The 107,134-nt window shown below is 67.6% G+C and carries 97 protein-coding genes and 1 tRNA gene (1 of these 98 running past the window's edge); 41 read left to right on the top strand and 57 right to left on the bottom strand.

The genetic code is table 11. From position 1 onward, the window contains the following. The first annotated feature begins 324 nt into the window (after positions 1–324). Positions 325–615, top strand: a complete 291-nt coding sequence (locus AC1DMQ_RS05335) for a DUF454 family protein (protein ID WP_477032503.1) — start codon at positions 325–327, stop codon at positions 613–615. A gap of 58 nt (positions 616–673) precedes the next feature. Next, positions 674–2,464 carry an ABC transporter ATP-binding protein gene (locus AC1DMQ_RS05330; RefSeq protein WP_477032502.1) on the top strand — a complete coding sequence of 597 codons (1,791 nt, stop codon included), beginning with the start codon at positions 674–676 and terminating at the stop codon, positions 2,462–2,464. Here AC1DMQ_RS05330 and AC1DMQ_RS05325 read toward each other — a convergent pair. Next, positions 2,461–4,251 (bottom strand): DUF4153 domain-containing protein, encoded by a 1,791-nt coding sequence (locus AC1DMQ_RS05325; RefSeq protein ID WP_477032501.1) that lies wholly within the window; start codon positions 4,249–4,251, stop codon positions 2,461–2,463. The genes AC1DMQ_RS05330 and AC1DMQ_RS05325 overlap by 4 nt on opposite strands. Before the next feature lie 128 nt (positions 4,252–4,379). On the opposite strand from AC1DMQ_RS05325, the gene AC1DMQ_RS05320 reads away from it, so the two are divergent. The 4 genes from AC1DMQ_RS05320 to AC1DMQ_RS05305 are packed head-to-tail and all read left to right on the top strand — an operon-like array spanning position 4,380 to position 7,600. Beyond that, positions 4,380–5,396, top strand: a complete 1,017-nt coding sequence (locus AC1DMQ_RS05320; RefSeq protein WP_477032500.1) for a cupin-like domain-containing protein — start codon at positions 4,380–4,382, stop codon at positions 5,394–5,396. A gap of 50 nt (positions 5,397–5,446) precedes the next feature. After that, positions 5,447–6,976: a UbiD family decarboxylase gene (locus AC1DMQ_RS05315; RefSeq protein ID WP_477032499.1), complete on the top strand. Its 1,530-nt coding sequence runs from the start codon at positions 5,447–5,449 to the stop codon at positions 6,974–6,976. Between the two features lie 55 nt (positions 6,977–7,031). Then, a complete protein-coding gene (locus AC1DMQ_RS05310; protein ID WP_477032498.1) occupies positions 7,032–7,289 on the top strand; it encodes an AbrB/MazE/SpoVT family DNA-binding domain-containing protein in 258 nt (85 codons plus the stop codon). Continuing rightward, on the top strand, positions 7,283–7,600 hold the full coding sequence (locus AC1DMQ_RS05305) for a type II toxin-antitoxin system PemK/MazF family toxin (RefSeq protein ID WP_477032497.1): 318 nt from the start codon (positions 7,283–7,285) through the stop codon (positions 7,598–7,600). The genes AC1DMQ_RS05310 and AC1DMQ_RS05305 overlap by 7 nt, the downstream gene beginning before the upstream one ends. On the opposite strand, the gene AC1DMQ_RS05300 is transcribed toward AC1DMQ_RS05305, so the two are convergent. After that, entirely contained in the window at positions 7,597–8,409 is an 813-nt protein-coding gene (locus tag AC1DMQ_RS05300; protein ID WP_477032496.1) for a DUF817 domain-containing protein, read from the bottom strand. The genes AC1DMQ_RS05305 and AC1DMQ_RS05300 overlap by 4 nt on opposite strands. Before the next feature lie 72 nt (positions 8,410–8,481). Between AC1DMQ_RS05300 and hisI the strand changes: the two genes are divergently transcribed. The 3 genes from hisI to AC1DMQ_RS05285 all read left to right on the top strand — a co-directional run bounded on the left by hisI (position 8,482) and on the right by AC1DMQ_RS05285 (position 10,522). Continuing rightward, positions 8,482–8,883: a phosphoribosyl-AMP cyclohydrolase gene (hisI, locus tag AC1DMQ_RS05295; protein ID WP_477032495.1), complete on the top strand. Its 402-nt coding sequence runs from the start codon at positions 8,482–8,484 to the stop codon at positions 8,881–8,883. 163 nt (positions 8,884–9,046) lie between these two features. Then, the gene (locus tag AC1DMQ_RS05290; RefSeq protein ID WP_477032494.1) at positions 9,047–9,853 is read left to right on the top strand and encodes a hypothetical protein; all 807 of its coding nucleotides are present in this window, start codon (positions 9,047–9,049) and stop codon (positions 9,851–9,853) included. Between the two features lie 39 nt (positions 9,854–9,892). After that, entirely contained in the window at positions 9,893–10,522 is a 630-nt protein-coding gene (locus tag AC1DMQ_RS05285; protein ID WP_477032493.1) for a LysE family translocator, read from the top strand. A gap of 25 nt (positions 10,523–10,547) precedes the next feature. Here the strand turns inward: AC1DMQ_RS05285 and AC1DMQ_RS05280 are convergent, their stop codons facing one another. Beyond that, a complete protein-coding gene (locus AC1DMQ_RS05280; protein ID WP_477032492.1) occupies positions 10,548–11,186 on the bottom strand; it encodes a TetR/AcrR family transcriptional regulator in 639 nt (212 codons plus the stop codon). Positions 11,187–11,279: 93 nt separating this feature from the next. Between AC1DMQ_RS05280 and AC1DMQ_RS05275 the strand changes: the two genes are divergently transcribed. Next, positions 11,280–11,945: an O-methyltransferase gene (locus AC1DMQ_RS05275; RefSeq protein WP_477032491.1), complete on the top strand. Its 666-nt coding sequence runs from the start codon at positions 11,280–11,282 to the stop codon at positions 11,943–11,945. A gap of 70 nt (positions 11,946–12,015) precedes the next feature. Here the strand turns inward: AC1DMQ_RS05275 and AC1DMQ_RS05270 are convergent, their stop codons facing one another. Next, on the bottom strand, positions 12,016–13,719 hold the full coding sequence (locus AC1DMQ_RS05270) for an alkaline phosphatase D family protein (protein ID WP_477032490.1): 1,704 nt from the start codon (positions 13,717–13,719) through the stop codon (positions 12,016–12,018). Between the two features lie 80 nt (positions 13,720–13,799). On the opposite strand from AC1DMQ_RS05270, the gene AC1DMQ_RS05265 reads away from it, so the two are divergent. Further along, a complete protein-coding gene (locus AC1DMQ_RS05265; RefSeq protein ID WP_477032489.1) occupies positions 13,800–14,108 on the top strand; it encodes a ferritin family protein in 309 nt (102 codons plus the stop codon). 47 nt (positions 14,109–14,155) lie between these two features. Here AC1DMQ_RS05265 and AC1DMQ_RS05260 read toward each other — a convergent pair whose 3' ends face one another. Then, a complete protein-coding gene (locus AC1DMQ_RS05260) occupies positions 14,156–16,654 on the bottom strand; it encodes a TonB-dependent receptor (RefSeq protein ID WP_477032488.1) in 2,499 nt (832 codons plus the stop codon). 96 nt (positions 16,655–16,750) lie between these two features. Between AC1DMQ_RS05260 and AC1DMQ_RS05255 the strand changes: the two genes are divergently transcribed. The 6 genes from AC1DMQ_RS05255 to AC1DMQ_RS05230 all read left to right on the top strand — a co-directional run bounded on the left by AC1DMQ_RS05255 (position 16,751) and on the right by AC1DMQ_RS05230 (position 21,781). Beyond that, entirely contained in the window at positions 16,751–17,821 is a 1,071-nt protein-coding gene (locus AC1DMQ_RS05255) for an RluA family pseudouridine synthase (protein WP_477032487.1), read from the top strand. A gap of 94 nt (positions 17,822–17,915) precedes the next feature. Continuing rightward, positions 17,916–18,638, top strand: a complete 723-nt coding sequence (locus AC1DMQ_RS05250) for a hypothetical protein (protein WP_477032486.1) — start codon at positions 17,916–17,918, stop codon at positions 18,636–18,638. A gap of 110 nt (positions 18,639–18,748) precedes the next feature. After that, a complete protein-coding gene (locus AC1DMQ_RS05245) occupies positions 18,749–19,591 on the top strand; it encodes an MBL fold metallo-hydrolase (RefSeq protein WP_477032485.1) in 843 nt (280 codons plus the stop codon). A 69-nt stretch (positions 19,592–19,660) separates the two neighbouring features. Next, a complete protein-coding gene (locus tag AC1DMQ_RS05240; RefSeq protein ID WP_477032484.1) occupies positions 19,661–20,083 on the top strand; it encodes a PaaI family thioesterase in 423 nt (140 codons plus the stop codon). A gap of 150 nt (positions 20,084–20,233) precedes the next feature. Next, positions 20,234–20,323 (top strand) — tRNA-Ser (locus AC1DMQ_RS05235). A gap of 147 nt (positions 20,324–20,470) precedes the next feature. Further along, complete coding sequence (locus AC1DMQ_RS05230) at positions 20,471–21,781, top strand: tyrosine-type recombinase/integrase (RefSeq protein WP_477032483.1); 1,311 nt, start codon at positions 20,471–20,473, stop codon at positions 21,779–21,781. Here AC1DMQ_RS05230 and AC1DMQ_RS05225 read toward each other — a convergent pair. Together AC1DMQ_RS05225 and AC1DMQ_RS05220 are read right to left on the bottom strand one after the other, a co-directional pair. After that, positions 21,687–21,965 carry a helix-turn-helix domain-containing protein gene (locus tag AC1DMQ_RS05225; protein WP_477032482.1) on the bottom strand — a complete coding sequence of 93 codons (279 nt, stop codon included), beginning with the start codon at positions 21,963–21,965 and terminating at the stop codon, positions 21,687–21,689. The genes AC1DMQ_RS05230 and AC1DMQ_RS05225 overlap by 95 nt on opposite strands. A 134-nt stretch (positions 21,966–22,099) precedes the next feature. Further along, positions 22,100–22,621, bottom strand: coding sequence for a hypothetical protein (locus tag AC1DMQ_RS05220; RefSeq protein WP_477032481.1), 522 nt, complete (start codon positions 22,619–22,621; stop codon positions 22,100–22,102). Positions 22,622–22,759: 138 nt separating this feature from the next. Between AC1DMQ_RS05220 and AC1DMQ_RS05215 the strand changes: the two genes are divergently transcribed. Beyond that, positions 22,760–22,990, top strand: coding sequence for a helix-turn-helix domain-containing protein (locus tag AC1DMQ_RS05215; RefSeq protein WP_477032480.1), 231 nt, complete (start codon positions 22,760–22,762; stop codon positions 22,988–22,990). Between the two features lie 376 nt (positions 22,991–23,366). Here AC1DMQ_RS05215 and AC1DMQ_RS05210 read toward each other — a convergent pair whose 3' ends face one another. Then, positions 23,367–23,621, bottom strand: a complete 255-nt coding sequence (locus tag AC1DMQ_RS05210) for a hypothetical protein (protein ID WP_477032479.1) — start codon at positions 23,619–23,621, stop codon at positions 23,367–23,369. A gap of 48 nt (positions 23,622–23,669) precedes the next feature. Here AC1DMQ_RS05210 and AC1DMQ_RS05205 point away from each other — a divergent pair, with 48 nt between their 5' ends. Next, the gene (locus tag AC1DMQ_RS05205; RefSeq protein WP_477032478.1) at positions 23,670–23,885 is read left to right on the top strand and encodes a hypothetical protein; all 216 of its coding nucleotides are present in this window, start codon (positions 23,670–23,672) and stop codon (positions 23,883–23,885) included. A 650-nt stretch (positions 23,886–24,535) separates the two neighbouring features. Here the strand turns inward: AC1DMQ_RS05205 and AC1DMQ_RS05200 are convergent. After that, positions 24,536–26,527, bottom strand: coding sequence for a hypothetical protein (locus AC1DMQ_RS05200; RefSeq protein WP_477032477.1), 1,992 nt, complete (start codon positions 26,525–26,527; stop codon positions 24,536–24,538). Between the two features lie 301 nt (positions 26,528–26,828). Here AC1DMQ_RS05200 and AC1DMQ_RS05195 point away from each other — a divergent pair, with 301 nt between their 5' ends. Further along, positions 26,829–27,860 (top strand): CBS domain-containing protein, encoded by a 1,032-nt coding sequence (locus tag AC1DMQ_RS05195; RefSeq protein WP_477032476.1) that lies wholly within the window; start codon positions 26,829–26,831, stop codon positions 27,858–27,860. A 701-nt stretch (positions 27,861–28,561) separates the two neighbouring features. On the opposite strand, the gene AC1DMQ_RS05190 is transcribed toward AC1DMQ_RS05195, so the two are convergent. The 9 genes from AC1DMQ_RS05190 to AC1DMQ_RS05150 form a co-directional block, all read right to left on the bottom strand. Further along, on the bottom strand, positions 28,562–29,374 hold the full coding sequence (locus tag AC1DMQ_RS05190) for a hypothetical protein (RefSeq protein ID WP_477032475.1): 813 nt from the start codon (positions 29,372–29,374) through the stop codon (positions 28,562–28,564). Beyond that, on the bottom strand, positions 29,371–30,705 hold the full coding sequence (locus AC1DMQ_RS05185) for a DNA cytosine methyltransferase (protein WP_477032474.1): 1,335 nt from the start codon (positions 30,703–30,705) through the stop codon (positions 29,371–29,373). Before AC1DMQ_RS05185 ends, AC1DMQ_RS05190 begins: the two co-directional genes overlap by 4 nt. A 34-nt stretch (positions 30,706–30,739) precedes the next feature. Beyond that, positions 30,740–31,189, bottom strand: coding sequence for a very short patch repair endonuclease (locus AC1DMQ_RS05180; protein WP_477032473.1), 450 nt, complete (start codon positions 31,187–31,189; stop codon positions 30,740–30,742). A gap of 39 nt (positions 31,190–31,228) precedes the next feature. Continuing rightward, positions 31,229–32,155: a hypothetical protein gene (locus tag AC1DMQ_RS05175; RefSeq protein WP_477032472.1), complete on the bottom strand. Its 927-nt coding sequence runs from the start codon at positions 32,153–32,155 to the stop codon at positions 31,229–31,231. 48 nt (positions 32,156–32,203) lie between these two features. Continuing rightward, a complete protein-coding gene (locus AC1DMQ_RS05170; protein ID WP_477032471.1) occupies positions 32,204–33,151 on the bottom strand; it encodes an O-methyltransferase in 948 nt (315 codons plus the stop codon). Further along, a complete protein-coding gene (locus tag AC1DMQ_RS05165) occupies positions 33,151–34,608 on the bottom strand; it encodes an ATP-binding protein (RefSeq protein WP_477032470.1) in 1,458 nt (485 codons plus the stop codon). The genes AC1DMQ_RS05170 and AC1DMQ_RS05165 overlap by 1 nt, the downstream gene beginning before the upstream one ends. A 9-nt stretch (positions 34,609–34,617) precedes the next feature. Further along, positions 34,618–35,133, bottom strand: coding sequence for a hypothetical protein (locus AC1DMQ_RS05160; protein ID WP_477032469.1), 516 nt, complete (start codon positions 35,131–35,133; stop codon positions 34,618–34,620). Positions 35,134–35,282: 149 nt separating this feature from the next. Then, a complete protein-coding gene (locus AC1DMQ_RS05155; RefSeq protein ID WP_477032468.1) occupies positions 35,283–36,386 on the bottom strand; it encodes an HNH endonuclease in 1,104 nt (367 codons plus the stop codon). Positions 36,387–36,947: 561 nt separating this feature from the next. Then, positions 36,948–37,292, bottom strand: a complete 345-nt coding sequence (locus AC1DMQ_RS05150; RefSeq protein ID WP_477032467.1) for a hypothetical protein — start codon at positions 37,290–37,292, stop codon at positions 36,948–36,950. 151 nt (positions 37,293–37,443) lie between these two features. Between AC1DMQ_RS05150 and AC1DMQ_RS05145 the strand changes: the two genes are divergently transcribed. After that, positions 37,444–39,108, top strand: coding sequence for an alpha-glucosidase (locus AC1DMQ_RS05145; RefSeq protein ID WP_477032466.1), 1,665 nt, complete (start codon positions 37,444–37,446; stop codon positions 39,106–39,108). Positions 39,109–39,173: 65 nt separating this feature from the next. Here AC1DMQ_RS05145 and AC1DMQ_RS05140 read toward each other — a convergent pair whose 3' ends face one another. The 7 genes from AC1DMQ_RS05140 to AC1DMQ_RS05110 form a co-directional block, all read right to left on the bottom strand. After that, on the bottom strand, positions 39,174–40,010 hold the full coding sequence (locus AC1DMQ_RS05140) for an alpha/beta fold hydrolase (protein WP_477032512.1): 837 nt from the start codon (positions 40,008–40,010) through the stop codon (positions 39,174–39,176). A 367-nt stretch (positions 40,011–40,377) separates the two neighbouring features. Beyond that, complete coding sequence (locus AC1DMQ_RS05135; RefSeq protein ID WP_477032465.1) at positions 40,378–41,091, bottom strand: DUF6445 family protein; 714 nt, start codon at positions 41,089–41,091, stop codon at positions 40,378–40,380. Further along, a complete protein-coding gene (locus AC1DMQ_RS05130; RefSeq protein ID WP_477032464.1) occupies positions 41,088–42,683 on the bottom strand; it encodes a tryptophan halogenase family protein in 1,596 nt (531 codons plus the stop codon). Before AC1DMQ_RS05130 ends, AC1DMQ_RS05135 begins: the two co-directional genes overlap by 4 nt. A gap of 40 nt (positions 42,684–42,723) precedes the next feature. Then, positions 42,724–44,469, bottom strand: coding sequence for an N-acetylglucosamine-specific PTS transporter subunit IIBC (gene nagE / locus AC1DMQ_RS05125; protein ID WP_477032463.1), 1,746 nt, complete (start codon positions 44,467–44,469; stop codon positions 42,724–42,726). Between the two features lie 3 nt (positions 44,470–44,472). Continuing rightward, positions 44,473–46,983 carry a phosphoenolpyruvate--protein phosphotransferase gene (gene ptsP, locus AC1DMQ_RS05120; RefSeq protein WP_477032462.1) on the bottom strand — a complete coding sequence of 837 codons (2,511 nt, stop codon included), beginning with the start codon at positions 46,981–46,983 and terminating at the stop codon, positions 44,473–44,475. Positions 46,984–47,010: 27 nt separating this feature from the next. Then, complete coding sequence (locus AC1DMQ_RS05115; protein ID WP_477032461.1) at positions 47,011–49,401, bottom strand: family 20 glycosylhydrolase; 2,391 nt, start codon at positions 49,399–49,401, stop codon at positions 47,011–47,013. 227 nt (positions 49,402–49,628) lie between these two features. Next, positions 49,629–52,400 (bottom strand): TonB-dependent receptor, encoded by a 2,772-nt coding sequence (locus AC1DMQ_RS05110; protein ID WP_477032460.1) that lies wholly within the window; start codon positions 52,398–52,400, stop codon positions 49,629–49,631. Between the two features lie 257 nt (positions 52,401–52,657). On the opposite strand from AC1DMQ_RS05110, the gene AC1DMQ_RS05105 reads away from it, so the two are divergent. The 3 genes from AC1DMQ_RS05105 to nagA are packed head-to-tail and all read left to right on the top strand — an operon-like array spanning position 52,658 to position 55,688. Then, positions 52,658–53,401, top strand: a complete 744-nt coding sequence (locus tag AC1DMQ_RS05105) for a GntR family transcriptional regulator (RefSeq protein ID WP_477032459.1) — start codon at positions 52,658–52,660, stop codon at positions 53,399–53,401. Between the two features lie 56 nt (positions 53,402–53,457). Then, positions 53,458–54,549: an SIS domain-containing protein gene (locus tag AC1DMQ_RS05100; protein ID WP_477032458.1), complete on the top strand. Its 1,092-nt coding sequence runs from the start codon at positions 53,458–53,460 to the stop codon at positions 54,547–54,549. After that, positions 54,549–55,688: an N-acetylglucosamine-6-phosphate deacetylase gene (gene nagA / locus AC1DMQ_RS05095; protein ID WP_477032457.1), complete on the top strand. Its 1,140-nt coding sequence runs from the start codon at positions 54,549–54,551 to the stop codon at positions 55,686–55,688. Before AC1DMQ_RS05100 ends, nagA begins: the two co-directional genes overlap by 1 nt. Positions 55,689–55,790: 102 nt before the next feature. On the opposite strand, the gene AC1DMQ_RS05090 is transcribed toward nagA, so the two are convergent. From AC1DMQ_RS05090 to AC1DMQ_RS05030, 13 genes are all read right to left on the bottom strand, one after another. After that, the gene (locus AC1DMQ_RS05090) at positions 55,791–58,811 is read right to left on the bottom strand and encodes a TonB-dependent receptor (protein WP_477032456.1); all 3,021 of its coding nucleotides are present in this window, start codon (positions 58,809–58,811) and stop codon (positions 55,791–55,793) included. A 282-nt stretch (positions 58,812–59,093) separates the two neighbouring features. Then, positions 59,094–59,561 (bottom strand): chemotaxis protein CheE, encoded by a 468-nt coding sequence (locus AC1DMQ_RS05085; protein WP_477032455.1) that lies wholly within the window; start codon positions 59,559–59,561, stop codon positions 59,094–59,096. Beyond that, the gene (locus tag AC1DMQ_RS05080; RefSeq protein WP_477032454.1) at positions 59,558–60,142 is read right to left on the bottom strand and encodes a response regulator; all 585 of its coding nucleotides are present in this window, start codon (positions 60,140–60,142) and stop codon (positions 59,558–59,560) included. The genes AC1DMQ_RS05085 and AC1DMQ_RS05080 overlap by 4 nt, the downstream gene beginning before the upstream one ends. A 3-nt stretch (positions 60,143–60,145) precedes the next feature. After that, positions 60,146–60,532: a chemotaxis protein CheU gene (locus AC1DMQ_RS05075; RefSeq protein ID WP_477032453.1), complete on the bottom strand. Its 387-nt coding sequence runs from the start codon at positions 60,530–60,532 to the stop codon at positions 60,146–60,148. Between the two features lie 4 nt (positions 60,533–60,536). Then, complete coding sequence (locus AC1DMQ_RS05070) at positions 60,537–61,109, bottom strand: chemotaxis protein CheD (protein WP_477032452.1); 573 nt, start codon at positions 61,107–61,109, stop codon at positions 60,537–60,539. Then, positions 61,106–61,495, bottom strand: coding sequence for a response regulator (locus tag AC1DMQ_RS05065; protein WP_010918325.1), 390 nt, complete (start codon positions 61,493–61,495; stop codon positions 61,106–61,108). The genes AC1DMQ_RS05070 and AC1DMQ_RS05065 overlap by 4 nt, the downstream gene beginning before the upstream one ends. A gap of 4 nt (positions 61,496–61,499) precedes the next feature. Then, a complete protein-coding gene (locus tag AC1DMQ_RS05060; RefSeq protein ID WP_477032451.1) occupies positions 61,500–62,528 on the bottom strand; it encodes a protein-glutamate methylesterase/protein-glutamine glutaminase in 1,029 nt (342 codons plus the stop codon). Continuing rightward, positions 62,528–63,412, bottom strand: a complete 885-nt coding sequence (locus tag AC1DMQ_RS05055; RefSeq protein ID WP_477032450.1) for a CheR family methyltransferase — start codon at positions 63,410–63,412, stop codon at positions 62,528–62,530. The genes AC1DMQ_RS05060 and AC1DMQ_RS05055 overlap by 1 nt, the downstream gene beginning before the upstream one ends. Position 63,413: 1 nt before the next feature. Beyond that, on the bottom strand, positions 63,414–63,881 hold the full coding sequence (locus AC1DMQ_RS05050) for a chemotaxis protein CheW (protein ID WP_477032449.1): 468 nt from the start codon (positions 63,879–63,881) through the stop codon (positions 63,414–63,416). Positions 63,882–63,885: 4 nt separating this feature from the next. Further along, positions 63,886–66,204: a chemotaxis protein CheA gene (locus AC1DMQ_RS05045; protein ID WP_477032448.1), complete on the bottom strand. Its 2,319-nt coding sequence runs from the start codon at positions 66,202–66,204 to the stop codon at positions 63,886–63,888. A gap of 48 nt (positions 66,205–66,252) precedes the next feature. Next, positions 66,253–66,618, bottom strand: coding sequence for a response regulator (locus AC1DMQ_RS05040; protein WP_028038734.1), 366 nt, complete (start codon positions 66,616–66,618; stop codon positions 66,253–66,255). Then, positions 66,615–66,902 (bottom strand): STAS domain-containing protein, encoded by a 288-nt coding sequence (locus AC1DMQ_RS05035; RefSeq protein WP_477032447.1) that lies wholly within the window; start codon positions 66,900–66,902, stop codon positions 66,615–66,617. Before AC1DMQ_RS05035 ends, AC1DMQ_RS05040 begins: the two co-directional genes overlap by 4 nt. Then, on the bottom strand, positions 66,902–68,875 hold the full coding sequence (locus AC1DMQ_RS05030) for a methyl-accepting chemotaxis protein (protein WP_477032446.1): 1,974 nt from the start codon (positions 68,873–68,875) through the stop codon (positions 66,902–66,904). The genes AC1DMQ_RS05035 and AC1DMQ_RS05030 overlap by 1 nt, the downstream gene beginning before the upstream one ends. 417 nt (positions 68,876–69,292) lie before the next feature. On the opposite strand from AC1DMQ_RS05030, the gene AC1DMQ_RS05025 reads away from it, so the two are divergent. Then, positions 69,293–69,604, top strand: coding sequence for an energy transducer TonB (locus AC1DMQ_RS05025; RefSeq protein WP_012284370.1), 312 nt, complete (start codon positions 69,293–69,295; stop codon positions 69,602–69,604). 125 nt (positions 69,605–69,729) lie between these two features. Here the strand turns inward: AC1DMQ_RS05025 and AC1DMQ_RS05020 are convergent, their stop codons facing one another. From AC1DMQ_RS05020 to AC1DMQ_RS05005, 4 genes are all read right to left on the bottom strand, one after another. Continuing rightward, entirely contained in the window at positions 69,730–70,878 is a 1,149-nt protein-coding gene (locus tag AC1DMQ_RS05020) for an acyl-CoA dehydrogenase family protein (protein WP_477032445.1), read from the bottom strand. A gap of 69 nt (positions 70,879–70,947) precedes the next feature. After that, on the bottom strand, positions 70,948–73,218 hold the full coding sequence (locus AC1DMQ_RS05015) for a S8 family peptidase (protein WP_477032444.1): 2,271 nt from the start codon (positions 73,216–73,218) through the stop codon (positions 70,948–70,950). A gap of 30 nt (positions 73,219–73,248) precedes the next feature. Continuing rightward, on the bottom strand, positions 73,249–74,697 hold the full coding sequence (locus tag AC1DMQ_RS05010) for an amino acid permease (RefSeq protein WP_477032443.1): 1,449 nt from the start codon (positions 74,695–74,697) through the stop codon (positions 73,249–73,251). A 172-nt stretch (positions 74,698–74,869) separates the two neighbouring features. Continuing rightward, a complete protein-coding gene (locus AC1DMQ_RS05005) occupies positions 74,870–75,124 on the bottom strand; it encodes a DUF6356 family protein (RefSeq protein WP_477032442.1) in 255 nt (84 codons plus the stop codon). 121 nt (positions 75,125–75,245) lie between these two features. Between AC1DMQ_RS05005 and AC1DMQ_RS05000 the strand changes: the two genes are divergently transcribed. From AC1DMQ_RS05000 to AC1DMQ_RS04985, 4 genes are all read left to right on the top strand, one after another. Then, positions 75,246–75,713 (top strand): Lrp/AsnC family transcriptional regulator, encoded by a 468-nt coding sequence (locus AC1DMQ_RS05000; RefSeq protein ID WP_477032441.1) that lies wholly within the window; start codon positions 75,246–75,248, stop codon positions 75,711–75,713. Positions 75,714–75,765: 52 nt separating this feature from the next. Next, positions 75,766–76,869, top strand: a complete 1,104-nt coding sequence (locus tag AC1DMQ_RS04995) for a pyridoxal phosphate-dependent aminotransferase (RefSeq protein WP_477032440.1) — start codon at positions 75,766–75,768, stop codon at positions 76,867–76,869. A gap of 163 nt (positions 76,870–77,032) precedes the next feature. Then, the gene (locus tag AC1DMQ_RS04990) at positions 77,033–77,395 is read left to right on the top strand and encodes a YciI family protein (RefSeq protein WP_477032439.1); all 363 of its coding nucleotides are present in this window, start codon (positions 77,033–77,035) and stop codon (positions 77,393–77,395) included. Between the two features lie 224 nt (positions 77,396–77,619). Further along, a complete protein-coding gene (locus AC1DMQ_RS04985) occupies positions 77,620–78,072 on the top strand; it encodes a hypothetical protein (protein ID WP_477032438.1) in 453 nt (150 codons plus the stop codon). A 2-nt stretch (positions 78,073–78,074) separates the two neighbouring features. Here the strand turns inward: AC1DMQ_RS04985 and AC1DMQ_RS04980 are convergent, their stop codons facing one another. After that, the gene (locus AC1DMQ_RS04980; RefSeq protein WP_477032437.1) at positions 78,075–78,704 is read right to left on the bottom strand and encodes a TetR/AcrR family transcriptional regulator; all 630 of its coding nucleotides are present in this window, start codon (positions 78,702–78,704) and stop codon (positions 78,075–78,077) included. Between the two features lie 263 nt (positions 78,705–78,967). Here AC1DMQ_RS04980 and AC1DMQ_RS04975 point away from each other — a divergent pair, with 263 nt between their 5' ends. The 3 genes from AC1DMQ_RS04975 to AC1DMQ_RS04965 all read left to right on the top strand — a co-directional run bounded on the left by AC1DMQ_RS04975 (position 78,968) and on the right by AC1DMQ_RS04965 (position 81,846). Beyond that, positions 78,968–79,792: a UDP-2,3-diacylglucosamine diphosphatase gene (locus AC1DMQ_RS04975; RefSeq protein ID WP_477032436.1), complete on the top strand. Its 825-nt coding sequence runs from the start codon at positions 78,968–78,970 to the stop codon at positions 79,790–79,792. Further along, a complete protein-coding gene (locus tag AC1DMQ_RS04970) occupies positions 79,792–80,883 on the top strand; it encodes a glycosyltransferase family 4 protein (protein WP_477032435.1) in 1,092 nt (363 codons plus the stop codon). Before AC1DMQ_RS04975 ends, AC1DMQ_RS04970 begins: the two co-directional genes overlap by 1 nt. Positions 80,884–81,102: 219 nt before the next feature. Further along, positions 81,103–81,846 carry a helix-turn-helix transcriptional regulator gene (locus AC1DMQ_RS04965; protein WP_477032434.1) on the top strand — a complete coding sequence of 248 codons (744 nt, stop codon included), beginning with the start codon at positions 81,103–81,105 and terminating at the stop codon, positions 81,844–81,846. An 88-nt stretch (positions 81,847–81,934) separates the two neighbouring features. Here the strand turns inward: AC1DMQ_RS04965 and AC1DMQ_RS04960 are convergent, their stop codons facing one another. Next, positions 81,935–84,568 (bottom strand): glycoside hydrolase family 3 C-terminal domain-containing protein, encoded by a 2,634-nt coding sequence (locus AC1DMQ_RS04960; protein WP_477032433.1) that lies wholly within the window; start codon positions 84,566–84,568, stop codon positions 81,935–81,937. Between the two features lie 259 nt (positions 84,569–84,827). Between AC1DMQ_RS04960 and AC1DMQ_RS04955 the strand changes: the two genes are divergently transcribed. Then, positions 84,828–86,456 (top strand): ABC-F family ATP-binding cassette domain-containing protein, encoded by a 1,629-nt coding sequence (locus AC1DMQ_RS04955; protein ID WP_477032432.1) that lies wholly within the window; start codon positions 84,828–84,830, stop codon positions 86,454–86,456. Positions 86,457–86,486: 30 nt separating this feature from the next. On the opposite strand, the gene AC1DMQ_RS04950 is transcribed toward AC1DMQ_RS04955, so the two are convergent. Genes AC1DMQ_RS04950 through AC1DMQ_RS04935 form a run of 4 tightly spaced genes read right to left on the bottom strand, consistent with a single transcriptional unit; the run spans position 86,487 to position 87,541 of the window. Further along, entirely contained in the window at positions 86,487–86,771 is a 285-nt protein-coding gene (locus tag AC1DMQ_RS04950; protein ID WP_477032431.1) for a hypothetical protein, read from the bottom strand. A gap of 26 nt (positions 86,772–86,797) precedes the next feature. Then, on the bottom strand, positions 86,798–87,046 hold the full coding sequence (locus AC1DMQ_RS04945) for a hypothetical protein (protein WP_477032430.1): 249 nt from the start codon (positions 87,044–87,046) through the stop codon (positions 86,798–86,800). A gap of 27 nt (positions 87,047–87,073) precedes the next feature. After that, positions 87,074–87,406, bottom strand: coding sequence for a DUF6481 family protein (locus tag AC1DMQ_RS04940; RefSeq protein ID WP_477032429.1), 333 nt, complete (start codon positions 87,404–87,406; stop codon positions 87,074–87,076). Between the two features lie 9 nt (positions 87,407–87,415). Continuing rightward, a complete protein-coding gene (locus tag AC1DMQ_RS04935) occupies positions 87,416–87,541 on the bottom strand; it encodes a hypothetical protein (RefSeq protein ID WP_156390673.1) in 126 nt (41 codons plus the stop codon). A gap of 508 nt (positions 87,542–88,049) precedes the next feature. Here AC1DMQ_RS04935 and AC1DMQ_RS04930 point away from each other — a divergent pair. Further along, positions 88,050–89,078 carry a hypothetical protein gene (locus AC1DMQ_RS04930; protein WP_477032428.1) on the top strand — a complete coding sequence of 343 codons (1,029 nt, stop codon included), beginning with the start codon at positions 88,050–88,052 and terminating at the stop codon, positions 89,076–89,078. A gap of 36 nt (positions 89,079–89,114) precedes the next feature. Here AC1DMQ_RS04930 and AC1DMQ_RS04925 read toward each other — a convergent pair whose 3' ends face one another. Continuing rightward, entirely contained in the window at positions 89,115–89,861 is a 747-nt protein-coding gene (locus AC1DMQ_RS04925) for an enoyl-CoA hydratase/isomerase family protein (protein WP_477032511.1), read from the bottom strand. A gap of 293 nt (positions 89,862–90,154) precedes the next feature. Between AC1DMQ_RS04925 and ccrA the strand changes: the two genes are divergently transcribed. Both ccrA and AC1DMQ_RS04915 read left to right on the top strand, forming a co-directional pair. Then, positions 90,155–91,429 (top strand): crotonyl-CoA carboxylase/reductase, encoded by a 1,275-nt coding sequence (gene ccrA / locus AC1DMQ_RS04920; protein ID WP_477032427.1) that lies wholly within the window; start codon positions 90,155–90,157, stop codon positions 91,427–91,429. A 67-nt stretch (positions 91,430–91,496) separates the two neighbouring features. Then, a complete protein-coding gene (locus AC1DMQ_RS04915) occupies positions 91,497–92,069 on the top strand; it encodes a hypothetical protein (protein ID WP_477032426.1) in 573 nt (190 codons plus the stop codon). Positions 92,070–92,077: 8 nt separating this feature from the next. On the opposite strand, the gene AC1DMQ_RS04910 is transcribed toward AC1DMQ_RS04915, so the two are convergent. Together AC1DMQ_RS04910 and AC1DMQ_RS04905 are read right to left on the bottom strand one after the other, a co-directional pair. Then, positions 92,078–93,247: an MFS transporter gene (locus AC1DMQ_RS04910; protein ID WP_477032425.1), complete on the bottom strand. Its 1,170-nt coding sequence runs from the start codon at positions 93,245–93,247 to the stop codon at positions 92,078–92,080. A 74-nt stretch (positions 93,248–93,321) separates the two neighbouring features. Continuing rightward, positions 93,322–94,287 (bottom strand): NAD-dependent epimerase/dehydratase family protein, encoded by a 966-nt coding sequence (locus AC1DMQ_RS04905; protein ID WP_477032424.1) that lies wholly within the window; start codon positions 94,285–94,287, stop codon positions 93,322–93,324. A gap of 83 nt (positions 94,288–94,370) precedes the next feature. On the opposite strand from AC1DMQ_RS04905, the gene AC1DMQ_RS04900 reads away from it, so the two are divergent. From AC1DMQ_RS04900 to AC1DMQ_RS04885, 4 genes are all read left to right on the top strand, one after another. Beyond that, positions 94,371–94,931: a sugar O-acetyltransferase gene (locus AC1DMQ_RS04900; RefSeq protein WP_477032423.1), complete on the top strand. Its 561-nt coding sequence runs from the start codon at positions 94,371–94,373 to the stop codon at positions 94,929–94,931. An 86-nt stretch (positions 94,932–95,017) separates the two neighbouring features. Further along, complete coding sequence (locus AC1DMQ_RS04895) at positions 95,018–96,493, top strand: M20 family peptidase (protein WP_477032422.1); 1,476 nt, start codon at positions 95,018–95,020, stop codon at positions 96,491–96,493. 165 nt (positions 96,494–96,658) lie between these two features. After that, complete coding sequence (locus AC1DMQ_RS04890) at positions 96,659–97,768, top strand: Rieske 2Fe-2S domain-containing protein (protein WP_477032421.1); 1,110 nt, start codon at positions 96,659–96,661, stop codon at positions 97,766–97,768. 94 nt (positions 97,769–97,862) lie between these two features. Then, positions 97,863–99,020 carry a VWA domain-containing protein gene (locus AC1DMQ_RS04885; protein WP_477032420.1) on the top strand — a complete coding sequence of 386 codons (1,158 nt, stop codon included), beginning with the start codon at positions 97,863–97,865 and terminating at the stop codon, positions 99,018–99,020. 41 nt (positions 99,021–99,061) lie between these two features. On the opposite strand, the gene AC1DMQ_RS04880 is transcribed toward AC1DMQ_RS04885, so the two are convergent. From AC1DMQ_RS04880 to AC1DMQ_RS04855, 6 genes are all read right to left on the bottom strand, one after another. After that, on the bottom strand, positions 99,062–100,354 hold the full coding sequence (locus tag AC1DMQ_RS04880) for a hemolysin family protein (protein WP_477032419.1): 1,293 nt from the start codon (positions 100,352–100,354) through the stop codon (positions 99,062–99,064). Positions 100,355–100,466: 112 nt separating this feature from the next. Further along, entirely contained in the window at positions 100,467–101,510 is a 1,044-nt protein-coding gene (locus AC1DMQ_RS04875) for a substrate-binding domain-containing protein (protein ID WP_477032418.1), read from the bottom strand. Positions 101,511–101,606: 96 nt separating this feature from the next. Next, positions 101,607–102,893 (bottom strand): OprO/OprP family phosphate-selective porin, encoded by a 1,287-nt coding sequence (locus AC1DMQ_RS04870; protein WP_477032417.1) that lies wholly within the window; start codon positions 102,891–102,893, stop codon positions 101,607–101,609. A gap of 161 nt (positions 102,894–103,054) precedes the next feature. Further along, positions 103,055–103,885, bottom strand: a complete 831-nt coding sequence (gene phnE / locus AC1DMQ_RS04865; protein WP_477032416.1) for a phosphonate ABC transporter, permease protein PhnE — start codon at positions 103,883–103,885, stop codon at positions 103,055–103,057. A gap of 23 nt (positions 103,886–103,908) precedes the next feature. Beyond that, entirely contained in the window at positions 103,909–104,931 is a 1,023-nt protein-coding gene (gene phnD, locus AC1DMQ_RS04860) for a phosphate/phosphite/phosphonate ABC transporter substrate-binding protein (RefSeq protein ID WP_477032415.1), read from the bottom strand. Then, entirely contained in the window at positions 104,928–105,740 is an 813-nt protein-coding gene (locus tag AC1DMQ_RS04855; protein ID WP_477032414.1) for a phosphonate ABC transporter ATP-binding protein, read from the bottom strand. The genes phnD and AC1DMQ_RS04855 overlap by 4 nt, the downstream gene beginning before the upstream one ends. Positions 105,741–106,067: 327 nt before the next feature. Between AC1DMQ_RS04855 and AC1DMQ_RS04850 the strand changes: the two genes are divergently transcribed. Beyond that, positions 106,068–107,134, top strand: partial view of a type III PLP-dependent enzyme gene (locus AC1DMQ_RS04850; RefSeq protein WP_477032413.1) — the 5' portion only. The gene runs 193 nt beyond the window's last position; only the first 1,067 of its 1,260 coding nucleotides appear in the window; its start codon is at positions 106,068–106,070; the stop codon falls past the right edge of the window.

The raw sequence follows: 107,134 nt of genomic DNA, 5'->3' as shown, positions 1-107,134 counted from the left end.
GTTTCGTCCCGTGTTTCAGGGAACCTGCCCAGGACCGTCGCGAAGGCGTCCATCTAAAGACCACCGACGAACGCTTCCCGCTCGACCACCCCCGAAAGCCGCATCGGTCGCCGTACGTGCGCCCTCCCCGTGCCTTCAGGTGGGATCAGGATACGGGCGGTCCGGAAGGGTGAGGACCAAAACGGGTCGAGAAAGTTCAGGGCGTTGAAATCGCTGGACTTTGTTCGCCATCCGCCGCGCATAAGCACTCTTGAACCCTCTCAGAGGGAGAGGGTGAAGACTGCGCCTTCCCGTTTCGCCTTCCATCCCCCACATTCCAGCTTCATGACCGACGCCCCCCGCCCGCCCCGCAAGCGCCTGTCCCGCCCGGTCCACTGGGTGCTGGACGGCCTGGGCGTGGCGCTGTTCGCCACGGGGGCGGTCGGCGCCTTCGTGCCCGGGATGCCGACGACGGTGTTCTGGATCGGGGCGGTGATGTGCTTCCTGAAGACCCGGCCCCACGCGGTGCGGCCGTTGCTGCGCACGCCGATCATCGGCCCGGCCATCCGCTGGTACCTGCGCTGGCGGCCGTTCGGTGGATCGCGGCGCCGGGGCAACACTTCCCCGAAGGCCTGACACCAAAGCGGCGGCCCCGCTCGCCTCCAGGACGGCCAGCGCCTATCTACCCTCCACCATGACCGACGAAATCGATGAGGACGAACACGGCGGACGCCGCCGCGCCCTGAGCAACGCCCGGGTGCTGGGCTTCATCGCGCGCTTCTGGCTGCGCCGGAAGGGCCTGTTCCTGGCTGGCGTCGGCCTGACCCTGGCGGCCATCTGCTTCGACCTGGCCCTGCCCTGGGCCTCCGGCCGGCTGATCGACACCATCATCAAGGGCCCGACCGCCATCGACGCGGCCTGGGTCGCCTGGGCGGCCTTCGTCGGCGTCTATCTGGGCTTCTCGCTGATCCGCAACCTGGCCATGCGGTTCTGGATCCCGCTGGCCGCCCGCAACATGGAGGAGATGACCAACGAGGGTTACGCCCGCGTCCAGGCCTTCTCGTCCGACTGGCACGCCGACAGCTTCGCCGGCGCCACGGTGCGCAAGCTGACCCGCGCCATGTGGGGCTATGACAGCGTGACCGACGCGGTGACCATCTGGCTGGCCCCCAGCCTGATCGTGCTGGTCGGCCTGTCGGTGATGCTGCTGCTGCGCCAACCCCTGGCCGGGGCCGTGGCCCTGGTCGTGGTGGCCGCCTACATCGCCGTGAACCTGGTGGTCACCACCCGCTACGTGCGCCCGGCCAACCTGAAGTCCAACGCCCTGGACTCCAGGATCGGCGGCAGCCTGGCCGACGCGGTCACCTCCAATCCCACCGTCAAGAGCTTCGGCGCCGAGGCCCGCGAGAGCGCCCGGGTGGCCGAGGTCACGGCCGCCTGGCGCGAGGCGGTGATGGTCACCTGGCACAAGTTCACCAATGTCTGGTTGGGCCAGAACCTGCTGCTGGTGCTGCTGCAGGGCGGGCTGACGGCGGCGATGATCCATGCCTGGTCCAAGGGAACCGCGACGCCCGGCGACGTGGCCTTCGCCATCACCGCCTTCATGCTGATGAGCGGCTACCTGCGCAACATGGGCGAGAACATCCGCATGCTGCAGAAGGGCCTGGACGACACCGAGGACCTGGCCGCCTGGGAGGGCCTGGCCCCGCAAATCGCCGACGCGCCGAACGCGCCGGAATTCCTACGCGGGCCCGGCGCCATCGCCTTCGAGGACGTGACCTTCCGCTACAAGTCGGCCGGCGCGCCGCTGTACGACCACTTCTCGCTGAAGATCGCGCCGGGCGAGCGCGTGGCCCTGGTCGGGCCGACGGGCTCGGGCAAGTCGACCTTCGTCAAGCTGGTCCAGCGCCTGCACGACCTGCAGGGCGGACGGATCGTCATCGACGGCCAGGACGTGGCGCACGTGACCCAGGGGTCCTTGCGCCGCGCGATCGCCGTGGTGCCGCAGGACCCGGCCCTGTTCCACCGATCCTTGCGCGACAACATCGCCTACGGCCGGCCCGACGCGACCGAGGAGGAGATCGTCAACGCGGCCAAGAAGGCCCGCGCCCACGACTTCATCCTGCGCCTGCCCCAGGGCTACGACACCCTGGTGGGCGAGCGCGGGATCAAGCTGTCGGGCGGCGAGCGCCAGCGCGTGGCCATCGCCCGCGCCTTCCTGACCGACGCGCCCATCCTGGTGATGGACGAGGCCACCTCTTCGCTCGACGTCGAGACCGAGGGCCAGGTGCAGGAGGCCGCCGAGGCCCTGATGGCCGGCCGCACCACCATCGTCATCGCCCACCGCCTGTCGACCGTGCGCGGCGCCGACCGCATCCTGGTCTTCCAGAACGGCCGCGTCGTCGAGGAAGGCCGCCACGGCGAACTGAAGGCGGCCGGCGGGGTCTACGCGCGGCTGAACGCGGTCAGCGAGGGCGTTGGCTAGGGCTTCTTCTGGCTCAGCACGGCCGCCTCTTCGGCCGCGCAGCGCTTTGCCGGCTCGATCCTGGCTCGCTTGCCGCCGATGACCAGGTCCTGGGCCGGCGGCGACGGGGCGACCTGGATGTCTCCAGCCTCCAGTCCCTTGTCGACATCGCCGCAGAAGACCGACGTCTCGGCCGTCTGGGCCCAGACGCCGGCCGCGTCGACCTTGAAGATGTCGAAGGTCCGGCCGGAGGACAACAGCACCTCGGCGACGCCGTCGCCGTCGATGTCGGCCAGCGTCGCCCGGCATTGCTGGTAGCCCCAGAGGCAGGTCGGCTCGTCCCCGCCGTTCCAGGTCTGGTCGACGAAGCTCTTGGGCAGCGCCTGCCCCTTCGGATAGACCTTGGTCTTCTTGTAGCGATCGGGAATCGCGGTCGCCTCGGCCAGATAGGGCCTGCTGTCGAACTTGGCGGCGCGGAGCGCCTTGGTGCGGATGGTGGGATCCGGATCACGCCCGAGACCCTCCAAGGCCTTCCGACCGAAGCGGCCGCCGTCGAACCGCAAGGCGACATAGTCGAAGGCGTCCGGCTTGACCTTTCCCGCCTTCAGCCGCGCGACCTGGTCGTTCGCCGACAGGCGCCGGGGATCGGCGATCGGCGTGCAGAGGGCCAGCAGCACGGCGATGACGACGAAGGCCATGGCGATGTTGGTCGCCTCCAGGGTCTTCATCCAGGCGCCCGGCCGCACGGCGGCGATCGTGTAGCCCAGGGCGTAGCCGGCCGCGACCAGCACGCAGGCGCCGGCGATGATCCGGTCGGGGCTGAGGCCGTACTGGCCGATGCGCAGGGACAGGCCGTAGGCGGCCAGCGCCGTGATCGGGGCCAGCAGCACGCCGGCCAGGCGCGCGGCCCATTTCAGGACCACGGCGGTCTTCTCGGTCCCGTCCTGATAGGCGGCGTTGGTCAGCAGGATCAGGAAGGCGTCGGCGACCAGCAGGATGACCGTGGCGCTCCGGGTCTTCCACAGCGGCTCCAGACCGGTGAAGGGCAGGGTCAGCAGGAAGCCCGCGGCGATCAGGGCCATCAACGGCAGCAGCCAGGCCAGCAGGGTCAGGGCCACCGTCCGCACGCCGCGCACCAGATTGGCCTGCACGTCGGTCAGTTGCACGGCGGCGGCGAACATCAGGGCGGTGGCGGGGAAGGCGAAGGCCTCGTGCTTGATCAGCTTCTCGATGGCGTCGACGCCGATCAGCTTGAACAGGGCCGAGGCCAGGAACAGCAGCAGCCAGAACGCCCCGGTGAAGCCCACCGACAACACCGCCTGCACCCCGTGCTTCCAGGTGACGTCGAAGTAGGTCGGATAGCGGGCGATCCGCCGGCGCTCCATGTCGGCCGGCTGGACCAGGTGATGGCCGATGAAGATCAGGGCGGCGACAGCCAGGAAGGCCAACGGTCCCATGCCGTCGACGCCCCGGGCGGCGGGATCGCCGCTCCACACGCCATAGGCGCCCAGTCCGGCGGCGATGATCGCGGCCACGGCCTTCCAGACCGCCAGGGTGCGAAGGCGCAGGGCCGAGATGCCGGCCAGCCCCACGGGCGGGACGAACAGGACGATCAGCAGGAAGGCGGCATAGACCTCGCGCTGGGTGGCCGGCCAGACCTTGGACTTGTCGGCCTGCCAGAGGCCGTACAGCAGCAGGCCCTGGATCAGGCCCGTGGCCAGGCGGATGATCGTCGCGCGACGGACGGCCCAAGGCTCGGGCGGGCGATCGGCGGTTTCCAGCGGGGCGCCAAGGGGAAGGTCGGTCATCGGCGGACTCTCACAACCTTTGCTATCGATGGGGGACAGGACCACGCGGCGCGAGCGGCGCCTAGGGCCAAGCTTGCGGCGGCGTCGACCCTTGCTCTACGAGAGGACGACCGTCGAGGAGCCACAGCGTGACGACCACCCCGCCCCGGACGCCGGAACATCGCGATGTCGACGCCGCGCGGTTCCGCGACGAGATCCTGCCGGCGGGCCAGCCCGCGATCCTCAAGGGCCTGGTCGCCGACTGGCCCGCCGTCGCGGCCGGCCGCCGGTCGGACGAGGCCCTGGTCGCCTATCTGGGCGCGCTGGACAGCGGCGCGCCGGTCAACGTGCTGAGCGCCGGCGCCGACATCGGCGGGCGGTTCTTCTACACCCCCGACCTGAGCGGCCTGAACTTCCAGCGCGACGACATGCCGTTGTCCCGGGCCCTGGCCGCGCTGCTGGAGCTGCGGTCCGTGGCCCTGCCGCCGGCCATCGCCGTCCAGTCGACACCGACGCCGGGCGCCCTGCCCGGCTTCGCCGAGGCCAACGCCTTGGCCCTGGTCGACGCCAAGATCACGCCGCGCATCTGGATCGGCAACGCCATCACCACCGCCACCCATTTCGACATGAGCCACAACATCGCCTGCGCGGTGGCCGGGCGGCGGCGCTTCACCCTGTTCCCGCCGGACCAGTTGAAGAACCTCTACATGGGGCCGTTCGACTTCACCCCCGCGGGGCCGCCGGTCAGCCTGGTCGACGTGGCCCGGCCGGACCTGGAGCGGTATCCGCTTTTCCAGGAGGCCCTGGCGGCCGCGCAGGTCGCCGAGCTGGAGCCGGGCGACGCGATCTATATTCCCTACTGCTGGTTCCATAATGTCGAGTCCCTCGACCCTTTCACCGTGCTGATCAATTACTGGTGGAACGAGACCCCGGCCCTGCTGAGCCCGCCTCTGGTCGCCCTGGTCCACGCCATGGCCAGCGTGCGCGGTCTGCCGCCCGCCGAGCGCGCGGTCTGGCGCGAGATGTTCGACCACTTCGTCTTCGAGACCCACGGCGACCCGGCGGCCCATCTTCCGCCCGACCGGCGGGGCCCGCTGGGCCCGATGACGCCCGAGCACAGGGCGCGCCTGCGGGCCGTCCTGGCCGAGGCGTTCAACTCGCCGTAGCCAGCCCGGTAAAAACGGTTAGGTTCCGCCGCGTTCAGGAGTCCCCCGGCATGGCCTATCGCTCGCTTCGCGAATTCATCGATGTCCTTGAAGCCAAGGGCGAGCTGGTGCGGGTGACCGAGCCGGTCTCGACCGTGCTGGAGATGACCGAGATCCAGACCCGGCTGCTGGCCACCGGCGGCCCGGCGGTGCTGTTCGAGAACGTGATCCTGCCCGACGGCAGCCGCTCGCCGATGCCCGCGCTCGCTAACCTGTTCGGCACGGTCAAGCGCGTGGCCATGGGCGTCACCCTGGGCGGCGAACCGCGCACCACGGCGGGCGAACTGCGCGAGGTCGGCGAACTGCTGGCCTTCCTGCGCCAGCCCCAGCCGCCCAAGGGCCTGAAGGACGCCCTGGACATGCTGCCCCTGGCCAAGACCGTGATGGCCATGCGGCCGGGCACGGTGAAGAAGGCCCCCGTGCAGGAAGTGGTGCTGACCGGCGACGACATCGACCTGACCAAGCTGCCGGTCCAGACCTGCTGGCCGGGCGAGCCCGCGCCGCTGATCACCTGGCCGCTGGTGGTCACCAAGGGCCCGGGCAAGGACCGCGAGGACGACTTCAACCTGGGCATCTACCGCATGCAGGTCCTCGGCAAGGACCGCTGCATCATGCGCTGGCTGGCCCATCGCGGCGGCGCGCAGCACTACGCTCGCCATAAGAAAGCTGGGAAGAGAGAGCCCCTGCCCGCCTGCGCCGTGCTGGGGGCCGATCCCGGCACGATCCTGGCCGCGGTGACCCCGGTGCCCGACACGCTCAGCGAATACCAGTTCGCCGGGCTGCTGCGCGGGGCCAAGGTCGATCTCGTGCCCGCCAAGACCGTGCCGCTGATGGTGCCGGCCCATGCCGAGATCGTCATCGAGGGCCACGTCCTGCTCGACGAGTACGAGGACGAGGGCCCCTACGGCGACCACACCGGCTACTACAACAGCGTCGAGAAGTTCCCGGTCTTCCAGGTGACGGCGATCACCATGCGCAAGCAGCCGATCTACCTGACCACCTTCACCGGCCGGCCGCCGGATGAACCGTCCGTGCTCGGAGAAGCGCTGAACGAGGTGTTCATCCCGCTGATCCGCCAGCAGTTCCCCGAGATCGTCGACTTCTGGCTGCCGCCCGAGGGCTGCAGCTACCGCATCGCCGTGGTCTCGATGAAGAAGGCCTATCCGGGCCACGCCAAGCGGGTGATGCTGGGCGTCTGGAGCTATCTGCGCCAGTTCATGTACACCAAGTGGGTGATCGTCGTGGACCACGACATCAACGCCCGCGACTGGAAAGACGTGATGTGGGCGATCAGCACCAAGATGGACCCGGCGCGGGACATCACGGTGATCGAGAACACCCCCATCGACTATCTCGACTTCGCCAGTCCCGAGAGCGGCCTGGGCTCGAAGATCGGCCTGGACGCCACCGACAAGCTGCCGCCGGAAACCCACCGCGAGTGGGGGAACGAGATCCGCATGGACCAGGCGGTGATCGACGCGGTCAGCGAGAAGTGGGCGCGGCTGGGTCTGCCTGGGGACGGCAAGCCGATCTGGAAGTAGCGATCGAAGAATGTTATAACTCCGTTCTAACGGAGACGGCATCATGCGATCCTCGGTGCGCAAGATCGGCAATTCGGCAGGGGTGATCCTGCCCAAGCCCTTTCTCGCCAGCATCGGCGCGGAAGCCGGCGACGCCGTGGACGTGACGATGGAAGACGACCGCATCATCATCGTCGCGGCGCCCAAGCCGCACCCGCGCGATGGCTGGGAAGAAGACGCCAGGCGTATCGGCGCGCTGGGCCTCAGCGAGGAAGAGCGCGAATGGCTCGACGCGCCCCTGAGCGCCGACGCCGACGAAGACCTTGAATGGTGAAGCGAGGCGATATCTGGATGGTGCGGCTGGACCCGACAGTCGGCAGCGAGATCCAGAAGACGCGTCCCTGCGTCGTGGTTTCGCCCGAAGGCCTCAGCCACCTCGACACGTTCATCGTCGCGCTGATGACCACCGGCAGTCATCCGACACGCTTTCGTCCGGATATCGAGTTTAACGGCAAACGGGGTCTGGTCCTGCCCGACCAGATCCGCACCGTCGCGCGTGCTAGGATGATCAGACGGCTCGGCGCGGCCGACGAGGAGACGCTCGGCAAGGTGCTCTCGGCTTTGCGGGCCATGTTCGAGACCTAGAGACATGCCCGCCTCGGCCTGTGCACCACCGTCACCAGCACGTAGCTGAGCAGTATCAGCAGGTACCAGGCCCCCAGCTTGTTGGGTGAGACCATGTGCCAGCCGTGGCGCTGGCTGGGATAGATCCAGGCGCCGGCCAGGGTCCCCAGGTTCTCGGCGAACCAGATGAACAGGGCCACCAGCACGCCGCCCATCAGGAACGGCATGCGCCGCGCGACGCGGTCGGGCGTGAACAGGAACCAGGTCCGGCCGAAGACCGCCACCGACAGCGCGAACAGGCCCAGGCGGATGTCGGGTCCGTAGTGGTGGGTGAAGAAGTTGGCGTAGGCCAGGACGGCCAGGACCCAGGTGCTCCAGATCGGCGGGTAGCGGACATAGCGCACGTCGAACAGTCGCCAGATCCGGGCGATGTAGCTGCCGACGCAGGCGTACATGAAGCCGCTGAACAGCGGCACGCCGGCGATCTTCAGCAGGCCGGGCTCGGGATAGATCCATGAGCCGTGGGCGGTCTTGAACACCTCCATGATCGTGCCGACCACGTGGAAGACGCCGATCACCACCGCCTCGTTCCAGCGTTCCAGCCTCAGGGCCAGCAGGGCGACCTGGATGGCCAGCGAGGCGAGCACCAGGAAGTCGTAGCGCGCCAGCGGCGCGTCAGCAGACCAGAGCAGATGCGTGCCGACGATCAGGACCAGCATCAGCCCGCCGAACAGGCAGGCCCAGGCCTGCTTCAGGCCGAACAGCAGGAACTCGTAGGCCCAGCCGTTGAGGCGCGATCGCTCGGCCCACGGCCGCGCCCAGGCGTCCATCGCCGCGACCCGGCTCTTGATCCAGTCATTGGCGCTAGCCGTACGGGGGGCGCCGGCGCCATATGTCGCCTCATGACCTCCTCGATCTTCCCGCCCGCCGCCGACAAGACCGCGCTCGAGCGCGGCGCCGCCATCGCCCCGCGTTTCGACGCCGCCGGCCTGGTCGCCGCCATCGCCCAGCACGCCGACACCGGCGAGATCCTGATGTTCGCCTGGATGAACGACGAGGCGCTGAAACTGACCCTCGACACCGGGATCGCCCACTATTTCAGCCGCTCGCGGGACAGCCTCTGGAAGAAGGGCGAGACCAGCGGCCAGCTGCAGGTCGTCACCGAGCTGCGGATCGACTGCGACCAGGACGCCGTGCTGATCAAGGTCCGCCCGCAAGGCGACGGCGGCGCCTGCCATGTCGGTTTCCGCTCGTGCTTCTACCGCGTCTGGGAGAACGGGGCGCTGGTCGAGCGCGAGGCGTAGGGCTCTTCTCATCGCGCCAGCCTGCCCCGCCCGCGTCGAGCCGGCGGCCAGGGAACGTGCAGATCGCGTGAAGACCGCCGGTCGAAGACCGATGTTCCGCCAGCGTTACAGGCAATGAGATCTGTGGCATCGTCGCCCCGGGGACCAACGGGGGGCGACACACATGACCGAAGCGGCTTTGCGAACCGATGCGAGGGCCAACGCCTCGCGCCAATTCTATTTCGCCATGGCGCTGACTTGCCTGGCCATCGCCGTGCTCGGCTTCATGCCGACCTATTTCCTGCCAATGGCCCAGGGCAAGTTCAAGGCCCCGCCGCTGACCCATATCCACGGCCTGGTGCTGTACGCCTGGATGGCGTTCTTCTGCACCCAGACCTGGCTGGTGGCCCAGGGCAAGACCGTCGCTCACCGCACCTGGGGCGTGCTGGGCGTGGCGATCGCCACCGCCATGCTGTTCGTGGTCACCGCCGTCGTCTCGCTGCGGGTCGCCCAGGCCTCGCTGCCGGGCCAACCCGAGGGTCTGGCCCACCAGGTGCGGGCCTTCGCCTGGGTCAGCATGGGCGGGATCGGCTTCTTCACGGTGCTATTCGTCCTGGCGATCATCAACATCAGGCGGCCCGAGACGCACAAGCGCCTGCTGCTGCTGGCCACGATCTCGATGCTGGGCGCGCCGATCGCCCGCTGGTTCCTGACCTTCCTGGCCCCGCACGGCGGACCGCCGCCGACCCCGCCGCCCGGACTGCCCCTGGTGGTCGCGCCGCCGGTCTTCGTGGCCGTGCCGCCGGCCCTGGTCGGCGACCTGCTGCTGTTCCTGGCCATGTGGGTCGACTGGCGCACGCGCGGACGTCCTCATCCGGTCTATCTGATCGGCGGAGCGGCCATGCTGGTGCTGCATCTGACCCAGGTCCCGGTCGCCGAATCGCCCGCCTGGCAGGCGATCGCCGCCGCCATCGGCCGCATCGCGGGCTGACCGCTTGCCTCGAGCCGGGACGCGACCCACAAAGTCGGCATGACCACCGCCCAGTCCCTGATCGCCTTCGCCGTCGCCGCCGGCCTGCTGACCATCACGCCGGGGTTGGACACGGCCCTGGTGCTGCGCACGGCGGCGGCCGAGGGCTGGCGGCGCGCGACCGCCGTGGCGGTGGGGATCGGCCTGGGATGCCTGGCCTGGGGCGCGGCGGCGGCGTTCGGGGCCGGCGCCCTGCTGGTGGCCTCGCACACCGCCTATACGATCCTGAAATGGGCCGGCGCGGCCTATCTGGTCTGGCTGGGCGTCAACCTGCTGCGCAAGCCGCGCGCCGCCTTCGACACCGGCGCCGGCGAGGCCCCGCCCTCGGACGACCTGGCCGCGGCCCTGGCCAAGGGCTTCTGGAACAACCTGCTCAATCCCAAGGTCGGGGTGTTCTACGTGTCGTTCCTGCCGCAGTTCATCCCGACCGGCGCCAGCCCGGCCGTCTTCGGCCTGCTGCTGGCATCGATCCACGTGGTCATGGGCCTGGCCTGGTCCGGCGGACTGATCCTGGCCACCGCGCCGATCGCCAAGGCGCTGAGGAAGCCGGGCGTGGTCAAGTGGCTGGACCGGGTGACCGGCGGGGTGTTCGTGGCGTTCGGCGTGCGGATCGCGCTGGAGCGGCGCTAGGCGCGTTTTCCAAACAAGCGCGGCGCTAGGCCGGCCCGCGCTCCAGGCGGTCCAGATAGGCGCCGAACATGTCGGCCATGGCGTCGGCATAGGCGGCGATCTCGGCGGCCGTGCGCGGCGTTTCCGAGAAGGCCTTGCCCACCTGGCCCAGCGTCGTCTTGATCAGGTCGCCGGCCAGATCGCGGACGGCGTCGGTCGCCGTGGGCAGCGCCTCGCGCATGAAGTCGCGCACGATGTCGCCGCCCGCCGCCCGGACCTCCTGGGCCTCGGGCGCGTCGCGATAGAGCGGGGCGGCGTCGCTGAGCGCCACGCGCATGCCCGCCTCCTCGCATTCGGAGCGGACGAAGGCGTGGACCAGGGTCCGCAGCCGATCCAGGGGCGGCCGCGCGACGTCGGCCAGGATGTCGCGCAGCAGGTCGGTGGTCTGGCGCCACTCATCGCTCTGTAGCCGAAACAGGATCGCGGCCTTGTTGGGGAAGTACTGATAGACCGAGCCGACGCTGACCCCGGCCTTCTCGGCCACCCGCGCCGTGGTGAAGCGCCCCGCGCCCTCCTTGGCCAGAACCTGAACAGCGGCCTGCAGGATCGCCGCCACCAGGTCGTTGGAGCGGGCCTGGCGAGGCTGCTTTCGCGAGGAAATCCGGGGACTTGGGCGATCAGTCATGGCGTGTTCGGGCAATGCGAATAGGAAACCTGACGAATTAGTCGCATTTTTTGGCCAGCGCAACGACACGCGCTTTTGCACCTGGAAATGCCGATGAACACCCTGACCACCGCCCCCCTGGCGCCTTTGCTGGAGCGCCTGTTCGCGCAGGCCGACGAGACCTCGCCGATGGACCTGCCCGCCGCGGCCGGCCTCACGCCCGAGGACCTGGCCCGCCTGATGCGCAGCAAGACCGACTATGTCGACTTCTACGGCCAGATGAAGGACATGCCCCTGGCCGTCTCGCGCGAGACCGGCGTCTTGCTCTACATGCTGGCCCGTAGCGCCAAAGCCCGGACCGTCGTCGAGTTCGGGACCTCGTTCGGCATCTCGACCCTGCACCTGGCCGCGGCCCTGCGCGACAACGGCGGCGGGCGCCTGATCACCAGCGAGTTCGAGCCGTCCAAGGTGGCGCGGGCCCGGGACAACCTGACGGCCGGCGGCCTGATCGACCTGGTCGAAATCCGCGAAGGCGACGCCCTGAAAACCCTGGCCGTCGATCTGCCCGAGACGATCGACCTGGTCCTGCTGGACGGCGCCAAGGCGCTGTATCCGGAGATCTTGAGCCTGGTGGAGAGCCGCCTGCGTCCCGGCGCCCTGATCGTCGCCGACAACGCCGACTTCGCGCCCGACTACCTGGCGCGCGTGCGCTCGCCGGCGGCGGGCTACCTGTCGACGCCGTTCGCCGAAGACGTCGAGCTGTCCATGCGGCTCGGCTAAGGCCGCGACCGGATCGAGACCCGGGGAGCGCGGCGACGAAGCGCCGCGCTCCCGGCTTCGCGCTAGGGCCTCACCCTTCCGCCAGCGCCTTCACCCCGCCCTCGTCGCCCGGGGTCACCACGAACCGCTTCAGCACCCGGGTCTGGTACTTCGGGTCCAGGATGGTCGAGACAGCGATCAGCTCGCCCGTCGCCCGGCCGTGCTCGAGGGTCAGCAGCAGGAAGCCCTTGGCGCCCTGGTCGGTGAACTTCACCTCCTTGTTGCGCTCGACATAGGCCTGGCCCAGCGGCACGCCGGGCAGGTAGTCGCTGTAGCCCGGCGAGGTCACCGAGGTGACGCCGAACTCGGCCGCCACCCGGGCGGTGCCGGCGTCGTCCCACAGCTCGTTGACCCAGAAGGCGTGGCTGTCGCCGGCCAGCACGATCGGCCGGGCCTTGCCGGCCTTGAAGATGTCGTAGACCCGGGCCCGGTCGGCGGGATAGCCGTCCCAGGCGTCGAGGTTGCCCGGCGCGCCGGCCAGGGACAGGCCCCGGCTCTCCTCGACCGGCTTGGCGACATAGGCGGGCAGCTTGGCCAGCAGGGCCGCATAAGCCTGATCGCCCATGGTCGCCTTCAGGTCGGGCGGCACCACCCGGGCCATGACCACCTGGTTGCCCAGCACCTGCCAGGCCGTGCCGGCCTTCGTCGAGGCGTCGACCTCGCGGGCCAGCCACTGTTCCTGGCCCTGGCCCATCATCCGGCGGTCGGGATCGGCGAGCTTGGCGGCGAAGGCGGTGAAGTCGGGCTTGCCGTCCTTGACCGGCAGGTCGCGGCCGTAGTCCAGCTGGTGGCTGCGGGCTGTCAGCCGGGTCTCGGTCATCAGCAGGGTGGCGACGTCGCCGAACTGGAAGCGCCGCCACGAAGCCTCGGGCAGGGTTCCGGCCACCGGCTCGCGGATCGGCATCCACTCGTAATAGGCCTTGATGCCCGCTGCCTTGCGCTTGAGCCAGTCGCCTTCGGTCTTGGGCTGGTGGTTCTCGGCCCCGCCGATCCAGCTGTTGTCGGCGGTCTCGTGGTCGTCCCAGACCACGATCCATGGCGCTCGGGCGTGGGCGGCCTGCAGGGCGGGGTCGGTCTTGTACTGGGCGTGGCGGCGGCGATAGTCCTCCAGGCTGAGGATCTCGCGCGGCGGATCGGGCACGCGGCCCTTGGCGGTCGGCGAGTTCATGCCGTAGTCGTCGGGCGCGGCGCCGTACTCGTAGATGTAGTCGCCCAGGTGCAGCACGGCGTCGACGCGCGGCAGCCTGGCGATGGCGTCATAGGCGTTGAAATAGCCGTTCGGGTAGAGGGCGCACGACACCACCGCCAGGACGACGTCGCGGGTCGCCCCCTTGGGCAAGGTGCGGGTGCGGCCGCCGACGGGCTTGCCGAACGGCTTGCCCTTCCTGACGTACTGGAAGCGGTAGAAATAGTCGGTCGCCGGCTTCAGGCCGGTGACGTCGACCTTGACCGTGTGGTCGCGGCCCGAGACCGCGACGGCCTGCCCCTGACGGACGAGGGTCTTGAAGGCCGCGTCGGTCGCCATTTCCCAGCGCACGGCGATCGGGGCGGTCGTCGCCTCCGCCGTGATCCGTGTCCACAGCACCACCCGATCCTCCAGCGGATCGCCCGAGGCGACGCCGTGCAGGAAGGCGGCCCGTCCGGCGAACAGGGGCGTCGCCGCCATCGCCTCCCCGGCCGCGCCCGCGCCGCCCAGGCCGAAGAGGGCAAGGGCCCTGCGTCTGTCGATGATCATGCTCAACTCCCCGAAGGCTCACGGCGCCGCTTGGTCTTCTCGTGCGTTAGCCCCCGGAGACAACAGTAGGATGACGGTACATGTCCAGCGAAGGCCTCCACGTCCCGCGCGAAAAGCTGCGCGGCAAGACGCTCAACCAGCACTACGCCATCACCTCGCTGATCGAGGAGCTGGAGGCGGTGGACTGGTATCGCCAGCGCGCCGACGACTGCGATGACGAGGAGCTGCGCAAGATCCTGCTGCACAACGCCCGCGAGGAGCTGGAGCACGCCGCCATGGTGCTGGAATGGCTGCGCCGCAGCGACCCCGAAACCGACGAGCAGCTGAGGGAATATCTGTTCAAGGACGGTTCGATCACCGGCCATGAGGAAGAGGCGACCGACAAGTAGCGTCAAGGCTGGGGACAGGCGCATGCGCCTGTCCCCGACGCAGCATCCTACCGCCGCAGCGAGAACGTCACGCCGTAGTAGCGCGGGTTGCCGGCGATGAAGGTCGGGATGCCGAAGCCGTCGCCGGTGTTGCCGGCGTCCTTGACGTACTTCTCGTCGGTGGCGTTGGTCACGAAGGCCCCGACCGTCCAGTGGGCGAACGAGGGCTGGTACTGCAGGCGCAGGTCCAGCAGGCCGTAGCTCTTCTGGAACTCGTCCTGCACCAGGTCCGGGATCAGGTTGTTCTTCTGCAGGGCGGGGATGTCGTTGTCGTCGTCGAAGAACACCTTGGACTGCCAGGCGTAGATCGGCGTGAAGGTGAAGCGGCCACGCAGCAGGTCGGCGTGCAGGCTGGTCCCCAGCGAGAACTTGTTGTCCGGCGACAGGCGGAAGCGGTTGCCGTCGCGGATGCCCGCCTTGAAGCGCCCGTGGTTGTAGCCGTAGGTCGCGAACACCTCGGCGAAGCTGGCCGCCTGCCAGGTGGCCTGGCCTTCGAAGCCGTAGCTCTCGGCCTTGCCGGCGTTGGTGGTGATGACCTGGGCGCCTTCCTGGATCGAGGTCTGGAAGTTGTCGTAGCTGTAGAAGTAGGCCGCGCCCTCGACATAGAGGCGGCCGTCCAGCAGGCGGCTCTTGGCGCCGGCCTCGTAGCTGTCGACGGTCTCGGCCGAGACCGGCGTGAACTTGCCCGGCGTCATCGGCGCGGCGGGCGCGGCCGAGGACAGCACCTTGGGACGGCGGCCGCGGGCGTAGGAGGCGTAGAGGCTGGCGTCCGGCGTCACTTCATAGCGGCCGACCAGGCGCCAGGTCAGGCCGTCGTCGGTGAAGTCCTGGGTCGAGATCTGGCCATTGCCGGTGGTGGGCTGGGCGAACAGGCCGAACATCGGGATCGGATAGCCGGCCGAGGTCGGGATGTTGGCCGCGCCCGGAACCGCCAGGGCGCCGAGAATGGCCTGCCGCGTCGCCGGGGCCTGGCTGAGCGCGCCGATCGTTCCGCCCAGGATCGAGCGCTGGCTGACCTGCGAGGCGACGCCGCTGGACTTGTCGTCGCTGGTGTAGCGCAGGCCGGCCGACAGCTCGAAGCGGTCGGTCACGCGCCAGGTGGCGTCGCCGTAGACGTCCCACGACTGGGTCGTGCCGTAGTTGGTGAACTGCTCGGTGTGGACGCCGAGATTGTTGGCGATGCCCTGGGCGGTCGCGCCGCTGGCCGCGCCGCCGGTCAGGCCGGTGACCAGGGCCGCCAGGAAGGTGGTGTTGGTCAGCACCGCGTTCGGCTGCGGATTGGGCTTGGTCAGCTGGCCGGTCAACAGGGCCAGGGCGTAGCGCTCGTCGAACTGCAGCGGCACCCGGGTCTGGGCGTCCTCGTCGAAATAGCTGACGCCGCCGAACCAGCTGAGCTTGCCGCCGTTGTCGTAGTTCAGGCGCAGTTCCTGGCTGTACTGCGTGCCGCGCGCATCCTCGGCGAACACGAACATCGGCAGCGAGAAACCGTCCGGATCGAACACCTCGTCGCTGGCGAAGTGGCGGGCGGCGGTGATCGACGACAGGCTCCAGGCGTCGTTGAAGCGGTAGTCGACCAAGGCCGTCGCGCCCTGCACGAAGCGCTTGAGCCCCAGGGCCGCGCCGCCCTCGAAGCCGTAGCCGCTGGACAGGCCGGCCGGGCTGGTGGGGTCGCGGTCGCCCAGCGCCTGGCCGGTCGTGATGTTGGTCGGGTTGAAGGTGTTGGACTTGAACGACGTGCCGGTCGGATGGTCGGCCTCGTAGTTGAGGATCAGGTTGGCGTCGAGCTTGTCGTTCGGGGTCCAGCGCGCCGACAGGCGCATCGCGCCGGTGTCGGTCGAGCCCAGGTTCTTGCCGCCCAGCACGTTCTCGATCGCGCCGTCGCGCTCCTTGTAGCGGCCGGCGAAGCGGATCGCGAAGGTGTCGCTCAGCGGCACGTTGGCCATGCCCTCGAACAGGCCGTAGGCGCTGTCGCCCAGCTCGGCGCCCACGCGCCAGTCCAGGGCGTGCACGTCGGCCTTGTTCTGGATGATGTTGACCGCCCCGATCATCGCGCCGCGCCCGAACAGGGTCGATTGCGGGCCCTTGGCCACTTCGATGCGCTGAACGTCGAACAGCTCGACATAGGAACCGCGCGACTTGGAGATCGACACGCCGTCCTGGAACACCGAGACCCGCGGCTCGACCGTGGCCTCGCCGCTGTCGGAGGTGATGCCGCGCATCACGAAGCCGGGGTTGTTGGGCGACTGGTTCTGGACCTGGAAGCCGGGGACGAAGGCCGACAGCTTGTCGAACTCCTGCACGCCCAGCCGGTCGAGCATGGCGCCCGAATAGGCCGTCAGGGCGATCGGCACGTCCAGGGCCTTCTGCTCGCGCTTCTGGGCGGTGACGATCAGTTCCTCGACCTGCTCCGACCCCGGAGCATCCGGCTCGGCGGCATGGGCGACGCCGGCGGTCAGGGCCAGGCCGCTGACGGCGGTCATGAGCAAGGTGGTGCGGAACGCGCGCATCGACTATCCCCTTCGAACGCAAGACTTGAACCTGAGCCGTTAGGCGCGGGCGATGTCCGCGATACGACATAGCCATGACGGAGCCGTGAAGACGCCTTGATCCAGCCGCCCGACCCGACCGCGCCGCTCGTCGATGACGAGATCGAGGACCTGGACGCCCAGGATACGGGCGCCGGCGGCGACGTGGTGCGGATCGAGCTGAGCGCCGACCTGGCCGGCCAGCGGCTGGACAAGGCGCTGGCGACCGCCGCCCCGGACCTGTCGCGGGCCCGCCTGCAGGCCCTGATCGCCGCCGGCCAGGTGTCGCTGGTCGTCGAGGGCCGCCCGCCGCGCCCGATGCCCGACGGCAAGGCCAAGGCCCCGGCCGGCCTCTACGAGGTGGTCGTCCCGCCGCCGATCGCCGCCGAGCCCGAGCCCGAGAACATCCCGCTCACCGTGCTCTACGAGGACGCCTATCTGATCGTCATCGACAAGCCGCCGGGCATGGCCGCCCACCCGGCTCCGGGCTGCGAGACCGGCACCCTGGTCAACGCCCTGCTGTTCCACTGCGGCGACAGCCTGTCCGGCATCGGCGGGGTGGCCCGACCCGGCATCGTCCACCGCCTGGACAAGGAAACCTCGGGCGTGATGGTGGCGGCCAAGACCGACGCCGCCCACCAGGGGCTGTCGGCCCTGTTCGCCAAGCACGACATCGACCGCATGTACCTGGCCCTGACCCGCGGCGCGCCGCAGCCGGCCGTCGGCACGATCACCACCCAGCTGGGCCGCTCGCCGAACGACCGCAAGAAGATGGCGGTGCTGAAGACCGGCGGCCGCGAGGCGGTCACCCACTATCGCGTCGAAAAGACGTTCGGGTCGTCGTCGGCCAAGGCCCAGAACGCCCCCCTGGCGGCCCGCGTCGCCTGCCGGCTGGAAACCGGCCGCACCCACCAGATCCGCGTGCACATGGCCAGCAAGGGTTCGCCCTGCCTGGGCGATCCGGTCTACGGCGCCGGCGCTCCCGCCGCGCCGGTCAAGACGGCCCTGACCGAGATCGGCTTCTCCCGCCAAGCGCTGCACGCCGCCGTCCTGGGCTTCGTCCACCCGATCACCGGCGAAACCCTGCGGTTCGAGACGCCTCTTCCCCCGGACATGGCGGCGCTGGAAGCCGCCCTTGAAGCCCTGTAGCCGCGTCCCCAGCTTCGCCTTGCGCCCCTGATACATTCAGGCCCTAATTCGGTTACAGACCGGGCCCACTGTGGCGGGGTCGGAGGTTTCGTCCATGTTCGCGTCCCGCATCGCTCTCGCCGCCCTACTGGCTCTCCCGCTGGCCCTCCCCAGCGCAGCGCTGGCCCGTTCGGTCGACGACGAGGTCGTGACCACCGCCGCCTCGCGCGCCACCCGCCCGCCGACCGAGGCCGAGCTGGCCCAGGCCAAGGCCGACGCCCAGGCCAGGGCCGAAGCCGAGCGCGCCGCCAAGCCGGTCAGCACCCAGGACCAGATCTCCGCCTGGGTGGCCGACGCCCCGCCGATCGAAGGCGGCCCGATCGGCTACGCGCCGCGCGCGGACCTCGACGTGAACGGCTACCCCCTGGACAAGGACGGCAAGCGCCAGGTCCACGGCGAGGTGGGCGTCAGCGTCGGCACCGGCGGCTATCGCAGCGGCTATGTCTCCAGCCTCATCCCGATCGGCGAGACCGGCACCCTGGGCGTCGCCGTCAGCCAGACCGACTTCGGCAAGCACGGCGGCGGTTACGGCTATGGGGGCTACGGCGGCTATGGCGGTTACGGCGGCGGGTACGGCTACGGCTGGGGTCCGCGCGGCGGAACCTCCCAGTCCCTGGCCCTGTCGCTGGACATGCGCGGCGGCGCCAAGCGCAGCCGGTCGGACACGCCGGAGGGCTGCGCCCCCGGCTTCCGCGACGGCGAACGCTATGTGGAGCCCGTCTGGGTGACCGAAATGCGCGGCGACAAGAGCTGTGCGGCGGCCACGGAACGCCCGTAGGTCTCATCCCTGAGACGAATCGCCTCGGGGGCGAGCAAGCTGGTCTTGTTCGCCGATACTTAAGAGCTTCCGGTCAAGGTGCCCGCCTCAGGGCGTCATCGGACCGATCTATGCAGCCGGAAATCACCGCTTTCCACCACCCCGCCACCGGGCGGGTGACCTATCTGATCGCCGATCCGGCCACCTTGCTCTGCGCGTTCGTCGACCCTGTCCTCGACTACGACCCGCTGACCCAGGCCGTCGACACACGCTTCATCGACGCCATCATCGCCGACGTCCGCGCCAAGGACCTGGGCCCGACCTGGATTCTCGAGACCGGCCTGCACACCGACCACCTGTCGGCGGCCGGCCACCTGAAATACGAGACCGGCGCCTCGATCTGCATCGGCGCCCAAGTGCTCGACAGCCTCAAGCGCCTGGTCCCCGTGCTGGGCAGCGACGGCGTCGATCTCGAAGGCTGGGACTTCGACAAGCTGGCCCAGGACGGCGAGGCCCTGCCGATGGGCGGGATCGAGATCACCGTCATCGCCCTGCCCGGCCGCCTGCCCGGCGCCACGGCCTACCAGGTGGGCGACGTGGTCTTCGCCGGCTCGGCCATCCTGCCGCCCGACCAGGGCCTGGACGACAGCACGGCGCCTGGCGCCGACCCCGCCGGCCTGCACGCCGCCGCCCGCCGCCTGCTGAACCTGCCGCCGCCGACCCGCATCCTGGTGGGCCAGACCGGCGAGGTCATCGACGCCTGGAGCACCACGGTCGCCGAGCAGAAAGCCCGCAACATCGACGCCGGCGACGCCGTCTCGGCGCAGGCCTTCGTCGCCCGCCGCACGGCCGTCACCGCCACGCCCGGCCCGCTGGCCGCCCCGGCCCTGCAGGTCGGGATCCGCGCCTTCCGCCTGCCGCCACAGGGCGAGGACGGCAAGCGCTTCCAGCCCGTCGACATCAGTTCTATTTAAAAACTAACTTGCTTCAGCCCCGTTCCGGCGCGTAGATGCTTCGCACGCGAAGAACCGGGAGACGCCGTCATGGCCGAAGACAAGAGCGCCGAACTGACCGCCGCCCAGGCCGAGAACCTGCCGGGCCTGCTGGGCCTGGAATGGAAGAAGGCGGTCCATGGCCTGGTCCAGGGCCGCATGACCGTCGCCAAGCATCATATGGCCCCCAACGGCTTCCTGCACGCCGCCAGCGTCATCGCCCTGGCCGACAGCGCCTGCGGCTACGGCTGCATGACTTCGCTGCCCGAAGGCGCGACCGGCTTCACCACCATCGAGCTGAAGTCCAACTTCCTGGGCACGGTGCGCGAGGGCGGCGGCGTGGCCTGCGAGGCGACCCTGGTCCACGGCGGCCGCAACACCCAGGTCTGGGACGCCCTCGTCACCGCCGAGGCGACCGGCAAGACCATCGCGCTTTTCCGCTGCACCCAGATGGTTCTCTACCCCAAGGCCTAGGTTCGACCGGGCCTCGGGGCCTAGCCAGGACCGGAAACCGCGCCCCGCGACACAAAAGCTTGTCACAAGCTCTTGCGCTCTTCGGGCGACGCCGCTAGGTATCCCGCCCTCACTCAAGGCCAGCCCCCGGGCAGGCCCCGAAGACCCCCTGGAGAGGTGGCAGAGTGGTCGAATGTACCGCACTCGAAATGCGGCGTGCCTGGAAGGGCACCGTGGGTTCGAATCCCACCCTCTCCGCCACCACCCCATCCTAATCAGTCCAGAGACGTCCACGGGCGTCCGGTAAATCCCCGCCACATAAGGGGAAATCGCGAAAACGTGTTTCGACAGGTCCAGCGCGATCCACCACGCTCCACATCACATTTGTGGGACGAAGTGTGGGACAAAATGGCCCGGCTTTGGGAACGCCTGACGGCGCTACAGGTCAAGAGAACGACGCGACCGGGAATGCACCCGGACGGCGGCGGCCTCTATTTGATGGTCCAGGCGGGCGGCGGTAGGTCGTGGGTCTACCGCTACATGCTCCAGGGCCGCGCCCGGGAGATGGGGCTTGGCCCGGCCCACACAATCAGCTTGTCGGAAGCACGCGCGATGGCGCGAGACGCCCGTCGCCTCAAGTTCGACGGCGTCGATCCGATCGACCAACGTAAACTGGCTCGCACACGCTCTACGTTGGAAGCCGCCAAAGGCTTTACATTCAAGCAGGCGGCGTCCGCGTACATCCGCGCCAACAAGGCCGGCTGGCGCAATGAAAAGCACGCTCTGCAGTGGGAAAGCACGCTGACGACCTACGCTGATCCGATCTTCGGAAGTCACGGCGTCTCGGATATCGATACGGGCATGGTCCTTGCCGTTCTGGAGCCGATCTGGTCCACCAAGCCCGAGACTGCCAGCCGTGTACGAGGGCGGGTTGAGGCGGTGCTCGATTGGGCGACCGCCAGAGGGTTGCGCGAAGGCGAGAACCCGGCTCGCTGGAAGGGTCACCTGGAGAAGCTGCTGCCGGCAAAGTCCCGTGTTCATAAGGTCGAGCATCATGCCGCCCTGCCCTACGCGGAAATGAGCGCCTTCATGGCGGGGCTGAAGGAACAGCCAGGCGCGGGGGCTCGGGCCCTTGAGTTTACGATCCTCACGGCGGCGCGGAGCGGAGAAGTCATCGGCGCCGAGTGGAGTGAGATCGATCTGGCCGGCCGCGTCTGGGTCATCCCGGCCGACCGCATGAAGGGGCGTAAGGAACATCGCGTGCCGCTCACGACGCCCTTGGTGGAGATTCTCGAGGGTCGCCGGGCGGACTACGCCGCCGTGATCCGTCGGGTTCTCCAATCGAAGGGACAGCCCATTCCAGACGACATCCCGCCGGTTGGACCTCTTTTCTGGGGCACGCTGTTTGGGAAGAAGTTGAGCAATATGGCGATGCTGGCGGTGCTCAAGCGCATGAAGCGCGGAGACCTTACCACCCACGGCTTCCGCAGCACCTTCCGCGATTGGGCCGCTGAGACCACCGAGTATCGAAGCGAGATTGTCGAAATGGCGCTCGCCCACACGATCGGCAACAAGGTCGAAGCCGCCTATCGGCGCGGCGACCTGTTTGAAAAGCGCAAGCTTCTCATGGACGATTGGGCCGTCGCGGCGGGCCGCGCTCAGCGGCCTGCGAAACCTGCTCCAGACGTAGAAGATACGCCTCAAGCTCACTCCGCCTGATGAGGGTTCGGCCACCGTCCTTCAGGATTTTGATATCGCCGGAACCGATCAACTCGTACACGCGGCTTCGGCTGATCGCGAGCGCGTAAGCGGCCTCGACCACGCGGTAGGCCAGCTTCTCAATGGGAATTCCGCTGCCTAGTTCAACGCCATTTCCAGGCCTCGCACTGGTGGTTCCAACCATCATTGCCTCCACGCGCCGGGTTGGCACCCAGCCGGTGGAGGTTCCCTAAGTTGCGCTGGCCTTCAACGCGATAATTGAGGCGGGCGTACTCTGGCGAAGAAAAAGAAAGAATCGGCGGGTTTGCATCCGCTGTGTCAGGCTTTGGGGAGGCTCGGCGGCACATAGGGCTGTCCGCAGCCGGGGCACTTGGCCGACGCCAGGAACGCGATGGCCCTGTTGACCAGGGGCGCTGTCGGGCCGGGGTCGTGAAAGTCCATACGGGCGGCGATGACCAGCAGGCTGGCGACCTCGTGAATGTTGCGAGGCTCCAGCTTGGTTATGGCCTTGAGGCCGCGCTTCCGCTTTTCCCAAAGCTCGTCCAGTTCGACCTCGATCGCGGCCATCTCGGGCGCCATGGGAAGGCTGCCACGCTGATGGTCGCTCATGCGGAAATAGTCGTGTCCAGCAACGGCCAGCGTCTCCAGGGCGGCCCAGCGCCGGGCTAGACCGTCGGAGGCGAAGTCGTGGGTTAGCCAGCGCGCGCATTGGCCGATGAGGCTCCTTGCTGGCATTGGCGGCTCTGCGTTCGGGGCGCTGCAAACCAGCGGAGCCGCGGACGTCGCGCCCAGGAGCGTGCGTCGCGAAATGGACGTGGGATCAGCCTTGTCTTCGGACATGCGGGGGCTCCCGGCGCAGGCGCTCGGTCCGATCAGCACGCTAATCGGTGGAGTTTCAGAGGATTTCGCTTAGACTTCAGCGAATTTCGCCGGCTCGGTCAACAGAAATTCGCAAGAAGTCGGAGAATTTCTCTAAAAATGATCTCGCCCGCTCAAATCCGTATGGCGCGAGCCGCACTTGGAATTAGCGTGAGGGTGCTCGCCGAGCGCTCGGAAGTCGCCGATTCCACGATCCATCGTTTCGAGGCCAACAAGGGTGGGATGCAGACCGGCACGATCGATCGTATCCAAGCCGCGCTCGAATCCGAGGGCGTGATCTTTATCAGCGCCGACGCCGGCGGCGGACCCGGCGTTCGCCTAGTTAAGTAGGCGCCGGCACCCCCCCACCGCTCAAGGGAGCCAGGACCTGAAAGGTCGGTGCTCGCCCTGGAGCGCTTGGAGAGCCTCTGCCGGGCGGGATGGCGCGGGTCAAGGGCGGCTTCGCCGTCGCTCCGCGATGCGCGCCGGAGGCGCGCACCCTTGACGCGCGCCAGCCCGTCCGGCCCTCGTTCCACCAAGCGCACCAGGGCGGTTTGTCTCCGAGCGATGGTCTGAAGCACTCAGTGATGGATAAAGGCCGCCGGGGCTCACTGGCGCGCCAACTCAAAGAAGTTAGTTGGTTACGCGAGGCTACTAGCCACGCCTCAGATCCGCTGTGTTGCTAACGCCATTGCCCAATTTCCACCCCTCTCGCGCCCTCTGGCCGCTACAGCCATGAGTACAGTTGCGGGTTGGTTTTCACCAACTGAAGGCGAGCCGCGCGCTTCTCCTTGAGGCCCGGCGCGGCCACCTCCCAGTCGGCAACGGCGGCAATCAAACTTCCCTGGCGCTGAAGAATATCGTCCGCCAGTTTCACCACCACGAGGTTCGGCGTGACTAGTGGCCTGATCGTCAGCAACTGAGCAAGCGCTGCCCGTTCAGCCCCTGGGCCCGCCCTATCTGCGAAGATCGCGAGCGCCACAGCCGCCGATCTTCCAACCCCGTGGAAACAGTGGACCAGGAGCGAACCTTGGACGTGCAATCGTGCGAACGCCAGCGCTTCAGCGACTTGATCGCGGCACGCCACCCGCACGCCAAGTGTGTCGTCATCGACGTCCTCAAAAGCGAGTACCAGATGGGCGGGCGAAGGATTGTGCGTAAAACGAAGCCGATTGGCCGGACGACACCCTGGATCCTCAAGGGTGAGCACGGCGTCGAAGCGCCGTTTGTGTTTTCTAGCTTGTGAAAGGCTAGCGACAACCAGGTCGCCAGGCGCTGGACGGACCGCTTGGTTGAGAACTCTTGCCATGCAATCTGGATAGACACCTAGACATCCGACATCCACCCCGAACGCAGAGTCGCGGTGACCGCTTTTCTGCAATCAGAAGCCCGGCGCTGGATGGCAGCCTTAGTGGCGCTGCCCCATCCAGCGAGCCGGCCGCTTTGATCGTTGGTGATAGTGACTAGGAGGGCGCGGGAGGCTGGAAGTCCCGCAAAAGGTCGATGGCGAGATTAAAGCGCCGGGCCCGTTTCAGGTACATGTCGCTGATGGTGCTAGAGAATTTCCGGGACCTTGTCTTGCGCCTAGGTCCCGGATTTCAGAACTTTCCGTTCCACGACAATGGGTTATCCAAGACTAATAGGACAGTCCGATGCGGTTGGTCCCGGTCAAGCCGTTGAAAGGCATGAAGAAATCAGGAAAATAGGACCTGGCCTCTGCGGCAGGTCCCTAAAAAAGCTGAACACCAACAATGACATAGGGCCGTCAGGTCCCTGTGCTTTTATCTTGCCTTAGTATTTGTGGTGCTGAGTTTCTTCGTCCTGGCTCCAGACACACCCATTTCACCCACGGCCGGTGTCGGGTCGTGCGCCAAGATCCAGCGCATGACCCGATGGCTAGGCGGCCCAAACGCGGTTCAAAACTTGCGCCGCGAGTGCCGCCTTATCCTGCGGAAGGAAGCGGCCGTAATGCTCGGCGATGGTCTCTGGGGTGTCCTGGATCGCGTAGCTGGCCTGCTCATGCGAGCCGGTCTGCTTGAGCACATGGGTGGCCAAAACGTCGCGAACATTGTGCGGTCCGTGCGGCAGAAGACCGGGGATCGCGCCGCGCCCCGTGTAGGGATTGAAGATGCCGTGGCGCTGGATCGCCAGGCGCCAGGCCTCATAGAATGGCTTTGAGCCGTACTCCGCGCTCACGCTCTTGGCCTTCATCGTTTTGACGAAAAACGTGCCCGGGTCTTGCCGCCGCTTGAGAAGCACGGCGCGGTCTTTGTCGATGTAGGTGTCGATCTCGTCGTAGAGCCCTCCCAGGTCGGGGAGCACGAGCCGGAAGGGACTTTTGCGGAAGAAGGTCGAGCCCGAATTCTTGAACGCAGCGGCCGGGATCAAGACCTCCCAGCCTTCATCGCGCACGCTCCATCGCAGTTCGCCGCGCTTCTGCAGCTCCAATTGCCGCTCTGGTGTCGGGCTTTGGGTCTTGGGCTTGAAGAGCAGTTGGCGCAGGTTCTTCTGCCGCAAACCCAGGTGAAGCCCCAGGCGCAGCATTAAGAAGCTCCGGGTCGCTTCCGCTGCGGCCAGCGGGAAGCGTCGCCGGTCTGGCCGCCAACGGCGGATCTCCTCAGTGATCTTTCGGTATTCTGCCAGCGGGCTGTCAGCCTCCAGGATCGGAAGAACCGGTTCAAACGGGTCTCGATGCACTCTGGCGACCCGATCGATCTCTCTTGCTCGGATGACGGCGTGCCGGTGCATGGCGTCACAAAGGCCCTCCCAATCGTCATGAGCAGCCTGGACGTCGCTCGCTGTAACCAGACCCTCAATTGGGCGCAGACAGCACGCAAGGCGCGGAGATTGGCGCAGCCACCCTGTCTCGCGGCGGGTGAGTCCCGCGATCACGGTGAGCATCTCGCTCTCCCACCGCGTAAAGAAGCCGCGCCGTGCTTCCCGCCAAGTCAGATACCAATCCCACACGGCGGGAAAGACCAGCAAGGCGAAGGTCAGGCTGCGCATCGGTATGCCGTGGCCACGCACGTCACTATCAGGGGATGCCGTCAGCGCGCCGAACAGGAGGCCTAAGTGCTCCATCTTCTGATCCGCCGTCTCGCGATTCCACACACCGTTACGAGCCCGCCCCCGGGTCGTGAGGGTGGCGGTCTTGAAGAGCACGAGATCACGCGCCTCAGCGTCGATGGGCCCGGGCGCGGCCATGGTCGCCAGGAGGCGACCGAACTCGCATCGCCCTTCGTCATCCAGACGCACTTCGAGAGGAACCTCAGGCGCGAAAGGCAAAGCGCCCGGCCCGTTCGAGAACTTGATCGCGAACCGTTGTTGCAGGGCGTTGATGTGATAGCGCCGATAGTCCGTGGCACCGGCGATGATCACCGTGCGCACCCAGGACAGAACCTCCTCCCGCTTGGCCTTGGCGAGCCGATCGAAGTCGTCTGGCAAATGCCAAGCCAACCGGCGGCGCTCAGACATCGGGAGCCGGGAGAGTGTCTTGCTGGCGATCAACCGGCCGGGGTGCGGCAGCTTGGACCTGAAGTAACCCTCGGGCAGGTGGTAGCGCCGCTCGATGGCCGCCAGCACCCGGAAGCCCGTGCTGCTGCGCGGCGCAAGCACGCCGTTGCGCCAATCGTAGAGGGTCCGGATATCGACCACGTCCTCGCCAAGTGCGAGGGCCTTGTGAAGTCGGCTGACGTTCTCGCCATAGCGGCGAATATGCAGCGCGAACGCATCCTGGAAGTCCGCAGGATCGTCCCACTCCGTCCATAGCGGCTCGGGGTTCAGGTCGACAGCTCTGGTCTTGTAAGGCCCTCTGGGCTTGCGCGCGATCGCCGTCTTGATCGCACCATTCTTGCCGCCACGCGGCGTCTTGTTCGATTTGATGGGCATGAGGTTCGTACTGGCTGGGCGGAGCCAATTGTCCGCACAGGCTAGACACGTGAGCGCTGATCGATGGGCGCCATGCCGGCAAAATATTCTTTGAGCTGCGACTGGTGGTGACGTTGGGAAGGCCCGCTTCTTGGCAGCGGTCAGGTGGATTCCGCAAACGGGGAAATCTGGCGCATCTGTGACTGTGTCCAACGTCTGAGCCTGACTTATTTCGGCGATGACTGCTCGCGTGTGTTAGGTCCAATTGAGCAAAATCAACGGCGGTGCTGCCTGAGCTCCGATCTCTAGGACTGATCCCACTATGAAGCGCGAACTGCGATCCATTGCCGAGGACCTCAAGGCGGGGCGCACCGTTGAGCCGGTAACCGTCCGAACTTTCCTCTGGTGGTTTGAGGCCCAGCGCCGGGGTCCGGTAATCGTTCGCAACATCCGCAACGAGCTCGAAGAGGCCGGGATTGTGACAGTCCCAGATTTCGAATCACGTTGGGTGGACGCTCCAATCAATTTCGAGCTCGTCCAGGACGCCCAGAGCGATGCGGCGCAAGACCCGGAGCCCCCAAAGGAAGAGAGCTTCGAAGAAGGCGGCAGCTGGGTCACCAGAGACGCCACCTACCGTATCAGCAAGCTAGCGGCCGCCAACCAGGAGGTCGTCCGAATCTCGCCCGACGCGACGCTCGCCGAGGCCGTCACCTTATTGCTCGCTCGGGACTTTTCGCAAATTCCCGTCATGTCCAGCGAGCGCGACGTCAAAGGCACGATTAGCTGGAAGAGTATTGGCTCACGTTTGGCGCTCGGGAGGCCCGTCGGGCCTGTGCGCGAGTTCATGGAGCCGGCTCATGAAGTGCGCGCAGAGATATCCATCTTCGATGCGATCCCCATGATCTCCCGGTACGACTACGTCTTGGTCCGGGGCGAACAGAACAAGATCACTGGGATCGTAACCGCCAGCGACCTCAGCCGGCAGTTCCAGACTCTCAGCGAGCCGTTCCTTCTTCTGAGCGAAATCGAAAATCTCGTTCGGAATATGATCGGCGAGAAGTTCAGCGTGCCCGAGTTGGCTTCCGCTTTAGACCCTGGCGGGGCCCAGCGCGAGGTGGCCAGCGTCGACGATCTTACGTTCGGAGAATACATTCGCCTGCTGCAGCAACCTGAACGTTGGGCTCGCTTGGGCTTGGCCATAGACCGCGTGCTGTTTTGCAAGGACCTCGATGCAGTTCGTGAAATCAGAAATGATGTGACCCACTTTGATCCCGACGGGATCACGTCGGAAGAGATCGAACGACTTAGGGACTTCAAGTCTCTGCTTGAGACCTTAGAAAATATCGGACGCTGACGCGGGCTCCGAAAAATCCCTGTCGCCGGGCCGAATGCCCGGAATCCGGAACGCCTGCAAGTTCCGCTTGTTGCGCGATGAAGAATGCTCTTGGAAGATAGCGCATGCGATTACTACCCGGATTCTTCCTGCAGCGCTCGGGAGAGCGCCTCCTGCGCGAACTTGAGCAGATAAATGATTCTTAGAGATAACGGCTACAGGCCGTCGAATAGCAATGCGCCCTTGAACCGCTCGGCATCTTCCTCGGTGATGTCGCGCAGGGTCCATTGGGCAAAGGCGACATAGATTTGTTTCAGACGGTCATGGGCTTTGTCGGAAACGTTTGCGCGGCCTTTATGCAGCAGATTGATGTAGCCCAGCCGAGACGTTTGTATTTAGATAGATGTGCCCTGTTGTATTCGCGCCAATTGCTCAGACTGCTTTGAAATAATAACATCTCGCTCCGTAGGTGCGACCGGAGCGTCGGCGCAGGCCCAAGTCTGACTCTAAGTGACCCTCGCGGGGCCAGCTTTCTGATCGCGGCGAGTCCCACTCAAGCTGCCCCCGCGCTTGTGATCTGCCCGGGGGACGTCTCGGCCGTAACCCTATCAATGGTCAGCTGCCGCGGCATCGGATGCCGCCCCGCTGACCTCGCTCCAGCGCAGGGACGTCGGTGGGAATACGCTCGTGACTTGTGCATGCGGACGGGGCGGCGTGGCCGCTTAGATGGAACGGCGGTAGATGGCCAGGTCGTCGAGCGGAACCTGCCCGGTCACAAGCTTGTAGTGGCGCTCCTCTACAATGCGCACCTGATCGTCCTGCACCGTCAGCTCAAAGATGGCGATCCGCTCGTCGTCCATAAACTGGGCGGAGATGGATCGGCACACCAGGTTGGGGAACTTTTCCGCGCAGCAGGCGATGTCCTGCTTGGCCTGAACGACCGAGAGCTGATCGGTCCCGCCCTTTGCCTGGACAGGCACAACGTACTGCACTCCGTGGCGGTCGACGCCGACATAGACCTCGTCGATCTCAATCTGCCCGACGCCCTTTACGGTGGTTCGCAGATGATTCTGCAGGGAGAAGGCGGTGATCCCCAAGAAGGTGTCGATCAGCCGATTGTACCGAACCTTGGCCAGCAGAGCCTGTTCATCATTGAGTGTGTAGGTGCCGATGATCTCCGGCGTCGCGTCCGGGATCTTGATCGTGATCAGGTCCCGGTTCGGAACGATGCGGTTCACCGGCACCAGACAGAAACGGTACAGCGCGCGTCCCGCCCCCTCTACGATCCACTCCATGCCCTCGGGCTGGGTGGCGAGCACCCGGGCGGGCATCTGGGTGCGGTAACGGATCGAATAGACCACGTCGCCAAGGTTCTTGGGTAGGGCAATCCCGAGCTCAGTCGCCGCCCTCTCAAGGTCGTCGCGCCTGAAAGGCAAGACCGTCTTGCCCTCCGCGTAGTCTCCGTAACCGGGATGGAAGAAGATGTGCTCGATCAGGGCGCGGTAGCGGTTCGCACCTTCGACGGCGTCGGTCATCCGAACCCGACCGCGCGCTGCGCTTCGAACGCCGCCTCAATGTCGGCCTGTTTACGCTTCTTGGCGCCGCTCTTGCGATCCCTCTTGCCGTCGGGCGCGACGATGCCGAAGTGGGCGGCCGCCTCGGACACCGTCATCCGGATCAACGTCTCGTCGCCGAGCGCCACCGCCTCTGACGGGCGAAGAGGCTCAATCCCGAGGGCCGTCATCACCTGGTCCGCGACAGCCCTGGCGAGAGGCGGTGGGACGGCATTTCCGATCTGTCGGGCCCCGTGCCATTTGGTCTCGTTAAGCCGGAACCAGTCCGGGAAACCGTGCAGACGCGCCATCTCCCGGACGGTCACGCACCGCGCTTTCGCATAGTGAACCGGCCGGGGGCTAGTGAAAGCCCCTCGGGCCGCATCGGTCCCGGCGCGAAGGGTATTGCTCAGCCCACTTGGCGCCAGGCGATAGAAGCGGGAAATCGGCTCGACTGCGCCCGGCTCGGTCGCCGCGAACCGGCGACGCGAGATCGCTGTGTGGTCGGTTCTGGCGCTGGACGTCAGCAAGCGTGGTTCCCATTTGCGGGGGTGGGCGAAGTCGGTGGCGGCGCTGTCCAAGCCGCGCATGGCTTTGGCGTAAGGGCTGGGCTTGCCCCACTTCGCAGTGCGCACTTCGTCGCTATAAAGCAACTCCGCGAAGGCCTCGGCCTCGGGAAGGTCGTCCAAAGCGTCTTTTGCGGTCGGCCCGACCGGCAGGTCTGCTCCTTTGGCCCGGTCGGCCGGACGGGTCCGCGCGGCCGGGTAGTCTGGCAGGGGCAGGCCCTTTCTGGCGCCGAACAGGATCAGCCGCTCGCGGTGCTGCGGCACGCCGTAGTCGGCGGCGTCCAAGACCTTCCAAGGCAGGCGCACTTCGTAGCCCACCGCCTCGAAGGCGTCGATGAGCTCTTCGAGAAACTTGCGATGCTTGCCGAGCGTCAGGCCCTTGACGTTCTCGAACACGAAGTAGGAGGCGCGCAGCTCGTGTACGAGCCGGACGAACTCCCGAACCAGGCTGTTGCGAGGGTCGTCCAGGACCCGTTGCCCGATGAGCGAAAAGCCTTGGCAGGGCGCGCCCCCGAAAACGACGTGCACCGGTTTAAGCCCAATGCCGGCAGCGCTGCGCAACTCGGCGGCACTCAGGCCGACGACGGATCGCGCGATCACAGCGCAGTCGGGGAAGTTAAACTTGTGGACTGCGCAGTGCACTGGATCGACCTCGACCGCCGCGACGACGTCAAAGCCCGCCTGTTCGAAGCCGAGGCTCAAGCCACCCGCGCCGGCGAAAAGATCGATGCCGAGGGGTCTGTCCATGGAAATAAGCCTCGTCGCAATGAATCAGGTAAGCTTACCGATCCTGCGCAGACATGTCGATCGAAATCTTCGCGCCCGCAGCGCCCAGAGCGCGGGTCATCCTCTCCTTCAGGGTTTCGATGTCCCGGGTTTCGCACTGCCAGACCGTCTCGACCGTCCAACCCGCGGCGCGAAGGGCGGCCTCGCTTTCACGATCTCGCTCCCGGTTGCGCTCGAGCTTGGGTCCCCAGAATTCGGAGCGGGTTTTAGGCGGCCGTCCGATCTTGCAACCGTGGGCATGCCAGAAGCAGCCATGAACGAAGACGGCGGTCCGGCGGGCCGGCAAGACGATATCGGGCGTGCCCGGCAGATCCTTGCGGTGAAGCCGGAAGCGATAACCCATGGCGTGGAGCAGCCGGCGGACGACAACCTCCGGTGCGGTGTTCTTCGAGCCGATGCGCGCCATCAGGGCGCTTCGGGACGCGGGACTGCGGTTGTCTGCCATACGTCCTGAACGCGCGAACGAACGTTCGGTAAGCCAGACCTAGGCCGGATCAATCACCGACCGTTGCGAGCGCTTGAACTGATAACGCGCTTCGCGTTTGACAACAGCGTTGCCGTCGACCTCCGCCATCTCGAATAGATGGACGCTGCCGTCCGGAAGGAACTGGGCGGACACGCACCGGGCCTGGGCGACGGAAAACCGCTCGGACTCGCGGCAGAACGCCAGGTCCTGCTCGGTCTGCACGCTGGAGAGCTTGTCCGATTTGCCCTTGGCCTGAACAGGGACGACGAAGAGGTCGCCCCTGCCGTCGTGACCGATGTAAAGCTCGTCGATCTCGATCTGGCCAATGCCGGGAACCGCCGTGCGCAGGTGGTTCTGCAGGCTGTAGGCGGTGATACCGAGGAAGGTGTCGATCAAGCGATTGTACCGTATCTTGGCTAATAGGGCCTGCTCGTCCTCGATCCGGAACTCGGCGATGACTTCGGGTGTCGCCTCGTACACATCTATATCTTCGAAGTCCTTGCCCGGGACGATGATCGGGTCTGGGCCCAGCCTAAACCGATACTCGCCCTTACCAGCCAACTGGATGCGCCAGAACTTGTTCTCCTCGGGACGTTCGGTCTCCGCAATGCCGGGGGGCAGTTTGCGACGAAAGCGGTAGTCGTAGATCACCGCTCCGATGTTCTTGTGGCGCGGGATGCCGACTCGTTCGGATGGGAGTTCGGCGGTCCCAGGCAGGTCCTCCTCGGCGTCTGCGAGCGTCTGTGCCGCGCGGTCCGCCTTCTTGAACCGCTCCGGGTGCGTCTTTGCGACCAGAGCGAGCGCATCCTCATAGTCGGTCCGTGCGAAGGGGACCTCCTCCATGCCCGGCCGGAACTTCATGTGGAAAAGCGTCTCGATGACGAGACGGTCGAGGCCAGGCAGTCTAGGCTTCCGAGCGGCCTTCGGTGTCCCGACCTTCGCCATTTTCGGTTTCCACGTCATGGCTTCTGCGCTCGCGTGATCGGAGGGTTGTCAGGTGCCGATCTGCGCGAAGGTCGGATAATATTTATAGTAGCGCTGAAAGATGCCGATCTGGTCCTCGCCGAGATCGAAACCGAGCGCGCGAACAGCGGCGCGGTCCATCGGCGCTGCAGGCAGTTGCGCCTGCAGGACGGCTAGCTCGCGCATCGTGAGGTGCGGCGCGATGATCGGGCGATCCGCAACGCCCATCCAGTTCGGATGGGACACGACGTCGAGGCAGGCCTGACGGCGTTCAGGCGACGGCAGAACTACCCCAACGGTCGCCATCGCCGCCTTGTCTCGGTAGGGGAGCCTGAACGCCGGAACGAGCCCACCCGGTCTCGCACAGCTCTCGGCAGCGGACACCAGAAACTGCTCCAGATAGGTCGACAAGGTGTCGGCGAAGGGGTCCGTGTCTTTAAGGGCGCCGGGCTCCGGACGGTCGGGGACGATATCGCCGAGGAGATTGCGCAGCCGTTCCGCACGCTCTCCGCTGTCCTTGCCGTAGCGCTTGTGAGCGGCGTCGACCGTAACAAGCAGCAAACTGTCGGACGGAGCTCGCTCCACAAGATCACGGAGTTCGAAAATGGAGTCTTCCGACAGGGCGGTGTCGTAGTCGAGCCACACAATCCAAGGGAGGTTAGCGATTTCCGGGTCGTCGTAGAGGGTCGGAACAACATCGTACGACAAGCCCTCGAGCACTCGTACGAAACGGTAGGGCTTATTGTAGAGCGCGCGACGGAAGCCGATCTCGTTCGCCTCGATGGAGACCATTCTGTTCAGGCCGAGGCGCTTGTGCGCCAGCACGAAATCGGTGAACCAGATCGACCCAAATCCGATATAGGCGGCGTCCCGCCAGGGCATGACGACAGACAGCGTCTTGAGTCCGTCGAACACGATCCCTCTCTGGATCGTCTTGTTCGGACGCAGGCTGTAATTTACGGCGTCGAACGAAGCCATCAATCGTCGCCTACCAGCTCGCCATACGCATATTCGAATGATCGCGCGCCGACCTGCGTGCCGGGCATGTTGACGTTGCCAAACGCCTCGCCGAGCGCTCGAACTCTGGCCACCGGTTCGGAATACTGAATCGATGTCGTCCGGATACGCGGCCGCGAAGGGACCGCTGGCGTGATGATCGCTTCGCGCACGGGCAGATTGAAAATTGGCACGGCCTTCGCCGCAGCTTCTTTGGCCTTTGCGGCCTCGCGGTCCTGTTTGCGGGTATTGGTATACTCGATCCAGGCCCGGGTAGCTTCGCGCATCGCGGACCGGCTCTGGCGGTAGACTTCCGACGACTGGTCGACGCTACGTTTGGTTGTCGTGAGCGGCAGGAGCTCCGTGTCTTCGGAGGTGAACATGATCAGACCGAAGAAGCCGCGATACTGACGGTGCCACATCGGGAAGCCGTCGAGGCCCCAGATCGAGGTTGAAGTCTTGTCGGCGGCGAGGACAATGCGTCCGTTACACGCCACGTACCAGCCGAACCGAGCTTCCCCGCGATCCTCCTCGTCGGGCGACTCTTCGTCGATCGGTAGCGCATTGGCGCCTGCCAGCAGTTCGACATGAACTGTGCCGCCCTCGAACGGGATGTCCCAGCTGCGGTTGAGCGGTTCGAACTCGTCGCTTTGCAGCAGGGTGATCGGCATGGGGATGAGCGCGGTTCCATTCAGGGTCACCTTCAGACCCCGATGAAGATGGAGGGCGTAGTCGCGCTCGATGACCCGCTGCAAATTTTGCAGAACGGCGGGGCTCGAGAATGCTGCGAGGGTTCCTTTGGTCAGTACCTCGACTTCGATAGATATGCCGGCTTCTGGCCGCGGCTTCGCGGGGTAAATGTCGAAGCTCCAATCCGTCTTGCGGTCGGCCATCCAGGTTGGGACATCGATCGGAACCTCGAAGGCCTTCAGGGTCCCGTCGGAACCTTTGTAGGTGCTATGGATGGCGATCTGGCGCCCTAGCTTGAAGAGCGCGCGTTTCATGCCGATGCCGTAAACGCCGATGCTGTAGTCCCCCTCTTCGTCGCCTTCGAGGGTTTCCGCGTCCACGTCTGCGATCTGGTCCGCCGCTACCGGGTTCTGCAGGCCGTCTTCGGCATCCGCTTCCTCATCCTCCTGAAGAGGCGCCTGGCGGCCGAAGGTAAACGCATGCTCCTCGGCACGTTGCTGGGCCATCCCGCCGCAGTTGTCCGCCATAGAGAATTTTTGTGGCGTGGCCACAATGTCAATCCGGAAAGGGCTTAGGTCGACGCCATCGTTTAGCCCCGGAGCCACGCGACCCAAGGACCTCCACGCGCCGTCGACGCTGTTGTCGAGGAGGTCGAGGATGCAATCGTCGAGCGCAATGTCGCGCGTCAGCATCTCCACGAAAAAGGCTCGGCTAGCGTTTGCATTTGCTGTTGCGATCGGCGTTGTCATCGAGCCCCCCTAGGCGACCTTCTTGAGCGTCAGCGCGTTGGCCTGCACTTCGCCATCGTTCGTCCAGCCCACCCACGATCCCTTGGCGTCTTTCAAGCTCGCGTGGAGCCTCGTCTGGAACGTACCGAAATAGCCTCGATCCGCGTCCGCCGGGTTGTACCAGCGTCCAGTGATAGTCTTGTCGACAAGTTTACCGACAAAAACACACTGTTCCGACGATCCGTCGCGCAGGGTCGCCGTCGTGGTGAACGTGATGTTCGAGAACAGTCTGTAGATTCGGACGCGGTCGATGTTCTCGTCTGGAAACCGCCGGCTGTCGACGCGCCAGGTGACTTCCCATGTACCTCCGAAGGGCTCTTGCGGAGACAGACGCGACAGCGCGCGGATAGCAAGTGCGTGTTCGGTCACTGCCTTGACGGGAGCCTGCATGATGATGCGCAGGCCGAGCCCCAGCACGCCGATCGCGGCGCCCGAAGCGAGCGCGAGCCAATCGACGCCCGCAAACCACTTCACGATACCTTCCACGCAGCCCCCCCGGGCATAGACGTTTTGTCCGGCGAATCCGGAGCTTGCATTTCAACCTAAGCGATCCGGGCGGCGTAGCCAACCGGGGGATCTGCCTCAGATGTTCCGGAGCCATACCATTCGCTGTGCGAGCGGAGCGGGCTCTTGAATCAGCGGGTGGTCTGCACGCCGTGGAGGAACACCTCGGTTAGATGGTGCGCGATATAAGGCAGGTGGCCTGCGGTGAGGGAAATACGGCGGGAGGCGTCCAGCATGGGGAACGCCGCGCGCTCCGCGTCGGACAGGCGATCCGAAATCAGCAGTCCGCCGTCCTCGTCAAAAGAGATGAAGCCGTTGTCGAAAAGGCAGTCGAAGTGGACGGCGAGGAGAATGCCGTTGTTCGGATCCAGCCGCTCCCGGCGATCGCTGACCCGCCAGGGCTTAATGTGGGAGGCCCGGAGCAACTCAGGCGTGGATACGCCGCTCAATGGGCAGCGACCCCAGACCTCGAACAGATCGGCGCGGAACTGACCCTGACCGAGGCGGGCCTTCTGGAGCCTCACCGTCTCTGTGTTTTGCTCGGCTCTATCCGCAGCGGTCGGCGCGAGAAAGTCGCGTCCGATCAGGGCCGCGACGAACCGGTCCAGCGCTGCGGGGCCCCCGACATCAAACGCGAGCCCGTAGTGAATGGGAGAATGCCCGCCGTGTAGCCGCTTCGGAAAGGCCGGCATCTGACTGTTGTGATAATAAGCGAACGGCGTGGATCCCCTGACGCCGTCCAGGCTGGCCAGGGCCGAGAAGCAAGCTTCGAACTCCGGGGCCACAACGACCGGCAAGGTGTCCGAGAGCCGCTTCACATAGACAATCAGGTCGCCGCGCCTAAGCTCGAACGTGTGTTGGCGCGCACCAGTCTGGTCGAAGCCAAGGTTTCGGAGCTGTCTCGCCAAGGTCTCCGCCCGCGCTTCGCCAGAAGAGGCGGCCGTATCAGCGCTGGACTGTAGGCGGAGGTAAAGGGCGTATCGCCGCAGCGCCACGCGCATGTCGATGATCGCCTTCCGCGACTGTGTTGCGGCGACTGCGCGATGCGACGCGAAAGTGGTGGCCAGCTCCTCGAGGGTCTCGGCCGGGGCGCCCTCGATATCGGCGTCCAGCAAGCGGGACAGCAGCCGCAATCGCGAGACGTAGTCGCTGGGCGCGTCGTGGCCCAAGGGGCGCGAGGTGACCGGCGACACGTAATCGGTCTCGAGCCATTCGCGGAAGGTGGTGAAGGGCATTGGGGCAGCCTATGAGCGGACCGGTCAGTTTCAACGCCGACGCGGTCGCGATCAAGGCCGCAGGCGGCACGAGCCGCACAAACTGGCTTTGATCCGTACTGCATCTTGCAGCGTAAGAAGCTGAGTTGCGTAACTAACCGTGCCGGTCAACCGGCGCGCAGGTCGGTGTTGGTAGAAGGCATCTGTGGTGGGGCGGCAGGTACGCCTAGCTGACCAACCCCAGAGTCCAATTGAGATCGCGGCACAGATGTCCGCTTGTGACGCTGAACTGCCGGGCCTCGATCCTGTTTGTATCAGAAGCAAGTCTTCTTTCGTTGACGGTCAAGCTCCGAGATTTGCATGTCATCAGAACGTGCCCTAATCGGCCATATTCAAGATGATACATGCTCATATTTTAGTGGTTTGCGGATCGATTTGTGGAACGACACCTCGCTGTAATAAAGCTAAACGTTTGAAATTATGGAATTTTGATAGGAATTGAGCGTCCACCCTCTCCGCCACTAACCCCTAAAAATCAGACACCGACCCGCGCGGCCCGCTCGCGGACGGCGGACCGTGTCTTCAGCGGATCGTGACGCGCTTGACGACGATCGGGTCGCCGCCGTCGGGCGCCGGCGACTTGGTCTCGACCACGTCGACGTCGGCGCCGGCGTCGCGGAACTCGTCCAGGCGGGCGGCGGTCTGCGAGCCGAAGGCGGCGGCCGGCAGGCTGATGGCGAAGCTGCCGCTGCCGCGGATGGCCTGCATCACCAGATCGTCGGTCAGGTAGTAGCGCGCCCAATACCGGTCGGGGTCGGTGGCCATGACGTGGGCGGCTTCGGCCTGGCGGGCGTGCTCCTCCTCACGACGCGCCTGCACCAGCTTGGCGTCCTCGCGCGCCATCGCCAGCTCGGTCTTGAACGACATCGAGACCTCCCTTCAGGTCGAAAACAACCTGAGCTATTATTTTAACGACACACCACCTTAGAGAACATGCACGGCCGCGCAAGGCGTCGGCGGTCGCCAGCCGCGTCTTGGCCGGTTAGCGTCGAGCCGAGTCGCCGAACGGAGTCCTGTCGTGAGCGCCGATCCAACGCCCGCCGTCGAACGTCCCTGGTGGAAGGACGCGGTCGTCTACCAGATCTATCCGCGCTCGTTCCTCGACACGAACGGCGACGGGGTGGGCGACCTGCCGGGGATCACGGCCAGGCTGGACTATCTGAGAGACCTGGGCGTCGACGTGGTCTGGCTGTCGCCGCACTTCGACAGCCCCAACGCCGACAACGGCTACGACATCCGCGACTACCGCAAGGTGATGGCCCAGTTCGGGACCATGGCCGATTTCGACGCCATGCTGGCCGGCATGACGGCGCGCGGCATGCGGCTGATCATCGACCTGGTGGTCAACCACAGCAGCGACGAACACGCCTGGTTCGTCGAGAGCCGCAAAGGGCGCGATAATCCGTACAGGGACTACTACATCTGGCGCGACGGCGAGGAGGGCGGTCCGCCCAACAACTACAGCGCCTTCTTCGGCGGGCCGGCCTGGACCTTGGACGAGGGCTCCGGCCAGTACTACCTGCACTATTTCGCCGCCAAACAGCCCGACCTGAACTGGGAGAACCCCAAGGTCCGCGAGGAGGTCTATGACCTGATGCGGTTCTGGCTCGACAAGGGCGTGTCGGGCTTCCGGATGGACGTGATCCCGTTCATCTCCAAGCAGCCCGGCCTGCCCGACCTGACGCCGCAGGAGCGCCGCGCCCCGCAATTCGTCTACGCCGCCGGCCCCAAGCTGCACGACTACCTGCGCGAGATGCGCCGCGAGGTGCTGGATCATTACGACACCTTGAGCGTCGGCGAGGCTTTCGGCGTCACCCCCGACGCCGCGCGGGACCTGATGGACAGCCGTCGCCGCGAACTGGACCTGGTGATCAATTTCGACATCGTGCGCATGGACATCGACGGCTGGCGCAAGACCTCCTGGACCCTGCCCCGGCTGAAGGCGCTCTACACCGAGCTGGACCAGGCGGCCGGGCCGTTCGGCTGGAACACCCAGTTCCTGTCCAACCACGACAACCCGCGCTCGGTCTCGCACTTCGGCGACGACGACCCGGCCTGGGTCGAACGCTCGGCCAAGGTGCTGAACACCCTGATCCTCACCCAGCGCGGCACGCCGTTCCTCTATCAGGGCGAGGAGCTGGGCATGACCAACTACCCGTTCCGGACCCTGGACGACTTCGACGACCTGGAGGTTTCGGGGCGCTGGCGCGACGTGAAGCATCGGGTGTCGGAGGAAGAGTACCTGGCCAACGCCCGGGCCATGGGCCGCGACAACAGCCGCACGCCGATGCAGTGGACGGCCGGCCCGAACGGCGGGTTCACCACGGGAAAGCCATGGCTGGCGGTCAATCCGAACGCCGAGGCGATCAATGCGGAAGACCAGGCCGCGCGGCCGGACTCGGTGCTGGCCCACACCCGCGCCCTGATCGCGTTCCGGCGCGGATCGGCCGACCTGCGTGAAGGGGCCTATCAGGACATCGATCCCGCCCACGAACAGGTCTTCGCCTATCGCCGGGGCGAGACCCTGCTGGTGCTGCTGAACTTCGGGCGGGAGACCGTGCGTTATGCCTTGCCCGACAGCCTGGCGGTCGAGAGCGCGGCGTTCGGGATCGCCGACGTCGACGGCCAGATCGTGACGCTGGAAGGCTGGACGTCGGTGATCCTGGCGGTTCGCGACGCCTAGTCCGGGCAAAATGAAAGGGCGCCCGCCGGTGGCGGACGCCCCTCGTCAGCTTCGGTCGCCGGAGCCTAGGCCTTGATGAAGGCCAGCAAGTCGGGGTTCACGACTTCCGGGTGGGTCGTGCACATGCCGTGCGGCAGACCCGGATAGGTCTTCAGGGTGCCCTTCTTCAGCAGCTTGATGCCGATCAGGGCCGAGTCGGCGATCGGCACGATCTGGTCGTCCTCGCCGTGCATCAGGAACACCGGCACGTCGACCGACTTGAGGTCCTCGGTGAAGTCGGTCTCCGAGAAGGCCTTGATGCAGTCGTAGTGGGCCTTGGCGCCGCCCATCATCCCCTGGCGCCACCAGTTCTCGACGGTGGCCGGCGAGACCTTCGCGCCCGGACGGTTGAAGCCGTAGAACGGGCCGGCCGCGACGTCGTGGAAGAACTGGGCGCGGTTGGCGTTCTGGGCGGCGCGGAAGCCGTCGAACACCTCGATCGGCAGGCCGCCCGGGTTCTTGTCGGACTTGACCATGATCGGCGGCACCGCGCCGATCAGCACCACCTTGGCCACGCGGCCGGGCTTGGCGCGGGCGGCGTAGTGGATGGCCTCGCCGCCGCCCGTGGAGTGGCCCACGTGGACGGCGTTCTTCAGGTCCAGGTGGTCGGTCAGGGCGATGACGTCGGCGGCGTAGGTGTCCATCTCGTTGCCGGTGTCGGTCTGGCTCGACCGGCCGTGGCCGCGACGGTCGTGGGCGATGACCCGGAAGCCCTCGCCCAGGAAGAACATCATCTGGTTGTCCCAGTCGTCGGCGCTCAGCGGCCAGCCGTGGTGGAACACGATCGGCTGCGCGGTCTTGGGACCCCAGTCCTTGTAGAAGATCTGCGTGCCGTCCTTGGTGGTGACGAAGCCGCTGCTCATTTTCGTGTCTCCTGGGGGTTTGGGCGAGGCCTTGGGCGTCGCCGCGGTCGATGTGGACGCGGAGAGGGACGGGAGCGCGCTCATCAGGGCCAGGCTCAGGCCGCTGGTGACGACGTTGCGCCGCGACGCCCCGTCCTTTTCACCCAGGTTCTGCCCGCCGGAGTCCCGCTCGCGCGAACCCTGGTCACCGGAAGATGTGCTCATGCGCCCGCCTCTCTGTCGATCCGGCGCGTGCCGCCGAAGTCCGCCGGGACGCTAGGCCGATCATCGGGGCGAGGCTTGGACAGGCCTGTCGTGACTTGAAGCTTCTGGGTGGATGACAACGTTGGCGCCCAGGCGCTTGCGAAGCCGCTTCAGAGGCGCGCGGTCAGGCTATCTCGGGTCGGAAGAAGGTGTTGGCGGTCAGGCGGCCAAGGCGCGGATCGGCGCTGGCGGGCCGATCGGGCAGCATCCCGGCGTGCAGCAGGTTGCTGGCGTAGACCACGATCCGGCTGAACGCCGAGGCGACGACGGCGGTCTGTTCGAACAGCGTGTCGGAGGCCCTGATGTAGCCGTCGCGGTCGGCCTCGCCCTGCGCCATCTCCCGGCGCAGGGCGGCCAGATAGGCCGGGCCGCGTTCGGGATCGACCGCCTCGAATCCGGTGGCGCGGTGGCGGTAGAAGGCGGTGCCGCCGTGCTCGGGACCGCACAGATAGTGCAGGATCGCCAGCTGGGCCGGGGCCGTGGTGTCGATGTGCGGCAGGCGCTGGGCGAGGCTCGCCTGGTCGGCCGGCAGGACCGCCATCGACAGGGCGCAGGTGACGTGGGCCTTGCCCTCCGCCGGCGCGCCGAACGCCTCCGCCAGGTGCGGCCGCAGGGCGGTGATCAGGGCCTGCACATAGCCCGGCGGGGCGGGGGCGCGGACGCCGGGATAGAAGTTGGCGGCCGCCTTGACAGGGGCCAGGACAGCCGTGTCGGCGGCGAAGTCGACCAGGCTTTCAGCGCCGGCCAGAAGCCCGTCGAGGATCAGCATCGGATGGCCCTCGCGGCCGATGCGCACGACCTCGACGCGCGGGTCGGGGCCGGGCGCGAAGAGGCTCACCGCCGCGGCGCCTCGCCGGCCTCGGCCGTGGCGAGGTCGGGAGCCTTGGACGAGAAGCCCTTCGTATAGACGTCGGTCAGCAGGGCGCGATGGTCGGGCAGGCTGGCGGCGGCCCGCAGTCCCGCCTCGCGCACCCGCGCGAAGTCGGCCCGCGCCAGGTCGCCATGCGCGTGGGCGGCCGGATCGACCGTGGTCTCGTAGCCCATGCCGTACAGAATGTACTGGTAATTGAAGTACTTGAAGCTCTCGTGCAGGTTCGGAAAGTCGAACACGTTGGGCGGCCTGTGCTTCCACATCGCCAGGTGGTCCTGCAGGCTTCCGGGGATCGAGGCCGGGTCGGCGTTGTCGGTCCAGAAGCTGTTGTCGGTGCGCCGGCTCAGGCAGTAGTGCAGCTTGATGAAGTCGATGGCCCGCAGGTAGCGGTCGGTCATCGCCGCGTTGAACTGGCGGGCCGCGGCCTCCATCCCGCCCTGGCGCGGCAGGTTGCGGGCCAGCATGTAGGCGGCGGCCTCGATCAGCACGATGCCGGTGGATTCCAGCGGCTCCAGGAAGCCGCCAGACAGGCCAACGGCCACGCAGTTCTTGATCCAGTGCCGGTCGCGATGGCCGACCTTCAGCTTCAGCAGGCGCGGGTTGAGACCCTCGCCCGCCTTGCCGACATAGCCGCGAAGGATCTGCTCGGCGCGATCGTCCGTGGTGTGACGACTGGAATAGACATAGCCGGCGCCGCGGCGGTCGGGCAGGCCGATGTCCCAGGTCCAGCCGGCCTCGTGGGCGGTCGAGATGGTGGTGGTGGCCACCGGGGCGTCCGGGCGGTCGTAGGGCACCTGCAGGGCCAGGGCGCGGTCGACGAACAGGGTGTCGCCCTTGTCGATCCAAGCCGAGCCCATGGCCTTGCCGATCAGGGCGCCGGCGAACCCGGTGCAGTCGATATAGAGGTCGGCCGTCAGGTCGCCGTGTTCGCGCGTCGTCACCGAGGCGATCGCGCCCTCGTCGGTCTTGTTCACCGCCAACACATTGCCCAGCAGGTGCTCGACGCCCGTGGCCTTGCCCACGTCGCGCAGCAGGCCGGCCAGCTTGCCGGCGTCGAAATGGTAGGCGTAGGCCATCGGCCCGCCGTACTGCGGATCGTCCAGCCGCTTGGGTCCGCGCATCGCGTCGCAGACCTTGTCCTGCAGGGTGACGGCGTCGGAGAACGGCACGTCGCCCGCCTCGCCCATCAGCCAGTAGGGCGCCAGGTCCAGGCCGCCGTTCAGCAGCCGGGGCTGGGCGAACGGGTGGTAGTAGTGGCTGTGCGCGCCGTCCTTGGGCGCGGTCTTCCAGTCGACGAACTTGATGCCCTGCTTGAAGGCCGCCCCGGCCTCGCGCATGAACCGCGCCTCGTCGACGCCGATCGTCCGCATGGTGTTCTGGATGGTCGGGAAGGTGCCCTCGCCCACCCCGATGATGCCGATCTCGCTGGACTCGATCAGGGTGATGCGCACGCCGTCCGGCCGCATCGCCCCCAGGCGCCGGGCCAGGTAGGCGGCGGTCATCCAGCCGGCCGTGCCGCCGCCGACGATCAGGATGTCGTTGATCGGCTTTTCGTCCACGCCCGTCCCCTTACGCCTTCACATTCCTAGCATCGCCGAGTCAGGCGGGCAGCAGGCAACGCACCGCCTCGCAGATCCGCTCGGCGTCAGGGCCCAGCACCACGTGCACCGAACGCTGGCCGACCCGGACCACGCCGCGCGAGTCCAGGGCGTTCAACGCCGCCTCGTCCACCCGACCGCTGTCGCGAACCACCAGGCGCAAGCGGCTGGAGCAGGCCCCGACCGTCTCGACATTGCCCAGGCCGCCCAGGGCCGACACCAGGGCCTCGGCCCGGCTGTCGTCGGCGGCGGTGGGCAGGGCGACGGCGGCCTTGGCGGTCGTGGCCACAGGCTTGGCCGGAGCGGGGGCGCCCATGGCCGCGCGGATCTCGCCGGCCACGCCGTCGGCGATCGGGCCCAGCACGACCTGCAGGGCCTTGTCCGACGGCTTGACCACGCCGCGCGCGCCGAGAGCCTTCAGGGTCGGCTCGCTGACCGCGCCTTGGTCGACCACGATCAGGCGAAGGCGGGTAGTGCAGGCGTCGACCGACACCAGGTTGCCCGCGCCGCCCAGGGCCTGGACGAAGTCGGCCCCGCGTCCGCCGCCGGTGCTCGCCGCCTCGGCGGTGACCAGATCGTCGTCCTCGCGCCCCGGGGTCTTCAGGTTGAACCTGACGATGAAGAAGCGGAACAGGCCGTAATAGATTCCGGCGTACAGCAGCCCCAGCGGCAGCAGCCACAGCGGGTGGGTCGCCTTGCCGTAGTTCAGCACGTAGTCGAACAGGCCGGCCGAAAAGGTGAAGCCCAGCTTGATGTCCAGCAGGTTCATCACCGCCATGGCGACGCCCGTCAGCACCGCGTGCACCGCGTAGAGCAGCGGGGCCAGGAACATGAAGCTGAACTCGATCGGCTCGGTCACGCCGGTCAGGAAAGAGGTCAGGGCCAGCGAGGTCAGCATGCCGCCGACCGCCTTTTTCTTCTCCGGCCGGGCCGTGTGGTACATGGCCAGGCACGCGGCGGGCAGGCCGAACATCATCACCGGGAAGAACCCGCTCATGAAGCCGCCGGCGCTGGGGTCGTCGGCGAAGAACCGCCGCAGGTCGCCGGTCGCGCCGTGATAGTCGCCGATCACGAACCAGGCGATGTTGTTGAGGATGTGGTGCAGGCCGGTGACGATCAGGATCCGGTTCAGGAACCCGTAGACCAGCAGGCCCAGCTCGCCCGAGCCGACGATGGCCCGGCTGGCCCCGTCGACCACGCCGTTGATGCCGTCGTAGCCGAAGCCGATCAGCACCGCGATCAGCAGGCCGGCCACGCCCGAGATGATCGGCACGAAGCGCCGGCCGCTGAAGAAGGCCAGGTATTCGGGCAGCTTGAAGGTCGAGAAGCGGTTGTAGAACACCCCGCCGATCAGGCCGGAGGCGATGCCGATGGGCACGCTGAGCTTGGCCAGGGCCTTGGCCTTGTAGGCGGCTGACGCCAACCCGGCATGGGCCTCGATCAGGCCCGCCGTGACTTCGGGCGGCACATGCAGCAGGGCCTTGGCGCCCTCGGTGGCGATCAGGAAGCAGACCACGCCCGCCAGGCCCGCCGCGCCGTTGTTCTCCTTGGCGAAGCCCACGGCCACGCCGATGGCGAACAGCAGGCCCAGGTTGGAGAAGATCGCGTCGCCGGCGGCGGCCACGAAGGCGATGTTCAGCAGGTCCGGCTGGCCCAGCCGCAGCAGCAGTCCCGCCACCGGCAGGACGGCGATGGGCAGCATCAGGGCGCGGCCCAGGGGCTGGAGGAATTCGAGCGGGGACTTCATCGCTTAGGCTCCAGCCTGGAAGGCTTTGCAGAGATCTCGGACGGCCTCGGGCGAGGTCAGGTCCAGCGCCTGCCGGGCCAGGGCCTGGCAGGCCGGCAGGTCCAGGGTGCGGACCAGGGCCTTGACCTCCGGCACGGTGGCGGCCGTGGCCGACAGCTCGGTGACGCCCAGCCCGACCAGCACCGGCACGGCGACGAGGTCCGACGCCAGGCCGCCGCAGACACCGACCCAGCGCTGATGCCGGGCCGCGCCCTTGCAGGTCTGGTCGATCATCCGCAGCACGGCCGGATGCAGGGCGTCGATGCGGGCCGCTAGCTCGGGATTGCCCCGGTCCATGGCCAGCACGTACTGGGTCAGGTCGTTGGTGCCGATCGACAGGAAGTCGGCCTCGGCGGCCAGCAGGTCGGCGGTGACGGCGGCGGCGGGCGTCTCGATCATCACCCCCAGCTCGACCCGTTCGGTGATCCCCATCTCGCGCTTGGTCTCGTCGAGCATGGCGCGGACGGCGCGCAGTTCGTCGAGGCTGGCGATCATCGGCACCATGATCTTGCACTGGCCCAGCGGTTTCACACGCAGGATGGCGCGCAGCTGGGTCTTCAGCAGGTGCGGCCGCCACAGCGACACGCGCACGCCGCGCAGGCCCAGGGCCGGGTTCTCTTCCGCCGGGATCGGCAGGTAGGGCGCGGCCTTGTCGCCGCCGACGTCCAGGGTGCGGATGATCAGCGGGCGGCCGTCCAGGGCCGAGGCGATGGCCTGGTACTGGCGGGCCTGCTCGTCCTCGTCGGGCGGGGTCTCGCGTTCCAGGAACAGGAACTCGGTGCGCAGCAGGCCCGAGCCTTCCGCGCCGTTGGCGGCGGCGGCCAGGGCGTCGTTCAGCGAGCCGACATTGCCGAACACCTCGATGCGCACGCCGTCGGCGGTGCGGCTTTCCTGATGGGCGGCGGCCTTGGCGGCGGCCTTGCGCTCGTGGCGGGCGGCGATGGCGGTTTGGGCGGCGGCCAGCTGGGCGGCGTCGGGGCCGACCCGCAAGCTGCCGTTCTCGGCGTCAAGGATCAGGCCCGCGCCCTCGGTGACCTCCAGCACGCCCGGGCCGGCGGCGACGATGGCAGGAATGCTCATGGCGGCGGCCAGGATGGCCACGTGCGAGGTCGGCCCGCCCTTGGCCGTGCAGAAGCCCGCCACCTGGCCGGCCTCCAGGCCCATCAACTGCGAGGGCAGCAGCTCGTCGGCCAGCAGGATGGCGCCGACCGGCAGGGTCCGCGCCTCGTCCTCTTCGCCGGACAGGGCGCGCAGCACCTGGCGCTCCAGGTCGATCAGGTCGTCGACACGCTCGGCCAGGCGGCGGTCGCCCAGGCCGCGCAGGGCCTCGACATAGCCGCCGACGGCGCGCCGCCAGGCGAAGCCCGCGCTCTTGCCGTCGGCGATCAGCCGGTGGGCCGAGGCGGTCAGTTCGGGGTCTTCCAGGAAGGCCAGGTGGGCGCCGAGGATCGCCTTGCGGGCGCTGTCGCCCTTGCTAGCCGACTTCTCGATCTTGGCGCGGACGAGGCCCAGGGCCTCTTCCAGCGCGGCGCGTTCATGGCCGGCGCCGGCGCCCGCCTCGACCACGACGATGTCACTAGAGACGAAACGCACGGCCTGGCCGATCGCCAGGCCCGGCGCGGCCATCACGCCGCGCAGCAGGCCCGGCTCGGACGGCGGGGCGGCGCGGACGGCTTCGACCACGGCGACCGGGGACGCGGTCGGCGGCAGGGCAGCGCTCTCGCCCATGCCGCCCTCGATCAGCTCGACGACGGCGGCGACGGCGAAGTCGGCGTCGGGACCCGAGGCGACGACGCTGATGCGGTCGCCATGGCGGATGGCCAGGGACATCACGCCCACCGGGCTCTTGGCGCTGGCCCGGCGGTTGACGGCGACCAGGGCCACCTCGGCGGCGAACTTGCGGGCGCTCTCGGCGATGCGGGCGGCCGGGCGGGCGTGGATGCCGTGCTGCAGCGGCACGACCACCTCGCGCGACACCTCGCCCTCGGCGACCGCCAGGGTCGCGCCGGCCCCGCCCACGGGCGCCAGCTCCATCAGGAAGTCGCCGACCGAGGCGGCGTGGTCCTGCTCGCGGCGGACGATCTGGAAGGCGTCGGGATTGGTGATCACCACCGGGGTGATCAGGCTCTTGGCGCGCTGCGACAGCAGGTCCAGGTCGAAGCTGATCAGCTTGTCGCCGGCCTTCACGGCCTGGCCGTTCTCGACATGGACCTCGAAGCCCTCGCCGCCCAGGCCGACGGTCTCCAGGCCCACATGCATCAGGATCTCGGCGCCGTTGTCGGCCCGCAGGGTGACGGCGTGGCGCGTGGCGTGCACGGCGATCACCCGGGCGTCGCAAGGGGCGTGCAGGGTCGAGCCCAGCGGATCGATGGCCAGGCCGTCGCCGAGCATGCGCTCGGCGAACACCGCGTCGGGCGTCTCGTCGAGCGGGGCGATCCAGCCCTTGAGCGGCGAGGACAGTACGAGATTGGCCACCGGTACGCTTCCTGCTTCCTAAGAGGTCTAGTTCTTCTTGGTCTTGGTTGGGGCTTTGATCGGGGTCAGTGTGACCTGGTCCAGCACCAGCGTCGGCTCGACCGTGCGCGCTGTAAAGGTCAGGCAGAGGTCGTGGACGCCTTCGCGCCTGGCCAGCACGCCCGACACCACGCCCAGGCCCGGTCCGCGGGCGGCGGCGCCCAGCGGGATGGCGGCGATCCGCTCGCCCGCGCAGCCGTCGATCCGCACCTCCAGCTCGCCGTCGGGCGTGGCCGGGGCGCGCAGCGGGATCTTCTCGCGGTCGGCGCCGATCTGGAAGTTGAACGGGACCTGGCCGATGCGGGCGGTCAGATTCAGCGGCGCCGACAGGTCCGCGCCCTTCCACACCCAGCAGGCGTTCATCAGATTGACCGCGAACACGGCGCGGGGGCCGTTCCCAGAACCGCTCTTTGGAGCGTCGTCCTCGAGCGACAGGTTGATGCCGTCGCCGCAGAGCTCCAGCTGGTGGCTGTTGCGGGTCTGGGCGGCCAGCAGGCTGACGGGGTAGTCGCGGACCCGGCCCAGAGCGTCGGCGCCCAGGAACGTCCGAGTACGGATCGTCTTGCCCGGCGCGACGGCCAGAGGCGCTTCGTAGAGGCTCGAAGCCTTGGTCGGCGCCTTGCCGTCGGTGGTGTAGCGGATCTCGCCCAGGCCCAGGCCCGAGGCCAGGGCGACCGAGACCTGGCCGCCGTCGGCCGGACGCAGGGCGGCCTGGGGCTCGTAGGGCACGGTGTCATGGGCGACGCCCAGGACGTCCAGCCGCGCGGTCTCGGCCGGCAGGCGGGCGGCGAAGCTGTCCCAGCTGCGGCCCGCCTCCGGCGTCCATCCGTTTTCGGCCACGGCGATCAGGCGCGGGAAGGTCATCTTCTCCAGCCGCTCGTCGGTGCGCATGTGCTCGGTGAAGGCCGTGGCCTGCAGGCCCAGGATGTGGGCGCGCTGGGCCTCCGTCAGGGCCGCCGGGGCCGCGTCGAAGTCGTAGACGTCCTTGAGGCTGACGATCTTGATCCGGCCGGGCGGCTCGTCGGCCGAGGCGCTCTGGCGGCGGTCCATGTAGAGGGTGCTGTCGGGCGCCAGCACCGCGTCGTGGCCCTGCGAGGCGGCGGCGACCGCGCCCTCGATCCCGCGCCAGGACATGACCGTGGCGTTGGGGGCCAGGCCGCCCTCCAGGATCTCGTCCCAGCCGATCATCCGCCGGCCGCGGCTGTTGATGTGCTTCTCGGCCCGCTGGATGAACCAGCTCTGCAGGCCGTGCTCGTCCTTGACGCCAAGCGCCTGGATCTGGGCCTGGACCTCTGGGCTGGCCTTCCACTGGTCCTTGACCGCCTCGTCGCCGCCGACATGGATGTACTCGGACGGGAAGAGGTCCATCACCTCGTCGAGGATGTCGTTGAGAAAGCCGAACGTCTCGTCGCTGGGCTTGTAGAGATAGGGGAACACGCCCCAGTCGCCCATGTTGGCGCGCGGCGGGGTCTTGGTCATGCCGAACTGCGGATAGGCCACCAGCGGTGCCAGGGCGTGGCCCGGCATCTCGATCTCGGGGACGATGGTGATCCCGCGCGCGGCGGCGTAGGCGACCAGGTCGCGGACCTGGTCCTGGGTGTAGAAGCCCTCGTAGCGGATCGGCTTGCCGGTCTTGGGATCGCGCCCCGCCGCCCCGGCCGGAACGCGCCAGGACCCTTCGGACGTCAGCTTCGGATACTTCTTGATCTCCAGCCGCCAGCCCTGGTCGTCGACCAGGTGCCAGTGCAGGACGTTCAGCTTGTGGGCGGCCATGGTGTCGATGATCGACTTGATCGTCTCGACGCTCTGGAAGTGTCGGGCGCTGTCCAGCATGAAGCCGCGCCAGGCGAAGCGCGGGGCGTCGTCGACGCCGACGGCGGGCAGCTGGGCGGGGCCCTTGGCGGCGTCCTGCACGGCCAGCTGCCAGACGCTGACCGCGCCATAGAACAGGCCCGCGCGCTTGGCGGCCGTGATGGTGACGCCGGTGGGGGTCACCTGGAGAGCATAGGCTTCAGGCTTGTCGCTGGTAGCCTTGCCGCGCGCCAGGACGATGCCGGCCTCGCCGGCGGGCGGCGCGCCCTCGACCACGACCACGACGGGCTTCAGGCCCCGGGCCTTGAACAGCATGTCGGACAGCTGGCCGGCCACGACGCGGGCCTCGACATCGCCCTTGGCGACGAAGATCCGGGTCCTGGCGGTCAGGGCGAAGGTCCCCCGCCCCAGCTCGGCCTTGGCCGGCGCGGGCGTCAGGGTCAGGACCGGTTCGGCCGCGTGGCCCGCCGAGGCGAAGGCCAGCACGGCGACCGAGGCCGACAGCGCGCCGAGCCCCCTGGGGACGGCTCGAAGGGCGGCTTTGGCGAACGGCGGGGTGATGATCATGAGGAAGCGCTCTGCGGCTGACATGCGACGAGGACACGGGCGGCAAAAAGCGGGCGGAGCGTTTGACCGCTCCGCCCCAGCTCCGTGCTTGCAGTCAGGAGGACTTTGGTCGCGATCGGCGGCGGGCAGGTCATGAGACGATCCTGGACCATGCCGCCTCCGATGCAACGATCTCGGGAGGAAACTGGAGGCCTCCGGCGCGAGCGCCGAAGGCCCCGATACGCGGGTTAGAACTTGAACCGGACGCCGCCGAAGACCATGCGGCCGTTCTTGTAGATACGGGCCGGACGGTTCTTGTCGTTGTCGTAGTTGTCGGTCTGCTTCTCGTCGGTCAGGTTGATCGCATCCAGGCTCAGGGAGATCTGGTCCGTGATGTTCACGCTGGCCGAGGCGTCCAGCGACTTGAGCGAGTCCGACCACAGCTGGCGGTAGCCACGCTCGGCGTCGTAGTCGACGAAGAACTTGGACCGGTAGTTGTAGGACAGACGGGCGCTGAAGCGTTCGTTCTCGTAGTAACCGCTGATGTTGGCGATGTTCTTCGAGCTGGACGGGATCGGCACGTCGGTGGTCGAGCTGGCGTCGGTGTAGGTGTAGTTGGCCAGCACGCCGAAGCCGTTCCAGATGGGCATCTGGAAGTTGACCTCGACGCCCTTGGTCTCACCGCCCGGCACGTTCACCGGACGACCGACATTGTAGTTGCAGCTGTACAGACCGGGCGACTGCAGGACGCACTGGTTGGCCGGGTTGACGACCCGCGGGTCGGTGGCGGCGGCCTGCAGCGGCAGCTTTTCGGTCGTCGCGCCCTGGACGATGTAGGTCGAGATGTCCTTGTAGAAGAACGCCACGGACAGCAGCGATTGGGGCGCGAAGTACCATTCCAGGGACGCGTCGTACTGGTTCGCACGATACGGATCCAGGTTCGGGTTGCCGCCCGAGGCGGTCAGCAGGGACTCGGTCAGCGAGGTGAAGCCGGCCATCTGGGCGTAGTCCGGACGGGCCAGGACGCGGCCGGCGGCCACGCGGAGCACCACATCGTCCCGCACGTCGAACGACAGGTTCGCCGAGGGCAGGATGTCGGTGTATTCCTTCTCGCCCGAGGTCGGCGCCATCAGGCCGAACGGGTTGTTGATCGCGCCCGGCGTGCCCGCCGAGACGCCGACGCGCCAGGCGTTGGTCTCGATCTTGGTGTTGACGACGCGAACGCCGACGTTACCGCGCCAGCCCTCGCCCTTCAGGTTGCCCATCACGTAGCCGCCGAAGGTCTTCTCGTTGAAGTCGAAGCTTTCCAGCGGGCCGAAGTGGTTGCAGTTGACCAGGCCGATACAGCCGCCGACGTTGGGGTTGTTCGGGTCATAGATCGTGGGCGGCCCCATGGCGGCGTAGATCGCCTCGATCTTGTCCTTGCTGGCCGTCAGGTACGAGCTGAGCACGCCCGGCCCCTTGATGCCGTCCAGGTAGTCGCTGTCGGTGACGCCGTTGGCCACGTCGGCCAGCGAGCACGAGTGACCGCCGCAGGCCGTGGGGCCGAACAGGGCGCGGCGCTGACCGTAGGTCTGCACCACTTCGCGATCGTGGTCGGTGTACTTCAGGCCGAACTTGACCGAGCTGAAGACGCCGCCGTCGAGGAACTTCTCGCCGTCGACGAAGGTGTAGAACTCGTCGTCGTCGTTGACGGTGGTGTTGGCCGAGGCCCAGCCCAGCGTCATCTCGTCGTCGGCCGTGGTCGGGTTGATGTCGGTGAAGCTCACCTTCGGCAGACCGCCCGACAGGTCATAGCTCAGACCGGTCGCGGCGTTGGTTTCCCAGAACGGCTGCAGGTCGGTGGAGCCCTTGGCCTTGGTGTAGCCGATGCGGCCGCTGAACTCCCAGCCGTCGGCCGGACGGAAGGTGCCGGCCAGGTCGATCGAGCCGACATTGGTGTGGGCGATACGGTCGATGGCGTCGAACACCACGCCGTTGGCGCCGGGGGTGTTGAAGTTGCCGGCGACGGCCGTGCCGTTGCTGACCTTGGTGATGTTGAACACCTCGGTTGGCGTCGTGGCCAGGGCGCCGATCTTCTGGCTGACCCAGGCCATGTAGTTCTGGTTGAAGTTGTCGGCGTCCATCTTCGAATAGAGGCCGGTCAGGTTCAGGTCCCACTTGTCATTGGGCGCGTACTGGATGGCGAAGTTGGCGCCCTTGCGCTCGCGGGTCTGGGTGAACAGCGACGAGCCGATCAGGCTGGGCGCGTAGACCGTCTGGCCGGGCGTGATGCCGGTGATGTTCGTGCCCGTGCCCATGGAGGTGTCGACGGCCTGGTAACCCAGGACCTCGATGCCGTCGCGGCGGATGCGGCGCTTGTCGTAGATGCCGCCGACCAGGACGCCCAGGGTCTTGTCGTCATTGTGCCAGCTCAGCATGGCCGAGGCGGTCGGATCGGTGCTGCCCGACTTCTCGTCGTGGAAGGCCTGCAGCGAACCGGAGACCGAGATCGGGGCCAGGTCCAGCGGGTTGCGGGTGTGCACATTGACCGTGCCGCCCACGCCGCCTTCGTCGATGTCGGCGGTCGGGCTCTTGAAGACCTCGACCTTGCCGACGATTTCCGACGGCAGCATCAGGTAGTTGAAGCTGCGGCTGGCCTTGAACTGATCGAGAATGAACCAGTCGGCGGTGGCCACGGCGTGGCCGTTGAGCAGGGTGCGGTTCAGGGTCGGCGCCGTGCCGCGGATCGAGATCCGCTCGCCTTCGCCGAACTCGCGCTGAATGGTGACGCCCGGGACGCGCTGCAGAGACTCGGCGACGTTCTTGTCCGGGAACTTGCCGATATCCTCGGCGGTGATCACGTCGATGACGGCGTTGGCGTTACGCTTGGCTTCGACCGAGGCCTGCAGCGAAGCGCGGATGCCGGTGACGACCAGTTCGTCGACTTGTGTAGTGTCCTGCGCGAAGGCCGGCGCGGCCAACGCAACCGCCAGAACGCTGGCGGACGCTGTTAGAATGGTCTTGTGGAAATTTCGCATACTCGGCTTCTCCCCTTTTTCCAGACCCTTGGGCCTGGAGCCGAACCCCAAGCCCAATCTGATACCAATTATCTGCGGACATCCGTAGAATGCGGTACTTCTCGGGCCTCGGAAGGCGACTGTGACGGAAATTTATCGGATGACAAGGCCAAAAAAGAACCAATTGCAGACCATGTTCTTATTGGTGCTAAAATGGTCATATGCTATCTCGGTGATCATGGGGTGGCGCGGATTTGCGCGGGGGTGCCGAATTGACGATGTTTTCTGAACGGATCGGGGGGCTGGGCCCGCACGGCCAGGATCACGCGCCGCTCTACAAGCAGCTGCAGCGCGCCCTCCGCGAAGCCATCCAGAAGAAGATCCTGTCGCCTGACGACGCCCTGCCCGCCGAGCGGGACATGGCCGAGGAGTTCAGCATCTCGCGCATCACGGTGCGCAAGGCCCTGGACGGCCTGGTCAGCGAGGGCCTGCTGACGCGCCGCCAGGGCGCGGGCACCTTCGTCGCCGCCCGGGTCGAGAAGAGCTTCTCCAAGCTGTCGTCGTTCACCGAGGACATGATCTCGCGTGGACGCACCCCGCGCAGCGAATGGATCAGCAAGGCCGAGGGCTCGGTCACGCCGGAAGAGTCGCTGACCCTGGGCCTGTCGCCCGGAACGCCGGTCTTCCGCTTCGCCCGCATCCGCTACGCCGACGGCGCGCCGATGGCCCTGGAGTACTCCACGATCGCCGGCTACGCCCTGCCCTCGGCCGAGGTGGTGGGCGTTTCGCTCTACGAGGCGTTGGAAGCCACCGGCCACCGTCCCGCCCGCGCCCTGCAGCGGCTGCGCGCGGTGCTGTTCACGGCCGAGCAGGCCGACCTCCTGGGCGTGCCGGTCAAGGACGCGGGCCTGCTGATCGAGCGCCGGAGCTTCCTGCCCGACGGCCGGGCGGTGGAAGTCACACAATCCTACTACCGCGGCGACGCCTACGACTTCGTCGCCGAGCTGAACGCCCTTTCCTGAGGGGTCCGAACTGAACGGGGTCCGCCCCGCGATCTTATGTAAAGGGAACGTCCGTCTTGGAGGCCAACGTCTTGACCCGACCCGCACCCCCCGCCGAGCCCTCGTCCGGCCCCGGGCGGCTGACGGCGGAATCGACCCGCATGTTCCTTGAGGCCGGCCAGGCCTCGCAAGCCGTCGCCGCCCAGCTGGGCGCCAACGCCGGCCGCGCCGCCAAGATCGCCGAGCGCCTGCGCGCCAATCCGCCCCGCGCCGTGGTCACCTGCGCGCGCGGCAGCAGCGACCACGCCGCCACCTTCGCCAAGTACCTGTTCGAGACCCGCACCGGCGTGCTGACCTCGTCGGCCGCTCTGTCGGTCAGCTCGGTCTACGCCGCCCAGCAGGACCTGGGCGACGTGCTCTATCTGGCCATTTCGCAGTCGGGCAAGAGCCCCGACCTCCTGGCCGCCGTCCAGGCCGCCAAGGCGGCCGGCGCCTTCGTCATCGCCCTGGTCAACGACACCACCTCGCCCCTGGCCGCCCTGGCCGACGAGGTGCTGCCGCTGCACGCCGGACCCGAGTTGAGCGTCGCGGCCACCAAGTCGTACATCGCCGCCCTGGCCGCCATCGTCCAACTGGTCGCCGCCTGGACCCAGGACGACGACCTGGCCGCCGCCCTGACCACCCTCCCCGCCCTCCTGGCCGAAGCCTGGACCCTGGACTGGACCCCGGCCGTCGAACGGCTGAAGCTGGCCCGCAACCTCTATGTCCTGGGACGCGGCGTCGGCTTCGGCGTCGCCCAGGAGGCGGCGCTCAAGTTCAAGGAGACCTGCGGCCTGCACGCCGAGGCCTTCAGCGCCGCCGAGGTGCTGCACGGCCCGATGGCCCTGGTGAAGGCCGGCTTCCCGGTGCTGGTGTTCGCCCAGAACGACGAGAGCCGCGACAGCGTCGACGCCATGGCCAAGGGCGTGACCGAGCGCGGCGGCGACGTGCTGCTGGCCGGCGCCGGTGAAACAGGCGCCGGAGTCCTGCCGGCGCTCGCCGCCCATCCCGTGATCGAGCCGATCCTGATGATCCAGAGCTTCTATCGAATGGCCAATGCGCTGTCGGTGGCCCGCGGCTACGATCCCGACAGCCCGCCGCACCTCAACAAGGTCACAGAAACCGTCTGATGCAGTCCGTACTCGTTAATGGCCGCATCCTGACGCCCGAAGGGATCGTCGACGGCAAGGCCGTGACGATCCGCGACGGGCGGATCGACGGCGTCATCGACAGCGCTGACACGCCCCCAGGCGCGGCGCGTCACGACCTGGACGGCGGCCTGCTGGTCCCCGGCTTCATCGACACCCAGGTCAACGGCGGCGGCGGAGTGCTGTTCAACGACCAGACCACGGTCGAGGCGATCGCCGCCATCGGCGCGGCCCACCGGCCCTACGGCACCACCGGCTTCCTGCCGACCCTGATCAGCGACGACCTGGCCGTGGTCGACGCGGCCATGCGGGCGACCGAACAGGCGATCGAGGCCGGGGTGCCCGGTGTGCTGGGCGTCCATATCGAGGGCCCGTTCCTCAATGTGAAGCGCAAGGGCATCCACGATTCCAGCAAGTTCCGGACCCTCGACGACGAGGCCGTGGCCCTGCTGAGCTCGCTCAAGCGCGGCAAGACCCTGGTGACCCTGGCGCCGGAGACCACCACGCCGGAGATGGTCCGTCGTCTGACGGCCGCCGGGGTGACGGTCGCGGCCGGTCACACCAACGCCGCCTACGGCACGGTGAGCAAGGCGCTGGACGCCGGCCTGACCGGCTTCACCCACCTGTTCAACGCCATGTCGCCACTGACCAGCCGCGAGCCGGGCGTGGTCGGCGCGGCGCTGGAGAGCATCACCGCCTGGTGCGGGATCATCGTCGACGGCCGCCACGTGGATCCGGTCGTGCTGCGCATCGCCCTGCGCACGCGTCCGCTGAACCGCTTCATGCTGGTGACCGACGCCATGCCGACCGTCGGCATGATCGACAAGAGCTTCGACCTGCAGGGCCGCCATATCCGGGTGGTCGACGGGGTCTGCGTCGACGACAACGGCACCCTAGCGGGTTCGGACCTCGACATGATCGGCGCGGTGCGCAACGCCATGTCGATGCTGGGCCTGTCGATCGAGGACGCGGTCTCGATCGCCTCGGCCACCCCCGCCGCCTTCATGGGCCTGGCGGGCGAGCGCGGCGCGATCCGGGCCGGACAGGCCGCCGACCTCGTGCTGCTGGACGACGACCTCCGGGTCCGCCAGACGTGGATCGACGGCGTCTCGGACGCCTGATCCGTCCTCAGGCGCGCCGTCGCCGGCCTTTGGACTTCGGGCAAAAAAGAAGGGCGCTGGTTTTCACCAGCGCCCTTTGGTCGTTTCGGGGAGGAACGCGACCTAGAACTTGTAGCGGACGCCCAGATAGTACTGGCGACCGAAGTGCACGTACTCTTCCGAGATGCGGCGGACCGAGTCGTCCAGCTTGCTGTCGGCCTGGTCCGTGAGGTTGATGCCCTCGAAGGTGACCGTGAACTTGCCGAACTCGTAGCTGACCTGGGTGTCGATGTTCGTGGTCTTTTCCTTGATCCGAACATCGTTGTTGTTCGTCGCCGCAGGGGCGACCTGGATCAGGTACTCGTCGCGATAGGACGCCGAGACGCGGGCCTTGAACGGACCATTCTCGTAGTAGAGCGTGGCGTTGTAGGCGTTGGGCGACAGGTTCACCAGCGGCTGGGTCAGCAGCACGGCCGGGGCGGTCTGCACCCGCGGGGTTCCACCGAACGTCGGGTTGCGGATCACGTACTGGATGTCGCTCTTGACGTGGGTGTAGTTCAGGATGCCGCCGAACTTGTCGAACGGCGCCGGCAGGAAGGTGAACGGACGCTGGGCGCTCAGCTCGAAACCCTTCAGCTTGCCGCCGGGGGTGTTGATCTGGGTCGTGACCGTGAAGGGCGTGTCACCCGTGTTGCCGTTCGACAGCAGGCTGTCGGGCAGCTCGGTTTCCGACCACGGCATGACGGTGGCCGAGGTCTGGATGTAGGACTTGATGTCCTTCTGGAAGAAGCCCGCCGACAGCAGGGTTTCCTTGTCCGGATACCATTCGAAGCTGAGGTCCAGGTTGTTGGACAGCATCGGGTTCAGTTCGGGGTTGCCGCGGGTCAGCGTCTGGTTCTGCTGGCTGATGGCGGTGTAGCCCGGCGTCAGGTTCTGCAGCTGCGGACGGGTCATCGTCTTGGCGGCCGAGAAGCGGATGAAGAAGTTCTCGAACGGTTGGGCCGAGACGTTCAGCGACGGCAGGGTGTTGGTGTATTCGCGCTCGGTGGTCTGGATCGCGTCGACCGGCACGGTTTCGTTGATGACCGTGCCGTTGCCGAGGGTGACCGGCACCGGAGCCGTGCTGCCCTTGTTGTAGTGGCCCAGGGCGCTCTGCTCGGTCTTCACGTAGCGGACGCCGAAGTTGCCGCGCACGGGGATGTTGAACAGGTCCTGGTCGAAGTCGGCCTGCAGGTAGAACGCGTTGTCCTTCTCGGTGATCTCACGCCAGGCGCCCAGCTGGTTCAGGACGCTCAGGCGGAAGTCGCCGTAGTTGTTGATGCAGTTGCAGTTGTAGCCGTAGACCGACTGCAGCTTGGCCAGGTCGGGGGCGATCCACGAGGTCGGGGTGCCGGCCGGCAGGTCCAGACCACGACCGAAGCCGGTGATCAGGCGCGAGACGTCGGCGACCGTGGCGCCGCCCGGCAGGGCGTAGCCCGCTTCGGCGGTGTAGGTGGTGCCGGTGGCCGCGAGGTTGCGCGAGAAGAGGCGCTTTTCCCACGAGTTGAAGCCGAATTCCTTCCAGGCCGCGCCGGCGCGCAGCTTCCAGCCGTCCACGACTTCGTAGTCGACGTCGGCGCGGAAGGTCTTGAAGGTGTTGACCGCCTTGCTGGGACGCATGCGCAGCAGCGACGGATCGCCTTGAGCCGAGGTGTTGCTGTAGGTGAAGTTGGCCGGGTTGGTCGGATCGAAGCCGTAGTTGAACGACGGCAGCTTGTCGTCGCCCGAATAGTCGTAGCTGTAGTTGTCGCTGTTGTAGCGATCGAACGAGAAGGTCGTCTGGACCGGGTTGTCCTGGATCGAGCGCGACTGGCCGTAGATCGCGCTGAAGTGGCCCCGATCACCGAACTTGGTGTCGTAGGTCAGGGTGAACTGGTTGAACTCGGTGGTCAGGTCGTCGTGGCGATATTCCACGCGGGCGTCGACGTCGTCGAAGGTGCCCTTGATCAGGCTGCCCTTGCTGTCGGCCGTGAAGTTGACCACGTCGGTCTGGGGCAGGCCCTGGCCGCTGCGGCTGAACGAGATGACTTCCAGATAGGTCTCGTCGCGGTCGTTGGTGAACTTGGCCAGCAGGGCGTCCAAGGTCAGGGTCGAGTTCTCGGTCGGGCGCCATTGCAGCGAACCGGTCACGCCCAGGCGCTTCTGGTTGTACTGCAGGCGGCCGTAGCGCGGGATCCGCGGGTGCCACAGGTTGTTGGCGGTGCCGGCGGCGGCCGCGCTGGTCGGCGTGGTGCCGCCGACGACGGTGCCGATCTGCGAGCAGGTCAGGGCCGGGCCGCTGACGGGGTTGTAGGCCGGAGCCGTGCAGGGGAACGAGGTGGAGCTGTTGTTGGCGACGCTGGGGTTTTCCCAACGGCCGGTCGAGGAGCCTTCTTCCAGCGTCTTGCGCTCGGCGTAGGCCACCGAGATCAGGGCGCCGATTTCACCGATGCCGGTGTCCCAGCGGTTGCTGGCCAGGAAGGTGAAGCGGGGGTCGGTCTTCCGCGACAGGTCGTTCCAGCCGAGCTTGGCGCCCATGCTCATGGCCGGGCCGCTGAAGTCGAACGGACGCGAGGCCTGCAGGTCGATGATGGCGCCGAGCGAACCTTCTTCGTTCGAGGCCGAGGTCGACTTGCGCACGGTGACGCTGTTGAACAGTTCCGAAGCGAAGATGCTGAAGTCGAACTGGCGGCTGCGGTTGGCGCCGCCGGAGCCGTCCTTGCCGCCCGTGGTGGCCAGGGCCTCCAGGCCGTTCAGGCGCACGACGGTGAAGTCGGCGTTCAGACCACGCACGGTGATCGTGCGGCCTTCGCCGCCATCACGGTCGATCGACACGCCCGGCACGCGCTGCAGCGACTCGGCCAGGTTCAGGTCGGGGAAGTCGGCGATGTCTTGCGCCTTGATGACGTCGACGAGGTCGTTTTCGCGACGCTTGACGTCAAGGGCGTTGGCCAAGCTGGCCCGGAAACCGGTGACGACCACTTCTTCGACGGCGGTGTCTTCGGCGGCGGGCGCCGGCGTTTCTTGTGCGGCGGCGGCTCCGGCCATCGCCAGCGCCATGAGCAGGGCGCTGCTGGAAGCACCGAGCTTCAGCGCACGAACGCGCTGCTTAGAGACCTGGGACATGTATCCTCCTCCCGTGACACGTTTCTTTTGAACGACGCTCTCGCATCGCCCGGCCAAGAGTGCGTCCGCGCGTTCCTTCCTGCGCGACCGACCCCGGGGCCGTCATTTTTGACACCGGTGTCACATCTGCGTGAGATGTTGTCCTGACACCGGTAGCAATCTCAGCGGTATCAAATGAAACCGCTATTCACAAGATGGCTGAAGCGTGGCGAAACGTAGCGGGCCCGTAATCGTGTCGTTTCGGCCACATTGAAGCCAAGCTTGGTTTACGGCCATTGATCCTCAGGCCTCTTCGATCCGCCGTTGACTGACCTTGTTGAGCCCGTCGATCACGGCGCGTCGCTGGTCGGGGCTGAGGTCGGTCGTCCGCAGAAGCCGGAGCGCGTTGATGTGGACGTCGATGGCGTCCCAGCGCCAGGCGTTGGCTTCCGAGCAGTTGTCGATCAGGGCGCAGAACGAAATCGCCGCCTGGTCGACGCACGAGCCCGGCAGGAAGCCCGATACGTCGATGATACGCAGGGCCAGGGTGTAGAGGTCCTGATAGGCGCCGGCCGCGCGCGTCGCCGCCGCCGACTTGCCGAACCGGCCCTCGATCTCGGCCAGGGCGGCGTCCAGCACCGCCAGGGATTCGGCGCGCAGCGGCTCCAGCGCCGCGTCGGCGGCCGCCAGGGCGTCCTTTGCCATCATGCCGCCGTTGGCCCGGGCCAGCATCGACAGGCGGTTGGGAGCGCGGAACTTGCGGGCGGTCATGGTTTCACTTTCTCGGGGTCGCCCGCACCCTGCGCCGCGGCGCCCGGCGGACGGAGCGCTTGCGGGGGATCCTCGCGGCGACGCCCCTTGGCGCCGGCCGGGGGGCCGTCGTTCTTGAACCGGCGGTCAGGCCCGAGATAGGTCTCGCACTCGACGAACTGGCGGTCTTCCTTGGCCGCCCACAGGATGCGCTCCAGCACGATCTTGGGGGTGATCGGCTTGGCGATCGTGAAATTGGCGCCTGCGTCGCGGCCCTTGAACACCTGCGAGGGCGGGGTGTGGCCCGAGACCAGGATCACCGCCAGGTAGCGGTTAGCCTCCAGGGCGCCGCGGCGCAGCCATTTGACCAGTTCGTAGCCGTCGACGCCGGCCATGTTGGTGGCGCTGATGACCAGGTCGAAGGTGCGCTCGCGCAGCAGGGTCTGGGCCGCCTTGGCGCTGTCGGCCCGGGTCAGGTTCCCGACGCCGAAGCCGAGCAGCACCTGGGACAGCAGGTTCAGCGACGGGACGCTGTCGTCGACGAGCAGCACCTCGACCTTTTCGAGATTGATGCGGGTCGAGGCGTGAAGCGGTTCGCGCATGGCCTAGAAGAAGTCGAGTTCGCCGGCCTTGGCGTCCCAGCCCGAATGGTTCTCGGCGTCGCGAAGACGCACCACTAGGTCGGCCAAGCCCAGCCCCTCGAGCAGCGGCTCGACGGCCATGCTCCATTCCCCGGAAGCGTGCTGGCCGATGCGGGCCAGGACGTCCGACAGGCCGTGCAGGCGCTGGCTCAATTCGTCCAGGGCCTGCAGGCGCGACAGGTTCTCCAGCGCCGCGCCGCCGCCGGCCAGGTCGCCGGCGATGTGCTCGCAGTCGCGGCAGATCGCCGCCGCCGCCATCAGTTCTACCGCCAGCCGACGCGAAAGCTCGCCCACGGGCAGCTGCCCAGGGGTTTCGTAAGCGTCAGTCAAGGCAAGCGGCTGGGCGGTCATAGGATCAGAACAGCTCCAGTTCGCCGCTGCTGGCGGCGGGGGCGGGGGCGACGGGACGCCGGACTTCGGTCGGCGCGTTGTCGACGGCGACCAGGCGTTGGCGAACCCGGCCGGACGCCGGCCAGAACTCGACGCGACGGGCCGACAGGCCGCCCGTGCTGGACGACACGATCGGAATGCCTTCGTCGCGCAGGAAGCGCTCGGCGAAGGCGGCGTTGCTGGCGCCGACGTCCGAAAGGCCGTCGAACAGCTTGCCGCCGCCGAAGATCTTGGCCTCGAGACGGTCGCGACGGGCGCCCTTCTTGAGCAGACCGTTGATCAGCAGCTCCATGGCGTAGGCGCCGTAGCGGACAGCGTCGCCGTTGTCGTTGTTGGCGCGGCCGCCGGTGTCGGGCAGCAGGAAGTGGTTCATGCCGCCGATGCCGGTGGTCGGATCACGCAGGCAGGCGGCGATGCACGAGCCGAGCACCGTGGTCATGACCACCTGAGGATCCGACGACACGTGGCTCTCGCCCTGGGTGACGTGAACCTTGATCGCCGGACCCATCTCGTCTGGGTGGGGATCTCGATTGATCATGTCAGCTGGCCAAAGACCTGTTCGATCTTTTCCTTCAGGCCCTGAACGGTGAACGGCTTGACGCAGTAGTTGTTGACGCCGAACTGCACCGCGCGCTGGACCAGCTCGCGGTCGGCCCGGCCGGTCAGCATGACGAAGGCCGTCTGGCGGATCGGCGGGTGCGAGCGCACGGCGCGCAGCAGGGCCAGCCCGTCCATCTTCGGCATGTTGAAGTCCGAGATGACCAGGTTGGCCGGCTTGGCCAGGAGGTTCTTGAGAGCCTCCTCGCCGTCGGGGGCCTCGCGGATGTCCTTGAAACCGATCTGCTGCAAGGCGTTGCGGATCAACGCCCGCATGGTCAGCTGGTCATCGACGACGAGAACGGAAATGGTGCTTGCTTGGGGCATGGGTTCATCGCCTCGCGGAGGCCAGATCGAGAATGGTTTGGCCCATGGAGGACAGGGTGACCTGCTTCTCCACCGCGCCGAGTTCAAAAGCCGTACGAGGCATGCCGTAGACGACGCAACTCTGCTCGTCTTGGCCGACCGTCCTGGCGCCGGCCTTGCGCATGGCCAGAAGGCCCTGCGCGCCGTCACGGCCCATGCCGGTCAGGATGGCGCCGACCGCCTTGTCTCCGACGGCCTGGGCCACCGAATTGAAGAGCACGTCGACCGAAGGCCGGTGGCCGCTGACGGGGTCGCCCTGGACCAGGCGGCAGCGCAGCCCGGCCGAGCGAACGACTTCCAGGTGGGTCGCGCCGCCCGGGGCGACATAGACCTTGCCCGGCTCCAGCAGGGCGCCGTCGGCGGCTTCCTGCACCTTGGCCCCGCTGGCCCGGTCGAGGCGGGCGGCGAAGCTGGCGGTGAAGGTGGCCGGCATGTGCTGGGTGATCACCGTCGGCGGGCAGGTCTCGGGGAACTGGGTCAGGATCGACAGCAGGGCTTCCACCCCGCCGGTCGACGAGCCGATCGCCACGATGTCGCCCGAGGGGACGTAGTTCAGGCGGCGGGCGGTCACCGGTCCGGCGTCGGCCTTGGTCCGCACGGAAGCGCGGGCGGCGGCCTTGACCTTGTCGGCCACTTCCGCAAGCGCCTCGGCGGTGCCCGTCGCGTTGGTGGGCTTGCCCACGCAGTCGACCGCGCCCAGCTCCAGCGCGCGCAGGGTCATCTCGGCCCCGGCCTGAGTCAGGCTGGAGACCATGACCACCGGCATCGGCCGCAGGCGCATGATCTTCTCGAGGAACTCGATGCCGTTCATGTTCGGCATCTCGATGTCGAGGGTGACGACGTCGGGGTTCAGGGCCTTGATCATGCCGCGAGCCTCGAACGGGTCGCCGGCGGCGCCCACCACCTCGATCTCGGGATCGCGGGTCAGGGCGGCCGTGATCAGGCTCCGCATGGTGGCGGAGTCGTCGACGACGAGAACGCGAATCCTGGCCATCAGCGACCTCCTGCCTTGCGATAGGCGGTCAGGCCGGCGCTTTCAAAGGCCGTGACCGACGCGCCCACGCGTTCGGAGTGGCCGACATAGAGCTTGCCGCCCGGCGACACCAGCGGCGCGAAGCGCTGCCAGACCCGCTCTTGCGTCGGCTCGTCGAAATAGATCACCACGTTGCGGCAGAAGATGGCGTCGAATGGCCCCTTCATCGGCCAGCTCGGGCCGTTCAGGTTCAGCTCGCGGAACGCCACCATCTGCCGGGCGGCTTCGCAGACGCGGAAGCTGCGGCGGTCGCTGGCGTCGCGCTCGAAATACTGGCTGCGCATGTTGCCGGGGATGCCCTCGAGGAGGGTCTCCTCGTAGACAGCCGTCCGGCCGGTCGCCAGCACGTTGGTGTCGATGTCGGTGCCCAGGATCCGGATGTCCAGATCGGCGGCGTTCGGCCACACCGACAGCACGGTGAAGGCCATCGAATAGGGTTCCTGGCCCGACGAGCAGGCCGCCGACCACAGGCGCAGGCGCCCGCCGGCCCGCACCTTGTCGGCCATGGGCTCCAGGATGCTGGCGCGCAGGTCGTCGAAGTGGTGCGGCTCGCGGAAGAAGCGCGTGACGTTGGTCGTCAGGGCCCGGAGCATGTGCTGCTGCTCGTCGACATTGCCGTCCTGGGCGACGAACGTGCAGTACTCGGCGAAGGTCTTCAGGCCCAGGGTGCGCAGGCGCTTGGCCAGGCGCGAATAGACCAGCGTCGCCTTGCTGTCGGGCAGGCTGATGCCGGCCTGATCGTACAGCAGGGCCGCGATCCGCTTGAAGTCCGCCGTCGTGAAGGCGAACTCGCCATCGACAAGGGCCTCGCGGCGATCCGTGAATGAGGTTGAGGGTGTGGTCATCTTAGGCGGCCAGGGCCTCGCGCTCGGGGAGCAGGCGGTCCAGCGAGATTTCGCTGATCATCCGCCCTTCGATGGAAATGATGCCCTTCACGAAGTGACGGACGTTCTCGCAGGCGATGTCCGGCGTCGGCTGGCACATGTCGTCGGTGATCGACAGGATGTCGGACACCGCGTCGACCAGCAGGCCGACCGTGCGGTCGCCGGCCTGGACCACGATGAACACGCTGCGCACGTTCGGCTCGGTGGTCGGCATGCCGATGCGGCAGGCCAGGTCCATGATCGGCAGCACCGCGCCGCGCAGGTTGATCACGCCGCGCATGTAGCTGGGCGACTGCGGAAGCGTGGTCGCCGGGCTCCAGCCGCGGATCTCGCGGACGGCCATGATGTCCACGCAGTATTCCTGCTCGCCCACGCGGAACGAGATCAGTTCGCGGGTTTCGGCGCTGGGTGTGGTGTGGTGTTCGGTCATCGGGCTATTCCGCGGCGATGAGGGTGGGATCGACGGCAGGCGGCGGGCCGCGGCGGCGCAGGTTGATCACCGCGTCGACGTCGAGGATCAGAGCCACCCGGCCGTCGCCCAGGATGGTCGCGGCGGCGACCCCTTCGACCTGCTGGTAGTTCTGCTCGAGCGACTTGATGACCACCTGGCGCTGGCCGTGGATGGCGTCGGCCACCAGGGCGGCGCGCGAGCCGTCTTCACCTTCGACCAGCAGCACCACGCCTTCGGTCGCCGACGGCGACTTGCTGCGATAGTTCAGGGTCAGACCCACGTCGATCAGCGGCACGAAGCTGTCGCGCACGGCCAGGACCGAACCGGTCGGGCCCAGGGGCCGGATTTCCTCGGCCTTCGGGCGAAGGCTTTCGACGATGCAGGCCAGCGGGATGACCAGGGTCTCGCCGGCCACGTCGACCACCATGCCGTCCAGGACGGCCAGGGTCAGCGGCAGGCTGAGCGTGAAGGTCGAGCCCAGGCCGGGACGCGAGGAGATCGAGATGCGACCGCCCAGGGCCTGCACCGAACGCTTGACCACGTCCATGCCGACGCCGCGACCCGAAACGTCCGAGATCTTGTCGGCGGTCGAGAAGCCCGGGAGGAAGATCAGGTTGTCGATCTCTTCGTCGGTCAGGGTCAGGTCCGGCGAGATCAGGCCCTTGTTGACGGCGATCGACAGCACCCGCTCGCGGTTGATGCCCTTGCCGTCGTCCTGGACCTCGATGACGATCCGGCCGCTGCGGTGCAGGGCGGCCAGACGCACGACGCCTTCGGGATTCTTGCCGGCCGCCTTGCGCTCCTCGGGACTTTCCAGCCCGTGGTCGATGGCGTTGCGCAGCATGTGGGTGATCGGATCGGCCAGACGCTCGATGACCGTCTTGTCGACCTCGGTGTTCTCGCCGTCCATCACCAGGCGGGCCTGCTTGCCCGTCATGTTGGCGACTTCGCGGACCAGGCGCGGCATGCGCTGGAACACCGACTTCACCGGCTGGGCGCGGATGGCCATCACGCTGTCCTGGATCTGGCGGGTGAGCTGTTCCAGCTCATCCAGGCCCATGGCCAGGTTCGAAGAGGGGGCGATGCCGTATTCGCCGACCCGTTGGGCCAGCATGGCCTGGTTGATGACCAACTCGCCGACCAGGTCGATCAGGTGGTCGATGCGCTCGGGATCGACGCGGATCACCGACTGGCCCGGGCCGGGGACGTCGATCTGGGCCGGCTTGGCGCCCTGAGCCACGGGGGCGGCCGGCGCGTTGGCGGCGACCGGGGGCGCGGCGGGCGGCGGAGCCGAGATGGCCACGGGAGCCGGCGGCGCGGCCTCGACCACCGGAGCGACGGCGACCGGCGCTTCGACGGGGGTCTCGATCACGACGGGCGCGGCTTCGAAGACGGGTTCGGGAGCGGGGGCGGCCACGTCCAGCAGGGTCGCCAGCACGTCGGCCACCGGGGCCTCGCCGCGGGTGATCTCCAGGTCGCAGTCGCCGTCGACGAATTCGAAGACTTCGCGGATGGCCTCTTCGCCCTGCTCGGTTTCGAGGCGGACGCTCCAGGTCACATAGGCGGCTTCGGCGTCGAGGAATTCCAGGGCCGGCAGGGCGCTGTCGTCCAGGGTCGCCTGGATCGGGCCCAGGCGGCTCAGCTCGCGCAGCAGCAGGGCCGTTTCGTTGGCCTTGCGGTAGAGGTCCGACTTCGGACGGATCGACACCGTCCAGACATTGTCCAGCACCGAGGCGTCTGCGGCTTGGGCGTCGAGGCTGATGGTCATCGGCTGGAAGCCGAAGTCCATGTCGTCGTCGTCCATCCCGTCGTCATCGGCGCCGACGACGAGGGGGGTGAAGGTGATGCCCATCTCGTCGTCGACGATGGCGACAGGGGCGGCGACCAGCGGGGCGGCGGCAGGAGCCGGGGCCGCCGACGGATCGGTGACGGCCTTCAGCTCGGCGGCCATGGCGGCCGATGCGTCCATGTCGACCACGCCCAGCCCGCGGGCCGAGCTGACATGGTCGGCCAGCACGTCCGAGGCGCGCAGCAGCAGGGCGGTCAGGTCGGGCGTGCCGGGGATCTCGTTGGACCGCAGCGCGTCGAGCAGGGTCTCGAACACGTGGGCGAAGCGCACCAGCGGCTCCAGGCCGAAGGCTCCCGCCCCGCCCTTGATCGAGTGCACGGCGCGGAACACGGCGTTGACGGTGTCGCTATCGTCGTTGCCGTCCTGAATAGCCAGGAGACCGCCTTCAAGATCGGCGAGCAGTTCCTCGCATTCCTGAAAAAAGGTGACCTTGATGGCCTCTAGCTCGTCCATTCCCCGACTTCCTACAAAGGTATTTCAGTACCTAAAGCACTCGTACGATCAGGCCGCGACGCGACGGATCGCCTCAACGAGCTTTTCGGGATTGAACGGCTTGACGATCCAGCCCGTCGCGCCGGCTTCGCGAGCCCGCTGCTTCTTGCTGGGGTCGCTTTCCGTGGTCAGCACCAGGATCGGGATGGCGCGATAGTCGTCGTCGACCCGCACCGCCTCGATGAAGCCGAAGCCGTCCAGCTTGGGCATGTTGATGTCGGTGATGATCACGTCCGGGCGATGGGCGGACAGCACTTCCAGCCCGTGTTCGCCGTCGACGGCTTCGACGACGTTGAACCCGGCGCCGGCGAGGGCCATGCGCAGCATGTCCCGCATCGTACGCGAGTCATCGACCGTGAGGACAGTACGCGTCACGATGCAGCTCCTTGAAGGTCGGTCCGCAGCAGGGCCCCTTCGGCCCCGAACAGACGGATGGTTTCCACGAACGCCTCGGAAGGCGCGGTGATCAGAAAAGGCTTGCCGTCCTCGTCCCACGCCTTGCGGGCGGCGAGCAGGACCTGCAGGCACAGGCCGCCGAGACGACGGACCTGGTCGGCATGGACTTCGATGTCCTGGCCGCGACGTTCGACGAACGCCTGCTTGAGCGGACCCGAAGCCTTCAGATCAAGGGTTTCGGGCAGGGCGATCGCGGTCGACATCAGAACTCCTCCCAGCCGTCGGCGGCGGGGGCCGCGGCGGTCGCCGCACCGCCGCGTCCGGGACGGGCGAAGGCGTTGAGGCGGGCGCGTTGCTCAGCCACCGGATTGGCGGCCGGGGCGTGTTGGGCGGGATCGGCCATCTGCGGACGCTCGTAGGAAGCGGTCTGCTGGCGGCCGTCGCCGACCCGGAAGCGACCGATCAGACGCACCAGCTCGCCGGTCTCGCCCTTCAGCGAGTGGGTGGCGGCGGTCGATTGCTCGACCATGGCGGCGTTCTGCTGGGTCACCTGGTCCATCTGGTTGACGGCGGTGTTCACTTCGTTGAGGCCGGTCGCCTGTTCGGCGGCCGAGGCGGCGATCTCGGTGACCAGGGCGTCGATCTCGCCGACCTTGACCACGATCCGCTGCAGGGCCTCGCCGGTCTGGCCGACCAGGCTGACGCCTTGGCTGACCTGCTGGGTCGAGGACGAGATCAGCGTCTTGATCTCCTTCGCCGCTTCAGCGGAACGCTGGGCCAGGGCCCGGACTTCCTGGGCCACGACCGCGAAGCCGCGGCCGGCGTCACCGGCGCGAGCCGCCTCGACGCCGGCGTTCAGGGCCAGCAGGTTGGTCTGGAAGGCGATCTCGTCGATCACGCCGATGATCTGGTTGATCTGCTTGGACGAGTCCTCGATGGCGCTCATGGCCGAGACGGCCTGGTGCACGACCTGGCCCGAATGGGTGGCTTCACCGCGAGTGCTGGAAACCACTTCCGAGGCCTGCTTGGCGCCGCCGGCGGTGCGGCGCACCGTGGCGGTCAGCTCGTCCAGGGCGGCGGCGGTCTCTTCCAGCGAGGCGGCTTGCTGCTCGGTGCGGCGCGACAGGTCGTCCGAAGCGTGGGCGATTTCGTCGGCGCCGGTGCGCAGGCCGTCCGTCGAGGCCGCGATGACCTTGATGGTTTCCTGCAGCTGGGTGATGGCGGCGTTGAAGTCGTCCTTCAGCTTGCGGTAGTCGCCCGGGAAGTCGGCCTGGACGCGGAACGTCAGGTCGCCCTTGGCCAGGTGCTCCAGCGCTTCGGCCAGCGACGACACCACCAGGGCGTTCTCGCGGGCGGCGGCGGCGGCGGACTCTTCCTTGGCGCGACGCTCGTCGGCGGTCAGGGCCGCGTTCTTCTCCTGCTCGGCGCGCATCTGCTCGAGGTGGATCTGATTGTCGCGGAAGACCTTGAGCGAGCGGACGATGGCGCCCAGCTCGTCGCCGCGGGTCATCTTCTCCAGGTCGATCGTGTTGTCGCCCTTGGAGAGCTTCTCGGTCGCGCCGGCGATGTCGCCGATCGACTTGCGGGTGGTCATCACGGTCATGAAGGCCAGGCCGGCGACCGCCAGCAGGGTGATCAGCGACATGACGATCGTGGCGCTCATCGCGGCGGCGGCTTCGGACTGGCGCTTGGCGGCCTGGGTCGTGGCGCGGACGGCGGCGTCGTCGACGACCTTCTGCAGCTGGGCGGCCATCTTGACGTAGGTGTCTTCGAAGCTGCCGGCGAAGCTCATGGCCATGCCGGTGTCGACGTCGATCATGCCGCTGACCGTGTCGATGGCGCTGCGGCATTCGTCGAGCGACTTGACCAGGGAGTCGATCTTGGGACGCTCGGAGGCGGGCAGCTTGGACGAGAGGCCCTTCACTTCCTTGCCCAGGGCGTCGAACTCGGCGAGCAGCTCGGCGATGCGGGGACCAGCCGGCGGGGCCATCGGATCGGCCTTCGAGGCCAGGATCTGATAGAGCGTGCCGTGCGCCTTGGTGATGCGGCGCGACAGCGACTGGATTTCGCTGTTGATCCGCATGTCCTGCTCGACCACCTGCTTGAGCGCGGCGGACTGGCTCTTCTGGACGACGATGGCCCCCCCGGCCATCAGGGCCAGCATCAGCAGGGCGAAAGCCGGCGCGAAGCCGATTTTGATGATCAATGGCAGATCGACGAGCCGGAAGCGCTTCATCGGTTTGGTCCCCTCTAGCGGCGTTCCGTGCGCACGGATCACCAACGTCGAGGGGGATCATCACGACATATTCCTAATAGTTCCTGACTTTGGTTAAGAGCCTTTGCCGCAGGGCCTGTCGCACCCCCGCTATTTTCCGCCTTTTCCTGGCCGGCAGGACCCGCCGGACTCCACGAGTCAGGAAATGCCCGCGCGCGCGCGTGAGTCGCGCCCTTCCGGGGCGGAGTCTTAAAAGTCGAAATCAGAGTCTAGTTTCAAGTGAAACGGCTGTATTCGCCGAATAACCGTGGTTACCAATGAGTAAATAAAACTATCTTCTCGTGACTCAGAATATTTTAACTCGCTTCTGCGAAAAAGCTCAGGCGTCCGGACGACGCGACCGTCCGAAGGGCGAGACACACTATTAGGAGCAGCGGGATGAAATATCCGATCGCTATTGCCGCGGGAATCGCTGGCAGCTTTTTTGTCGCTCAAGCCGCCTCGGCGGCTGGTGGCTTTGAAGACCAAATGGGCCGTTGCCTGCAACAATTCGCCAACACGCGCGACGCCGCCCAGGTGATGCTGGAATGCACCGCCGACGCCGGCAAGCTCACGGAATGCAAGGTCGTGGACAACAGCGCCGCGGGCAAGGGTTTCGACAAGGCCGCCATGTGCATCGCTGAAAAGCTGCCGATGGGCGCCAAGACCGGCACCGTGAAGGTTCCGTTCCGCTTCCCGGGCGGCGCGTAAATCTAAAAGCTCCCCTCTCGGGGATCTTAATACGCCTCCGCTGGCTCCGCCGGAGCGTCCTTACAGGGGACGTTCCGGCCTGGGGCCAGCGGGGGCGTTTTGCGTTTGGGGTGTCTAGAACGCCCCTACCCGCCCCGCTTCAGCGTCTCGCGGGCGATGACCAGCTTCTGGATCTCGCTGGCGCCCTCGTAGATCCGGAAGATCCGCACGTCGCGATACAGGCGCTCGATGCCGTAGTCGGCGACATACCCGGCCCCGCCGAAGATCTGCACCGCCCGGTCGGCGACCCGGCCCACCATCTCCGAGGCGAACAGCTTGGCCGCCGCCGCCTCCAGGGTCACGCCCACGCCGGTATCGCGCAGGCGGGCGGTCTCCAGGGTCAGGGCGCGCGCGGCCAGGGCCTCGGTCTTGCTGTCGGCGATCATCGCCTGGACCATCTGGAAGCTGGCCAGCGGCGCGCCGAACTGCTTGCGCTCGCCGGCATAGGCCACGCAGTCGGCGAGCAGCCGCTCGGCCACGCCCACGCAGACCGCCGAGATGTGCAGCCGGCCGCGATCCAGCACCTGCATGGCCACCTTGAAGCCCTCGCCCTCTTCGCCAAGCCGATTCCAGGCCGGCACGCGGACGTTGTCGAAGGTCACGTCGTGGATGTGGGCGCCCTGCTGGCCCATCTTCTTCTCGGGCTTGCTGACCGAAAGACCCGGCAGGTCGCGCGGGACCAGGAAGGCCGAGACGCCCGAGCCGCCCTTCACCTCGGGATTGGTGCGGGCCATCACCGTGAACAGCGAGGCCTTGCCGGCGTTGGTGATGTAGCGCTTGGAGCCGTTCAGCACGTACTCGTCGCCGTCCAGCGTCGCCCGGGTCTGGACCGCGGCGCTGTCGGAGCCGGCCTCGGGCTCGGTCAGGGCGAACGAGGTGACGATCTCGCCCGAGGCAATGCCGGGCAGCCACTTGGCCTTCTGGTCGTCCGTGCCGAACATCACCAGCCCCTGGCTGCCGATGCCGACATTGGTGCCGAACGCCGAGCGGAAGGCGGGCGAGGCGCGGCCCAGCTCGATGCCGACCAGGCATTCTTCTTCCATGTTCAGGCCGAGGCCGCCGAACTCTTCCGGGATCGACAGGCCGAACAGGCCCAGGCCCTTCATCTCCTCGATGATCTCGGCCGGCACCGCGTCGTCCTCGGCGACCTTGGCCTCGATCGGACGCAGCCGCTCGGCGACGAACCGGCGGACGGTGTCGATCAACTGCTCGCGGGTCTCGAGGTCGAGGGCCATGGCGTTCCTTCCACTTCAAACACTTGTTTTGAGCGGACTGTAGCGGCGGAACGCCAGAAGGAAAGAGGGTTAGAAGCGCGACCGCCAGGTGGCCAGGGCCCCGACCTCCGGCCCCGCCTCGGCCTGATGGCCCGGCTGCAGGGCCAGGCTGGTGCGCACCACCAGCGACCGCCACGGTCCGAAGGCCCGCTCAACGCCCAGGCTGAGGTCGATCTCGCGGCCGTCGGGGGCGGCGCTGAAGCGGCGGGTCGAGAAGGTCAGCGGGTCGTCATAGGCCAGCGGCACGTCGGCCAGCACGGCCTGGAACTTGCCGCTCTCGATGCGCAGGGGCTGGGAGACCCCGAAGGTCAGGCGCGAGCAGGTCCAGCCGATAAAGCGGCAGTCGGCGCCGGCTTCCAGCCGCCAGGCGCTGCTGATGGCGCTGTCCAGCGACAGCAGGCCGCCCTCGACGCCCGTCCGTCCCACCGACAGGTCGGCGTGCAGGGTCAGGCCGGGGCGCGGATAGAAGTCCAGCGCCGCGGCCCCGAACCGGGTCCTGGCCGGCAGGGCCAGGGTGGTGCCCGGCGTCAGGTACGAGCCCAGCGGCCCCAACGGCTCGTCCAGCGCCCCGCCGGTCAGGCTGATCACCGCGTCGCCGACCTGCACCATGCCGGTGGCCGAGGTGTAGCTGGAGCCCTCGATCTCGGCGATCTGCAGCGGCCGGCGCGGATGGGCCGAGCCCTGTTCGGCCAGCAGGGCGAAGCGGCCCAGGCGCACGGCGGCCTGGGTGCTGCGGTCGGGCTGGGCGATGGTCTGGAACGCGTCGCGCCCCGCCGGACCGGCCGGCGCCGGGGCCCCGCCCTCGCCGCTCCAGTTGGACAGGCTCAGGCGGCCATAGGCGGCCTGCACCCGCATCGAGCGCATCGGCTGGGGGCCCAGGGTCAGGGACGGCTCGGGCTCGTGGGCCCGCTCGTCGAAGATCGGCCCCTCGACCGACACCGCCAGATTCAGCCCGCCCAGGGCCGGTCCGCCCAGCACCACCTGGCTGGAGGCCTGGATCGGCGGCGGGGTCAGCAGGGCGCCGCGCCGGTCGCCCGGCATGCCGTCGGCCAGGTTCACCGAGAACAGGCGCTTGTAGTCGTCATGGATCACCGTGCGCAGGCCGTCGGCCCGCTGCAGGGCCGAGCCGAAGGCCGCGCCGACATTGCCGCCGACGCCAGGCGGGGTCAGGGGCGCCGTCGCGCCGTCGGGCAGGGACAGGCTGCTGGTTCCCACCGGCGCGAAGGCCCGGGCCAGGTCCAGGCCGCCCCGGCCGTAGGTGGAGTCGGTCCCGGCCGTGCCCAGATCGCTGGCGGTGCGCAGCAGGATGTCGACCGCGTCGCGTCCCGACAGGTTGGGGAAGGCCTGCATCAGCAGGGCCAGGGCGCCCGAGACCTGCGGCGCGGCGAACGAAGTGCCGGACACCACCGCGCAGCCCGTGCTCCCGCAGTCGGTCACGATGTCGTCGCCGGGGGCGGACAGATAGCCGTTGGCCGAGACGCCGGCCTTGTTGGAATAGCTGGCCATCACCCCGGCCTGGGTCAGGGCGCCGACCGCGATCACCGAGCCGGCATAGCGCGGGTCCGTGGCGTAGCGGGCCGGCCAGGACGGATCAGCGTTCCCGTCGTTGCCTGACGAGACGGCGACCACGGTCCCGGCGGCGGCGGCGCGGGTCAGGGCGGCCTCGAACCTGGGCCCCTCGGGCCCGTCGCCGCCCAGCGACAGGTTGACGATCTTGGCGCCCTTGGCGACGGCGTAGTCCAGGGCGGCGGCCAGATCGTCGGAATCGAAGACGCATTCGGGGCAGCCGGGGGTGGACACGCTGCTGTCGTCGGCCCGGATCGACAGGATGGTCGAGGCGTAGGCGACGCCGATCGTGCCCGACCCGTTGAAGCGCGCGGCGATGATGTCGGCCACCCGCGTGCCGTGGCGGCTGGAGCCGACCAGGGCCCCACGCCCGATGATGTCGATGGAGTCCGGCGACACCGCTCCGACCAGGTCGGGCTGGCTGGCGTCCACCCCGGTGTCGACCACCGCCACGGTGATCCCCTGGCCGGTCGCGCCCTTGGCGTAGGCGGCCTCGGCGTGGATCGCCCCGAGGTTCCAGCCGCGCTGGTACTCGGCGCTGCCGGAGGTGGGATAGGTCGGAGGGGGCGGCGGCGGCGGGGGTGGAGGCGGCGGGGGCGGTGTGACGACGCCCGGCGCGGGACCCCCGCCACCGCCTCCGCCCCCACCACCGCACGCGACCAGCGGGACGGCGACGAACAGGGCCAGGATGCTGGGTCTACAGAACCAGGGCAGGACGAGACGCCGCAAAATCACCCCCAGGGAACGCGGTTAACGCGAACGGTTCTACACCTTCCCGGCCTCGGCCCGCGCCAGGGCGCTACGTCGCACCCCGTACAGGAAGTACACCGCCGCCCCGATCAGGTGGGCGTACAGGAAATAGAGCTGGGTCTTGGCCGGCAGGCTGTAGAACAGATAGAGACAGCCCAGGATGGCGCCGGGCGCCACCAATTGCCACAGCGGCGTGGAGAACACGCGGGGGCGGTTCGGCTCGCGCCGACGCAGGATGATCACCGACAGGCCCACGGCGATGAAGGCCGCCAGGGTGCCGGCGTTGGCCAGCTCGGCGATGTCCTTCAGCGAGAGCAGTCCCGACAGCACCGCCGCCAGGGCGCCGGTCAGCAGGGTCATCAGCACCGGGGTGCCGGTCTTGGGGTTCACCCGCGACAGGGCCGGCGGCAGCAGGCCGTCGCGCGCCATCACGAAGAAGATCCGGCTCTGGCCGTACATGAAGGCCAGGATCACGGTCGGCAGGGCGACCACAGCGGCCAGGGCCACCAGCTGGGCCATCCTCGGCTGGTTCAGTGTCTCCAGGATGAAGACCAGCGGGGCCTCGCTCTTGGAGAACACCTCGGCCCGCGAGGCGCCGATCGCGACGGCGGCCACCACCATGTAGATCAGGGTGCAGACCAGCATCGAGCCGACGATGCCGATGGTCAGGTCGCGCTTGGGGTTCTTGGTCTCCTCGGCGGCGGTCGACACCGCGTCGAAGCCGTAGAAGGCGAAGAAGATCAGGCTGGCGGCGGCCATGACCCCCACCTTGATCCCGTCCGCGCCGCCCCCGGCCACCGTATGGGCGGCGAAGCCCTGCGGCATGAACGGCGTGAAGTGGCTGGCGTCGAAGGCCGGCAGGCACAGGGCCACGAAGATGGCCAGGGCGGTGATCTTGATCACCACCAGCACCATGTTGACCGTGGCGCTCTCCTTGGTGCCCAGGGCCAGCAGCCCGGCGACGGCGAAGGAAATGATCACGGCCGGCAGGTTGATCAGGCCGCGTGTGCCGTCGTCCAGGATGACGTGCGGGCCGGCCAGCAGGAATTCGGGAAATCCGGCCATGCGGAACAGGCCGGCGGCGTGGGCCGACCAGCCCACCGCCACGGCGGCGCAGACCAGGGTGTATTCGAGGATCAGGCTCCAGCCCACGAACCAGGCGACCGGCTCGCCCATGGCCACGTAGCTGTAGGTGTAGGCGCTGCCCGAGGCCGGGATCATCGTCGACAGCTCGGCGTAGCACAGGGCCGCGCAGGCGCAGACGGCCCCGGCGATCAGGAACGACAGCATCACGCCGGGCCCGGCCAAGCCCGCGCCGACGCCGGTCAGGGTGTAGATGCCGGTGCCGACGATGGCCCCCACGCCCAGGGCGATCAGGTGGTACCAGCTCAGGGTCTTCTTCAGCGCGTGGGCGGGATCGCCGCTGGCCGTGTCGATCGCCTTGCGGCGGTTCCAGAAATTCATGCAGTCCTCCCGACTCTCGGCGCGGACGATGGGCTAGCGACGCGCCGCCGCCAAGGGGGAGAATTTGCTCCGCCGACGACGTTTCCTGACAAGCTTGTACAGCTGAGGCTCACATCGGGGTCGGAAGCCGCCGCTATAGATCCCTCTCTCCATGAGAGAGGGATTTACAAACTCAGATCACCGCGTCGAAGGCCGCCCAGTTCGGGACCTCGCCGCCCGCCGACTTGCGGCCTCGGTTGGCGATGCGGGTGTAGAGCAGCTTCACGCAGCGGCTGCCGGTGGTCTCGAACAGGAACGGGAAGATGCCGTGGACGAAGCAGGCCAGGCCGCCCAGCAGCATCGGGAAGGCGAAGCTCCAGGCCACGGCCATGTGCTCGCTGTAGGTCTCGTCGACCGAACGCGGATGGCGGGTGAAGACGTCGAGCATGGGAATCCCCGGGATGGCACGTCCTTTCAGAATGCCGCGCTTCGCGAGAATGACATGGTCGAAGACGCGCGCTCGTGGCAGTTATGGAGAATTCCATTCTCCCAACGGGCCCGCACAGAGAATGATCACTCTCGACCAGATCGACCGCCGCCTGCTGGCCATCCTGCAGCAGGACGCCACCACGCCCATCGCCGAGCTGGCCGAGCGGGTGGGCCTGTCCCAGACGCCGTGCTGGAAGCGGGTCAAGCGGCTGCAGGACACCGGGGTGATCACCGCCCGCGTCGCCCTGATCGACCGCGAGGCCCTGGATCTGTCGCTGACGGTGTTCGTGGCGGTGAAGACCGGCCGGCATGACGAAGAGTGGCTGGCCACCTTCGCGGCCGGGGCCAAGGCCCTGCCCGAGGTGGTCGAGTTCTATCGGATGAGCGGCGACGTCGACTATCTGCTCAAGGTCGTGGTCCGCGACATCGCCGCCTATGACCGCTTCTACCGCCGCCTGATCGCCACCGCCCCGCTCACCGACGTCAGTTCCAGCTTCGCGATGGAGCAGATCAAGTTCACGACGGCCTTGCCGATCCACACCGGTTGATCCTGTCACGATCGCACCCTCAACTGCCGGCCTGGTGTTGGGGAGCAAGATCATGGACGCGACGCGGCGCACGGCCTTCGGACTGCTGATCGGCGGCGCGGCGCTATCGCCCGGCCTGGCGGGCGCCGCCGAGACCTCGGTCGATCCCAAGGCCCCTCCGGCCATCCGCGCCCATCTGGGCGTCACCGAGAACCCCTACGGCCCCAGCCCCGCTGCGAAGAAGGCCGCGCTGAAGGCCGTCGAGGAAGCCGCCTACTACGCCTGGGAGCTGGAGCCGCCGCTGGTCGCGGCCATAGCGAAACGGGAAGGCGTGTCGCCCGACCAGGTGGGGCTGTGCAACGGCTCGCTGGAGGCGCTGTCGCTGTTGTCGACGGCCTTTTCCGCCAGGGGCCCGGTCGTCTCGCCCCAACCGAGCTACGCCACGCCCCTGCTCTACGCCCAGCGCCAGGGCGCGAAACTGGACTGGGTCCAGCTGGCCGCCGACCAGCAGATCGACCTGCCGGCGCTGGCGGCGCGGAAGACCGGGGCCGGCGCCGTCTATGTCTGCAATCCTAACAACCCGACCGGCCTGCTGCTGGACCCCGACGCCCTGCGGACCTTCTGCGTCGAGACCGCCAAGGCCTGCCCGGTGATCGTCGACGAGGCCTATATCGAGATCAGCCCCGATCCCGCGCGCCACTCGATGGTCGACCTGGTGCGCGACGGTCACGACGTGGTCGTGGCCCGCACCTTCTCCAAGGTCTACGGCATGGCCGGGTTGCGGGTCGGCTTCGTGATCGCCCAGCCCGAGCGGATCAAGCAGCTGAAGAGCCTTATCCCCACCCACAAGGGCCGCCCCGGCCTGGCCGCCGCCCTGGCCTGCTACGGCGACCCGGCCTATCTCGCCGGGACCAAGGCCTATCTCGAGGGCTGCCGGAAGAAGATCTACGCGATCTGCGAGGCCAACGGCCTGGAACACCTGCCCTCGCACGGCACCTATGTGTTCGTGAACTGCGGCCGGCCGAACCTGGCTTTCCAGAAGACCCTGGCGTCGATGGGCGTCGAGGTGCGGGTGTTCGACAGCCCCCGCCACCCGACCTGGATCCGCGTGGGCACGGCCAGCCCGGCCGAGCTGGACTATTTCGCGACAGTGCTGCCGAGGGCGTTGAAGGCGTAGTCACCCACAGGCCTGCCTTCTCCCCGACGGCCGCCTTCGAAAGCTCAAGAGCGGCCGACGGGCGGTTGTGACCGACGATTTCATGGACGGCCTCGTCGATTTCAAGTTCGCTCGTTCGTCATCCCAGGAAAGGCGGCCCGTCCGATCGCCGCAAGGAGACGTCATGACCCGATACCTGGTCGCTATTCACCACCCCGACGACTACGACGCCTCCGCCGAGGACGAAGCGATGCACCGCGACATCCGCGCCCTCAACGAGGCGATGGTGGCCGCCGGCGTCAGGGCCTTCGTCGGCGGCCTGGAGCCGGCCGGCCGCGCGACCTCGCTGCGGGCGCGCCCCGACGGCCAGGTGCTGATCACCGACGGACCGTACCTGGAGGCCAAGGAGCACGTGGGCGGCTTCTGGGTGCTGGAAACCGCCGATCTGGACGAAGCCCTGTCCTGGGCCCGCAAGGCCGCCGTCGCCTGCCGCGCCCCGGTCGAGGTGCGGGCGTTCCTGGCGGGACCGCCGCGGGCGGACGGCTGAGCGTGAAACCCCTCTCTCATGGAGAGAGGATTCAGAACGCGCCTTTTCCGGAAAGACCCCTGACGTCATCCGCCGGCGGCAGGGCCGCGCCTTGACACGGCCAGACGCCAGAGCTCCGATCCACCAAGGTTTCAAGGCGCGGCCCATCCGAGGCGGATGGTCTTTCCCAAAGAAGCCGAAGTTTTCGCGCCGGCCTGCTTGGCGCCAGAAGGGACGCCCAAGCCATGACGAGCGAGACGCGAAAGACCGCCCGGATGCCGTCCGGGTTCATCGCTCTCGACGCCTTGCTGGGATGGCGCGGCGGATGGAAGGGCGGCGGAGACCTGTTCGACATCCGCTACCGGCCCAGTGTGGGGCGGCGATTGATCGCCGAATACGACGGCGACAGCGGCGCGGCCTGGATCGTAGTCGAAGATCCCGTCAGCTATCGTGTCTGCGACGAGCGCGAACTTCTTCCCTACTGGAACCAGCGGGCCGAAGAGGGCGCTCCCGTCGCCTTCGCCTACGAGATCGCCCAGAGCGCCTATCTGGACGAGATGGCCGCGGGGCTGACAGGCCTGAGCGACGGTGTGCTGCGGCATTTCCTGCTGGGTGGCCAGAACCTCTGCCTCGAGGTGATCGCCGCTGATCTGCCCGAAGTCGTCTACGAGCGTCCGGATCCGCTCGCCGGGGACTGAACTCAATCCGGCCAAAGATCCTGCACATCCCCCTTGCGGTTCAGCATGTGCGTGGCCCGCTTGATCAGCATCAGCAGCCGTTCCCGCCGCCCGTCGGTGTCGTAGGTCAGCGACGCCTTCGCCAGGCCTTCCAGCATGAACCGCGCCAGGTCCCGGCTGGCCTGGAAGCGCGGCCCCGCCCCGGCGTGGAGGATCTTCAGGAAGTGGTCGCCGGCCTGGGCGCGGTCGAACTCGGCCTGGGCCGGGGCCAGCAGGGCCTGGACAGCCGGATCGGTGCGGCCCGCGGCCTCCAGCTCGGCGAAGGCCAGGAACGGCACGGTGTGCAGCAGGTCCCAGTAGCTGTCGATCGCGTGTTCGGTGACGTCGCCGCCCGGCGGCAGGTTCTCGGCGGCGGCGCGGAACAGGGCCGAGCGCTCGGCCTGGACGTGGGCCACGGCCGCCTCGACCAAGGCCTCGCGGGTGGGGAAGTGGTAGAGCATCGCTCCGCGCGTCAGGCCCGCGGCGTCGGCGATCACCGGATTGGTCGCGGCGTGATAGCCGATCTCCGCGATCAGACGCATCGCGCAGTCGAGAATCCGCGCCCGGGTCTTCAGCGACTTGGGCGTATCCTTGGCGAGGCGAGCGGCGTCCATGACCCTGATCTAGTCAAAGCGATGTTGCGCTGCAACAGCACAGCGCATGTAAAGCTTTGCCTTGTCCTACAAGATTTATCCAATGGTGAAATTTCGGGCGTTGGTGCGGCGCAGCGTCGCGCCGTGTGCTGAACGACGTTTCACGAAAGCGACATGCAATCAGCTTAATCGCCGGACGAAGCGCCCTCCCTTGCAATCGGGGGGTCATGGCCGGTCCGGGGGGATCGGTTCCCGAACGCCGACCTGAACCGCCGGAGGGGCACATGGTCACCGACATCGAGATCCGCCACTACCGCTCGATCTTCATCAGCGACGTGCACCTGGGCACGCGCGGCTGCCAGGCCGAGCTGCTGCTGGACTTCATCCGCCACGTCGAGTGCGACAAGCTCTACCTGGTGGGCGACATCATCGACGGCTGGAAGCTGCGCAGCGGCTGGTACTGGCCCCAGAGCCACAACGACGTGGTGCAGAAGATCCTGCGTCTGGCGCGCAAGGGCGTCGAGGTGATCTACGTGCCCGGCAACCACGACGACCGGGTCCGCGACTTCTGCGGCACCCACTTCGGCGGGGTGGTGGTGGCCCGCGACGTGATCCACGAAGCGGCCGACGGCAAGCGCTACCTGGTGGTCCATGGCGACGAGTTCGACGGGGTGGTGCAGCACGCCAAGTGGCTGGCCTTCCTGGGCGACTGGTCGTACAGAACGATCCTGATGCTGAACACCTTGCTCAATCGCGCACGACGCAAGCTGGGGTTCGGCTACTGGAGTCTTTCGGCCTATCTGAAGGTCAAGGTGAAGAACGCGCTGCAATTCATCGAGAATTTCGAGGCCGCGGTCGCCGACGAAGCCCGTCGGCGCGGCGTCGACGGCGTGATCTGTGGACATATCCACAAGGCCGAGATGCGCGAAATCGACGGCGTGCTCTATGTGAACGACGGCGACTGGGTGGAAAGCTGCACCGCGCTCGTGGAACATATGGACGGACGGCTCGAAATCCTGGAATGGTCCAAGCTTAGGTCCTGGTCGGTGATCGACCGGGCGCGGGCGCTCGTCGTCGAGCCCCCTATAGCGGAGCCTGCCGCCGCCTGATGCGGATACTACTCGCCACAGATGCTTGGGAACCGCAGGTCAACGGCGTGGTTCGGACCCTCACCAAGGTGATGGCCGAGCTGAAAGCCATGGGCCATGAGGTCGATGTCGTCAGCCCCGACCAGTTCCCCACCTTCCCGCTTCCGACCTATCCGGAGATCAAGCTGGCCATCGGCGCCTACGAGCCGGTGATGGAGCGCTTCAAGTCGTTCGAGCCCGAGGCGATCCACATCGCCACCGAGGGCCCGATCGGCCTGGCCGCCCGCCGCATCTGCCTGGAATGGAAGCTGCCGTTCACGACCAGCTACCACACAAGATTCCCTGAGTACGTGTCGGCTCGTCTCCCGCTGCCATTGTCGGCCGGCTACACCTACATGCGCTGGTTCCACAAGCCGTCGGGCCGGCTGATGGTCGCCACCCCGACCATGCGCGACGAGCTGATCCGCCACGGCTTCCGCAACATCTCGCCCTGGACGCGCGGCGTCGACACCGACGTGTTCAAGCCGCGCGTCCAGGGCGACGCCGACGTGTTCGAGGGCCTGGCCCGACCGATCTTCCTCAATGTCGGCCGCGTGGCCGTCGAGAAGAACATCGAGGCCTTCGCCAGCCTGGACCTGCCCGGCACCAAGGTGATCGTCGGCGACGGCCCGCAACGCGAGGAGCTGGCCGAGAAGTATCCGGACGTGGTCTTCGCCGGCGCCAAGTTCGGCGAGGAGCTGGCCCGCTACTTCGCCTGCGCCGACGTCTTCTGCTTCCCGTCCCTGACCGACACCTTCGGCCTGGTGATCCTGGAGGCCATGGCCGCCGGCGTCCCGGTGGCGGCGTTCTCGGCCCCGGGCCCCATCGACATCATCCCCGGCTCGAACGCCGGCGTGCTGGCCCCCGGCCAGACCGACGGCCTGCGCGAGGCCTGCCTGGCGTGTCTCGACATCGACCACGTCACGGTCCGCAAGTTCGCCGAGGGCTTCTCGTGGCGCGCCTGCGCCGAGGAGTTCTACAAGAACCTGCAGCCGTATCCCGAGCCGGAGAAGACGCGGTTCTGGCGTAGGCTGCGGCGGCTGGCGAGGCTGCGGCGCAAGCCGGCGGCGTAGGTTCGGCGAACACTTGCCCCCTACGGATCGCTTCGCGATCGTCTTCCCCCAAAGGGGGAAGAGGGGCGTCCTCAGCCCCCTATGGGGGCGGACAGACGGCGAAGCCGTCAGGTGGGGGCAAGTAGGTGAGCCACCGTCTCACCACAGAGACTCCCGCCCCCTGGCCCATCCCCCCGCCCTCCCCTAGTCTGAGCGTCCCAACGGGGCGAGCATATCCGCGTGTTGAACACGGCCGAACAGCAAGCCTGGAGCTTTCTCAGCAAGGCGCCGCACTACGCGACGCCCGACGAGGTCGAGGCCCATTTCGGGCGGGCGCTCGCCGCGTTCGGCTATGACCGCTTCTGCGCCACCCTGATCAACGCCGAGCAGCTGGGCCGCGAGCCGCCCACCCTGGCCCGCCGCGACTTCGACGCCTGGGACGCCCGCTACTGGGGCGAACGCTATGTGGTCCACGACCCGTGCATCCAGCTGCTGCAGAAATCCGGCCGGTCCTTCGCCTGGACCGACGCCAAGCCGCTGGGCGACAACCGCGCCCAGGCCATGTGGGGCGAGGCGTCCGAGTTCGGCATGAACGACGGCTTCGTGGTGCGGGTGTTCGGCCCGGCCGGCCACGAGGTGCTGATCCGCATGGCCACGGCGGCCACCACCACCGACCCCACCGCCCGCGCCGTGATCGAGAGCCTGGCCACGGTGTTTGGCACGATCATGCTCAAGCACTGGGAGCTGAAGGACGACAATGTCGTCGATGGGCCGGACTACGGCGTGATCTCCGAACGCCAGGCCCAGTGCCTGTACTGGGCCAGCCGGGGCAAGACCGACTGGGAGATCGGCGCGATCCTCACCCTCTCGCCCCGCACGGTCCACCACCACATCGAAGCCGCCAAGAAACGCCTGGGCGTGGTCAAGCGGCAGGAGGCGGTGATGAAGGCGGGGGAGTTGGGGTTGCTGGTGCGGGTGGGGTGAGCCGACCGGGGACATGCCCTTGCGGCGTGTCCCCAGGTCTTGGCTCCGTGGATGCCGATGGGGACACGCCACGAGGGCATGTCCCCGCTCAGTTCGCCAACGCCTTGCTGCCCGTCACCTCGAACCGCGCCTCGATGCCCGCCGGCTTCGCCAGCCCCGGCCGCGCCACGGGCTGCCCGCCGCCGATCCACAGCTTGACCGGCCCGGCCGCGATCGACCGCGAACCGTCGGCCGCCACCACGCTCATCGCGACGCCGTCCAGCGGGAAGCTCACCCGCCGCGTCTCGCCGGCCTTCAGATGCACCCGCTGGAAGCCGTGCAGCGACCGCACCGGCGCGCCGGCCACGTCGCGCGAGACGTAGAGCTGCACCACCTCGTCGCCGTCGCGCGCGCCGCTGTTGGTGACGTCGACCGACACCGTCTGGGCCTCGCCAGCCTTCACCGCCGCGCGCTCCAGCACCGCCCGGCCATAGGCGAACCGCGTGTAGCTGAGGCCATGGCCGAACGGATACAGCGCCTCGCCGCCGAAATAGCGGTAGGTGCGGCCGGCCATGCCGTAGTCCTTGAAGGCCGGCAGTTGGTCGGCCGAGCGGTAGAAGGTCAGAGGCAGGCGGCCGGCGGGGCTGAAGTCGCCCGCCAGCAGGCCGGCCACCGCGCGACCGCCCTCGCCGCCCGGATACCAGGCCTCGACGATGGCCGGAAGGTGGGCGTCGGCCCAGTTCACGCTGAGGGCCGAACCATTCATCAGTACAAGGACGACTGGCTTGCCGGTGGTGTTCAACCGCTCCAGCAGGGCCTCCTGCGGGGCGGGCAAGTCCAGGCTGGTGCGGTCGCCGCCGACGAAGCCGGGGGCCCGCACCGACATCTCCTCGCCCTCGAGCTTGGCGGTCAGCCCCCCGACGAACACCACCAGGTCTGCATCCTTCGCGGCCGCCAGGGCCGCGTCGGCGCCGCGGCTGGGGCGGCTCCACTGCAGGCGCAGGTCGCCCCGCTCGCCCGACTGGTTGGCCTCGACGACGATGGCGCTGGCCTTGCCGGCCGTCAGGGCCACCTCGCCGTCAGGCGCGGAGTCCTTGGCACGGGTCCAGGCGTCGACCACGGTCTCGCCGTCGACGATCACCCGGTAGCCGCCCTCGCCGCTGACCGTGAAGCGGTGGACGCCGGTCTCGGTCGGGGTCAGCGCGCCGGTCCAGCGCATCGAGGTCGTGCGCATCTGGCGCTGGGGCCGGCCCCAGCTGAACGACGCGTTCTTGGCCGGCTCGGCCGCCGTCGCCGCGCCGGCTAGGTCCAGGCCCTGGAAGGTCTCGACCTTCAGGTCCTTCAGCACCCCGTCCGGCACGTTTTCGCGCGGCGCGGCCGTCCAGCCCGTGCCCTCGACGAAGTCGATCCTGGCGTCGGGGAAGCGCTCGCGCAGCCCGGCCAGCACGGTGACCGGCTTGGACGGCGTGCCGTTGTAGTTTCCCACCAGGGCGTCCAGGCTGTCGGCGTTGGGGCCGATCACCGCGATGCGGACCGGGGCGGCCTTCAGCGGCAGCAGGCCGTCGTTCTTCAGCAGCACCATCGAGGCCTTGGCCGCCTCCAGCGACAGGGCGCGGTGGGCGGGGGTGTCGTTCTCGGCGGCGGTGATCTTGAAGTACGGAACGCGCTCGGGCGGATCGAACAGGCCCAGCTTCAGGCGGGCGATGAACAGCCGGCGGACGGCCTGGTCCAGCTGCGCCTCGCTGAGCAGGCCATGGCGCACGGCGTCGACGATGGGGCCGATGTCGCTGCTCTTGTCGGGTCCGAACTCGGCGCAGAACAGGTCGGTGCCGGCCTTGATGCTGACGGCGGCGGCTTCCTCGGCGGTCTTCACATAGCCGTGCGAAGTGGGCTGGAAGACGTCGGCGATGGCCGCGCAGTCCGAGACCACGTGGCCGGAGAAATGCCAGTCGCGCCGCAGCCGGTCGGCCAGCAGGGCGGTGTTGGCGCAGGCCGGCACGCCGTCGACGGCGTTGTAGGCGCACATCACCGACTCCACCTTGGCCCGGGTGACCAGCGCCTTGAAGGCCGGCAGGTAGGTGTCTTCCAGGTCGTGGGCCGAGGGGTGGATGTCGTCGCGGTGACGGTCGGCCTCGGGCCCGCTGTGGACCGCGAAGTGCTTGGCCGTGGCGACGGTCTTGTAATAGGTCGGGTCGTCGCCCTGCAGGCCGGTGGCGAAGGCCACGCCCATCTCGGCCGTCAGGTGCGGATCCTCGCCCCAGGTCTCCTGGCCCCGGCCCCAGCGCGGGTCGCGGAAGATGTTGATGTTGGGCGACCAGACGGTCAGGCCGCGATACTGGGCCGAACCGCCGTCGGGGGCGCGCTTCTCGACGTACTTGGCGCGGAACTCGGTGGCGATGGTGTCGGCGATCCCGTGGATCATCGGCGCGTCCCAGGTGGCGGCCATGCCGATCGCCTGCGGGAACACCGTGGCCTCACCGGCCCGGGCCACGCCGTGCAGCCCCTCGCTCCACCAGTTGTAGGCCGGCACGCCCAGGCGCGGGATGGCGGGGGCGGCGTGCTTCAGCTGGCCGGCCTTCTCCTCCAGCGTCATGGCCGAGACCAGGGCCGCGGCGCGGGTCTCGGGCTTGAGGGCCGGGTCCAGGAACGCCGCCGGCGCCTGGGCGCAAGCCGTCCCGGCGACCGCCAGGGCCAGGACCAGGGCGAGCGCGCCGCTGGATGGAATGATCGCTGAAGCCTTCACGCGTTTCCCCTCGTCCCGCGACCTTTGCAAGGTCGTCTCGTCCCGGCGCGACACCGGTGTCAAAGACTATGTAGACACAAGCCTCGTGGCGGGGACAGTGAAAAAAGGTACCGGTACCTTGCCAGCCGCCGCAAAGACGACAGCGACGCGCGTAGGCGGCATGGATCGGAGTGTCGGGGGCGACGGCCAAATCGTCGCGCCTGGAATTGGCGTGGCTCTAGGGCTGGCATTCTCCTTCGGCCCGGGTTAGCAGCCCCCCATGATCCGCCTCGACAACATCTCCAAGCAAAACGGCCACCAGATCCTGTTCATCGAAGCCTCGATGGGCATCCAGAAGGGTGAAAAGGTCGGGCTGGTCGGCCCGAACGGCGCCGGCAAGACAACGCTGTTCCGCATGATCACCGGCCGGGAGGAACCCGACGACGGGCTGGTCGCGATCGATCCCGGAATGACGATCGGCTATTTCAGCCAGGATGTCGGCGAGATGGCGGGCCAGAGCGCGGTCGCCGCGGTGATGGACGGCGTCGGCCCCGTCAGCGCGCTGGCCGCCGAAATGGCCCAGCTCGAGGCGGCCATGGTCGATCCGGACCAGGCCGAGAAGCTGGACGCCGTCATGGAGCGCTATGGCGAGGTGCTGGAGCGCTTCCAGGAACTGGACGGCTATGCGCTGGAAGCGCGCGCGCGCGAAGTGCTGGCCGGCCTGAGCTTCAGCCAGGAACGCATGGACGGCGATGTCGGCCTGCTGTCCGGCGGCTGGAAGATGCGCGTGGCCCTGGCCCGCATCCTGCTGATGCGGCCCGACGGCATGCTGCTGGACGAGCCCAGCAACCACCTCGACCTGGAAAGCCTGATCTGGCTCGAGGCCTTCCTCAAGAACTACGACGGCGCGCTGCTGATGACCTCGCACGACCGCGCGTTCATGAACCGCATCATCGGCAAGGTGGTGGAGATCGACGGCGGCTCGCTCATTACCTATTCGGGCGATCTGGACTTCTACGACCAGCAGCGCGCGCTCGGCGAGCAGCAACGCCAGGCGCAGTACGAGCGCCAGCAGGCCATGCTGGCCAAGGAAATCAAGTTCATCGAGAAGTTCAAGGCGCGCGCCTCGCACGCCGCCCAGGTCCAGAGCCGGGTCAAGAAGCTCGACAAGATCGAACGCGTCGAGGCGCCGCGCCGTCGCCAGTCGGTCCAGTTCGATTTCAGGAGCCCGCCGCGATCGGGCGACGATGTGATCAACCTGCGCGACGTCCACAAGGGCTACGGCGCCCAGCCGATCTATGAGGGTCTCGATTTCCTGGTGCGCCGCAAGGAGCGCTGGTGCGTCCTGGGCGCCAACGGCGCCGGCAAGTCGACGCTGTTGAAGCTCGTGGCCGGCGACACCGCGCCCGACCAGGGCACGGTCAACATCGGCGCCAGCGTCAGGATGGGCTATTTCGCCCAGCACTCCATGGATCTGCTGGACGGCGAAGAGACGATCTTCGAGTCCCTGGAGCGCTCGTTCCCGCAAGCGGGCCAGGGCGCGCTGCGCACCCTGGCGGGGTGCTTCGGCTTCTCCGGCGACGATGTCGAAAAGCCCTGCCGCGTCTTGTCCGGCGGCGAGAAGGCGCGCCTGGTCATGGCCAAGATGCTGTTCGATCCGCCGAACCTGCTGGTGCTCGACGAGCCGACCAACCACCTGGACATGGCGACCAAGGAGATGCTGGTCACGGCCCTGGCGGACTTCGAGGGCACCATGCTCTTCGTCTCGCACGACCGCCATTTCCTGGCGGCCCTGTCGAACCGCGTGCTGGAACTGACGCCCGAGGGAGTCCATCAGTACGGCGGCGGTTATACGGAATATGTCACCCGCACGGGCCAGGAAGCGCCGGGGCTGCACCCGGGAGGGTAGCGGTCCTCGAACCGCTAGGCGCGACCTCGCCTAGCCCGCCAGCCAGGCCACGGCGCGCCGGAGCATGGCGACCAGGCCGGCTCCGAACACCATCACCAGCACGCCCGCCGGGACCAGCATCAGCAGGTTTCCCCAGTGCAGCCAGCCGGCGGTGCGGGCGGCGATCACGGCCAAGGTCAGCAGCACCGCGGCGCCCGCCACCGCGGCCCACAGGCCCGGCCGGGCGCCGCCGGCCCGACGCGGCGCGGCCTGCCAGCGTATCAGCCCCCCGATCCGGCGTTCGGACGCGATCCGCCTGGCGCCGTCGCTTCGCATTCTACGACGCCGTCCGGCAGAGGCGGTCATCGGTGGTGCATGTCGATGATGCGGCAACGGACGCTCCAGCCCTCGCCGCCGCGATCGGTGAAGTCGGTGACCACCAGCTCGTAGACCTCGCCGTCCTGGCTGAGCGTGCAGACGTCGCCCACCCGCATCGGCCGGGCGTGGCGCGAGCGGATGTGGGCCTCGCGCAGGGTGACGAGGTTGTCGCAGGACAGCTCGTAGTCCTGGGACCCGAACGGCGACTCCGGTCTGGGCGCGGGTTTGGCCATCACAGGGGAGCCATCAACGGGAGGCCGTCATTGGCGAGACTTGCGCGCCGCGTACTTGGCGTCGCGCTTGTCCTTGGCCTCGGCCTCGGTCGGGGCCTTGGCGCGCTTGCGTTCGGCCCGCTGGTCGGCCACGGCGGCCGCGTCGGCGGCGACCACCGCCGCCGCCTGTTTCTTGACCGCCCGGACCGCCTGGCGCTCGGCCCGCACGGCCTTCAGCTCGGCGGCCTCCTCGACCCCGCGCTCGGCGAACAGCGGATCGACCACCGCCGCCTTGGGCTTGAACTTGGCGAGCAGCGCCTGCTTGGCCTCGGCGGCCGTCTTCAGCCGATCGGCCAGCCTGGCGCCCTTGGTGTCATTCATGTCGCGCCCTTAAGTCTTGGTGCCGCGCAGGGCGTCGGGGTCGATCGGCCGGGGCCGCGAGGGCTGGCCGCCGGTTGAGCGGGGATCGTTCAGGCCCTTGGGGCCCGAGGGCCGGGTTCCGGGATAGGTCTTCATGGCGTGAGCCTTTCGGTCGTGGGCGGACGGAACGCGGCGGCTATTTCTTCTTGCCGCCCAGCGGGGCCAGCAGGGTCGGCGCTGCGGCGGCGATCACCTTGGGCTTGGCGGTCTTGGGCTTGCGGACTTCGCGATTGCCTTTGGACAAGGAGCGTTCCTGTTCGGGAGAGGGGCCGCGCGCGATCAGGCGCTTGGGCTGGACAGCCCGGCGCGACGCGTGCGGTGAAAGACGGTGTCAGGTCCGTGAAGGGCGCTGGTCGTGGCGACTGACGGTCATGCGACCCCTTTCCGGGGTGCGTCGAGACGGCCCGCCAAGCGGACCGGGACTCGTCGACGGCGCGTCCTAGCGCCTTGGGATCACCCTAGCACGTCCGCATCCCCGGCCGGTGGAAATACGTTTTCCAACCAAGTTGGCGGCCAAGCAGCTAAGCTCAACCGTTGCGAAATTAACAACCTTAAGGTTCAATAGTGGAGGAAAATAACGCGGAGCCACCAAGTGCGGATAATTTTGGGCGGCTATTTCGAAACTGCGCTTGTCCGCTGGATCGACGAGCATCTGCGCCCTGAGCGGAACTTCACCACCCACCCCTACTACATGTGCGTGAATCGACGTGTTTCGAAATCTTATTTTGATCGCGCAGCTACATTCGTCGCACTTGCGAGCCATATTGTGGTTCCATCAGTTGACTGGAACCTCCCCTCTGAGCAACACGAGAACTCATCGCTCAGTGCACAACACCTTGGCATCATACTGAACGATGACGATAATTTTGGGGGTAGTGAATGGGACGAAGACACCAAAATATTCGCCAATATAATTATTCAAAATGGCGCATTGTCCCAAGAGTGCTGGGCGCACGTGTCAGCTGTGGACTTTCGTCCGCTGAAATTCGATAGCGAAGATGATACAGAAGGCAAAAAGCGGGAAATACGCAACCAAGTTGCACATCACTACCTTTGCCGGCTTTTCCTCCAGATTCGCGCCACAACAGCGGCGAGCGCCGCGTTAGTTTTGAGCGAACACGACATCGATGTACTAAGAGAGATTGGACAATTTCTTTTCAAGAACCAACTTGCTTCGCCTTTCGACCTCCCAAATTTGTCAGAACAAGTGATAGATGGCGAGAATTTCGCGGCTGGTTTGTTGAATTTCTCGCCACCGGATGCTCTGGCACTTAGTGCGGTCAAGAATGATAGCGTCGTAAAGGCCTACGCCGCGCGTGTTTCCCCTTTTTTGCTGGAGGCATCCTCGCCTGAGGCACAAAGAGGCCTTCTGGCGGCGATGGCGGACGCGTACGCCCGAGCCGAAGCGGGACGAAAGGCCGAAAAGATTTTTGAAGTTGCGGGCTGGGTCGTGAAACCGCTGCACTATGTACCCGGCTTGGGCGAAGCGTTGACTCTGGCTGAGGACGTAAAGGACGTCATTAGCAAATGGGTTGATCGCGAAACCCACGACAAGGAATGGTATCTAATCGGGGTAGCGATGATGGATATCGCGATCGCGGACTACCTTTCCAGAAAAGGAAATCAGCTTTAGCCGCCCGTGTGTTGATCCACCGGAACGCCACTCTGCCTACCCCCGCTTGAACAGCGTCGTCCGCTTGGCCATGAACGCCGCCACCGCCTCGCGATGGTCGGCGCTGGCCACCAGGGCCGGCAGCTCCTCCTCGACATAGGACCGGCCGTCGACCACCCGCTTGGTGGCCTCCACGGCCAGGGGCGCGCGGGAGGCGATCCATTCGGCCAGGTGGAAGGCCTCGGGCAGCAGGCGCTCGGGCGAATGGACGGCCGTGACGATCCCGTCGGCCAGGGCCCGCTCGGGACCGAACTGGGCGCCGGTCAGCAGGTGGGCCTTGGCCCGCGCCACGCCGATCAGCCGGGGCAGGCGGGTGACCGAGGCCATCAGCCCGATATTGACCCCCGAGGCGGCGAACACCGCCCGGTCGCTGGCCAGGCGGATGTCGCAGGCCAGGGCCAGCTCCAGCCCGCCGCCGAAGCACCAGCCGTCGATCGCGGCGATCACCGGCACCCGCAGGGCTTCGATCCAGTCCATCAGCCGGTTGAAGTTCTCGACCGCCGCCAGGGCGTCGGCCGGGGCGCGGCCCCCTGCTTGGCGTTCGGCGGCTTCGCGCAGGTCGTCGCCGGCGCAGAACACCCCGCCCCGGCCGGTCAGCACCACCGCCCGGACCTCCTCGTCCTTGGCGATCTCGTCGAGCACCTTGACCAGCTGGGCCCGCACGGCCAGCCCCAGGGCGTTGGCCGGCGGGGCGTCCAGCTCCAGCAGCAGGATCGAGCCCGTGGGGCGGCTGACGTGGATCATCGCGCTCATCGGGGGAACGTGGCCGATGACGGCGGGAATGGAAAGCTGAGCCACGGTCCGCCGCTTTGCTCCGAGGCCGGTCGTTTCACGCGCAACCATGCTGCGATGCAACAACTTTCCCCTTGCCAGAGTTAAACACTTGTCACAGCTTAGATGGCCTTCGGGATGGAATTTCCGCCGCGAAGCCCAAAACGATGGATCGACGCCGGGTTTCGACGCGCGCTGAACGATCCACGGAGCGCGAGAGCCAATCCGGCGTTTGTGTTGCAGCGCCGAACGACCCGGGGAGTGAGATGAGCACCGCCACGCTGCAGACGACCGAGCTGAAGGACCTGTACGAGATCGGCGAGATCCCGCCGGCCTTCCACGTGCCCAAGACCATGTACGCCTGGGCCATCCGCCAGGAGCGTCACGGCAAGCCGTCGGACGCCATGCAGGTCGAGGTCGTGCCCACCTGGGAGATCGGCGAGGACGAGGTGCTGGTCCTCGTGATGGCTGCGGGCGTCAACTACAACGGCGTCTGGGCCGCCCTGGGCGAGCCGGTCAGCGTGCTGGACGTCCACAAGCAGCCCTATCACGTGGCCGGATCCGACGCGTCCGGGATCGTCTGGAAGGTCGGCGCCAAGGTCAAACGCTGGAAGCTGGGCGACGAGGTGGTCATCCACTGCAACCAGGACGACGGCGACGACGAGGAGTGCAACGGCGGCGACCCGATGTTCTCGTCGAGCCAGCGCATCTGGGGCTACGAGACGCCGGACGGCAGCTTCGCCCAGTTCTGCCGGGTGCAGTCGCGCCAGCTGATGCCGCGCCCCAAGCACCTGACCTGGGAAGAAGCCGCCTGCTACACCCTGACCCTGGCCACCGCCTACCGCATGCTGTTCGGCCACAAGCCGCACGAGCTGAAGCCCGGCCAGAACGTGCTGGTCTGGGGCGCTTCGGGAGGCCTGGGCGTGTTCGCCGTGCAGCTGGCCGCCGTGGTCGGGGCCAACGCCATCGGCGTGGTCAGCGACGACGACAAGATCGACTTCGTCAAGAGCATGGGCGCCAAGGCGGTGCTGAACCGCAAGGCGTTCAACTGCTGGGGCCAACTGCCCACCGTCAACGGCCCCGAGTTCAACGACTACATGAAGGAGAGCCGCAAGTTCGGCAAAGCCATCTGGCAGGTCACCGGCAACAAGGACGTCGACCTGGTGTTCGAGCATCCGGGCGAGTCGACCTTCCCGGTCTCGGTGTTCGTCGTCAAACGCGGCGGCATGGTCGCCATCTGCGCCGGCACCAGCGGCTTCAACCTGACCATGGACGCCCGCTTCCTGTGGATGCGCCAGAAGCGCGTCCAGGGCAGCCACTTCGCCAACCTGATGCAGGCCTCGGCCGCCAACCAGCTGGTCATCGACCGCCGGGTGGACCCCTGCCTGTCGGAAGTCTTCCCCTGGGAAGACATCCCCGCCGCCCACGAGAAGATGCTGGCCAACCAGCACCTGCCCGGAAACATGGCCGTGCTGGTCTGCGCCCAACGCCCAGGCCTGCGGACGTTCGAGGAAGTGATGGAGATCAGCGAGGGGCTTTAACCGCCCGCGCCAGATAGACTTCCGGTTGCGCGCCGCTACACTCTCCTTCGTGTTTGGGGAGTTCAAATTGCGCGCTCTGAAAATCCTGGCGGGGGCGGCCGTGGCCGCCGCGACGGTTCATGCCGGCTCGGCGTCGGCGGCCCCTTCGGAAGCCGCCGTGCTGGCGCGGATAGAGCAGTATTGCGCCAATCCCGCCCCGGAGGCGGTCGCGGCCCTGGTGGCCAAGAACGGTCACGGCGAGGACGATCCCGTGGGGCTGGCGCAGCTGAACCGTCCGCCGCCCCCGGGCGGCAAGCACGTCGCGTCGCGGGCCTGGACCCTGCGCGAGTCCGACACCTGGTGGCTGCGCGTCGGCGTCGTCGATTTTCCCGCCGGCCCGACGACCCAATGCACGGTGCGGGTGGCCGACCTGCGCGAGGCCGAGATGGAACGGTTGCTGCGTGCGGATCCGCGCTGGACCTTCACACGGGAGACCCTCGGCGGAGACAACGACAACACCTGGATTCGGGACTATCGCTCCAGAGCCACCGGCAGGATGCTGCTCTACACGACCACGATGACCGGCCCGCCCAGCGCCCGACGGTTCCACACCTTTTCGGTGATGAGCAGTCCCGAACTGACCAAAGCCATAAAGCGGTAGACGGGCGCCTAGTCCGCCTTCCCGACGAAGGTCAGCAGCCCCGCCACCGCGCCCGCCACGACCACCACCGGGACCAGGGCCCCGACCACCGCAGCGCCCGTCGCGCCGCCACCGATCAGCTGGGCGGCGGCCAGGGGACCGAGGATCGAGCCCACGCGGCCGGCGGCCACGGCCGCGCCCACGCCGGTCGACCGCACGGCGATCGGGTAGTAGGGCGGGGTCAGGCCGTAGAGGGTGAACTGTCCGCCCATCAGCAGGAAGCCGGCGGCGAAGGCCAGCACGGCGATCGTCGTCCCGCCGTCGGCGCCGGACAGCGCCACCAGGACCACGGCCAGACCGGCATAGCCGGCCAGCAGCGGCCAGCGCGCGCCCAGGCGGTCGACGACCAGGCCGAACGCCAGTCCGCCCGTCGCGCCTCCGAGGTTGAACAGGGCCGAGACCAGGAAGGCGGCGGCCGGCGGCAGGCCGCGCGACACCAGCAGGGTCGGCAGCCAGTTGAGCAGCAGGTGCAGGGTCAGGGCGACCAGGGCGTAGCTGACCCAGATGCAGGCCGTGGCCGGCCAGCGCCCCGCCCCGAACAGGGCGCGGGTCGCGTCGCCGCTCTGGTGGGCAGCGCGGTCGGGCCGTCCGACGGGCAGCACGAGGTACAGCAGCGGCGCGATGACCAGGGGCACCAGGCCGCCGACCAGGAAGATCGTCCGCCAGTCGTCCAGGGCCATCGGCGTGCGGGCCACCAGCCCGGCCACCGCCCCGCCCAGCGGCATGCCGCCGGCGATCAGGGCCACCATGGTCGCCTTGCGGGCCGCACTGGCCTGCTCGGAGGCCAGGGCGATCAGCATCGGCATGGCGCCGCCCAGGCCCAATCCGGTGAGGAACCGCACGGCCAGCAGCGGCCAAAAGCCGGTCGCCAGGGCGGTGATCAGCGAGAACACGCCGAACGCCGCCACCGAGGCGGTCAGCACCGGCCGCCGCCCGTTCCGGTCGGCGATCACCCCGCCGAAGCTGGCCCCTACCATCAGCCCGATCAAGCTGGCGCTGAACGCCCACCCGGCCTGGCCCGGCGTCAGGTGCAGGGCCGGCAGCATGCGCGGCGCCGCCACCCCCATCGACTGGATGTCGAACCCCTCGATCATCGCCGCCGACAGGCAGACGAGCCATATGGGCCATGTTGGTTTCATGAGCGCTTCCCCTCGCCGCGAGGAGGGTACGCCGTAACTTCACCCTCTCCCAGAGGGAGAGGGTGTCCTGGGATCTAGCGCGCCATCTCGTCCGCAACCGTCCGCGCCAGCGCCTCCTCGAAGTCCGTGACCTCCACGTAGCCCAGCCGCCTACGGATCTTGGCGTTGTCGATGAACAGCGGGTAGTCGAGGTCCAGGCCCGAGACCGCCTTGGCCAGGGCGCCGCGCGCCACGTCGGGGTGGGCCAGCTGGACGTCGCCGGGCCAGTTCAGGTGTTCGGCGAAGCTGGCGGCCCAGGCCAGGTTGGTCGGGGTGTTGGAGCGGCCGAGGTTGTAGGTCTCGCCGCCGGCCCGGGGGTGCGTGGCCGCCAGGGCGATCCCCGCCGCCACGTCGTCGACATAGCCGAAGGTCGCCCGCCAACTGGCCCACGGGTGGGGGATCACGATGCGCGGCCGGCCCTGGGCCATCGGCCGGATCGCCCACGAGAACCGTCGCTGGCGGTCGCCCGGCCCGAACACCATCGGCAGGCGCAGGATGGTGGTGTCGAACCCGCTGCTCGTCCGAGCGGCCTCCTCAAGAGGAATCTTGTCGTAGTCGTCCATCCAGCCCTGAGGATCGCCGGCCGCGCGCGGCTTGGCCAGGCGATAGGGGAAGCGGCTGGCGCGCAGTTCGGCGTCCTCGGTCAGCCGGTCCCAGATCGGCGTCGGCCGGCCCTTGCGGTGCAGGCCCTCGTAGTTGCGATAGACGTCGACCGAGCTGACCATCACATAGCGGGCGATCTGGCCCGACAGCGCGTCGAGCAGCGGCAGGGTGTCGGCCCCGGTGTAGGCGATCAAGTCGATCACCGTGTCGGCGCCCGTCTCGCGCACCGCCGTGAGCACGGCCGCCGGGTCGTTGCGGTCGACCACCACCGAGGTCGCTCCGGCCACTACCGGGCGCGCGCCGTGACGCCCCACCGCCGTTTCGACGCCGTCGGCCAGCAGCCGCGCCACCGTGGGCGCGCCGATGAAACCCGTCCCTCCGAGGACCAGGACGCTCATGCCGTTCTCTCGCAAACTCCAGGTCGAATCGCAGGCGTCAGGCTATGCGGGAGGCGGGGTCGCAAGGCAATGGAAGGACAGGCATGCCCAAGCACGACGCGGAGGTCTGGATCGCCCGGCGCACGGCCGAGTCCCGCGCCATGGTCGCAGACGTCCAGAGGGCGATGCGCCTCACCCCGGCCCTCAACCGCCTGACCATGGACGACGCGGACGAGATCCGGCGGCTGGTGGGCGAGCTGACCGGCCGGGACCTGGACGATCAGTTCCGCCTGCTTCCGCCGTTCTACACGACCTGCGGCAAGAACATCGCCATCGGCCGCAACGTGTTCATCAACCAGAACTGCACGTTCTACGACCTGGCGCCGATCAGCCTCGGCGACGACGTCCTGATCGGCCCCAATGTGAGCCTGATCACCGAGGGGCACCCCATCGCCCCGTCCGAGCGGCGCGACGGCGTCCTGGCCCGGCCCATCGTCATCGAACGGAACGTGTGGATCGCGGCGGGGGTCACCATCATCGGCGGCGTCACGGTGGGCGAGAATTCCGTCGTCGCGGCCGGCTCGGTCGTCACCAAGGACGTTCCGGCCAATACGCTGGTCGGCGGCAACCCGGCCAGGGTCATCCGCTCGATCGCGGGCGAGTAGGCCGGCGCCGCCTTCCCGCTTTTGGGATTGGCAGGGCCGCGAACGCGTCGCACAGTCCCGACAAACAAGCGTTTGGGGGAGTGATCATGGGCTGGAAGAGCAAGACGGCGCTGACGGCCGTGGGGCTGGTGCTGGCGGTCGGGGCCGTAGTCGCGGTGCGCACGGCGACGTTCAAGGCCCCGGCGGCGGTCGACACCTCCAGCATCCGCCTGGCCTCGGCCCGTCCGTTCGACGCCAATCTGGCCGCCCAGCACCTGGGCGAGGCCGTGCGCTTCCAGACCGTCAGCCACCAGGACCCGGCCGAAGACCAGCCGGCAGAGTGGGACAAGCTGCACGCCTGGCTGCAGGCCACCTATCCCGACGCCCACCGGGTGATGGGCCGCGAGGTCGTGGCCGGCCATGCCTTGGTCTACACCTGGAAGGGGACCGACCCGTCCCTGGCCCCGATCGTGCTGATGGCCCACCAGGACGTGGTGCCGGTGACGCCCGGCAGCGAGGGCTCTTGGACCCATCCGCCGTTCGACGGCGTGATCGCCGACGGCGCGGTCTGGGGTCGCGGCTCGATCGACGACAAGGGCAGCCTGGTCACGTTGTTCGAGGCCCTGGACGGCCTGGCCAAGGCCGGCTTCGTGCCCAAGCGCACGGTGATCCTGGTCAGCGGCCATGACGAGGAGGTGCGCGGCGGCGGCGCCCGGGCCGCGGCGGCCCTGCTGAAGTCGCGCGGCGTGAAGGCCCAGTTCGTGCTCGACGAGGGCATGGTGGTGGTCGAGGACCACCCGGTGACCAAGGGCAAGGTGGCCCTGATCGCCACGGCCGAAAAGGGCTACGCCACCCTGACGGTGACGGCCCCCGCGGTCGGCGGCCACTCCTCGGCTCCGCCGCCCCAGACGGGCGTGGCCACCCTGGCCAAGGCGGTGCTGGCGATCAACGACAACGCCTTCCCGATGAAGTTCGACGGCCCCGGCGCCGACATGCTCAAGAGCCTGGCCCCGCACAGCTCGACCACGATCAAGATGGCGGCGGCCAACACCTGGCTGTTCTCGCCGCTGCTGGTCGACCAGACGGCCAAGACCCCGGCCGGGGCGGCCATGCTGCACACCACCATCGCCCCAACCATGCTGAAGGGCTCGCCCAAGGAGAACGTCCTGCCGCAGGACGCCACGGCCTGGATCAACTACCGCATCGCCCCCGGCGACAGCTCGGCCGAGGTCATGGCCAAGGCCCGGAGCGCGGTCGGCGACCTGCCGGTCAAGCTGGCCTGGGTGAAGACGCCGGACGAGCCCAGCAAGGTCTCGTCGACGTCGTCGGAAGGCTGGAAGACCCTGGCCGCCCTGGCCGGCGACGAGAGCAAGGCGCCGGTCGCCCCGGCCCTGATGACCGCCGCCAGCGACAGCCGCTACATGGGTCCCATCGCCGACGACATCTACCGCTTCCAACCCCTGGTGCTGTCGGTCGACGCCACCAAGATGATCCACGGCACCGACGAGCACATCTCGGTGGCCAATGTCGAACGCATGGTGCGGTTCTACCAGCGGCTGGTGGAGACGGCGGCGGCCAAATAGGCGCCACGAACTCTTCACGAAACGTCAGGTGGCGATCGCTGGACGGCAGCTGTGCAATAGGGCCTAGTAAGCCCCGGGGAACGGCATGTCGTGAAATCCTGATCCGGGGACCGCCTCAGGGCGGGAAGGATTTCGCGCGAACAGGCCGTAAAGTCGGACGACCAAATGGCTGACGACGCGCAACTGCTGGCCGCTCGGCCGGCTTCGAAAGCCGTGAAATTCGGCGAAGGCTTCGTCATGGACGCCTGGTACGTGGCGGCCCTGTCGCCCGACCTCAAAGCCGGCAAGATGGAAAGCCGCGAATATCTGGGCGAGCCGGTTCTGGTCGGTCGAACGAAGGCCGGCGCCGTCTACGCCATGCGCGACGTCTGCCCGCACCGCGCCGCCAAGCTGTCGGCCGGCAAGGTCCGGGCCGAAGGGGACGGCGGCGAGACGATCGAATGCCCGTATCACGGCTGGCGGTTCCGCACCGACGGAGCCTGCGCCAAGATCCCATCCCTGACCGCCGACAACCCGCTGGACACCTCGAAGGTCCGTGTACGGAAGTATCCACTGGTCGAGGCCCAGGGCCTGGTGTGGATCTGGATGTCGTCCGATCCGCGCTTCGACGGCGTCCCGCCCGAACCGCCGCCGGTGATCCCCGGGGTGGTCGGCGGCAAGCCCAAGCTGGTCGACCACCTGGACTACGACATCCATATCGACCACGCGGTGCTGGGCCTGATCGACCCCGCCCACGGCCCCTATGTGCACCAGCAGTGGTGGTGGCGCACCAGCGCCAGCCAGCACGAGAAGCGCAAGGCCTTCGCCCCGTCCGAGGCGGGCTTCACCATGGTGCGGCACGAGCCCAGCAAGAACTCCAAGGCCTACGCCATCCTGGGCGGCGAGCCCCTGACCGAGATCACCTTCCGCCTGCCGGGCCTGCGCTGGGAGCATGTGAAGGTCGGCGACAGGCAGGTGCTGGCCCTATCGGCCATGACCCCGATCAACGCCGACAAGACCCGGATGAACCAGATCATCTGGTCCGACCACCCGGCCTTCACCGCCCTCTATCCGGTGATCCGCATGGCCGCCCGCGTCTTCCTGCGCCAGGACGGCAAGATCGTCGAGGCCCAGACCCGGGGCCTGCGGGACAACCCGGCCCTGATGTGGGTGGGCGACGCCGACCAGCAGGGCCGCTGGTACCACCAGCTCAAGCGCGAATGGGCCGCCAGCCGCCGGGAGCGCCGGCCGTTCAGCAATCCGGTGACGGAGACGACGCTGCGGTGGCGGACTTAGGGCTTCTCCAAATCCTTCCGTCATCCCGGGCCTTGTGCCCGGGAACCCTGAACGTAATCTAGGCGCCTCAATCTGACTGAGAGACGTCGCGGAAATGACGGCCGTTCCAGTTCGCAGTCTTGTGGCCTGCACGCTTGCCCTCACGCTGCTCGGCTGCGGAGGCCCTTCGGGCGATCGGAACGCCGCGGCCGGCCGCGACCAGGTCAACGCCGAGGGAAAAACCGCGGGAGGTTCGGCGGAGGCTCAGGCCTATGTCGCCCAGTTCACGAAGAAGGATCCGGAGGCGTGCTTCAAAAAGGATGTGGCGCTTAAGCAGCCGGAGCTGAAAGGACCCGCCGGTGACATCGGCCCGCGGGTTCCGCCGACGCGCGTGATCGTGATGATCGATGGGTCCGGTTCGATGGCCGGACGAATGGGCGGCCGGACCAAGCTCGAACTGGCGCGGGAGGCGGCGCTCGGCTTTGTCGACGGACTGCCCGCATCGGTGCAGACGTCTCTGCTGGTCTTCGGCCAACAGGGAAACAACAGCCAGGACGGCAAGGCGAAATCCTGCTCCGCCATCGACGTGCTCGCGCCGATGTCGGCGGACCAGGGGCGCCTCCGCACGGCGCTGGGACAGGTCCGCGCGGTTGGCTGGACGCCGCTCGCCGCCGGGCTCGATCGTGCCGAGGCGCTGCTGGCCGCCTCCGCCACGCCCGGGGAGCAGGTCATCTATGTCGTGTCGGACGGGGAAGAGACGTGCGGCGGCGATCCCGTGGCCGTCGCCCGCCGGATCAACGGCGGCCGCACGCGGGCGATCGTCAATGTCATCGGCTTCAACCTGCCGTCGGGCGAGGCCGCGAAACTGACCGCGGTCGCGCGGGCGGGCGGCGGCGGGTTCGTCAACCTGTCCAACGAGGCGGAGCTTGCGAGATACACGGCGCAAGTGCGGGAATCGATCCGACGGACGGACAACGAGGTCGCGACCAGCATCGCCACGACCGACAACAACGTGGCGACCAGCATCGCCATCACCGATGCCGAGACCTGCGTCTCAATTCTCGCCACCGACGAGGACACGGCAATGTCCATCGACCTCACGGATCGTGAAGTGGCTGGCCGACCCGTATCCTTCCGCGAGGAAGCCAAAGCCTTGTTGAAGGCCCGCCACGACGCGCTGCGGGCGAAGGTCGAGGCGTATCGGGCCAGACTTGCCAACGCGGAGGCTGCGGCAAAACGGAGGATCGATTCAGCGGCAGACGCGGCCCGCTGAGCGTTCGCCCTATCGAGCGGGGCGGACCCCGGCCCCGGCCCCTAGTCCTTGCGTATGCACCGTAGGATCAGCTTGTCGATCCGCGAGCCGTCCATGTCGACGACCTCGGCGTCGAAGCCTCCCAAGGCCACGATCTCGCCCTCGCGGGGGATGCGGCCCAGGCGGTCGAGGATCAGGCCGGCCACGGTGTGGTAGCCGCCCTCGGCCTCGAAGTTCTCACCCAGGGCGTCGTTCAGCTCCTGGATGTCGAGGCGGGCGTCGACCAGCCAGGTGCCATCCTCGCGGCGCAGGATGCGGGTCTCGGTCTCGTCGTGGTCCTCGGGGAAATCGCCGGCGATCATCTCCAGCAGGTCCAGCGGGGTGATCGCCCCCTGGATCGAGCCGAACTCGTCGACCACCAGGGCCATGTGCAGCGGCGTCTGCTTGAACACCGCCATGGCCCGCAGCAGCGACATGGTCTCGGGAATGGCGATCGGCTGCTGGACGTGGCTCTTGATGTCGATCGTCTCGCCGCCCAGGCAGGCGTCCAGCAGGTCCTTCTTGAGGATCACCCCGATGTCGCCGTCCAGGTCGCCCTCGCTGGCCACCACGATGCGCGAATAGGGGCAGTCGCGGATCTCCTGCAGGATCTCCTCCTGGCTGTCGGTCAGCGAGATCCAGAACAGGTCGCGGCGCGGGGTCATGGCCACCCGCACGGGGCGGTCGCCCAGGCGCAGCACCTCCTGGATCATGGTGCGCTCCTCGGGCTCGATCAGGCCGGCGTCGGCGCCTTCGGCCAGGACCGTCTCGACCTCCTCGGCGGTGATCTCGTTGGTGCGCTCGTCGCGCACGCCCATCAGCTTGAGGATGCCGGCGGTCGAGACCGTCAGCAGGGTCACGAACGGCCGCAGCATGGTGGCGACGAAGGCCAGGAACGGGGCCATGCGGCGGGCGATGGCGTCGGGGAACAGCAGGGCCAGGCGCTTGGGCACCAACTCGCCCAGGATCACCGAGACATAGGTCAGGCCGATGACGACGATGATGGTGGCGATGGCCTGGGAATGGGCCCCGACCACCGGCTTGTCCTTGAGCCAGACGTCCAGCGCGCCGGCGATGGTCGCCTGGCCGTAGGCGCCGGCCAGGATGCCGATCAGGGTGATGCCCACCTGCACGGCCGACAGGAACCGCGTCGGATGCTCGGCCATGGCCAGGGCCAGCTTGGCGCCCTTATCGCCCCGGTCGGCGAAGGTCTGGAGCCGGGCGCGCCTGGCCGAGACCACCGCCAGTTCGGACATGGAGAACACCCCGTTCAGCAGAACGAGGAGCAAGACGACGACGAGCGCGAGGAGGATCATGGCCCTACAGGGTTGGCGCGACCCGGCGGGCGCGGTTCGGCCACTATACAAAAGAAAACGCCGCGGCCCACTGGGGACCGCGGCGTCGTCATTTTTAGAAGCTGTGCTCGGCTTAGGAAGCCGGGCGAGCCATCGCCGTCTTGTTGGCGGCGGCTTGCTTCTGGGCGTCGTGCTGGCCGGGGGGCAGCGGGATCAGGCCGCGGCCTTGCAGGTAGCCGCCACGACCCGAGGCCGCGTCCGAGGTGAACTCGGTCAGGAACTCTGCCAGGCCCGGCGTCACGCCGATGTTGGCCTTCTTGACGTAGATGAACAGCGAGCGCGACAGCGGGTAGGAGCCGTCGGCGATCGTCTGGGCCGAGGGCTTCACGCCGTTGACGGCCGCGCCCTTGATCTTGTCCATGTTCTCTTCGAGGTAGGACCAGCCGAAGACGCCCAGCGAGCCGGGGGTCTTGGTCAGGGTGCCGACGATGGCGTTGTCGTTCTCGCCGGCGTCGATCCAGCCGTCGTTACGCAGCGGGTCGACCAGCGACTTGAACTTCTTTTCGTTGTCCGAGCGCAGGGCGTCCGCGGTCGGGAACTTGCGGGCGCCGGCCTCGATGGCCAGTTCCACGAAGGCGTCGCGGGTGCCCGAGGTGGGCGGCGGGCCGTAGACGTTGATGCGGTTGCCCGGCAGGCCCGCGCCGATTTCATCCCAGGTCTTGTACGGGTTGGCGACGAAGGCGCCGCCCTTCAGGACTTGCTTGGACAGGCCCAGGTACAGGTGCTCGGTCTTGAAGTTGTAGTCGGCGCCGTCCTTGTCGGTGGCCACGACGATGCCGTCGAAGCCGATCTTGATCTGGACGATGTCCTTGACGCCCTTGGCGGCGCAGGCGTCGAATTCCGACTTCTTCATCGGACGCGAGGCGTTGGCGATATCGGGGAAGCCTTCGCCCGTGCCCGAGCAGAACAGCTTGATGCCGCCGCCGGTGCCGAGGCTTTCAACCTTCGGAGCCTTCTTGCCGGACTTCTTGGCGAAGTTTTCGGCGGTGCGGGTGGCGAACGGGAACACGGTCGAGGAGCCGGCGGCCCAGACGTAGTCGCGCGCGGCGTGAGCGGGGGCGGCGGCGAGGCCCGAGAGGGCGACGGCGGCGGCCGCGCAGGAAAGCAGCTTTTTCATGAAGGACTCCTGGAAGTCTCGAGAGCTTGAAACGTTGAGAGCAGGTCGGGCCGGCCCCATCCCTTCTTGGAAGGGAGGAGGCCGGCCCGTTGGGTCTTAGAAGTCCATCTGCGCGCGCAGTTGGAACTGCTTGACGTCGTAGTCTTGGGCGACGCCGATGTTGTCGGCCTTGCCGTCGGTGTAGTTGGCCTGGAAGCGGACGTACGAGGTCAGGTAGTAGTTCGCGCCCAGGGTCCAGCCGGTGTATTCGCCGGCCTGCGACGTCGCCGGCTTCACCTTCAGGGTGTCGTAGGCGTCCTTCAGGTCGGTGAAGTCATAGCGGACGGCCAGTTCCAGACCGCCCCAGCCACCGGCCGTGATCGGGTTCAGGATCTTCGGACGACCGAATTCGCCGGTGACCTGGTTGTAGTTGCGGGTCTCGCCCGTCGGCCAGAAGCTGGCGAAGGCGTAGCCGACCTTCACGGTCGGGTCAGAGCCCGCCGTGCCGGCGCGGGTCACGTCGATGCTCGAATACTCGCCTTGCAGCGAGAACGGGCCGTGGACCCAGGCGCCTTCGACGGCGATCGTCTTGTCGCGATTGCCGATGCCGCCCGTCTGGTAGAACGTCGTGCCGGCGCTGTAGGCCGTGGTCGTGCGGCCGGTGTAGTTGAACAGCGCTTCGTCGCCGCGGTTGCGGTAGCGGTACGACAGGCCCAGGTGGAGCTTGTCGGTGTCGGTGGCGATCGGGGCCCAGTGGCCGCGAGCGGTGATGGTCAGGCGTTCCTTGGCGTCGAGGCCGGCGCCGGTGACGGTGTTGGCGCTGCTGCCGGCGCTGATCACGTCGACGTTGTTGAGCGAGTTGCCCTGGACGCCCAGCGCGCCGCTGTAGTTCGGGCCGGTGAACTTGCCGACGACGCCCAGCAGGTAGCTGTCGACGCCGAAGTCACCGTACGGACCACGGTCCATGAAGGTGATGAAGCGGGTCGAGGTCAGGTTTTCGAGGCCGGCGACCTTGACGTTGCCGAACAGCAGGCTGGTGGTTTCGGTCGGCTTCACTTCCAGGACCACGTCGTCCCACGACGAGGTGCCGCCGTTCACGAAGCCGCCTTCGGCCTTGTAGGCGATGTAGTTGTTCAGCTTGCCTTCGACGCCGATGAAGACCTGACGGCCGCGGACGTTCGAGGTGTCGAAATCACCGCTCGTGCCGCCGTCCTTGTCGACGTCCTGGAACACGGCGTCCAGCAGGATCCGGCCGCGGACCTTGAAGTAGACGTCGTCGTTGCTCCACTGCGGAGCGCCTTTCCAAGCCGTGGTGTTGTCTTGCGCGTGAGCCGCGACGCCGAGGCCGCAGGCGAGCATGACGCCCAGCGCCGCGCCGCAGACCAGCGAGGTCTTGTTCCGCATGTGAGAATTCCCCTTAAGGCTTTGCCCCCTGCCCGTTGGTCCGGATCAGGTATGAAGCGCTTTACGGGGGTCCCATGACGGTTCCGCCACCCTTTGATGACAGACCGATGACAAGCCTTTTCAAGATCTTAATTGTGGCCCGAAGGTCACAGAAAAGCGTCTCAGAGCAGACGTGTGCGGATGATTTGTGAGAGCAGGTCGATCAGCGACACGGCCACCACGATCACCAGGACGATGCAGCCCGTCTGGTCGTACTGGAAGCCGTTGATGGAATCGAGCAGCACCTGGCCGACGCCGCCGGCCCCAATCAGGCCAAGGACGGTGGCCGAGCGGCTGGAGCTCTCGAAGCGGTACAGCGCGTAGCTGGTCCACAGCGGCGCGACCTGCGGGATCACCCCCCAGACCACTTCCTGCAGCTTGACCGCGCCGGTGGCCCGCACGCCCTCGACCGGGCCCTTGTCGATCGACTCGACGGCCTCGGCGAACAGCTTGGCCAGCACCCCGCCGGTGTTGAACATCAGGGCCATGACACCCGCGAACGGACCCAGGCCCACGGCGGTGATGAAGATCAGCGCCACCACCAGGTCGGGGATCGAGCGGATCAGGTCCAGCAGGCGGCGGACCGGCTGCTGGATCCACCACGGGGTGATGTTGCGCGCGCCCAGCAGGCCCAGCGGGATGGCCACGACGATGGCCAGTGCCGTGCCCCACAGCGCCATCTGGATCGTCTGCCACATCTTGCCGACGTACAGCTCCCAGTCGGCGGCCATGAACGCCTTGGGGTCGACGAACGGCGAGAAGAAGCCGCTGGCGAAGCCCTGCATCTTGCCCGCGTCGCTGAACAGCTGCGGGAACTTGTCAATCTCGGCCGGCTTGAAGCTGATCACCAGCAGGGCGATCACCCCGCCCCACAGCAACAGGTCGAAGGCGCGCGCCGAGAGCGGCTTGCTGGGCGGGGGCGGGATAAGGTCGCTGGCGGCTTGGGCGCTCATGACGGGTGCTTCGGTCGTCCGGACTAGTTGGCCGGCGCGGCGACGCCGGCCTTGCCTTCGGCGGCCACGCGCTCGGCCTTGACGCCCGCCAGGGCCTTTTCGGCCGCGGCCAGCTTGGCCTGGTCGCCGGTCTCGCGGGCCAGGCCCACCTGCTCCAGGGCCTCCATCTCGCGCACCACCAGCAGGTGGGTGTCGTCGGCGGCCTTGAAGCCGCCCATGGACAGGCGCTCCAGGTTCTTGCGCTGCTGGGCCGCGACCGGGGTGTCGCCCTGGCCGTAGGTCAGGAAGAACTGGCGGACCTTCTCCTTGACGACGGGATCCAAATCCTTGCGCCAGACGATCGGGTCCTCCGGCAGGGTCGGCGACTCCCAGATCACCTTGACCTTGTTGGCCTGGTCGCCGCCCTTGGCCAGCAGGTTCAGCTTCAGGGCCGTGGAGTTGTTGGTGGCCGCGTCCAGCTTGTGGTTGGCCACGGCGAACAGGTTGGCGTCATGGCTGGCGCTGAGCACGGTCTTGAAGCAGGCCTCGGGCTTCTTGTTGGCCGGGATGAACACGTAGGTCATCGGGGCCAGGGTGCCCGAGGTCGACTTCTTGTCGCCGATGCCGAAGTCCAGCGTCTTGTCGCACTTCAGCAGGTCCTGGATCGAATTGATCTTGCTGTCCTTGGGGACGATGATCACCGACTTGTAGCCGTCCGTGCCCGACGGATCGAAGGTGCGGGCGAAGACCTCGCCGCCCGAGCGGCGCACGGCTTCCAGGCCCGAGGCGTTGGAGAACCAGCCCACGTCGGTCTGCTTGGCGCCCATGGCCACGATCAGCGACGAGTAGTTGGACGAGAAGAACGGCTTCACCTTCATGCCGGTCGACGTCTCCATGTCGGCCAGGATGGGCTTCCAGTAGCTCTCCATGTTCTGGGCCGACTCGGTCGACAGGATCGAGAACACGATGGTGTCCTTGGCGACGGGCGCGGCGGCCTTCTTCTCCCCGCATCCGGCGAGCGACAGGGCGGCCAGGGCCAGGCCGGCGATAAGGGTGCGGCGGATCATTGCGGAGCTCCTTCCCAGAATACGTCCTCGAATTCCGGGCCGTAGATGTCGATGAGTTTGTCGCGGCCCAGGCCGCTGGTCGGGCCGTCATAGACCTTCTTGCCGGCCTTCAGCGCCACCACCCGGTCGCAATAGCGCAGGGCGTAGTCGACCTGGTGCAGGGTGACGACGACGGTCAGGCCGTCGGTCTTGTTCAGATCACGGAGGATCTCCATGACCTTGCGCGCCGAGACCGGGTCGAGCGAGGCGACCGGTTCGTCGGCGAGGATGATCTTGGCCCTCTGGACCAGGGCCCGGGCGATGGCGCCGCGCTGCTGCTGGCCGCCGGAAAGCGTGTTGGCGCGCTGGGCGGCGTAGTCGGCCACGCCGACGCGGTGCAGGGCGGCCATCACCGCCGAGCGGGTCTCGGCCGGCCAGGCGCCGAACAGGCCCTGGACGAAGCCGATGCGGCCCAGCGAGCCCAGGGCGACGTTGGTGAACAGGGTCAGGCGGCCGACCAGGTTGAACTGCTGGGCGATGAAGCCGATGCGGATGCGCGCCTTGCGCACCTGGTCGCTGACCTTGCCCTTGGCCTGGACGGGACCGGCGAAGGCGGTGATCACGCCCTCCCCGTCCTTGCCGGAGGCGGGGGCGTCGATGGTCTGCAGGCCGTCGATCGACCGCAACAGAGTGGATTTACCCGAGCCGGAGGGACCGATGAGCGCGATCATCTCGCCGCGACCGACGTCGAGCGAAACGGCGTCCAGCGCCCGGCGCGACCCGAAGGTCTTGGAGGCGGCGCGGATCGAGAGAACAGGGTCCGACGTCATGGTCGGGGCGAATCCTTAACTTGGTTTCAAGCACTGGGAAATGCGTTCGTCGGTTTGGGGCACGGACGCAACGGATTTGTGACTGGCGGTGGATCGAATTCCCGGCCCGGGCCGAGCGGCGGGGAAGGCAAACTGCGCCGAAGGCCTGACCGGGGCACGGTTCGGGCCCCTGACGGCCGCCTCTTGTCCCTTGCGGGAACCCCGCGTCCAAAAGACTCTTTACATCCTCGGGGTATGACCCTATTTCGCTCGCTCCGGCGGACCCGAAGTCCTCATAAGCGCTGCTAACGCCGGCCTGGGTTTAACTTCTGCAGGGGTCTACGTGAATTGCACACGTACCATACTCCCCTGGACCTGGTCCGTGAGCGGTCACCGGAACGTCCTGTCGCACTCGTGCGACCGGACGCGGTGTCGGTAGCGGCGCGCTGGTTCCAGGCTGAATTCAAAGGCGACGTCTTTTACGCGGTGAAGGCCAATCCTTCGCCGTGGGTGATCCGCGAGCTGGCCGACGCCGGCGTGCGGTCGTTCGACGTGGCGTCGCTGCCCGAGATCGAACTCGTCGCCGAGCACGCTCCCGGTTCGCGCATGGCCTTCATGCACCCGGTCAAAAGCCGCGTGGCGATCTCGGCCGCCTATTTCGATCACGGCGTGCGGACGTTCTCGTTCGACACCCATGAGGAACTGGCCAAGATCCTGGACGCCACCGGCCAGGCCAAGGACCTGAACCTGATCGTCCGCATGGGCGTGCAGGCCGAGGGCGCGGCCTACAGCCTGTCGGGCAAGTTCGGCGTCGAGCCGCACAACGCCCCGGCCCTGTTGCTGGCCGCTCGTCGCGCCACCCAGGACCTGATGGGGGTGTCGTTCCACGTCGGCAGCCAGTGCATGCGCCCCACCGCCTATCAGGCGGCGATGGCCCAGGCCTCGCGCGCGCTGGTTCGCGCCGGCGTGCTGGCCGACGTCGTCGACGTCGGCGGCGGCTTCCCGTCGATCTATCCGGGCATGGCTCCGCCCGAACTGTCGGAATATCTGGCCGCCATCGACCGGGGCTTCTCGGACATGATGGTCCACGAGACCACCGAGCTGTGGTGCGAACCCGGCCGGGCCCTGGTGGCCGAGGCCTCGTCGCTGCTGGTCAAGGTCGAGCTGAAGAAGGGCGACGCGCTCTATCTGAACGACGGCTCTTACGGCTCGCTGTTCGACGCCGCCCACATGAAGTGGCCCTTCCCGGTCAAGCTGTACCGCAAGAACGGTGAAGTGGTGGAAGAGGGCCTCAAGCCCTTCCGCTTCTACGGCCCCACCTGCGACAGCGTCGACCACATGCCCGGCCCGTTCTACCTGCCGGAAAGCGTCGACGAGGGCGACTACATCGAGATCGGCATGCTGGGCGCCTATGG

Source organism: Caulobacter sp. 05L422 (assembly GCF_056397765.1).
Note: the sequence above shows the minus strand (reverse complement) of the source record. Positions and strands in the feature narration are given on the sequence as shown.

Excerpts from the sequence above, each read along its gene's own strand:
- AC1DMQ_RS05335 (WP_477032503.1), top strand. The coding sequence starts at position 325 with ATGACCGACGCCCCCCGCCCGCCCCGCAAGCGCCTGTCCCGCCCGGTC.
- AC1DMQ_RS05330 (WP_477032502.1), top strand. The coding sequence starts at position 674 with ATGACCGACGAAATCGATGAGGACGAACACGGCGGACGCCGCCGCGCC.
- AC1DMQ_RS05325 (WP_477032501.1), bottom strand. The coding sequence starts at position 4,251 with ATGACCGACCTTCCCCTTGGCGCCCCGCTGGAAACCGCCGATCGCCCG.
- AC1DMQ_RS05315 (WP_477032499.1), top strand. The coding sequence starts at position 5,447 with ATGGCCTATCGCTCGCTTCGCGAATTCATCGATGTCCTTGAAGCCAAG.
- AC1DMQ_RS05305 (WP_477032497.1), top strand. The coding sequence starts at position 7,283 with ATGGTGAAGCGAGGCGATATCTGGATGGTGCGGCTGGACCCGACAGTC.
- AC1DMQ_RS05300 (WP_477032496.1), bottom strand. The coding sequence starts at position 8,409 with ATGGACGCCTGGGCGCGGCCGTGGGCCGAGCGATCGCGCCTCAACGGC.
- hisI (WP_477032495.1), top strand. The coding sequence starts at position 8,482 with ATGACCTCCTCGATCTTCCCGCCCGCCGCCGACAAGACCGCGCTCGAG.
- AC1DMQ_RS05290 (WP_477032494.1), top strand. The coding sequence starts at position 9,047 with ATGACCGAAGCGGCTTTGCGAACCGATGCGAGGGCCAACGCCTCGCGC.
- AC1DMQ_RS05285 (WP_477032493.1), top strand. The coding sequence starts at position 9,893 with ATGACCACCGCCCAGTCCCTGATCGCCTTCGCCGTCGCCGCCGGCCTG.
- AC1DMQ_RS05280 (WP_477032492.1), bottom strand. The coding sequence starts at position 11,186 with ATGACTGATCGCCCAAGTCCCCGGATTTCCTCGCGAAAGCAGCCTCGC.
- AC1DMQ_RS05275 (WP_477032491.1), top strand. The coding sequence starts at position 11,280 with ATGAACACCCTGACCACCGCCCCCCTGGCGCCTTTGCTGGAGCGCCTG.
- AC1DMQ_RS05270 (WP_477032490.1), bottom strand. The coding sequence starts at position 13,719 with ATGATCATCGACAGACGCAGGGCCCTTGCCCTCTTCGGCCTGGGCGGC.
- AC1DMQ_RS05265 (WP_477032489.1), top strand. The coding sequence starts at position 13,800 with ATGTCCAGCGAAGGCCTCCACGTCCCGCGCGAAAAGCTGCGCGGCAAG.
- AC1DMQ_RS05260 (WP_477032488.1), bottom strand. The coding sequence starts at position 16,654 with ATGCGCGCGTTCCGCACCACCTTGCTCATGACCGCCGTCAGCGGCCTG.
- AC1DMQ_RS05250 (WP_477032486.1), top strand. The coding sequence starts at position 17,916 with ATGTTCGCGTCCCGCATCGCTCTCGCCGCCCTACTGGCTCTCCCGCTG.
- AC1DMQ_RS05245 (WP_477032485.1), top strand. The coding sequence starts at position 18,749 with ATGCAGCCGGAAATCACCGCTTTCCACCACCCCGCCACCGGGCGGGTG.
- AC1DMQ_RS05240 (WP_477032484.1), top strand. The coding sequence starts at position 19,661 with ATGGCCGAAGACAAGAGCGCCGAACTGACCGCCGCCCAGGCCGAGAAC.
- AC1DMQ_RS05230 (WP_477032483.1), top strand. The coding sequence starts at position 20,471 with ATGGCCCGGCTTTGGGAACGCCTGACGGCGCTACAGGTCAAGAGAACG.
- AC1DMQ_RS05225 (WP_477032482.1), bottom strand. The coding sequence starts at position 21,965 with ATGGTTGGAACCACCAGTGCGAGGCCTGGAAATGGCGTTGAACTAGGC.
- AC1DMQ_RS05220 (WP_477032481.1), bottom strand. The coding sequence starts at position 22,621 with ATGTCCGAAGACAAGGCTGATCCCACGTCCATTTCGCGACGCACGCTC.
- AC1DMQ_RS05215 (WP_477032480.1), top strand. The coding sequence starts at position 22,760 with ATGATCTCGCCCGCTCAAATCCGTATGGCGCGAGCCGCACTTGGAATT.
- AC1DMQ_RS05200 (WP_477032477.1), bottom strand. The coding sequence starts at position 26,527 with ATGCCCATCAAATCGAACAAGACGCCGCGTGGCGGCAAGAATGGTGCG.
- AC1DMQ_RS05195 (WP_477032476.1), top strand. The coding sequence starts at position 26,829 with ATGAAGCGCGAACTGCGATCCATTGCCGAGGACCTCAAGGCGGGGCGC.
- AC1DMQ_RS05190 (WP_477032475.1), bottom strand. The coding sequence starts at position 29,374 with ATGACCGACGCCGTCGAAGGTGCGAACCGCTACCGCGCCCTGATCGAG.
- AC1DMQ_RS05185 (WP_477032474.1), bottom strand. The coding sequence starts at position 30,705 with ATGGACAGACCCCTCGGCATCGATCTTTTCGCCGGCGCGGGTGGCTTG.
- AC1DMQ_RS05180 (WP_477032473.1), bottom strand. The coding sequence starts at position 31,189 with ATGGCAGACAACCGCAGTCCCGCGTCCCGAAGCGCCCTGATGGCGCGC.
- AC1DMQ_RS05175 (WP_477032472.1), bottom strand. The coding sequence starts at position 32,155 with ATGGCGAAGGTCGGGACACCGAAGGCCGCTCGGAAGCCTAGACTGCCT.
- AC1DMQ_RS05170 (WP_477032471.1), bottom strand. The coding sequence starts at position 33,151 with ATGGCTTCGTTCGACGCCGTAAATTACAGCCTGCGTCCGAACAAGACG.
- AC1DMQ_RS05165 (WP_477032470.1), bottom strand. The coding sequence starts at position 34,608 with ATGACAACGCCGATCGCAACAGCAAATGCAAACGCTAGCCGAGCCTTT.
- AC1DMQ_RS05155 (WP_477032468.1), bottom strand. The coding sequence starts at position 36,386 with ATGCCCTTCACCACCTTCCGCGAATGGCTCGAGACCGATTACGTGTCG.
- AC1DMQ_RS05150 (WP_477032467.1), bottom strand. The coding sequence starts at position 37,292 with ATGTCGTTCAAGACCGAGCTGGCGATGGCGCGCGAGGACGCCAAGCTG.
- AC1DMQ_RS05140 (WP_477032512.1), bottom strand. The coding sequence starts at position 40,010 with ATGAGCAGCGGCTTCGTCACCACCAAGGACGGCACGCAGATCTTCTAC.
- nagE (WP_477032463.1), bottom strand. The coding sequence starts at position 44,469 with ATGAAGTCCCCGCTCGAATTCCTCCAGCCCCTGGGCCGCGCCCTGATG.
- AC1DMQ_RS05115 (WP_477032461.1), bottom strand. The coding sequence starts at position 49,401 with ATGATCATCACCCCGCCGTTCGCCAAAGCCGCCCTTCGAGCCGTCCCC.
- AC1DMQ_RS05110 (WP_477032460.1), bottom strand. The coding sequence starts at position 52,400 with ATGCGAAATTTCCACAAGACCATTCTAACAGCGTCCGCCAGCGTTCTG.
- AC1DMQ_RS05105 (WP_477032459.1), top strand. The coding sequence starts at position 52,658 with ATGTTTTCTGAACGGATCGGGGGGCTGGGCCCGCACGGCCAGGATCAC.
- nagA (WP_477032457.1), top strand. The coding sequence starts at position 54,549 with ATGCAGTCCGTACTCGTTAATGGCCGCATCCTGACGCCCGAAGGGATC.
- AC1DMQ_RS05090 (WP_477032456.1), bottom strand. The coding sequence starts at position 58,811 with ATGTCCCAGGTCTCTAAGCAGCGCGTTCGTGCGCTGAAGCTCGGTGCT.
- AC1DMQ_RS05085 (WP_477032455.1), bottom strand. The coding sequence starts at position 59,561 with ATGACCGCCCGCAAGTTCCGCGCTCCCAACCGCCTGTCGATGCTGGCC.
- AC1DMQ_RS05080 (WP_477032454.1), bottom strand. The coding sequence starts at position 60,142 with ATGCGCGAACCGCTTCACGCCTCGACCCGCATCAATCTCGAAAAGGTC.
- AC1DMQ_RS05075 (WP_477032453.1), bottom strand. The coding sequence starts at position 60,532 with ATGACCGCCCAGCCGCTTGCCTTGACTGACGCTTACGAAACCCCTGGG.
- AC1DMQ_RS05070 (WP_477032452.1), bottom strand. The coding sequence starts at position 61,109 with ATGATCAATCGAGATCCCCACCCAGACGAGATGGGTCCGGCGATCAAG.
- AC1DMQ_RS05065 (WP_010918325.1), bottom strand. The coding sequence starts at position 61,495 with ATGCCCCAAGCAAGCACCATTTCCGTTCTCGTCGTCGATGACCAGCTG.
- AC1DMQ_RS05060 (WP_477032451.1), bottom strand. The coding sequence starts at position 62,528 with ATGGCCAGGATTCGCGTTCTCGTCGTCGACGACTCCGCCACCATGCGG.
- AC1DMQ_RS05055 (WP_477032450.1), bottom strand. The coding sequence starts at position 63,412 with ATGACCACACCCTCAACCTCATTCACGGATCGCCGCGAGGCCCTTGTC.
- AC1DMQ_RS05050 (WP_477032449.1), bottom strand. The coding sequence starts at position 63,881 with ATGACCGAACACCACACCACACCCAGCGCCGAAACCCGCGAACTGATC.
- AC1DMQ_RS05045 (WP_477032448.1), bottom strand. The coding sequence starts at position 66,204 with ATGGACGAGCTAGAGGCCATCAAGGTCACCTTTTTTCAGGAATGCGAG.
- AC1DMQ_RS05035 (WP_477032447.1), bottom strand. The coding sequence starts at position 66,902 with ATGTCGACCGCGATCGCCCTGCCCGAAACCCTTGATCTGAAGGCTTCG.
- AC1DMQ_RS05030 (WP_477032446.1), bottom strand. The coding sequence starts at position 68,875 with ATGAAGCGCTTCCGGCTCGTCGATCTGCCATTGATCATCAAAATCGGC.
- AC1DMQ_RS05025 (WP_012284370.1), top strand. The coding sequence starts at position 69,293 with ATGAAATATCCGATCGCTATTGCCGCGGGAATCGCTGGCAGCTTTTTT.
- AC1DMQ_RS05020 (WP_477032445.1), bottom strand. The coding sequence starts at position 70,878 with ATGGCCCTCGACCTCGAGACCCGCGAGCAGTTGATCGACACCGTCCGC.
- AC1DMQ_RS05010 (WP_477032443.1), bottom strand. The coding sequence starts at position 74,697 with ATGAATTTCTGGAACCGCCGCAAGGCGATCGACACGGCCAGCGGCGAT.
- AC1DMQ_RS05005 (WP_477032442.1), bottom strand. The coding sequence starts at position 75,124 with ATGCTCGACGTCTTCACCCGCCATCCGCGTTCGGTCGACGAGACCTAC.
- AC1DMQ_RS05000 (WP_477032441.1), top strand. The coding sequence starts at position 75,246 with ATGATCACTCTCGACCAGATCGACCGCCGCCTGCTGGCCATCCTGCAG.
- AC1DMQ_RS04995 (WP_477032440.1), top strand. The coding sequence starts at position 75,766 with ATGGACGCGACGCGGCGCACGGCCTTCGGACTGCTGATCGGCGGCGCG.
- AC1DMQ_RS04990 (WP_477032439.1), top strand. The coding sequence starts at position 77,033 with ATGACCCGATACCTGGTCGCTATTCACCACCCCGACGACTACGACGCC.
- AC1DMQ_RS04985 (WP_477032438.1), top strand. The coding sequence starts at position 77,620 with ATGACGAGCGAGACGCGAAAGACCGCCCGGATGCCGTCCGGGTTCATC.
- AC1DMQ_RS04980 (WP_477032437.1), bottom strand. The coding sequence starts at position 78,704 with ATGGACGCCGCTCGCCTCGCCAAGGATACGCCCAAGTCGCTGAAGACC.
- AC1DMQ_RS04975 (WP_477032436.1), top strand. The coding sequence starts at position 78,968 with ATGGTCACCGACATCGAGATCCGCCACTACCGCTCGATCTTCATCAGC.
- AC1DMQ_RS04970 (WP_477032435.1), top strand. The coding sequence starts at position 79,792 with ATGCGGATACTACTCGCCACAGATGCTTGGGAACCGCAGGTCAACGGC.
- AC1DMQ_RS04955 (WP_477032432.1), top strand. The coding sequence starts at position 84,828 with ATGATCCGCCTCGACAACATCTCCAAGCAAAACGGCCACCAGATCCTG.
- AC1DMQ_RS04950 (WP_477032431.1), bottom strand. The coding sequence starts at position 86,771 with ATGCGAAGCGACGGCGCCAGGCGGATCGCGTCCGAACGCCGGATCGGG.
- AC1DMQ_RS04945 (WP_477032430.1), bottom strand. The coding sequence starts at position 87,046 with ATGGCCAAACCCGCGCCCAGACCGGAGTCGCCGTTCGGGTCCCAGGAC.
- AC1DMQ_RS04940 (WP_477032429.1), bottom strand. The coding sequence starts at position 87,406 with ATGAATGACACCAAGGGCGCCAGGCTGGCCGATCGGCTGAAGACGGCC.
- AC1DMQ_RS04935 (WP_156390673.1), bottom strand. The coding sequence starts at position 87,541 with ATGAAGACCTATCCCGGAACCCGGCCCTCGGGCCCCAAGGGCCTGAAC.
- AC1DMQ_RS04925 (WP_477032511.1), bottom strand. The coding sequence starts at position 89,861 with ATGATCCACGTCAGCCGCCCCACGGGCTCGATCCTGCTGCTGGAGCTG.
- ccrA (WP_477032427.1), top strand. The coding sequence starts at position 90,155 with ATGAGCACCGCCACGCTGCAGACGACCGAGCTGAAGGACCTGTACGAG.
- AC1DMQ_RS04910 (WP_477032425.1), bottom strand. The coding sequence starts at position 93,247 with ATGAAACCAACATGGCCCATATGGCTCGTCTGCCTGTCGGCGGCGATG.
- AC1DMQ_RS04905 (WP_477032424.1), bottom strand. The coding sequence starts at position 94,287 with ATGAGCGTCCTGGTCCTCGGAGGGACGGGTTTCATCGGCGCGCCCACG.
- AC1DMQ_RS04900 (WP_477032423.1), top strand. The coding sequence starts at position 94,371 with ATGCCCAAGCACGACGCGGAGGTCTGGATCGCCCGGCGCACGGCCGAG.
- AC1DMQ_RS04895 (WP_477032422.1), top strand. The coding sequence starts at position 95,018 with ATGGGCTGGAAGAGCAAGACGGCGCTGACGGCCGTGGGGCTGGTGCTG.
- AC1DMQ_RS04890 (WP_477032421.1), top strand. The coding sequence starts at position 96,659 with ATGGCTGACGACGCGCAACTGCTGGCCGCTCGGCCGGCTTCGAAAGCC.
- AC1DMQ_RS04885 (WP_477032420.1), top strand. The coding sequence starts at position 97,863 with ATGACGGCCGTTCCAGTTCGCAGTCTTGTGGCCTGCACGCTTGCCCTC.
- AC1DMQ_RS04880 (WP_477032419.1), bottom strand. The coding sequence starts at position 100,354 with ATGATCCTCCTCGCGCTCGTCGTCGTCTTGCTCCTCGTTCTGCTGAAC.
- AC1DMQ_RS04875 (WP_477032418.1), bottom strand. The coding sequence starts at position 101,510 with ATGAAAAAGCTGCTTTCCTGCGCGGCCGCCGCCGTCGCCCTCTCGGGC.
- AC1DMQ_RS04870 (WP_477032417.1), bottom strand. The coding sequence starts at position 102,893 with ATGCGGAACAAGACCTCGCTGGTCTGCGGCGCGGCGCTGGGCGTCATG.
- phnE (WP_477032416.1), bottom strand. The coding sequence starts at position 103,885 with ATGAGCGCCCAAGCCGCCAGCGACCTTATCCCGCCCCCGCCCAGCAAG.
- phnD (WP_477032415.1), bottom strand. The coding sequence starts at position 104,931 with ATGATCCGCCGCACCCTTATCGCCGGCCTGGCCCTGGCCGCCCTGTCG.
- AC1DMQ_RS04855 (WP_477032414.1), bottom strand. The coding sequence starts at position 105,740 with ATGACGTCGGACCCTGTTCTCTCGATCCGCGCCGCCTCCAAGACCTTC.